Genomic DNA, 113,105 nt, shown 5'->3' on the forward strand with positions numbered 1-113,105 from the left:
CGCGGTACTGCTCGGCGCGCAGCGGTCTCCAAAGATTTTTGTGGGTAGTTTGGCGCACCTTGATTGCACATAAATGCTTTCACGTGCGAATCGTGCTTGCCAAAACTACTGTTTTTTTATACAGTGTCTGCGTTTAGCGTGCTGTCCGTGATGAATGGGCTGCACATCTGCCTCAGACGCCGTTCATCATAGCAAAGGACGATTCATGGAAGAAAGCAAGAAAGGCTCGGCTGGACTGACTGCTGAAAAGAGCAAGGCATTGGCTGCCGCGCTCGCGCAGATTGAAAAGCAGTTCGGCAAAGGGTCGGTCATGCGGCTCGGCGCAGGTGAGGTAGTCGAAGATATCCAGGTGGTCTCAACCGGATCGCTGGGTCTTGACATCGCACTGGGTGTCGGCGGTTTGCCGCGTGGTCGTGTGGTCGAAATCTACGGGCCGGAATCGTCGGGTAAAACCACGCTGACGCTGCAGGTCATCGCCGAAATGCAAAAGCTCGGCGGCACAGCAGCGTTTATCGACGCGGAACACGCGCTCGACATTCAATACGCCGGCAAGCTCGGCGTGAACGTGAACGATCTGCTGGTTTCGCAGCCGGACACGGGCGAACAGGCGCTGGAAATCTGCGACGCGCTGGTGCGTTCGGGCTCCATTGACATGATCGTGATCGACTCGGTCGCGGCACTGGTGCCGAAGGCTGAAATCGAAGGCGAGATGGGCGACTCGCTGCCGGGTCTGCAAGCGCGTCTGATGTCGCAGGCGCTGCGCAAACTCACCGGCACGATCAAGCGTACGAACTGCCTCGTCATCTTCATTAACCAGATCCGTATGAAGATTGGCGTGATGTTCGGCAACCCGGAAACCACCACGGGTGGTAACGCGCTGAAGTTCTACGCGTCGGTGCGTCTGGACATTCGCCGTATCGGTTCGATCAAGAAGAACGACGAAGTGATCGGCAACGAAACGCGCGTGAAGGTCGTCAAGAACAAGGTCTCGCCACCGTTCCGCGAGGCGATTTTCGACATCCTGTACGGCGAAGGCATTTCGCGTCAGGGCGAAGTAATCGACCTGGGTGTGTCGGCGAAGATCGTCGACAAGGCTGGCGCCTGGTATAGCTACAACGGCGACCGGATCGGTCAGGGTAAAGACAACGCACGCGAATTCCTGCGTGAGAATCCCGAGATCGCACGCGAAATCGAGAATCGCATCCGTGAATCGCTGGGCGTGAATGCCATGGCTGAAGCCGCTGTAGGCGCAAGCGCCGAAGTCGCGGGCGAAGAGGAGTAATCGTCGCGTGATACGCAAGGGCCGGCCTGTATCTCATGCAGGACGTGATGCGGACGGCCCGCGTGACGTTGATTCTGACGGTGATCCATTTGACCCGTTCGAGTCTTTCGACGCGCACGATCAAGCCGCAGGCCGCGCGCCTTCAGCGCAACGCGGTTCCACCTCCGCAGATTCCGGCGATGCCGTCGGTTCTCCCACTGAAACCACCTACACCCGCTCGCGCCGCACTCCCGGCGAGGCTCGGCCCAATGACGACCGCGCCGAAAAATCCCAACGTCCTGCCCGTTCGCTGAAAGGCCGCGCGCTCGGCTACCTGTCGCGCCGCGAATACAGTCGCGCCGAACTCTCGCGCAAGCTGACGCCCTTCGTCGAAGAGACCGATTCTCTAGAAACTTTGCTCGATTCGCTTGAAGGCGAGGGCTGGCTGTCCGATTCGCGCTTCGCTGAGAGCCTGGTCCACCGCCGCGCGTCGCGGCTTGGCGCCAACCGGATTGTCGGGGAGTTGAAGCGCCACGCGGTCGCCCAGACGCTGATCGAAGAGGCGAGCGCCCAGTTGCGCGAGACCGAACTGGCGCGTGCCCAGGCCGTTTGGCGCAAGAAATACGGCCAGCTCCCAGAAACCCAGGCCGAACGTGCGAAGCAGGCACGTTTTCTCGCCTCGCGCGGATTCTCGGGAGCGACGATTGGCAAGATCCTCAAGGGTATCGAGGACGAGTGGGCTGGCGACTAACGCCAGACCCAGCGAGCGCGCCAGACGCCCTGACTCAGTCACACCCGCTGGTACCGCCGCCCGGCGCGCCGCTGAGCCCGTTCAGGCCCCATACCGCACCGCGACACCGCGCCGCATCCGCCGGCACCGGATTGGTGCTATGCACAATTGGACCTGTCTCAAATACCCGGTATGCTAAACTTAAAAAGTTTTCCAATTCGGCCTTTTCCTTCCGCATGCCGCTTTCCCCGCCCGTCTCCCGTCAGTTGCGCCATCGTCGCGCAATTCGTGCGGAAGCCTATGAGCGCGAGGATGGCCTGTGGGACATAGAGGCGTGTCTAACCGACCAAAAGCCACGTGATGTGGCGCTTGCGTCGGGCGTCCGGCCCAACGGTCAGCCGATCCATGAACTCTGGCTCCGCATTACGATCGATCGCAAGCTCAACGTTGTCGACGCGCAAGCGTCGTCCGACTGGGTGCCCTATCCCGGTCTGTGCGAAGCCACCAATCCCGCCTATCGGGCCCTCATCGGGCTCAATCTGTTCAACAATTTCCGTCGCGAAGCCGCCCGTTTGCTGGGAGGCACGGCAGGTTGCACGCATCTCACCGAGTTGTGCGCTTTCCTTCCCACGGCCGCCATTCAGGCGTTCGCCGGTGATGTGTGGAACACGAATGACGGAAAGCCGCCGCACGAAGCGGCTTCAGGGGACGGTTCGCCCAAAGCCTCAGACGAACACTCAAACGACAAGCCGCCATTCCAGTTGGGTCGCTGCCACGCGCTGCGATTCGACGGCGAGGCGGTGCGACAGTTTTATCCGCGCTGGTATGGCCACGCACCGCGTTCAGCGGAGCGTGCGGATACAGCAAGCGAACAAACACGCCACGCCGCCGGAAACGGCAATGGCGATGGCACGTCCCGTTTGAACGACAGCAGCGGAAACGAAGTTCAATCCAACTCTCAGACTGAAGGGAATCACGCATGAAGATTCACGAGTACCAGGGTAAGGAAATCCTGCGGAAATTCGGCGTCGCGGTACCGCGCGGCAAGCCGGTCTTCTCGGTGGATGACGCGGTCAAGGCCGCAGAAGAGCTCGGCGGCCCGGTATGGGTCGTGAAGGCTCAGATCCACGCGGGTGGCCGTGGCAAGGGTGGCGGCGTGAAGGTCGCAAAGTCGCTGGAACAGGTTCGTGAGTACTCGAACCAGATCCTCGGCATGCAACTCGTCACGCACCAGACTGGCCCGGAAGGCCAGAAGGTGAACCGCCTGTTGATCGAAGAAGGCGCTGACATCAAGAAAGAACTGTATGTCGGCCTTGTGATCGATCGCGTTTCGCAGAAGGTCGTCGTGATGGCTTCGAGCGAAGGCGGCATGGACGTCGAAGAAGTCGCGGAAAAGACGCCTGAGCTGATCCACAAGATCGCCGTCGACCCGTCGACCGGTCTGAAAGACGCGGAAGCGGACGAACTCGCAACGAAGATCGGCGTGCCCGCCGCTTCGCTGCCGCAAGCGCGCGCGATCCTGCAAGGTCTGTACAAGGCTTTCTGGGAAACGGACGCGTCGCTGGCCGAAATCAACCCGCTGATCCTGACCGGTGACGGCAAGGTCATCGCGCTGGACGCCAAGTTCAACTTCGATTCGAACGCACTGTTCCGTCATCCGGAAATCGTGGCTTACCGCGATCTGGACGAAGAAGATCCGGCTGAAGTCGAAGCGTCGAAGTTCGACCTCGCCTACATCTCGCTCGACGGCAACATTGGCTGCCTCGTGAACGGCGCTGGCCTCGCAATGGCAACGATGGACACCATCAAGCTGTTCGGCGGCGAACCGGCGAACTTCCTGGACGTGGGCGGTGGCGCCACGACCGAGAAGGTCACGGAAGCGTTCAAGATCATGCTGAAGAACCCGAATCTGACGGCCATTCTGGTCAATATTTTCGGTGGCATCATGCGCTGCGACGTGATCGCGGAAGGCGTGATTGCAGCTTCGAAGGCTGTGTCGCTGAAGGTGCCGCTCGTGGTCCGCATGAAGGGCACGAACGAAGACCTGGGCAAGAAGATGCTCGCTGAATCCGGGCTGCCGATCATCGCGGCAGACAGCATGGAAGAAGCGGCTCAGAAGGTCGTCGCGGCCGCTGCGGGCAAGGCGTAAGCCAGGCCGGGCGTTCACCAGGATTACGAATGGCGGCGCGTGAGCGACGCGGGCGGAGAACATCCCGTCCATTGGCGCAACAGCGCGACGCCAAACGAACAGAGGTCAATACATGTCGATTCTGATTAACAAAGACACCAAGGTCATCACGCAGGGCATTACCGGCAAGACCGGTCAGTTCCATACGCGTGCTTGCCGTGAATATGCAAACGGCCGCGAAGCGTACGTTGCAGGCGTGAACCCGAAGAAGGCCGGCGAAGATTTCGAAGGCATTCCTATCTACGCTAGCGTCGCTGAAGCTAAGGCTGAAACGGGCGCGACCGTGTCGGTGATTTACGTTCCGCCGGCAGGCGCTGCTGCTGCCATCTGGGAAGCTGTCGAAGCCGATCTGGATCTCGCAATCTGTATCACGGAAGGCATTCCTGTCCGTGACATGATCGAGCTCAAGGCACGCATGCGCGCAAAGAACAGCAAGACGCTGCTGCTCGGACCGAACTGCCCGGGCACGATCACGCCGGACGAGCTGAAGATCGGCATCATGCCGGGTCACATCCACCGCAAGGGCCGCATCGGCGTCGTGTCGCGTTCGGGCACGCTGACGTATGAAGCAGTCGGCCAATTGACGGCAATCGGCCTCGGCCAATCGTCGGCAGTCGGTATCGGCGGCGACCCGATCAACGGTCTGAAGCACATCGACGTCATGAAGATGTTCAACGACGATCCGGATACGGACGCCGTCATCATGATCGGCGAAATCGGTGGTCCGGACGAAGCGAATGCTGCCGAGTGGATCAAGGGCAACATGAAGAAGCCGGTGGTTGGCTTCATCGCGGGTGTCACGGCTCCGGCCGGCAAGCGTATGGGTCACGCTGGCGCGTTGATCTCGGGCGGTGCCGATACGGCTGAAGCCAAGCTGGAAATCATGGATGCATGCGGTATCAAGGTCACGAAGAACCCGTCGGAAATGGCGCGTCTTCTGAAGGCGATGCTGTAAATCGAAATAGGCCGACTCGATCGGCCTATTTTTTGATACTCTTACGAAACCCTTTCGCGAGAGCGCAGTCCTAAAGCGAGGGAGCGAGCAATTGCTCCCTCGCTTTTTTTGTTGACCATGCAGCTTCATCGCGGTTGTCTGCGCGCTTCGCTTCCTTCTATTCTTCGTCCATGCTCGAGTTTTTCGCCACGCTCCATTGGGGCGCCGTCATCCAGATCATCGTGATCGACATCCTGTTGGGTGGCGATAACGCGGTGGTGATCGCGCTCGCCTGTCGCAACCTGCCGCCAGCTCAGCGGGTCAAGGGCGTCTTGTGGGGCACGGCCGGAGCGATTCTGCTGCGTGTTGCGCTGATCGCGTTCGCGGTGGTACTGCTCGACGTGCCGTTGCTGAAATTCGCGGGTGGCCTGCTGCTGCTCTGGATCGGCGTACGTCTCATGGCGCCCGCACACGACGCCCATGACAGCATCAAGCCCGCTGACCGGCTGATGGCCGCGATCAAGACGATCATCGTCGCCGACGCGGTGATGAGTCTCGACAACGTGATCGCGATCGCCGGTGCAGCCGAACAAGCTGATCCGGAACACCGTCTCGCGCTGGTGATCTTCGGGCTGGTCGTGAGCATTCCGCTGATCGTGTGGGGCAGCCAGTTGGTGTTGAAACTGCTGGACCGCTTTCCCGTCGTCATTACGCTCGGAGCGGCGCTGCTGGGCTGGATCGCCGGCGGCCTCATCGTCAACGACCCGGCGGGTGACCGCTGGCCGATCCTCGACTCGCCGGTGGCCGAGTACGGTATGAGTATCGCGGGTGCGCTGTTCGTGGTGATCCTCGGCTACCTGCTCAAGCGCCGCAACGCTAGCCGGGCTGCCGGACAGTTGCCGCCCGGTACGCCGCCGGGGTCGCATTAAGGGCGAAGCGGCCCCCTGCGCTCTTCTCAGCGAGGTCCCACGTTAGCCATCCGGCTGACTGTTTAGGATCAGCGCTGCTGGATACGATCAAAGCGCCTGTCCCGATTCACGGGGCAGGCGTTTTTCGTTTCAGGAGCCTGCCGATGACCGTTACTTTCCCCACTTCTGCTTTCCGTTGCGTGCTGTTGCGGCGCGACGACCCTGCTTCGGGGGCACCGATCTCCGACCCCGGCGTGCAATGGCCCGCGCGGATCGCACGGGTGAGCCGCAAGCTCGGCTTCACGCTGATCGAGCTGATGATCGTGCTCGCCATCGTCGGGGTGATTGCCGCGTACGCGATTCCCGCTTATCAGGACTATCTGGCCCGCAGTCGGGTGGGCGAAGGTTTGTCGCTCGCTGCGTCGGCGCGGCTCGCGGTGGCCGAGAACGCTGCGAGCGGCAGCGCGTTCGGCGGAGGGTATGCGCCACCGCCAGGGACTCGCAATGTCGAGTCGGTGCATGTCGATGACGACACGGGGCAGATCACCGTCGCATTCACCACCCGGGTCGCGCCGGCCGGCTCCAATACGCTGGTGCTGGTGCCGTCGGTGCCCGATAACGCCGACACGCCAACCGCACGGATCGCGCTGGTCAAGGGCGCGGCCCAACCGGGAACGGTAACGTGGGAGTGTTTTGCCGGTGGCAAGAGCGCTTCGTCACTGCCCGCGCCGGGTGCCGGGCCGTTACCTGCCGAGACGCCGAGCTTACCGTCCAATCTGGCGCCGCCTGAGTGCCGGAGTTGAGGCTGAGTTAAGCGTGGAGATGGCGTAAAGGCGCCGCAACTAGCCGATTTCGGGATATTTGAGGCCGTCCGGCGCACAGCAGGAGAATTTTTTTGTATAGTGCGCCGGTTGCTGACGCCCCCGGTTACTCATGCCCACCCCATTTCCGCGCTATTTATCTCTGGTACTGCTGGCTTGTGCGTTGATTCTTCCTTACGCAGTAGTCAACCATACGTATCCGATCCCGACCTTTTACGCGGAATTTACCGCGCTGACGCTGTATGTGCTGACCAGCGCCGCGGTGGTGCTGCTCGTCTGGACGGAGCGCTCGCGCGCCACGTTCGAGTCGCCGGCGGTCGCCTTGGTGCCCCTGCTGTTTGGATTGCTACTGATCGCGCAGACGTTCGTACTGCCGGTCGCGCAGCCGTCGATGAACTGGCTCGGCGCCGGCTATCTGCTGGCGGCGTTCATGGCGACGCACACCGGCTACGCTTTCAGCCGGGTCAAGCTGACCGAGACGGTGCTGCGCTGGGCGGCGGCGGCGCTGATCGTGGGCGGCTTGTTTGCGGTGTTTTGCCAGGTGATCCAGCTGTTCCACCTGGAGACCAAGGTCACGCCGCTGGTTGTCGCGTACAACATCACCGTCGATCGCCGGCCGTTCGGCAATATGGCGCAGGCCAACCACCTTGCTACCTATATTGCCTTCGCGATGGCTGGGGCTATGTTCCTGGTGCAGACGCGGCGCTTGCCGGTGATCGTGTGGACGCTGCTGTCGGTGATTTATTCGACGGGGCTGGCGCTGACCGTTTCGCGCGGTCCGTGGCTGCAAATGGGCGTGATCGTGGTGGCCGGTTTCTGGATGGCGTTCGCGGAAATCAGGCGTAACCCCGCTCTGCGTCGCAGCAATCGCGAGTGGCTGGTTCCGATCGCGCTGGGCGTGCTGTTCTTCGCCATGAATGCCGTGGTCCGCTGGGCCAACGTGCGCTACCAGCTTGATCTGGATGTGTCGGCCGCCGACCGCTTCAAGGACGCAGGCCAGATTGCGCCGCGCCTTGCGCTGTGGAAGTACGGCTGGACGATGTTCAAGACACACCCGTTGCTGGGCGTAGGCTGGGGCGAGTTTCCGCGTTACCAGTACGATTTTGTCCGCACGCTCGGCGGCGTCGAGATCGCCAACAACTCGCACGACATCTTCCTCGATCTGCTGGGCAAGACCGGGTTGATCGGTGTTGCGATTGTGCTGCTGGGTCTGGTTGCCTGGCTCGTGCGGGTCGTGCGTGCGCCGCACACGGCGGCGCGGGTGTTCGGCATCGCGCTGATCGGCGTGCTGGTGATGCACGCGCTGGTCGAGTATCCACAGCAGTACATGTTCTTCCTGCTGCCGGCGATGTTCGTGTTCGGCCTGCTGGAGACGCGTTCTTTGCGACTGCTGCCGAGCCGCGTGTCGTTCGGTGTCTATGTGGTGGTCGTGTTCGGTGGGCTGGCGGCGCTGTATCCGATTTGCCGCGATTACAACCGGGCTGAGGTGCTGTACTACGGCGCCCGTCCGGCCGAGCAGTATGCCGACGATCCGTCGTTCCTGTTCCGGGCATGGGGCGAGTACGGGATGGCCACGCTGCTACCGATGAACGCGATGGATCTGGACCACAAGCTGGCGATGCACAAGCAGGCACTCGCGCTGCTGCCGGGCGAAACGGTGTTGCGCCGCTACGCGGTGCTGCAGGCGCTGAGCGGCGACACGAATGCCGCGTTCGATACGGTGGCGCGTCTGAAGATTTTTTCTGAGGAACTGCACGATTGGCCGTCGCAACAGGGCTATCTGTACGAACTCTGCGACGAACAGAAGAGCCTCGCGGGCTTTAAGGCGGAGCTCGTCAAGCAGTACGGTACGCCGCCGAAGGGCGTCAATCAGGACGATGACGACAGCGACGACTGATCGCGGTCGTCGCTTACAGGTGGGTTAGACGGCGTAGGAGAGCGGTTACGCGCAGCAGCAGCGCTTAAGTCGCCACCCAATCGCCCGACTTCCCGCCGTGCTTCTCCAGCACTTTCACATCGGTGATCGTCATGCCACGATCCACCGCCTTGCACATATCGTAGACGGTGAGCAGGCCGACCTGCACAGCGGTCAGCGCTTCCATCTCGACGCCCGTGCGTCCGAACGTTTCCACCTGCACGGTGCAATGCAGGCCCGGCAGTTTCTCGTCGAGTTCGAACTCGACCGCGACGCGCGTCAGTGCAAGCGGATGACACAGCGGAATCAGGTCGGCGGTGCGCTTCGCGCCCTGAATCGCCGCGATGCGCGCGATTCCGATCACATCGCCTTTCTTCGCGTTGCCGTCACGGATCAGCGCAAACGTCTCCGGCAGCATGCGGATGGAACCGCGCGCGATGGCAATGCGTTTGGTCTCCTGCTTGCCGCCGACGTCCACCATATGCGCTTGGCCGGCGGCGTCGAAATGAGTGAGTTCGGGCATGGTTGGGCTCCTGGTGAGGGCGCTTATCTTACCAGCGCAGCACGCGCCGCCAATCGCCGGTCGCCCGTCACCCGCCGCCGGTCGCCGGCTGCCCGTCACCCAGTTAGTCTGCCGGCGTGATGCCAGCGAGGATACTCGGTCAGCGCGAAAGTACTGAGCTATGGCGCGGACTGGCCGGTTTGGCTGCCAGCCGCCGCTTTTGCCGGGCTTGCCACAAAGCCAAAGCGCGCCGCGACGTCTTCATGAGAGAGGGACTGCAGCGGCAGCGTCACGCCATCCCGCCAATGAAACTGCCCGCTACGACCGTCTTCGGCGACATCCGCGTGTCCCGAGAACAGATCCAGGTCGTGATCGTGCAGCACGGCGATACGCGGCGGCGTCGACGTATCTGTGAACAGCACCCCGCCTTCATCGTCGAGATACGCGGTGGACGGTTCGAACGCGCCGCCTGCCTGATCGGTCAGCGAGAGCGCTCCGTTATCGCCGGCCGTGGTCGCAAGCCGCACCACCCACGGCGTATAACCCAGTTCCACGTACACCCGCTGCGGCCCGTTCTGAAAGAACCACTGCCCGCTAGCATCCGCCTCGTAATTGCGGTTGATAAAAGCCAGCAATGCCGCATGGCGGATCGGTTCGCCCGGCGCGCCGCGCGCCTGGGCCTCGTCGTCGCGCATGCGCCAGTTGCCGCGCCGGTCGAGCAGCAGCCAGCCGGTGCAATGCGGCACGTTGGGCCATTTGGCGAGCGCCTGGCGAACGATGTCATCCATGGTCGATGAACCGGGTGAGGTAGTTGAAAACGCGCTGCGACAGCCAGTCAATGCGGCCCGGAAACGGCCCCGTCATGAATCCGACGTGGCCTCCATGCTGTGGCTGGTCGAGCTCGACCGCGCCGGATACTTCGTGCCGCGCCGGCAGAACGGCACCCGGCAGGAACGGATCGTTGCGCGCGTTGAGCACGAGGGTGGGCACGGTGATCTCCGGTAGCAGCGGCCGGGTGGTCGCTCGCGTCCAATAGTCGTCGGTATCGCGAAAGCCGTGCAGCGGCGCGGTGACGACGTTGTCGAACTCGTACATGGTACGGCTTGCGAGCATCGCGTTGGCGTCGAAAAGGCCCGGATACTGCTCGAGTTTCTGCAGCGCCTTCACTTTCAGCGTCTTCAGGAAGTTGCGCGTGTATATCTTGCCGAAGCCCTGCGACAGCGCCCGGCCGCCGGCATGCACATCGAGCGGCGCGGAGATCGCTGCGGCCGCGCTGAGAAACGACGCGTCTTCGCGCCGTTCGCCGAGCCAGCGCAACAGCACATTGCCACCCAGCGAAACGCCCGCTGCGACGATCGGACCGCGATGCGTCTCGCGCAGACGTCGCAGCACCCAGTCGACCTCGGCGCTATCGGCGAGGTGGTAGAAGCGTGGCAACAGATTCAGCGGCCCACTGCAGCTGCGAAAATGCGGCACCACGCCGTGCCAGCCGAGCTCGCGCGCCGCAGCCATCAATGTGCGGGCGTAGTGCGAGCCGGAGCTGCCTTCGAGGCCGTGAAACAGCACGAAGAGCGGGGTGTCGGTTGAGGGGACCTGGTTTTTCGGCGCGCGTGGGTCACCCACCAGCCAGTCGAGCTCGATGAAATCGCCATCCGGCGTATCCCACCGTTCCCGCCGGTAGGTGACAGCGGGGAGCCGGGCGAACAGCGCGGGAACAATGGTTTGGACATGGCTGTTCGGCAGCCACAGCGGTGCGCGATAGAACATGTCGACGCTCGCCTCAACCGCAGCCGCGACGGCAGTTGCTGGGGAAACGTTCTTGTTGTGCGTCGTACTCATACCTGCGACCGAAAAAAGCAAAAACCTGTAGCGTCAGTGCAAAGACCCCTGTCCATGACGCATTTTGGCGGCAAACTGGTTTGCCGCTTCGTTCGGCATCGCACTCGCGTGGATATGTGCGATTTTCCATTCGCCGCGCTCGTGGACCATCACATAGGTGGTGAAGACCATGGTGGGCGCGACCTTCGGGTCGGACGGGCGGTGCGCTTCCGCAATCGCATACACGACCGTGCCGAGGCTGTCGTACACGCGGATGTCGACCGGTTCGATGGAGACCGGCGTGGCTGCGAGCTGGACGGAGAGACCCGCACGAATGGTGTCCAGACCGTGCAGGTGCGCGCCGTCGGCGCTGATGTAGCTTGCGAATTCCTCATCGATCCACAGGCCCATCAAACTGTCGATATTGACCTCCGCGACCGCCTGGTAATAGGCGTTGAGGGTATCCGCAGCGGCTTCGAAGATATGGGCAAAACGTGGCATGGCTCGTCAGTCTCTTGTGCGCGGCGGGCGCGGTTGCGGGGCAGCAGCAAAAACAGGACAACCAGGGACAACCGCGAGGATGCCCGCACCGCAAGGCGCGGGGATGACGCCGCGTGGCGAATTTGCGACGCGGCGTGCGGCTGTCAAACGGTTCAGCGTTGCGGGTTCAGCGTTGCGCGAGGAGCATGCCGCGCAGATCGTCGAACACCTGCTCGGCGCTCAGTTGCCGCAGGCAGTTCAGGTGACCGAGCGGACACTCGCGCTCAAAACAGGGACTGCATTCGAGATGGAGCCATTGTACCTTCGCAAGCTCGGACAATGGCGGCGTGTGGCGCGGATCAGTCGAGCCGTAGACAGCCACGAGCGGCCGCCGTAGCGCCGCCGCGACGTGCATCAGGCCGGAATCGTTGGTGACCACGGCGTTGGCGCGCGAGATCAGCGCGCACGCTTCGCCTAGCGCGGTCTGGCCGCACAGGTTGCGCACGTTTGGCGCGCGCTCCGCGATTGCCTGGGCGAGCGATGCGTCTTTCGGCGAACCGAGCGCGACAATCTGCGTGTACGGGAAGGACTGACCGACGATTTGCGCCAGCGCCGCGAAGTGCTCGGGCGGCCAGCGCTTGGCCGGACCGTATTCGGCGCCTGGGCAGAACACCAATAGCGGCACCCGCGTATCGAGATTGAAGCGGGCCGATACGCGCGACGCTTCGTTCAGGTCAGTCTCGAGCCGCGGCATCGGCAGATCGTCGGGCACCTTGGCGCCGGGCTTGTAGGCGAGCGCCGCGTATTGACCAACCATTGGCGGGCGCGCGTCTTTGCGCGGATTCGCGTGGCGCACGTTCAACAGGCCATAGCGGCTTTCGCCGGTATAACCGATGCGCAGCGGAATGCCCGCCATCCAGGGAATCAGCGCCGATTTCAGCGAATTCGGCAGCACGTAAGCCGCGTCGTAACCGACATCGCGCAGGTCGCTGGACAACTGCCAGCGGCGCAGCATCTGCAGCTTGCCGTGCGCGAGATCTGTGGCGTAGACATCGCGTATCTCGGGCATGCGTTCGAGCACGGGCGCGACCCAGGAGGGCGCAACCGCGTCGATCACGATACGCGGATGCAGTTTCACGAGGCGCGAGAACAAAGGCTGCGCCATCAATGCGTCACCGATCCAGTTCGGTGCGATAACCAACGCGCGACGCATCAGGGTGGGTTTCCGAGGTCGAAACGAAGCGCTGCGCGTATCTGCGCGCGACGTTCAGGTTTTATTAGGGAAGCGGCCGCATACCTCGCGCAAGGTCCGTGCATGGGACCTCGCCGCGGCTGCGGCCTGATTGTGATGGGCGTGCCCAGCCGGTGCGCGGCGATCAGTGGCCTTTGACCACTTCGCCGTCACGTAGCTTGTAGCGCGTGCCGCAATACGGGCAGCGCGCTTCGCCATGTGTGACGTCGATAAAGACGCGCGGATGGGCGCTCCAGCGCGCCATGCCCGGGTTCGGACAGTAGGCGGGCAGGTCTTTTGCCGTCAGTTCGACCAGCGGCATTTCCTTGATTTCGCTCATGTGGGCTTTCTCTGTGGAGACAGGGTGCAGGCGCGCCGCCGGGGCGGCCTGCTTTAATTTCAGATTCAGATCTTGGTCAGCCAGTGCGCGTACTTCTGGCTCTTGCCGTTGACGATGTCGAAGAAGCCGCTTTGCAGCTTTTCCGTGATCGGACCACGCGAGCCTGAACCGATGGTGCGGTTGTCGAGTTCGCGGATCGGCGTGACTTCAGCAGCGGTGCCGGTGAAGAACGCTTCGTCGCAGGTGTAGACCTCGTCACGCGTGATGCGCTTTTCGATCACTTCGATACCGGCATCCTTCGCCAGTGTGATGACGGTGTCGCGCGTGATGCCGTCAAGGCACGACGACAGGTCGGGCGTGTACAGCTTGCCGTTGTTCACGAGGAAGAAGTTCTCGCCCGAGCCTTCCGACACATAGCCGTCCACGTCGAGCAGCAGTGCTTCGTCGTAGCCGTCGGCGGTGGCTTCCTGGTTGGCGAGGATCGAGTTCACATACCAGCCCGACGCCTTCGCGCGCACCATGGAAACGTTCACATGATGGCGCGTGAACGACGAAGTCTTCACGCGGATGCCTTTTTTCAGGCCGTCTTCGCCGAGGTACGCGCCCCACGGCCAGGCAGCGATGGCCACGTGGATCGTGTTGCCCTTGGCGGACACGCCGAGCTTTTCCGAGCCAACCCAGATGATCGGGCGCAGATAGCAGGACTCGAGCTTGTTTTCGCGCACCACTTCGCGCTGCGCGGCGGCGAGCGTTTCGTGGTCGAACGGCACGTCCATCTGGAAGATCTTGGCCGAGTTCAGCAGGCGCTTGGTGTGTTCCTGCAGACGGAAAATGGCGGTGCCGCCGTCGGCCGTCTTGTAGGCGCGTACGCCTTCGAAGACGCCCATACCGTAGTGCAGCGTGTGAGTGAGCACGTGGATCTTGGCATCGCGCCAGTCGATGAGCTTGCCATCCATCCAGATCTTGCCGTCGCGGTCGGCCATTGACATACGATTCTCCAGCTGTGCGTTTGTGAAGTGTTGCGCAAGGCCGCCGGGACGATCGGATGGGCTCAGCAGGGCACACAGCGCGCAAGCCACGCAAACGGGGCGCGCCGGGCGAGAGGCCGTACAGATTGTCCGGCAAGCGGCGAGGTCCGTTATTTTAACGTCTTTTGCACACCGAACGGGCATTTGGGCGCATTGCGGACGCTATAATTCGGCGCACGCATAATACAAATCCGAATGCGCCAGCGGGTGCTCGACGACCTGGCGCCGACTCCATGCCGTCGCGGCGCCAACCCGTGCCTCGCCGTTCGCCTGATGCTCGCTAGCCTGTCCGATCTCCACCGCCGTGCCTTCCGCGAAGGCTTGCGCGACTATTCGCCCACCTTGATGGCGATCTTCTCGTGGGGGCTCGTCACCGGTATTGCGATGAGCAAATCCGTGCTCACGCTGCCGCAGGCGCTCACCATGTCGCTGCTCTGCTACGCCGGTTCATCACAACTGGCCGTGCTGCCGCTGCTCGCCGCCAAATTGCCGATCTGGACCGTGCTGCTGACCGCTGCCATGGTGAATACGCGTTTTGTCATCTTCAGCGTGGGTCTTGCGCCCCATTTCTCGTATCTGCCCATGTGGCGCCGGATCGTGCTCGGCTATTTCAATGGCGACGTCATCTACCTGCTCTTCCAGAAGAAAAGCTTTCAGACCGGTTACGTGCCAGGCAAGGAAGCCTATTACTGGGGTATGGCGGTCGGTAGCTGGCTCTCGTGGCAGGTGTCGTCGATTATCGGCATCCTGCTTGCCAGCACGATTCCGGATAACTGGGGCCTCGCGCTGGCGGGGACACTAGCGCTGATTCCCGTGATGGTCTCGGCCATCAACAGCCGCTCGACGCTCGTCGCCGTCTGCATTGCCGGTGTCGTCGCGCTGCTTGGCTTCGACTTGCCGTACCGGCTGGCCTTGCCGCTGGCCGTGGTGGCGGCGATTGTCGCCGGCAGCGGCGCCGACCTGATGGTCGAGCGGGCCGATTTGCGGCGCATCCGCAGCAACACCGGCAGTTCGCGCGCGGATTCCCGTGGAGATCCCCAATGACCAGCACGCAAATCTGGATCGCCATTTTCGGCATGATGTTCGTCACGGCGCTGACGCGCGCGCTGTTTCTGATCGGCGGCGAGCGCACCGTGTTGCCGGAGCGCGTGCGGCGCATGCTGCGCTACGCGCCGGCCGCCGCGCTCGCCGCCGTGGTGCTGCCGGACGTGCTGGCAACGCCGGACGGACTGTCGTTCGCGCTGTCGAATCATGAGTTTTACGCGACGCTCGCCGGGCTCGGCTGGTTCCTGTGGCGCCGCACGATGCTCGGCACGATCGTGGTCGGCATGCTGACGTTTACGCTTCTCCGTCTTGTTTTTCACTGACCGAAGCGCGTATGCTGCGATGCGGCATGGGCGCGTATCTCCCAAATACGGGACATTCGCCTTGGCGCGGGGCAGAACGGGATGCGGATCGGTTAAAATAGTCGACTCCCGGATCACTGCGCGACGCTGCGGCAGATGCCGTCGGCGCCTGTTTGAGGGGCCACCCCTCTCGGGCCTCCTGAGCGGAGGCTGTTCGCGCGCTGTCCATCACCGCCTTCCAATCAACTCGCAACCAAACGCTCATGAACCAGGTATTGCGTCTCTCCGATCTGATCGCCGAAGGCAAGCTGTCCGGCAAGCGCGTGTTTATACGCGCCGACCTGAACGTTCCGCAGGACGATCAAGGCAACATCACCGAAGACACCCGTATCCGCGCCTCGGTGCCGGCCATCAAGGCTGCGCTCGACGCCGGCGCCGCCGTCATGGTGACCTCGCATCTGGGCCGTCCTACCGAGGGCGACTTTAAGCCGGAAGACTCGCTCGCGCCGGTCGCGAAGCGTCTGGCCGAACTGCTCGGCCGCGACGTGCCGGTGGTGGCGAACTGGGTTGAAAACGGCGTGAACGTCGCGGCCGGCCAGGTCGTGCTGCTGGAAAACTGCCGCGTCAACAAGGGCGAAAAGAAGGATTCCGACGAACTCGCGCAGAAGATGGCGAAGCTTTGCGACATCTACGTCAACGACGCGTTCGGCACCTCCCACCGCGCAGAAGCCACCACGCACGGCATCGCGAAGTACGCGCCTGTCGCCTGCGCCGGCCCGCTGCTCGCCGCTGAGCTCGAAGCGCTCGGCAAAGCGCTGGGCGCCCCGAAGCGTCCGCTGGTGGCGATCGTCGCCGGCTCGAAGGTGTCCACCAAGCTGACCATTCTGAAGTCGCTCGCCGAGAAGGTCGATCAACTGATCGTGGGCGGCGGTATCGCCAATACGTTCATGCTGGCTGCTGGCCTGAAGATCGGCAAGTCGCTTGCCGAAGCCGATCTGGTGAACGAAGCCAAAGCCATCATCGACGCAGCGAAAGCACGCGGCGCCTCGGTGCCCATCCCGACCGACGTCGTCACGGCCAAGGAGTTTTCGCCGACCGCGAAGGCTGAAGTCAAAGCCGTGGCCGACGTAGAGGACGACGACCTGATCCTCGACATCGGACCGGAAACCTCCAAGGCACTGGCCGCGCAACTGGAAAAGGCCGGCACGATCGTCTGGAACGGCCCGGTCGGCGTGTTCGAATTCGACCAGTTCGGCAACGGCACGAAGACCCTGGCAGACGCCATCGCGAAGTCCTCGGCGTTCTCGATTGCAGGGGGCGGCGACACGCTCGCGGCCATCGCCAAGTACGGCATCCACGACAAGGTGAGCTACATCTCGACAGGCGGCGGCGCCTTCCTCGAATTCATCGAGGGCAAGAAGCTGCCGGCAGTCGTTGTCCTGGAATCGCGGGCTTAATGTGACAACGCGCTCCCCATCGGCAAAAACTGCAAAGACGCGTGTGAAGTCGTCGGCGAAACACAGCGCGGCCAGCGCGGCGAAGTCAGCAACAGCAGGGGAGCGTGCAGCACGCTCCGCCGGGACACCGCAGCATGGGGTTCCCGCTGGTTCACCCGCCGGTCATGCTGGCGGCGCATCATCCGTAATCCCGCTGGCGTCCCGCACGCTGGTTTCGAACACCGCTTCATTCCACAAAGATAAAGCGACGCCGGTTTCAACTGGCGCGCAGCCCCCGGTAGCATCCTTCGGTGCGCAGCCTCCGCACCCGACTCGCAGCGCTCTTTCCAGCGATCCCATCCAGACGAGGAGACTCATGCATCGCGCCACCAAGATTGTCGCCACCATCGGCCCGGCTTCCAGCACGCCCGAAATCCTGTCGCAAATGATTAAGGCGGGGCTCGATGTGGTACGCCTCAATTTCTCGCACGGCACGGCCGACGACCACCGCCAGCGCGCCGAATACGTGCGCGAAGCGGCCCGTCAGGCGGGCCGTGAAGTTGCCATCATGGCCGACCTGCAAGGCCCGAAGATTCGTGTCGGCAGATTTGAAAACGGTAAGACCACGCTCGTTCCCGGCAATCCGTTCGTCCTCGACGCCGAGTGCGAACTCGGCAACGACGACCGCGTCGGTCTCGACTACAAAGACCTGCCGCGCGACCTGAAACCGGGCGACGTGCTGTTGCTCAACGACGGCCTGATCGTGCTCGACGTCGTGCGCGTGCTCGGCAGCGAGATTCACACCACCGTGAAGATCGGCGGCGAGCTATCGAACAACAAGGGTATCAATCGCCAGGGCGGCGGCCTCACGGCGCCGGCGCTCACGGCGAAAGACATGGAAGACATCCGCACGGCCATGTCGCTCGGCGTGGATTATGTCGCGGTCTCGTTCCCCAAGAACGCCACCGACATGGAAATGGCCCGCCAGCTCGCGAATATCGCGGGCGCGCCCTATGGCATCAAGCCGAAGATGATCGCCAAGATCGAGCGTGCCGAAGCGATTCCGGCGCTGCAAGGCATCCTGGACGCATCGGACGGCATCATGGTCGCGCGCGGCGACCTGGCCGTGGAAGTGGGCAATGCCGCGGTCCCGGCGCTGCAAAAGCGCATGATCCGCATGGCGCGCGAATCGAACAAGTTCGTGATCACCGCCACGCAAATGATGGAGTCGATGATCTACGCGCCGGTGCCGACTCGCGCCGAAGTGTCGGACGTCGCCAATGCGGTGCTGGACGGCACGGACGCGGTGATGCTTTCCGCTGAATCGGCCGCCGGCAAGTACCCGGTGCAGACCATCGAAACGATGGCCGCGATTTGCGTCGAAGCGGAAAAGTCGGAGCAGTCGGAGCTGGACAAGGATTTCCTCGACCGCACCTTCACCCGCATCGACCAGTCCATCGCCATGGGCGCGCTGTTCACGGCGTTCCACCTCGGCGCGAAGGCGATTGTCGCGCTGACCGAGTCGGGCTCGACCGCGCTGTGGATGTCGCGTCACTGGACGCACGTGCCGATTTTCGCGCTCACACCGCGCGTTGGTAGCGAGCGGGCCATGGCGATCTACCGCAACGTCACCTCGCTGCATCTGGACACCAGCAGCGACCGCGACACCGCCTTGCAGCAGGCGCTGGAAACGGTGGTGAGCAAGGGCTACGCATCGCGCGGCGACATGGTCGTGCTGACCGTGGGCGAGCCGATGGGTCAGGCGGGCGGAACGAACACGCTGAAGATCGTACGGGTCGGCGAACCCTATTGATCAGCATCAAAACTGCTTGGATCGGCACGGCGAAGCAGTCGCATCACCCCGCGAGAGGCGGAGCGCAGGACTTTTGGGGCAAGCCTTCCGGCGAGCCCCGAGCCATGCTGCTCAAGGGTGTGCGGCTTGCTTCGCGATAAAATTGTCAAAAATAGATGCCGACGGCACAGGTTTCGTTTCAATCTAAGGAGTAATGCATGCCTCTCGTATCAATGCGTCAACTGCTGGACCATGCCGCCGAAAACGGCTATGGACTTCCGGCATTCAACGTAAACAATCTGGAGCAGGTGCAGGCCATCATGGCGGCGGCGGATCAGATCAACGCCCCGGTGATCATGCAGGCGTCGGCGGGCGCGCGAAAGTATGCGGGCGAGCCGTTTCTGCGTCATCTGATCGAAGCGGCCGTTGAGTCGTATCCGCACATTCCGGTCGTGATGCATCAGGATCATGGGCAGTCGCCGGCAGTCTGCATGGCGGCCATCCGCAGCGGTTTTACCAGCGTGATGATGGACGGTTCGCTGGAAGCGGACGGCAAGACGGTGGCATCGTACGAATACAACGTCAACGTGTCGCGCAAGGTGGTGGAAGCGGCGCACTCGATCGGCGTGACGGTGGAAGCGGAGCTCGGCGTGCTGGGTTCGCTGGAAACGATGAAGGGCGACAAGGAAGACGGCCACGGCGCGGAAGGCACGATGACCCGCGAGCAACTGCTGACCGATCCGGAGCAGGCCGCCGACTTCGTCAAGTTGACGCAATGCGACGCCTTGGCTATTGCCATCGGCACCTCGCACGGCGCGTATAAATTCAGCAAGAAGCCCACCGGCGACATTCTGTCGATCCAGCGCATCAAGGAAATTCACCAGCGCATTCCGAACACCCACCTGGTGATGCACGGTTCCTCGTCGGTGCCGCAGGACTTGCTCGCGGAAATCCGCGAATTCGGCGGCGACATGAAGGAAACCTACGGTGTGCCGGTCGAAGAAATTCAGGAAGGCATCAAGTACGGCGTGCGCAAGGTTAATATCGATACTGACCTGCGTCTGGCGATCACCGGCGCGATTCGCCGCTACATGGCGGAAAATCCGGGCAAGTTCGACCCGCGCGATTACCTGAAGCCGGCGCGCGAAGCAGCGAAGAAGATCTGCGTGGACCGTTTCGTCGCCTTTGGCGCCGAAGGCCAGGCTGGCAAGATCAAGCCAGTTGCGCTTGATAAAATTGCGGAGAAGTACAAGTCGGGCGGCCTTTCACAGGTCGTCCGCTAAGCAGGCAGTATCCAGGCATTACAGCGCAGGCAGTACAGTACGGACCTGGCCATCCGGCCAGGTTGCAGTCCGGTTCGCCGTTCCCGCATCATAGGGGGAACGGCGTTTCCCTTTTGTTCGGGTCTCATTTTTGCCCCACTTTTAGCGAACTACGACGATGTCTACCCTTTACGAATCCACGCTCCGCTCGCTGCCGCTGCTCGGCCGCGGCAAGGTCCGCGACAACTATGCGGTGGGCAACGACCAGTTGCTGATCGTCACCACCGACCGTCTGTCGGCGTTCGACGTCATCATGGGCGAGCCGATTCCGAACAAGGGTCGCGTGCTGAACCAGATGGCCAATTTCTGGTTCGACAAGCTGAAGCACATCGTGCCGAATCACCTGACCGGCGTGGCGCCGGAGTCGGTGGTGGCGGCTGACGAAGCCGAGCAGGTAAAAGGGCGCGCCGTGGTCGTGAAGCGCCTCGAGCCGATCCTCGTCGAGGCGGTGGTGCGCGGTTATCTGGCCGGCAGCGGCTGGAAAGACTACCAGGCCACCGGTTCGGTGTGCGGCGTCGAACTGCCGCCGGGCCTACAAAACGCGCAGAAACTGCCCGAGCCGATCTTTACCCCGGCCGCCAAGGCCGAGATGGGCCACCACGACGAGAACATCACGTACAACGAGATGGAACGCCGCATCGGCACCGAACTGTCGGCAACGATCCGCGACATCTCAATCAAGCTGTACAAGGAAGCGGCGGATTACGCTGCGACGCGCGGCATCATCATTGCTGACACCAAGTTCGAATTCGGTCTGGATAACCACGGCAAGCTGTACCTGATGGACGAAGCGCTGACCGCCGATTCGTCGCGCTTCTGGCCCGCGGACGAGTACAAGGTTGGCACCAATCCGCCATCGTTCGACAAGCAGTTCGTGCGCGACTGGCTGGAAACGCAGCCGTGGAAGAAGGAGCCGCCGGCGCCGAAGCTGCCGGACGAGGTGGTCACGAAGACTGCCGCGAAGTATCAGGAAGCGCTTGAGCGCCTGACCGGGCAGAAGCTCGCTTAACGCCGCGAGAGCAGATCAGGAAGATGAGGAAGCCCCAAAGATGAGCCAAGTCCAGACTGCCCAGACAGCGCATACACATGCTGCGCCGCTTGTCGGCGTGCTGATGGGATCCAGTTCCGACTGGGAAGTCATGAAACACGCCGTTGCGATCCTGCAGGAATTCGGCGTACCGTATGAAGCGAAGGTCGTATCCGCGCACCGGATGCCCGACGAGATGTTCGCGTATGCGGAAGGTGCGCGCGAGCGCGGCCTGCGCGCGATCATCGCGGGCGCCGGCGGCGCCGCGCACTTGCCCGGCATGCTGGCCGCCAAGACCACGGTGCCGGTGCTTGGCGTGCCGGTGGCGGGCAAGTACCTGAAGGGCGTCGATTCGCTGCATTCGATCGTGCAGATGCCCAAGGGCGTGCCGGTCGCGACGTTTGCCATCGGCGAAGCGGGCGCGGCCAATGCGGCGCTGTTCGCGGTGTCGATTTTGAGCGTGACCTCGACCGAATACGCGAATGCGCTTGCTGCGTTCCGCGTGCGCCAGAACGAAGCGGCACACGCGATGGTATTGCCCGCGCTGTAAGCGCGCGTTTGATGGCCTGATGTCCATTGCCTGACCCCCGGTGCGGCGCGTATCCCTACGCGCTGCCCGTGACCGACCACTGAGATGAATCCAGATAACACACCGGTTTCACCGATTCTGCCCGGCGCATGGCTTGGCATGGTTGGTGGCGGCCAGCTCGGCCGCATGTTCTGCTTTGCCGCCCAGGCGATGGGCTATCGCGTTGCCGTGCTCGATCCGGACGAAGCCAGTCCGGCTGGCGCCGTGGCGGACCGTCACCTGCGTGCCGCCTACGACGACGAAACGTCGCTCACCGAGCTGGCGCGCCTGTGTGCGGCCGTGTCGACGGAATTCGAGAACGTGCCTGCCGCGAGCCTCGATTTTCTGGCGCGCACAACCTTCGTGAGTCCGGCCGGCCGTTGCGTGGCCGTGGCCCAGAACCGGATTGCCGAGAAGCGGTTTATCGCCGAATCGGGCGTCGCGGTGGCGCCGCATGTCGTGATCGAATCGTCGGATGCGCTTGCCGCGCTTAGCGACGCGACGATCGATGCCGTGCTGCCCGGCATTCTGAAAACCGCCCGGCTCGGCTATGACGGCAAGGGTCAAGTCAGCGTGCGTAACGCCGAGGAAGTGCGCGAGGCGCACGCGTCGCTTGGCGGCGTGCCGTGCGTGCTGGAAAAGCGGCTGCCGCTGAAGTTCGAAGTCTCGGCGCTGATCGCGCGCGGTGCGAACGGCACCTCGGTGGTCTATCCCCTCGCACAGAATACGCACCGCGACGGCGTGCTGTCCCACACCATCGTGCCCGCGCCGGATGCGAGCCCGGCGCTCGTCAGCCAGGCGCAACAGGCCGCGCTGCAGATTGCCGACAAGCTCGGCTATATCGGCGTGTTGTGCGTCGAGTTTTTCATTCTGGAAGACGGCTCGCTTGTCGCCAACGAGATGGCGCCGCGGCCGCACAATTCCGGCCACTACACCGTCGACGCATGCGCGACCAGCCAGTTCGAGCAGCAGGTCCGCGCCATGACCGGCATGCCGCTCGGCGACACGCGCCAGCATTCGCCGGCGGTCATGCTGAATATCCTCGGCGATGTCTGGTTCCCGGACGGCGGCAAGCGAGCCGCCGTCACGCCGCCGTGGCACGAGGTGGCAGCGATGCCGGCCGCGCGTCTGCATCTGTACGGCAAGGAAGAGGCGCGGCCCGGACGGAAGATGGGCCACATCAACTTCACCGCAGCGACGCTCGACGAAGCCCGCACCGCCGCGCGCGATTGCGCCCGGCTGCTGCATATCCTGAAGAGCTGACGCGCGCGCCATCATGCCGGATCAAGCTAAACCTGATGGCGCCGCCAAGGCCGCTGCCGAGGCCGCGCAAATCGCGCACGCTGCGGCGTTGCTCGACGCGGGCGAACTCGTCGCGTTTCCGACCGAAACCGTCTACGGCCTGGGCGGCGACGCCCAAAGCCCGGACGCGGTGGCCCGCATCTACGCGGCGAAGGGACGGCCGGCGAATCATCCGGTGATCGTGCATCTCGCGCCGCACGGCGATCCGGGTTATTGGGTCGAGCATCTGCCGCCGGAAGCGCTGCGGCTGATCGATGCCTTCTGGCCGGGACCGCTCACGCTAATTCTCAAGCGTGCCGCGCATATTCCCGCGGCCGTGAGCGGGGGGCAGGACTCGGTGGGTTTGCGCTGCCCGTCGCATCCCGTGGCACAGGCGCTGCTCGAAGCGTTCAGCGCGCTGCGTGGCGGTCATGGCGGCGTGGCTGCACCGTCGGCGAACCGCTTCGGGCATGTGAGCCCAACCACGGCGCAACACGTGCGCGACGAGTTCGGCGGCACGATTCATGTGCTCGACGGCGGCGCGTCGGATGTCGGCATCGAGTCGACCATCCTCGATCTGTCGCGCGGTTTTCCGGCGTTGCTGCGTCCGGGGCGCGTGACACCGCAGGATATCGCCGAGGTGCTGGGCGAAGCGCCGCGTCTGGCGGATGGCTCGGATGCAACGGCGCCGCGCGCATCCGGCACGCTCAAGGCGCACTACGCGCCGCGCACGCCTCTGGCGCTGCTGCCGTTCGAAGCGTTGGAACCGTTGTTGGCGGCGCGCGAGGCGGACGAGCGCGTCGCGCTGGTGGCGCGGGTATCGCGCGCAGGCCATTGGGCAGATGCTGAGGGTGTGCACTTCATGGCGGCGCCCGAGGATCCGCATGTGTACGCGCGTGAGCTATACAGCTTGCTGCGAGCACTAGACCGCGCGAACGTGACGCGCATCCTGATTGAAAAGCTACCCGATACGATCGAATGGATCGCGGTGAACGACCGGCTCGGTCGGGCCGCGGCGGCGTTCGAGGCGCAGGGGTAGGTTCCCGTCCAAACTGTCTTGATGCCAGGAATTAGTACGAATGTGCCAATTCCAGGTAGCCACTTGCTTGCCCCCAATGTGCGGTCGGATGCCAACAACCGGCATAATCATGCCAACAATTGGTATTTGCCGCTCGAGGAGCAGCCTATGAGTATTGCTGATTTCATGTTTACGCCGCGCGAGCAGCGGGTGTTGTCGCTGGTTCTGTCGACGCCAGAGCGGACCTTCAATCTGGCCGAACTGATGTCCCGCTCGGGTGCGGGTAGCGGCGCCGGGCAGCATACCGTGCGGCGCCTATGGGAAGCCGGCGTGCTACGTGAATCGCGGATGGGTAACCAGCGCCTGTTCCAGGCTAACACCGATTTCCCCTTGTATCCCGAGTTGCGCAGCATCTGCGCGAAGTCGTTCGGCCTCGCCGGCATGCTGCGGGAAGCTTTGGCGCCGCTTGTCGATGAGATCGACGAGGCATTCGTTTTCGGTTCGGTGGCGAGGGGCACGGATACGGCGGGGAGCGACATCGACCTGATGGTCGTAGGACGGGTGAGCCTGAGCCGTTTGCTCGATCATCTGGCTCCGCTCGACGCCGTGCTGGGGCGTTCTGTGCATGTCAACCTGCACCACCCGGCTGAATGGACGGTGTTGTCCAGGGACGATACGGTTGTGCGGGCCATAGTCGAATCGCCCACCATCAGGATCGTTCCTGATGACAGCCCCGGACCTGCCGGATGAGTATCAGAACCCTGTCAAAATCAGCGGCCTCTATCTTCAGCCCGAGGCAGGCCGATTAAGGCGCATAACGAACACCTCACCAACGAAAAAAAGGCCCGGATCAACCACCTAGCCGTACCACAAAGGTGTTGGTTTTCGAGCTAATTAACGCTGAGACCCGCGTCCCAAACGGGATTGCGGGTCTTTTTCTTGCCGGAGATATTTCCGGGATCGGACCGGGCGGCCGACGTTCGAAGCAAACTGCCTCGCAATCGCTGGCTCTCCGTGCAGCAAATCAGAGACAACTGCTTCCATAAAATGAAGCAACCGTATGAAATTTGATGTTTCATAGTGAAGCATGCCGGTATTTTTTGCTTTCCTATTGTGAAGCAAATTATTTGATCCTGCGTCACTATGCCGACGCAATGTGCATTTATCAGCTTCGCTTTAGTGAAGCAGAAGTTTGATTATCACTTCACTATAGGCTAGCATTTGTTGCGTTTTTGATAACTTATAGGCAAGCAAAATGGATTCCAGAATGAGGCAGCTCCGGCTTGAGCAGGTCCAGGCGTCGGTCGCAGCGTACTCGGACTTGACCAACCGTCGGCCCCCGCCGCGTGGATGGCTGAAGGCCATCCGAGAGTCGTTAGGGCTCACCGAGCGACAGCAAGCCGACAGATTAGGCATTGCCGGTTCGACCCTGCACAAGTCGGAGTCGGCGGAAGCTGAGGAGCGAATCACGCTCGGACAACTGCGCAAGTTGGCTGACGGGCTGGACTGCGAGCTGGTCTATGCTCTGGTGCCCAGAAAGCCACTGACTCAAGTGGTCGAAGACCGGGCGCGCTCAATCGCCCTGCAGGAAGTGAGTGGAGTTGCGCACACCATGAGTCTGGAAGACCAACGTCCGGCAACCGACCGACTTCGCAAACAGGTTGAGCAGAGAGCGGCAGAACTACTCCGTGGCCGCTGGTCCGACCTATGGCGACAGATTTAGACGAACAGGACGGCCAGACACCGCTCGACCCTGACGAGCTTGCAGGGCTGATACCGATACACCTGACCACCAAGGGCGACCTGAATGACTGGGAGCAGGAGAACATCCTGCAAGCCGTGCAATGGGCTCGCCGTCAACGCAAGGTCCATGTCCTCAGTGAAGAGTTCTGTCGCAACCTGCACAAGAAAATGTTCGACCAGACCTGGTCGTGGGCAGGCACGTTCCGCAAGTCCGACAAGAACATCGGATGTGACTGGACGCAGGTCAGCGTCAAACTGAGCAACCTTTTCGATAACACGCGGTGGTGGGTCGACAACGGCACATTCCCGCCCGATGCGATTGCCGCACGATTTCACCGCGAGCTGGTGTGGATTCATCCCTTTCCAAACGGCAATGGTCGACACTCACGAATGATGGCTGATGCGCTCTTGCGCAGCATGAAACAAGAGGCGTTTTCGTGGGGCGGCGGCGGGACATTGGTTAAAGCAGATAACGCCCGGTCGGATTACTTAACCGCCTTGCGTGCAGCGGATAAAGGTGACTACAGTTTGCTCCTGGTCTTCGTGCGAAGTACTGCTTAGTCGTCGCACGGCCGCGCAGCTCCGCAATCGCGAGCGCAGCAGCGCTCGACACCGCTTGGCCAAAGGCACGTATGGGCGTTCAATGCCCGTAAAACAGCGAGCCTCCGAAGAGGCTCGCAGTAATCACCAGGCCTGCCCGTTTACCAACACCTTTGTGGTACGGGTAGCTCAACCACGCCGGGCTTTGCTTCAACGCTACAAGTAAGCAGCGGACCACCAGGACCCGCCGCCTCACTTCATTACTTGCCCAATCCCGTCGCAGCGATCTGCTGTTCGACGTACTGCGCGAACAGCGCGTGCGTGTGCGTCGTCGGGTGGACCGTGTCGGCGAAGATGTAGCTCTGGTCCGCGCCCGCCGCCGTATAGGTCGCCGGCGAGCAGAACAGCGACGAAGCAAACTGGGCACCGTACGCTTGCGCGGTCAGGCCGTTGGTCAGCACGGCCGGATTCGCCGTGGCGTACGCGGTGGCGTTGGCTGCCATCGACGTCAGGTTACACGCCGTACCCGTGTTCGACACCGTGAAGCCGAGCGACTGGTAGTTCGGCAGCAAGACGGTGTCGAACCACGTGTACGCATCGGCGAGGATCACGGTGTGGGACTGGATCAGCGGCGCGAGTAGCGTCTCGAGCGTCCCGTTATAGGCGGCGGTGATGCCGGTCAGCAGGGCGGCCGCGCCCGGCGTTTGGACGTTCGCAGCGACGCCGAGCGGCGTCTGGCCGATGTCGGGGATGGTCATCAGCACCACGTGCGTCGCGCCCGACTTGACGATGGTCTGGACTTGCGTCGCGAGCGCGACAGCAGCCGCAGCGACCTGGGTGTTGTTCGACTGCAGGTAGCTGGCGATGAACTCCACTTGGCCTGCCGGCGTGTTGGGCAGTTGGCCGGCCGCTACAAGTTGCGGATAGGTCGTCTGCAGAGCACCGCCGAGCGCTGTCAGATTGGTGTCGGTCGCGAACTGGAAGATGTCGTTTGCGCCGCCATTGACCAGCACGAGCTGGTTCGCATTGAAGCTGCCATGTGCGCTCAGGTATTCCGACACCTGCGTCGTCACCGGCACCGTCGTAGCTGCCAGGTTGTTCGGCGCCCAGCCTTCCCCTTCGGCGTTGACGACGTCCGAGCCGCCCTGCGCGTAACCCAGGCCGCCCGTTGCCGCCAGCGGCTGGCCGAAGCCGCCCAGGTAGGCAGGCGTCAAGGTGCCGCCGTAGTATTCCGCGACCTTCTGCGTCCAGATTTCACCCGGGTTGGTCGTGAAGCGGCCGCCACCGAAGTCCGCCCCGATGACCGGCGAATAGGTGCCCACGTCCGAGAGGCTGTCGCCGAACGACACGACCTGCAGGTTCACACCGCCCGCCGGCGTTGCGCTGCTGGAGCTGTTGTTATTGCTGCTGCCGCCGCAGGCAGCAAGCATGACGAAGGCTGCGCTGGCGATCGCAACTTGCGTCAGGCGCACCAGTCCCCGATTTTTTATTCCCTGTTGTTTCATGTTGACTTCATCTCCTCGTATGTGGCCTTTTTGCCATGTGATGCAGGCGGCGCCCACCGCGTCGGCGGCGTGGCGACAGCTTACAGAATCTTCCCCGGCCTGCGTGGCGTTTGAAACGCGGCCGGGGTGCTTGCCGATACCTGGTTGTCCAGCGCATCCGCATGAGTGGTTGCATTGACGGCCTCATTGGCGCACGCATTCGTCGTGCCCGAACGCGCGCCGTCAGCGCCGCCCGTCTTGAAGTGCTGAGCCTGCGTGTCGCCAAGCGACGCGTGATACGCGGCAGCCCACGCCGGCGGCGCGAACAGCGCGCTCAGCTTGTTGCGCCAACCTTGCACGCGCAGGAAGTCAGCGCCCATCGAAGCCCATTCGTAAAACGTCGCCTTCAGCGGGTTGTAGGTGTAAAGCGGCTCGACGATGCCGTAGAGCGGCGCGTCGTGCGGGTCCTCGTCCACGTAGCTGCCGAACAGCCGGTCCCAGATCACCAGCACGCCGGCGTAGTTGCGGTCGATATAGCGGTCGTTGCGCGCATGATGAACGCGATGGATCGACGGTGTGTTCAGCACGTATTCGAGCCAGCCGAGCTTGCCGATGACCTGCGTATGCACGAAAAACTGAAAGCCGAGATTGATCAGCACGATGGCGACAATCTGCTTCGGCGGAAAGCCGAGTATGGCGAGCGGAATCCAGAACACCCACATGCCGGCGATCGGGTACATCAGGCTCTGGCGGAAGGCGGTCGAAAAATTCATCCGCTCCGACGAGTGATGCACCACATGCGCGGCCCACAACCACCGGACGCGGTGACTGCAGCGATGAAACACGTAGTAGAGCAGGTCTTGCGCGACGAACAGCACAACGAACGACACCCAGCCCGCCTGCCATGTGTAGACGCGGAAGTGGTTAAAGCAATACGCATAAACGGGGATGATCGCGAGCCACGCGAGCTTGTCGGCGGCCTGCTGCAGCAGCGCGAGCGCGGCGTTGCACAGCGTGTCGCGCCAACTGTAAAGGCGCGCCTCGGGACGCGTGCGATGCAGGTGCCACGCCTCCCAGCCGATACATGCAAGGAAGACGGGTGCCATGGCGAGCAGCAGCAATTCGGCATCGAATTGCATGGACGTCTTCCTCCGTGGTCCCTGACCGCTGCGAATGCCGCAGCGGGCGTTGTCGTTATTGTTTGAACCGGCAACGCGGCCACCGTTGGCGCGCGGCCGGCGCGCGCCGTGGTGTGTTTCACGCGCGCCTCAAACACTGCCCGCAAGCGTACACGCTCTGCGGCTAGTCGCGCATGGCTTCGCTAGAAGGAATCCTCAATGCTGCGAACGCTTGTGCGGGTTTTTCCTGGGCTGGCTGCGCGGTTCCTCGGTCACTTCCTGCATCGGTTGCGAGGGCCCCTGATAGACCCATTCGAGCAGCGCGTCGTGTGCCGCGCGCGCAGCCTCCGAGTGTGGGTCGTTGATGATGCTGACCACGACATAGCTCACGCCGTCCGCGGATGCCACGTAGCCGGCGATCGCGCGCACGTCGCGCAACGTGCCGGTCTTGATGTGCGCATTGCCGCCCACCGGCTGCGACGTCAACCGGTTGCGCATCGTGCCGTCGACGCCCGCCACCGGCAGGGAGTCGACGAATACCTGCGCGACCGGGCTCGCGTTGGCCGCCTGCAACAGATCCGCCAGCGAGAGCGCCGTAATGTGCTCGTCGCGCGACAGACCCGAGCCGTTGTCGAGCGACAGATACTCCATGTTCAGGCCGCTTTTCGCGAGGAACGCTTCGATCGCGTGCTCGGATTTCTCCGGCGTCGCGGGCGGTTTGCTGGTGACCGCACCGATCGTCAGGAACAGGTTGCGCGCCATCGTGTTGTTGCTGAACTTGTTGATGTCGCGAACGATGTCGGACAGCATCGGCCCTTCATGCGTAGCGACGAGGCGCGCTTCGAGCGGCACCGGACCCTCGCGGGTCGCGCCCTTGAACGAGCCGCCGGTTTGCTCCCACAGCGCGAGGAAGCCGCCTGCAAAGAAGGCCGAATGATCGAGCACCGCCACGTTGAGGGTGCGCGGCCCGCAGCGTTCGGCGTAGTCGCCGGCAAACGACGCGACCACCGTGCCGTTCGGTTGCGGCGTCACGGCCGGGGTGGGCAGTTCGCCGCGGCACGGACCACCTGTAGCGTGCAACTGATCGTCGATCTGCAGTTGTGCGAGGGCGGGGATCACGTCGACGGCCACCTTGCCGTCGGACGACGGCGTGAGCGTGAACGATAGCGATTTGAAAGCGTACAGCAGCGGATCGGGGCCCACGTTGTAGGGGGCAGTGGCGTCGTCGTCGAACGGCGGCAGGTCGCGTGTCGACGGGTCGAAATAGCGCTTGTCGAGCACTAGCGCGCCATCGATGCCGTTGATGCCGGCCTTGCGGATTTTCTGCACGAGGTCGATCAGTTCTTCTGGCACGAGCTTCGGGTCGCCGGTGCCCTGGATGTACAGATTGCCGTGCAGGATGCCGTTGGCGTCGAGATTGCCGTCCGCATAGGCGGTGGTGCGCCAGCGAAAGTCGGGGCCGAGGATCGACAGGCCGGAGTAGGTGGTGACGAGTTTCATCGTCGAGGCGGGCATCATCGGCTTGCCGGCGTTCAGTGCGACGATCGGCGTGCGGTCGCCGACTTTTTCGATCACCACGCTGATCGCGGACAGCGGCACGTGGGCGCGGGCGAGGCCGGCCATGACGGCGGGCGGCAGTACGGTGCTGACGTTGACCGAAGGGTGTTTGGCCTTGAGGCGGGCTTGCGCCGGAGCGGCGGCGCAGGCAAGCGCGGCGCACGCGAGCAGCGCGGCGGCGCTGCGCAGCGGGCCGGTTTTGCGGGCGGCGGACGTAGTAAAAGCGGCAGACGTGACAGACCAACGGGCGTACGGCGCGAGACGGCGTACGAGAGAAGACAAAGAAACGTGCGTCATGAACGGGCGAAGAAACCTAAAGATCACGGCTGAAGCACGGCGCAAGACGCGCCGTGCTCATGTAGGGCATTCAAGGGGCGCGCGGCGCGCGCAGCAAAATCTGTCGGCGCGAGCGCGCAACCTCTTGTGCTTGCCGCGCCGCCACTCCAACGAGTCGGAGCCGCATGGCGCGTCACGCAAAAGCGCTCATTGTAGAGACATGCTGCGACAGTGCGGTGAAATTGCTTCGCACCTGCAGCAATGGATGAGGGCCTGATCGCACGAGCCCGGGCCGGGCGCTAGAATGCGGCATCATGAATGTTTCGGAATCGTAGAGCCATGCGCATATTGCTAGTCGAAGACGACCGGATGATTGCCGAGGGCGTGCGCAAGGCGTTACGCGGCGAAGGCTTCGCGGTCGACTGGGTGGAGGACGGCGAAGCAGCGCTCAGCGCCGCCGGCGGCGAACCTTACGATCTGGTTCTGCTCGACCTGGGCCTGCCCAAGCGCGACGGCCTCGACGTGCTGCGCGCGCTGCGCGCCCGCGGTCATACGCTGCCGGTGCTGATCGTGACGGCACGCGACGCCGTGGCTGATCGCGTCAAGGGGCTCGACGCCGGTGCCGACGATTACCTCGTCAAACCTTTCGATCTCGACGAACTCGGCGCCCGCATGCGTGCGCTGATCCGCCGCCAGTCGGGCCGCAGCGATTCGACCATCCGTCACGGTACGCTCACGCTCGATCCCGCCTCGCACCAGGTGACGCTCGCGGGCGCGCCGGTCGCGCTGTCGGCGCGTGAATTCGCACTGCTCGAGGCGCTGATCGCGCGGCCAGGCGCGGTGCTTTCCAAGAGCCAGCTTGAAGAAAAAATGTACGGCTGGGGCGAGGAAATCGGCAGCAATACGGTCGAGGTGTACATCCACGCGCTGCGTAAGAAGCTCGGCGCTGATCTGATCCGCAACGTGCGAGGTCTCGGCTACATGATCGCGAAGGACGCCTGAGCCGATGCGTTCCATTCGTCGTCAATTGCTGTTCTGGCTGCTCGCCATCGTGTTGCTGGGCGTCGGCATTGCCGGCTGGCTGATCTACCGCCAGGCCCTCGCCGAAGCCAACGAACTGTTCGATTACCAACTGCAGGAGATCGCCGAGGCGTTGCCGTCCGAGCCCTTCTCGCAGGTGCTTGGCTCGCGCGATACCGGCGACGAGGGCATTGTGCTGCAGATCTGGAATCGCAACGGCGCGTTGATGTACTACTCGCGGCCGCGTGCGCCGCTCGCGCCGCGCGCCGAACTCGGTTTTTCGACGGAGCGCACCGAGCGTGGCGACTGGCGCGTCTACGGCGCGATCGTCGGCGACAACGTCGTGCAACTGGCGCAGCCGGTTTCGGTGCGCAACCGGCTCGCTGCTAATGTCGCGTTACGCACGCTGTGGCCGCTGATCGTGTTGCTGCCGCTGCTCGGGCTGGCGGTCTGGGTGGTGGTCGGACGTGGGCTCAGGCCGCTACGGCGTGTAACTGGCGCGCTCGAAACACGTCATCCGGAAGCGCTCGATCCGCTGCCCGACAGCCGTCTGCCGCTCGAAGTGCAGCCGCTGGTGCGAGCGCTCAATGGCCTGCTGCAACGACTTGCCACGGCCCTCGATACGCAGAAGGCGTTCGTCGCCGATGCCGCGCACGAACTGCGCACGCCGCTCGCCGCGGTGCAGATCCAGACGCAACTGGTGGCGCGCGCAACCGACGACGCTACTCGCCGTGAAGCGCTGACCGATCTGCAGGCCGGCGTCACGCGCGCCACGCGGCTTGCCGAACAGTTGCTGGCGCTGGCGCGTTCGGAACCGGATGGCCACGTGCAAGCCAAGGCAATCGATCTGCACGCACTGCTCGAAAACTGCGTGCTCACCTACACGCCGCTCGCGCAGCAGCGTGGCGTCGATCTGGGCGTCGAGGCGAACGAGGCCGCCACCGTTATCGGCGACCCCGACGCGCTGCGTGTGATGTTCAACAATCTGGTGGACAACGCAACCAAATACACGCCGCGTGGTGGCCGGGTAGACGTGAGCCTGCTCGTCGAAGCGGGCCATCCGGTGGTGCGCATCGCCGACAACGGGCCGGGTATTCCGCCCGCGGAGCGCGAGCGCGTATTCGACCGTTTCTACCGGGCCGGGGAGAGCGCCGACCGGGCGCGCACCGACGTCTCGGGCAGCGGACTGGGGCTTGCCATTGTGCGGCGGATTGCCATTCAACATGGCGCGAGCGTCTCGCTGGGCGACTCGCCCGCGGGCGGTCTTGAGATCAGCGTGCGTTTCTGAGCGTCGTCAGAAGTTTCGCCGTGCGCTGGGCCCCCCAAGGGGACTTCCACCGGGCGCAAGATTTGGGCGGGTGGCCGAGCGTCTTCTTGAGGGCGTGGCGAAGCGCGGCTGCGTGTGTGCGAGCCGTCGGCGCGGCACGGCGCGCGAGGTAGGGAAAAGTGAGCGGATTTGCGGGAGTTCCACTGTTTAAGGCTCCTTTAAGCGATAGCACGTACTCTTCATCCCATCCCTAGAGCCTTCCTCCCTGTCAGGAGTACACGATGAATGCGAAAACCCTGTCCCGCAGCGCCGTCGCCGTTGCCGTTGCCGTTGCGTTGTCCGCCGGCTATGTGGCGGGCCATCGCGATGTGCCCGCGCCCCAGGTCATCTCGCCGGCGCAAGCCGCGATGATGCCTGCCGAGGCCGCGGCAAAAACAGGCATCCCCGATTTCTCCGGTCTGGTTGAAACGTATGGCCCGGCCGTCGTCAACATCAGCGCCAAGCACGTGGTGAAGCAGACCGCGATGCGCAGCGGCGGCGACACCAGTGGCAATGCGCAGCAACTGCCGATCGATCCGAGCGATCCGTTCTACCAGTTCTACAAACACTTCTTTGGCGGCATGCCAGGCATGCAGGGCGGTGGTGGCGACGACGGCGGCGATCAAGGCGACCAGCCGAGCGCCAGCCTTGGTTCGGGCTTTATCGTCAGCAGCGACGGCTACATCCTGACCAACGCGCACGTCGTCGACGGCGCCAATGTCGTCACGGTCAAGCTGACCGACAAGCGCGAATTTCGGGCGAAGGTGGTCGGCGCGGACAAGCAGTCGGACGTCGCCGTGCTGAAGATCGACGCGAGCAATCTGCCGACCGTCAAGATCGGCGATCCGAACCAGAGCAAAGTCGGCCAGTGGGTCGTGGCAATCGGCTCGCCGTACGGCTTCGACAACACGGTCACCTCAGGCATCATCAGCGCGAAGTCGCGCTCGCTGCCGAATGAAAACTACACGCCGTTCATCCAGACGGACGTGCCGGTCAACCCCGGCAACTCGGGCGGCCCGCTGTTCAACCTGCAGGGCGAGGTGATCGGCATCAACTCGATGATCTACTCGCAGACGGGTGGCTTCCAGGGTCTCTCGTTCGCGATTCCGATCAACGAAGCGATCAAGGTCAAGGACGACCTCGTCAAGACCGGTCACGTGAGCCGTGGTCGTCTCGGCGTCGCAGTTCAAGGCATGAACCAGACGCTGGCCAATTCGTTCGGCCTGTCGAAGCCGAACGGCGCGCTGGTGAGCTCGGTGGATGCGGCTGGTCCGGCCGCCAAGGCCGGCCTGCAACCCGGCGACGTGATCACCGCGGTGAACGGCTCGCCGGTGGCGGACTCGACTGATCTGCCGGCGCAAGTGGCAAGCCTCGCACCGGGCAGCTCGGCGACCGTGACCGTGTGGCGCGACAAGGCGAGCAAAGATATCAAGGTGACCATTGGCTCGATGTCGGACACCAAGGTCGCGAAGAACGACAACGCGCCTGAGCAGATGCAGGGGCGTCTGGGTGTCGCCGTGCGTCCGCTCACGCCGGAGGAAAAGAACAACGCCTCCGTTTCGCACGGGCTGCTGGTGCAACAGTCGGGCGGCGCGGCTGAGAACGCCGGCATTCAGCCGGGCGACGTGATTCTGGCGGTCAACGGCCGTCCGGTGACGAGCGTCGACCAGTTGAAGCAGATGATCTCGCAGGCGGGCAACAGTATTGCCCTCTTGATCCAGCGCGACAACGCACAGATTTTTGTGCCGGTCGATCTGGGCTGACGTAAAACTTGCCGGTCCATTTGCACAAACTGCCGATGGACCGGCGTCTTTGCATTCGCATCGCGCCTCCTTTCTTGCGGTATCCGAGGTACAGCTAGCGCTTGACGAGGCAGCGGGCGGCTTCCGGCAATGAGGAAGGGGCGAGCGGGTAAGCGGGCACGACAGTTGCAGCTGTCAGTCGGGCAGACCTACCACGACTCTAAAAAGGAGCGATGCAATGAAAATTAAAGGCAATCAGCGACGGCTCGTTGCGGCTGCGGTGACCGCGGCGCTGACGCTAGGCCTCGCGGGCGGCGCGTGGGCGCAACAGCCGGGCGACACCACGGGCGGCAGTACCTCCGACGACACGAGCGCCGGCAACGACAACGGCGGCGGCATGCCGCAAATCCAGCATCAGGGTGACGTGGCCTTTGTGTCGGGCGGCGTCGGCAGCGACGAATCGAAGGCCTTGCAGGGCGCGGAACATCGCTGGCCGCTGGCGCTGCGCTTCACCGGCCCCGGTTCCGATTTCCTCGCCGACGTGCATGTGCAAATCGTCGACGCGCACGGCGCTGACGTGCTGCAGGCAACTTCCCGCGGCCCATACATGCTGGTGAAGCTGCGTCCCGGCCGCTACACGGTGCACGCACGCTACAAGAGCGACGATCAGCAGAAGGCTGTGACGATCCCGGCCACGGGCAGCGCGAAGTCGGCGTTTTACTGGAACACGCAGTAACCGGCCCCTGCGCGAAGGTCGCGCAAACGGCCGTAGATTGGCCGATAATGAAGCCACGGGGTCTCCCGTGGCTTTTTTTCGTTCTGAAAGCCGCCGCGGACCGCCGAAGTTTTCGCCGTCTGCGGTTGTACCGTTTTGAGCCGCCGCCCGACCGCCGCCCGACCGCCGCCCGACCGCCGCCGCACTTACCGCCGCCTGAACCGCTGGTTTTTCGCAAACGGAGCCGTGACATGAGCGATGCCTCGACTACCAAAGGAAGTCCCTGCGGAGGGGACGCCTCTCATGGCGCTCATCGCATTGATATTGCGGTCAACCAACATCGGGTGCGGGTGATCCACCAGGGTGTCACGATGGCCGACACGCAGGCTGCGCTCACAGTCGCCGAGACCGGCCTGCCCGAGGTGTTTTATTTTCCGCGCGGTGATGTCAATATGGCGCGGCTCGAACGCTCCAACCATACGTCGCATTGTCCGTTCAAGGGCGAGGCGTCGTATTTCCATCTGCGCACCGAAGACGGCCTGGTCGAGAACGCCGTCTGGTGCTATGAAAGCCCGCTTGACGGGGTCCAGCAGATCAAGGGATATCTGGCGTTTTATGCATCGCGCGTCGACCGCATCGATCAGACGTCCTGATCCCGCGGGCGCGCGTTCATCGGGGAGGCAGCCATGGAATTGAACGACGCGTTACGGATTGCACTTGCACCGTCTGATGTCTGGGACGCGCTGCAGGATCTCGCGTTGCTGCGCGCCAGCCTCGACAATTGCGAATCGTTTATCCGTCTGGCGGGCGGCGAGTATGCCCTGACGCTGATGGTGCCGCTCGGACCGTTGCGTGCCCGCTACGAAGTGCGGGCCCATGTCGCCAGCAAAAATGCCACCGAGCCCGGCGCGCCGCATCGCGCGCTTAACTTCAAGGCGCGTGCCGAAGGCGTGGGCTCGCTGCGGGGACGGATCGACGTGACCCTGCGCCCGGACGAGACGGGCCCAAACAAGGCGCCCAGCACGCGGATCGACTATTCGGTGTGGGCCACCTTGGCCGGGCCGCTCGCGGAATTGCCGACCCGTCAGCTGGAGAACGCACTGCACGAGCTGGCCGACGATTTCTTCACCGAGTTCTGCGCGGTCGTACAGGCCAAGCATGGCCAGGGACCGAACCGCGCACGCGGCACGCACAGCCGTCGCCAGCATGTGTTTCTACGGCCGATCAACCTGGGCGGGATGGCGCGGCGCGTACGGCCGAACGATCACGGCAGTGGCTTGAGTGGGCGTGCGACCAGCACACTGTTCGGGGCGCGCGCCTCGCATAGCGTGTCGCATCGCGAGCCGACTCCGCACGCCATGCCGCAGTGGGCCTGGGCCGTCATGATTCTTCTGGTGGCGGTGCTGATGTACGCGGCGCACTGGTTCACCCAGAGCTGAGAGCGGGATCCTCCCGTTCGCCGCTTCGGATGCCACGTCAAACGCCAGGTCAAACGCCGCGAAACTCCCGCCGCCACGCCGATGGTGACGTGCGGAACGCCTCCTGGAAGTGTTGCCGCAGCGACGCTGTGGAGCCGAATCCCGCAATGCCCGCAATCGCTTCGACCGACTGATCGCTGCCTTCGAGCAACTGCTGCGCGCGGGCGAGACGCTGCGCAAGCAGCCATGCGCCGACCGTCGTCCCGGTCGCCAGCCTGAAACGCCGGGTGAAGGTGCGGCGGCTCATCAGCGCCCGCTCGGCCAGCGTGTCGAGCGTGTGCGGCGCATCCAGATTCGCCGCAACCCAGTCGAGCAGGCCTGACAGCCGGTCGCCGCGCAGATTCGGCGGGACCGGTTGCTGGATGTATTGCGCCTGGCCGCCCTGGCGATGCGGCGACACAACCAGCCGGCGCGCGACATAGTTGGCGGCCTGTGCGCCGCACAGGCGCCGTAGCACGTGCAGGCAGCAGTCCAGTCCGGCGGCCGTGCCGGCCGAAGTCAGCACGTTGCCGTCGTCGATATAGAGCACGTCGGGGTCGAGCCGCACGCGCGGAAAGCGGCGCGCGAAATCGTCGGCCCACGCCCAGTGCGTGCTGGCCGGACGTCCGTCGAGTATCCCGGCAGCCGCCAGCACGAACGCTCCAAGGCACAGGCCGACCAGTTGCGCGCCGCGCGAGTGGGCGCGTCGCAGCGCGTCGAGCAGTGCGGCTGGCGGCGTCTCATCCGGATCGCGCCAGGTCGGCACGATGATCGTGTGAGCGTCGTCGAGCGCCTCGAGTCCATGTGTCGCGTTGATCGAAAACCCCGCGGTGGTCGAGAGCGCGCCGGGTTCGGCGGCGCACACGCGAAAATCGAACAGCGGCACGCCGCCATCGTTGCGGTTTTCGCCGAATACCACGCACGGCACGGACAAGTGGAATGGGCTGATGCCGTCGAAGGCGATCACCGCGACGATGTGCGGGCCGGCGGGGGCGATGGGCTGGGGCATAGATGGCAGGGTCTTCGCAGCAAAATCCACATTGGCCCGATTCTAGCGAAGCTTGTCATCTGGGTCACTGTCGCCGACGCGCGTGAAAGCGAACAATGCCGTCCATGCCGCTGCGCCGCACAGACTCACACCCACCCCCACAAAAACACCGACGCACGGCGAGTCCACCTATCAACGAAGGAGTCTTGCCATGTCAACGCCGAGCCGCGCCCTGCTGGTCATCGATGTGCAGAACGAATATGTGACCGGCGACCTGCCGATCGAATACCCCGAGGTCCAGACGTCGCTCGCCAACATCGGCCGCGCGATGGACGCGGCACGCGCCGCCGGCGTACCGGTGGCCGTGGTGCAAAACTTCGCGCCGGCCGGTTCGCCGATCTTCGCGCGCGGCACGCCGGGGGCGGAGTTGCATCCGGTGGTGGCTTCGCGCGAACGCGATCACCATATCGTCAAGGATCTGCCGAGCGCGTTTACGGGCACTGATCTGGCCGACTGGCTTGCCGCGCGGCAGATCGATACGTTGACGGTGGTCGGCTACATGACGCACAACTGCGACGCGTCGACCATCAATCATGCGGTGCACGCCGGACTGGCGGTCGAGTTCCTGGAGGATGCAACCGGATCGGTGTCGTACGAGAATCAGGCGGGGTTTGCCAGCGCGCAGGAGATTCACCGCGTGTTCAGCGTCGTGTTGCACTCGCGCTTTGCTGCGGTGGCGAGCACGCAGCAGTGGGTTGAAGCGGTGCAGGCGGGCGTCGCGCTCGAACGCGGCAATATCTATGCGTCGAATCAGCAGGCCCGCGCGAGGCAGGCAAAGGCCTAGCCTTCCACGAGACCCCTGAGCGGATCGCCACCCGTGCGCAGCGCGGGACTGAGCTTGAACGCGTCGAACATGGCTTCGACCATCTCCTGCGCGTGCAGCTCGAAATCGGTGGACTCGGGCAGGAGCAACATGTCGCGCAGCGAACCGCCGACAAACGCGTGCAGCATGGTGGCCGCCAGCCTCGTGTTCAGGTCGGCGGGCATCTGTCCTTTGGAGATCGCGTTGCGCAAGCCGACTTCGATCTTGCCGAGCCCCTCGCGCATGTTGCTCTGATAGCGGGCCATCACCGGGCCCATCTCTTCGACGAATTCACACTTCAGAAACAGGATGTCGAACACGCGGCGCCGCCGCGGGTCCGCCGCGGTGTCGCGCAGACACACGGTGCAGATGTCGATCAGCCGCCCGAGCGGGTCGGCTTCCTCCGGGTTGACCGAGGCGGCTTTGAGTTCGTCGAGCGGTAGCAGCACGCGGTCGAACATTTCGTTGAACAGATCGCCCTTGTTAGCGAAATGCCAATAGATCGCGCCACGTGTGACGCCTGCAGCCTGGGCGATATCGGCCAGCGACGTGCGTGACACGCCTTTCTCAAAAAAGACCCGTTCTGCTGCATCGAGGATGCTGGCACGCGTCTCCAGCGCCTCTTCCTTGGTCCTTCTGACCATATTCGTCTGACCTGCCTGTATGCGGGGTTACCCGGGTACTTTTAAACGCGACCCGTCACAATACAACCGATTGTTGCGCTTTCTACGAACGTTTATTGCTGCGCAGTACCCATAACGATAGTGAAACGCACTTTTACATCCATCCGCGGATGTATATATAATAGCACCCCATCGATCCGATAGCCCAAGCAGTGACGACCGGTTAATATCCATCACTGTTGCCTTTCAAAACGCTTAGCGCCGTACCGAAAAGGTCGGCGCCGTGCGGCATTTCCGGGTTTCGTGCATTTCGCAGGTCGTCCATCCAATTCGCATTATTGGGCTTCCGGTCACGCGTCGCGAGACGCATGTGTGCGCTGTTTCCCCGGGGTAGGGATGCGCGCACTTTTCACGCATTTTTTCATTCTCTCAGCCTTGACAGAGGTCGCTCCATGCGCGTCGAACGGGTTCCATTTCGCTTAATCAGTGCCGCGACGGCCGCCATATTGCTGGCAGCGTGCGGACCAAAACAATCGGCCCCGCCACAACAAACGCCGGAAGTCGGCATCGTGACTGTTCAACCGACGGCCGTGCCTGTCGTCACTGAACTGCCGGGCCGTACCAATGCATTCCTCGTGGCGCAGGTGCGCGCGCGGGTGGACGGCATTGTGCTGCGCCGCGAATTCACCGAAGGCAGCCAGGTGAAGGCCGGTCAGCGTCTCTACAAGATCGACCCGGCGCCGTATATCGCCACCTTGAACAGCGCCAAGGCAACGCTCGCCAAGGCAGAGGCGAATCTCGTGTCGGTCACCGCGCAGGCCAACCGCTACAAGGTGCTGGTCGCGGCCAACGCCGTTAGTAAGCAAGACTACGACAACGCCGTGGCTTCGGAAGGCCAGGCAGCAGCGGATGTGGCTTCGGGCAAGGCAGCGGTCGATACCGCCCAGATCAACCTGGGATACACGGATGTCGTCTCGCCGGTGAGTGGCCAAGTCGGCATTTCGCAGGTCACGCCGGGCGCTTACGTGCAGGCGAGCGCCGCCACGCTGATGTCCACCGTGCAGCAGCTCGACCCGATGTACGTCGACCTGACGCAATCGAGCCTCGACGGCCTGAAGCTGCGCCGTGAAGTCCAGGAAGGGCGTCTGAAGACGAGCGGCCCGGATGCAGCCAAGGTCACGCTGATTCTCGAAGACGGCCGCACCTATTCGGAAACCGGCAAGCTGCAGTTCAGCGACGTCACGGTCGACCAGAGCACCGGTTCGGTCACGGTTCGCGCGCTGTTCCAGAACAAGGACAACGTGCTGCTGCCGGGCATGTTCGTGCGTGCGCGTATCGAAGAAGGTGTGAACGACAAGGCGATCATCGTGCCGCAGGTCGGCATCACGCACGACCAGAAGGGCACTCCGACTGCGCTGGTTGTCGGTTCGGACAACAAGGTCGCGCTGCGCCAGCTCGTTACCTCGGCTACATACGGTTCGAACTGGGTGGTCGATAGCGGTCTGAATGCGGGCGACCGCGTGATCGTGCAGGGCACCGACAAGGTTCGTCCGGGCATGGAAGTCAAGACCGTCCCCGCGCAACTGCCTGGCACACCCGCTTCCGACGCAACCGCTGAAGCTGCGCCGGCCGCTAGCGGTGCGAAGTCGGCACAAGCTGCCTCCGCTGCATCGGGCGCGTAATAACAGGGAGCCTGTTTCATGGCAAAGTTTTTTATCGATCGCCCTATTTTTGCATGGGTGATCGCCATCATCTTGATGCTCGCCGGCATCGCGTCGATCTTTACGCTACCGATCGCGCAATACCCGACCATCGCACCACCGGCGATCCAGATCAGCGCGACCTATCCGGGCGCGTCGGCGAAGACGGTTGAAAACACCGTCACGCAGGTGATTGAGCAGCAGATGAGTGGTCTTGACCACTTGCTGTACCTCTCGTCCACGTCGGACGACTCGGGCACGGCTACCATCACGCTGACGTTCGCAGCCGGCACCAATCCTGACATCGCGCAGGTGCAGGTGCAGAACAAGCTGCAGCTCGCCACGCCGCTTCTGCCGCAAGAAGTGCAGCAGCAGGGGACGAAGGTCACCAAGTCGAGCAGCAGCTTCCTGCTCGTCATGGCCTTCAACTCCGAAGACGGCAGCATGAACAAGTATGACCTGGCGAACTACGTCGCCTCGAACATCGAAGATCCGATCAGCCGGATTGACGGTGTGGGTACGGTCACGCTGTTCGGCTCGCAGTACGCCATGCGGATCTGGCTCGATGCGAACAAGCTCAACAATTACGGCCTGACGCCGGTTGATGTGCAGACGGCCATCACGAACCAGAACGTCCAGGTGTCGGGCGGTTCGCTGGGCGGTACGCCGTCGGTGCCGGGGCAACTGCTGCAGGCTACGATCAGCGAAGCCACGCTGCTGCAGACGCCTGAGCAGTTCGGCAACATTCTGCTGAAGGTGAACCAGGACGGCTCGCGCGTGCTGCTGAAGGACGTGGCGCGTATCGATCTCGGCGGCGAAAACTACAACTTCGACACGAAGTACAACGGCGTGCCGACGGCAGGCTTCGGTATTCAGCTCGCCACGGGCGCCAACGCACTGGCTACGGCCAACGCGGTTCGCGCGAAGATCGCGCAGCTGTCGAAGTACTTCCCGCACGGTCTCGTCGTGAAGTACCCGTATGACACGACGCCGTTCGTGCGTCTGTCGATCGAGGAAGTGGTCAAGACGCTACTCGAAGGTATCGTGCTGGTGTTCCTGGTGATGTACCTGTTCCTGCAAAACCTGCGCGCGACGTTGATTCCCACGATCGCGGTGCCGGTGGTGCTGCTCGGTACGTTCGCGATCATGAGCGCGGTGGGCTTCTCGATCAACGTGCTGTCGATGTTCGGGTTAGTGCTCGCCATCGGCTTGCTGGTGGACGATGCAATCGTGGTGGTGGAGAACGTCGAGCGGGTGATGGCCGAAGAGGGTTTATCGCCACGCGACGCCACCCGCAAGGCCATGGACCAGATTACCGGCGCGCTGGTCGGCGTGGCGCTCGTGCTGTCGGCGGTGTTCGTGCCGGTGGCGTTCTCGGGCGGCTCGGTGGGTGCGATCTACCGGCAGTTCTCGCTGACCATCGTGTCGGCGATGGTGCTGTCCGTGATGGTGGCACTCGTTTTGACACCGGCACTGTGCGCGACGATTCTCAAGCCGATTCCGCAGGGCCATCACGAAGAGAAGAAGGGCTTCTTCGGCTGGTTCAACCGGACCTTCGAGAAGAGCCGCGACAAGTACCACAGCGGCGTGCACCACGTGATCAAGCGCTCGGGACGCTGGCTCATCATCTATCTGGTGGTGATCGTGGCGGTGGGGATGCTGTTCGTGCGCCTGCCGAAGTCGTTCCTGCCGGATGAAGACCAAGGCACGATGTTCGTGCTGGTGCAGACGCCGTCGGGCTCGACCCAGGAAACCACGGCGCATGCGCTGAAGGACATTTCGGACTACCTGCTCACGACCGAGAAGGGCATTGTCGAATCCGTGTTTACGGTGAACGGCTTCAGCTTCGCGGGCCGTGGCCAGAACGCGGGTCTGGTGTTCGTGCGGATGAAGGACTACTCGCAGCGCCAGCACGCCGATGAGAAGGTTCAGGCCCTGGTGGGACGTCTGTTCATGCACTTCGCGAGCTACAAGAACGCACTGGTGTATCCGGTCAACCCACCGTCGATTCCTGAGCTGGGTACCGCAGCCGGCTTCGACTTCGAACTCGAAGACCGTGCAGGGGTGGGCCACGAGAAGCTGATGGAAGCGCGCAACATGCTGCTCGGCATGGCTGCGAAGGACCCGATGCTGGCGCAGGTGCGTCCAAACGGCCTGAACGACACGCCGCAGTTCAAGGTGACGATCGACCACGAGAAGGCTTCGGCACTGGGTGTTTCGCTCGCCACGATCGATCAGACGTTCTCGATCGCGTGGGCGTCCTCCTATGTGAACAACTTCCTCGATACGGACAGCCGGATCAAGAAGGTGTATCTGCAGGGTGACGCGCCGTTCCGGATGAACCCGGAAGACCTGAACGACTGGTACGTGCGCAATGGTGCGGGCACCATGGTGCCGTTCTCGGCGTTCGCGAGCGGCCAGTGGACGTATGGCTCGCCGAAGCTGGAGCGCTACAACGGTATTTCCGCGGTGGAAATCCAGGGTGCCGCAGCGCCGGGCAAGAGTACGGGTCAGGCCAATGCGGCCATGGAAGCGCTTGCGGCGAAGCTGCCGGCGGGTATCGGTTACGAATGGACGGGTCTGTCGTTCCAGGAAATCCAGTCCGGTTCGCAGGCGCCGATTCTGTACGGCATCTCGATCCTCGTCGTGTTCCTGTGTCTCGCGGCACTGTATGAAAGCTGGTCGATCCCGTTCTCGGTGATCATGGTGGTGCCGCTCGGCGTATTGGGCGCACTGCTGGCCGCCACGCTGCGCGGCCTCGAGAACGACGTGTTCTTCCAGGTGGGTCTGTTGACCACGGTGGGGCTGTCGGCGAAGAACGCGATTCTGATCGTGGAATTCGCCCGCGAGCTGCAGCAGGGCGAAGGCATGGGACCGGTCGAGGCCGCGCTCGAAGCTGCGCGTCTGCGGTTGCGGCCGATTCTGATGACCTCGCTCGCGTTCATTCTCGGCGTGATGCCGCTGGCTATCAGTAACGGCGCAGGCTCGGCGAGCCAGCACGCAATTGGTACTGGCGTGATCGGCGGGATGTTGACCGCCACCTTCCTCGCGATTTTCATGATCCCGATGTTCTTCGTCGTGGTTCGTGCGAAGTTCGGCGGTGAGAAGGAAGACCCGGATGCGGCGCTCGAACACTATAACCAGCACCATCCTCATGACCCGCAAGGCGGCAATGGCTCGGGCAAGGAAGGACATTGAGATGCAAAAACACTCTTTGATTGCAGTAGCGGTCGCGATCCTTGCTACGGCTTGCACGATGGAGCCGAAGTACGTGCAGCCCGCCGCGCCGGTCTCCGGCGCGTTCCCGGCGAGCGGCGTCTACGCGACGCAGCCGGGCCCGGCCAACGGCGGCGCACGTAGCGCCAACGGGCAGGCCGCGGTCGACATCGGCTGGCGCGATTTCTTCGCCGACGCGCGCCTGCAGCGGCTGATCGAGCTCGCGCTGAAGAACAACCGCGATCTGCGCGTGTCGGTGCTGAATATCCAGCAGGCGCAGGCGCAGTATCGGGTGGCGCGGGCGAGCCTGTTCCCCACCATCAATGCAGCGGGTTCGGAGACCCGGACGCGTACTCCGGCGGACCTCGCGCTGCCGGGTGAGGAGCTCAGCACCGAGTATTCGGTTGGGCTCAACGCGTCATGGGAGCTCGACTTCTTCGGCCGGATTCGCAGCCTGAAGGACCAGGCCCTGGATCAATACCTGTCCACCGCCCAGGCGCGCAAGGCGGCGGAAATCGCGTTGGTGTCGTCGGTGGCGGACCAGTATCTGACGTTGCTCTCGGATGACGATCTGCTGAAGGTCACCCAGGATACGTTGAACACGGCGCAGGCCTCGTACAACATCACGAAGCTGCAGTTCGAGACGGGCACGGGTTCCGAGCTCGATCTGCGCCAGGCCGAGACGGTGGTCCAGCAGGCGCTGGCAAACCAGCAGGCGCAGGCGCGTCTGCGGGCGCAGGCGGAAAACGCGCTGGTGTTGCTGGTGGGTGAGCCGTTGCCCGACGATTTGCCGCCGGGCAAGCAGCTCGACGACCAGGATCTCCTCACGGACATCCCGGCCGGTTTGCCGTCCGATCTGTTGACGCGTCGTCCGGACATCGTCGAGGCTGAAGAGAATCTGCTTGCTGCTAACGCGAACATCGGGGCGGCGCGCGCCGCGTTCTTCCCGCAGGTCTCGCTGACCGGCAACTTCGGCACGCTGAGCCCTTCGCTGGGCGGGCTGTTCAAACCGGGTTCCGCGGCGTGGTCATTCGCGCCGCAGATCACGCTGCCGATCTTCACCGGCGGTCAGAACAAGGCCAATCTCGATCTCGCCCACGTCCAGAAGAACATCCAGATCGCGCAGTACGAAAAGGCGATCCAGACAGCCTTCCGGGAAGTGGCGGATGGTCTCGCGGCACGCGGCACCTACGATCAGCAGATCCAGGCACTCGAGCGCGGTACTTTCGCGGAACAGCGCGCGCTCAATCTGTCTGAGATGCGTTACCACAATGGTGTGGACAGCTACCTGGCTGTGCTGACCGCACAGACCAATCTGTACTCGGTTCAGCAGACCTTGATTGCGGCGCGTCTGAACCGGCTTACGAACCTGGTGGATCTGTACCAGTTCCTGGGCGGTGGCTGGATCGAGCACAACGGCGATCAACCGCGTCCGGCTGATGCACCGGTCGACTACAGTGCGACCGGCACGCCGGCGGCGGCTTCTGCGCCTTCGGCGAATTAAGCGCAGGGCAGCACAGGCCAAGGCGGGTTCTTCTGCGGAATCCGCTCGTGAAAGCAAAGAAAAACGCCACGGCATGCCGTGGCGTTTTTTTTAACAACCGCGCACTCAGTGCAAATCCGCAGCACGCAGCATCTCATCACCAGGAGCCGCTTCCTCGTTCCCACCACGGCCGTCGAAATCATGCCCAGCGCGGCGGATTTCACGCTTCGCAGCGCGTTCATCCTTCACGCCGTTGAACACCAGGTTCAGCACCACTGCGGACACCGAAGCGAGCAGAATCCCGCTATGCAGCAGCGGCGACAGCGCCGGCGGCAGCTTCTCGAAGAAGTGCGGCGATACGACCGGCACGAGACCCAGACCGATACTGACTGCGACGATGAACAGGTTGTGCTGGTTCTTCACGAAGTCGACCTTCGACAGCACCTTGATGCCGTTAGCGGCCACCATCCCGAACATCACGATCCCCGCGCCGCCGAGCACGAACGCCGGCACCGAGGCGACCACCTGGGCCATCTTCGGAAACAGGCCGAGCAGTACGAGAAGCACGCCGCCCATGGCGCAGACGAAACGGCTCTTCACACCCGTTACGCCGATCAACCCGACGTTCTGCGAAAACGACGTATGCGGGAACGAGTTGAAGATGCCACCGATCAGCGTGCCCAGACCGTCGACGCGCAGACCGCGCACCAGCGTCTTCTGATCCACCGGGCGATCCACCATATCCCCGACCGCGAGGAACATGCCGGTCGATTCAATGAAGGTGACAAACATCACGGTGACCATCGTCGCGATGGCGAGCGGATCGAAGTGCGGCAGGCCGAAGTGGAACGGCATCACGATGCCGACCCACGGTGCGGCCGTCACGCCTTCCATGTTGACGCGCCCAAGCAGCGCGGCGATCACGAAGCCAGCGACGATGCCGAGCAACACCGAAATGTTGGCGATGAACCCTTTGCCGAACTTGTTGATCATCAGAATCAGCGTCAGCACGACCAGCGACAGGCCCAGATAGACCGGGTTGCCATAGTCAGGATTACCGACGCCGCCGGCCGCCCAATTGATGCCGACTTCCATCAACGAGAGGCCGATTACGGAGATCACCACGCCGATCACGACCGGCGGGAAGAAGCGCAACAACTTGCCGACGGCGGGCGCGAGCAGGATGCCGATCACCCCCGCCGCAATAGTGGAGCCGAAGATATCGAGAATGCCCAGACTCGGGTTGGTGCCGATCGCTACCATCGGACCGACGGCCGCGAACGTGCAGCCCATGATGACGGGCAGGCGGATGCCGAAGATCCACAGGCCGAGCGTCTGGATCAGCGTAGCAATGCCGCAGGAGAAAAGGTCGGCGCTGATCAGGAACGCAATCTGATCCTTGGGCAGTTTGAGCGCACTACCGATGATGAGCGGGACCGCCACTGCACCTGCGTACATGACAAGGACGTGCTGGATGCCGAGCGTCAGCAACTGGCCTGCGGGCAGTCGCTCGTCGCACGGGTGAACCGTGTTCGATTGCATTTTGTCTCTCTCCACCATCTCGTTTTGGGATGGCTCCAAGGTATGCGGAGAGAAAAAGCACAACAAGACCACTGGGGCCTATTCCCGGCTTCGCGATGATCGTATGGGTGAGAGCAATTTGAAAGCCAATCGAAATGCGCGTACTGCGAAAACCGGCTGTGAGCCCTATGCAGCGGTGCGAGGTCGCGATCATGCCGACGAGCCGGGCGAAAGCGATATGTGTGAGAATCCATGAGGTGTATTCGAAGCGACACATAGTGTTGTTTTGATACTGCTCCCAGGATGGCGGGGTTAACCCGCGAATGGCGTTTTTGCGGGGCGCTCGCAGCGATGTTGGACAATCGTGCTGCGGACCAGCTTTGCTAGCGCCCCCCTTTGCGTTTTTCCCTCTCCACGCCTCGATACTTTTCATCCATGAGTTTTCTCGGCATTGATCTCGGTACCGGTTCACTGAAGCTTGCAATCGTCGACGGCACCGGGCGCGAAACAGCGGCGGCCAGCGTCGCTTACGCGATCGAAACGCCGCACCCCGGCTGGGCCGAGACGTCCGTCGACACATGGTGGCGGGCGCTGTGCGAAGCGGCGGCACGGCTGCCGGCGCAGCAGCGCGACAGCGTCGAGGCCGTCGGTTTCTCCGGACAAATGCACGGCGTGGTGTTGACCGATGCAGAGGGCCGCGCGATACGGCCTGCGATGCTGTGGCCCGATACACGTGCACTCGGATTGCTTGGCGAATGGCCGGAGCCGCAGCCGAATCCTGTCGCGCCGGGCATGGCGGGACCGTTGCTGCGCTGGATCGTGCAGCATGAGCCGCAGTCGGCCCACGCGGCGCGCTGGGCGCTGCAACCGAAGGACTGGTTGCGGGTGGCCTTGGGCGGCGCCGTGCAGACCGATCCGTCCGATGCCTGCGCGACCGCACTGGCGGATCCCGCCGGCGTCTGGGATCGCGCGCAACTCGAGCGGCTTGAATTGCCGGAAACATGGTTTGCGCCGCTCGCGCCGTCGTATGCGGTCGGCGGCATATTGTCGCAAGTTGCGGCATCGGCGTTGGGCTTGCGCGCGGGCATCGTGCTCGCGAACGGCGGCGCGGATACCCCGTGCGCCGCGCTCGGCAGCGGCCTCGCCGCGCAAGGCGACGCGCTGCTCACGACCGGCACCGGCGGCCAGATCGTCGTGCTCGCGAACGAGGCGCCGGCGGCCGCGCAAGGGCTGCATCGCTATCGTGCGGCGAGCGATCACTGGTACCGGATGGCGGCTATGCAGAACGTCGGCGTCGCGCTCGGAACCGTCCGTGGCTGGTTATCCTATGAATGGGCCGACGCATATCGCGATGCCTTCGACAGCGCCGACACGACAGTGGCGCCCGGTCTCACATTTCTGCCTTACCTGACCGGCGAGCGCACGCCGTGGCTCAACCCGGCCGCGCGCGGCGGCTGGATGGGCCTCGCCCTCGGCCATACGCGCGGCACGATGATGCGGGCTGCCTTCGAGGGCGTCGCCTTCTCGTTGCGCGCAGGGCTCGATGCGATCCGCGCGAGCGGCGCCACGGTCGTGGCGCTGCGTCTCGCAGGCGGTGGCTCCGTGGATGCGCGCTGGCGCCAGTTGCTCGCCGATGCATTGAACGTGGATCTGTACGCGGTCGATTGTCCGAACGCCGCGGCGCGCGGCGCGGCGATACTCGGTGGCCTCGCGAGCGGCCATTGGCACGCGGGCGATCTCGCCGCGCTTGCGCCGGGCGCCACCTGGGTCGCGGGTCCGCAAAACGACGCGGCACTGGCCGGACGTTTTGCGCGCTTTATCGATCTGTATGGACGTGTTGAAGCGTGGTTCGCGGCACCCGGTGTCGAGTGAAATGGTGTCGCTCATGAGCAATCAAACGGCGAGTGCTGGAATACGCGTTGCGCCATTTTCGGCGATCATAGGCGCCGGCCACGGTACGGCATTCAGACACAGATTTAAGGAACTACAGGAGCATTCATCATGAAGACGAAAGCAGCCATCGCATGGAAGGCCGGCGCACCGCTGACGATCGAGGAAGTCGATCTCGAAGGGCCGCGCGCCGGTGAAGTGCTGATCGAAGTGAAGGCGACGGGTATCTGCCACACCGACTACTACACGTTGTCGGGCGCGGACCCGGAAGGCATCTTCCCGGCGATTCTCGGTCATGAAGGCGCAGGTGTGATCGTCGACGTCGGTCCGGGCGTCGGCACGCTCAAGAAGGGCGATCACGTGATTCCGCTCTACACGCCGGAATGCCGCCAGTGCAAGTTCTGTCTGTCGCGCAAGACCAACCTGTGCCAGGCGATTCGCTCGACGCAGGGCAAGGGCCTGATGCCTGATGCCACCTCGCGCTTCTCGCTCGACGGCAAGCCGCTGTTCCACTACATGGGCACGTCCACGTTTTCGAACTACATCGTCGTGCCGGAAATTGCGGTGGCGAGGGTGCGTGAAGACGCGCCGTTCGACAAGATCTGCTACATCGGCTGCGGCGTGACGACGGGCGTGGGCGCCGTGGTGTATTCGGCCAAGGTCGAGGCGGGCGCGAACGTGGTGGTGTTCGGGCTGGGCGGCATCGGCTTGAATGTGATCCAGGGCGCGAAGATGGTGGGCGCTGACAAGATCATCGGTGTCGACATCAATCCGGGCCGCGTCGAGCTGGCAAAGAAGTTCGGTATGACGCACTTCATCAACCCGAGTGAAGTCGAGAACGTGGTCGACCATATCGTGCAGTTGACCGACGGCGGCGCCGACTACTCGTTCGAATGCATCGGCAACACCAAGGTGATGCGTCAGGCGCTCGAGTGCACGCACAAGGGCTGGGGCCAGTCGTTCATCATCGGCGTGGCGGCAGCGGGCGAAGAAGTCAGCACGCGTCCGTTCCAGCTCGTGACGGGTCGCCAATGGAAGGGCTCGGCGTTCGGCGGCGCACGTGGTCGTACTGACGTGCCGAAGATCGTCGACTGGTATATGGAAGGCAAGATCAACATCGACGATCTGATCACGCACCGTCTGCCGCTCGAACGCATCAACGAAGGCTTCGACCTGATGAAGAAGGGCGAGTCGATCCGCTCGGTCGTGTTGTACTGATGCCGGACTCACGTTGCAATCAAGGGAGCGCGCGATGCTCGAACTTCTAGCCTCGCACGCCTGCTACGGCGGCGTGCAGCGCATTTACAAGCACGACTCGAAGGTCACCGGCTTGCCGATGCGCTTTTCGGTGTTTTTGCCGCCGCAAGTGATGCATGCCGGGGAGGTCAACACGGCGAAAGTGCCGGCGCTGTTCTATCTGGCCGGGCTCACCTGTACCGAGGAAACCTTCCCGATCAAGGCGGGCGCTCAGCGCTTCGCCGCGCAGCACGGCATCGCCCTGATCGCGCCGGACACCAGTCCGCGCGGCGCGGGCATTCCCGGCGAAAGCGCGGCGTGGGACTTCGGCGTGGGGGCCGGATTCTATGTCGATGCGACCGAGGCGCCCTGGTCGAAGCACTTCCGGATGTACTCGTACGTACGCGACGAGTTGCGCGAGACGGTACTGGCGAACCTGCCGATCGACGGCGAGCGCCTCGGCATCTTCGGTCATTCGATGGGCGGCCACGGCGCGCTGATGCTGGCGCTGCGCAATCCGCAGATTTACCGCTCGGTGTCGGCGTTCGCGCCGATCGCGGCGCCGTCGCGTTGTCCGTGGGGTGAGAAGGCGTTCACCGGCTATCTGGGCGAAGACCGTGCAGCGTGGAAGGCGTATGACTCGAGTGAACTGGTGGCGAGTGCGTCACACAAGTTCGCGGAGGGGATTCTGATCGATCAGGGTATGTCGGATCAGTTTCTCGCCGAGCAACTCCATCCTGATGTGTTCGAAGCGGCGTGCCGTGCGGCAGGCCAGCCGTTGACGTTGCGCCGTCACGAAGGCTATGACCACGGGTACTACTTCATCTCGACCTTCATGGAGGATCACCTCGCGCATCACGCGAAGGTGTTGCTCGCTTGAAGCGCTGAAGCCCTGAAGGATGAGGCGGCGCGCGTGGAGATGAGCGCGTGCCGCTGACCCGGAATACGGCGCATCCGCAGCAAGTGCGGTGCGCCGTATTCGTTTCTTACCGCCGCCCCAACAAACTCCCGCCATACACCAACGCCGCCAGCGCGGTGATCCAGAAGCTCGTCGGCCAGTCCGTATAGAAAGCGAGCGTCAGCCCGAGCCATGCCTGCGCGAGCGCCAGCAGCGCCGCGAGCACCAGCCCGATGGACAGACGCGTCGTGAGGTTTTGCGCGGCAGCCGCCGGTCCGACCATCAGCGTGAACACCAGCAGCACGCCGACGATCTGCGTGCACGCCGCGACTGCCAGCGCGGCAATCGCCAGAAACAGCACGGACACGAGCCGCAGCGACACACCCTTGGCTTCGGCCAGCTCCGGCTGCAGCGAAGCGAACAGCAAGGGCCGCATGATTGCCGCGAGCGCAACCAGGCTTAGAACGCCCAGCCCCGCCAGCACGCCCAGCGTCGACGCGTTTACACCCAGCACGTTACCGAACAGCAGGGCCGTGACCTGCGTCGCATAAGCGGTAAAGAAATGCAGAAACAACAGCCCGAAGCCGAGCGCGAGCGAAAGGATCACGCCAATCGCCACATCACGTCCGGCGAGCCGCTCACCGAGCGCGCCCATGCCGACGCCTGCGGCCAGCGTAAAGCCGATCATCCCCCAGATCGGCGAGATGCCGAGCAGCACCGCCCCGGTCGCGCCGGTGAAGCCCACGTGCGAGAGCGCGTGACCAGCGAACGTCTGACCGCGCATCACCAGAAAATAGCCAACAATCCCCGCCAGCACCGCGACGATCCCCGACGCCGCGAATGCGTTCACCATGAAATCGTATTCAAACATCGTTCGTGTGTCCGTCGCGTGAGGCGTGGTGGTGGCCATGGCTGTGGCCGTGTGAATGCGTATGGCCCGACGCGCCACCATGATCGTGATCATGAGCGTCGTCTTCGTGTTCGTGATCGTGCTTTTCGACTTCGACGTCGCCCGACATCACGAAGATGCGGCCGTTCACGCGCATTACGTCGATGGGCGAACCGTAGAGCCGCGATAGCACCGGCTTCGTGATGACTTCATCGACGGTGCCGAGCGCCGCCACGCCGCTGCCGAGATACAGCACCCGGTCTAGCGCGTGCAGCAGCGGATTGAGTTCGTGCGCGGAAAACAGCACCGCAATGCCGAGTTCCTGCTGCACATTGCGCACCAATTCGACGACGCTCTTCTGATGATGCGGGTCGAGGCTGATGAGCGGTTCGTCGAGCAGCAGCAGTTCCGGATTGCCGAGCAGGCACTGCGCGAGCAGCAAACGCTGGCGCTCGCCGCCCGACAGTTCGGACAAAGGCCGCGCCGCGAGGGCACGGCCACCCACCAGATCCAGCACGCGTTCGACATCCGCGCGGGTCTTCGCATCGGCGTGCGGCAGACCCCAGCGGTGGCCGTCGGCCGCCATTGCGACGAAATCGCGGCCGCGCACCCGGCGGCCAGCCAGCGCGCTGCGCGTCTGCGGCATATAGCCAATCGATGGGTTGCCGCGCATCACGGGCTGGCCGTGTACGCGGATCGTGCCGCTCGCCGCCGGCACGAGGCCGAGCACCGCGCGCATCAGCGTGGTCTTGCCTGCGCCGTTCGGTCCGAGTACGCCGATGAATTCGCCTTGATTCACTTGCAGACTCGTATTGCGCAGGATCGCGCGGCCGCCCAGTTCCAGCGTCACGTCCTCGAGCTCGAGGACGGGCGCAGTCCCTTGCGGCGTGCGGCCAGTCAGATTCATTGAGTGGTTCCTGTGTTTGCCTGCCCTGCGGCCAGCGCCGCGCTGAGCGCGTCCAGTTGCGACGACATCCACGCCTGGTAGTTCTTGCCGGCCGGTTCGGTCTCAGTGACGCTCATGGTCGGTACGTGCGACTGCTGGGCAAGTTTCAACATGCGTTTGGTCAGGGCTTCGGTTGCCTGGCTGTTATAAATCAGAACGTGCACGCGCTTTTCGCGCAGGTCCTTCTCGAACGCGGCGATATCCGACGCGCTCGCTTCCGTGTCATTCATCGTCGCCAGCTGGAAGCGCATATTGCGCATCGACAGGCCGATCGCGTCCGACATATAACCGAACACCGGCTCCGTCGCCGTTACCGGCACGCCGGCATAGCGGCCATGCAGCTCGGCGACCTTGGCGTCGATCGGCTTCAACGAATCGAGAAACTTCGCGAGGTTCGCATCGTACGCCGACTTGTTCGCCGGGTCAGCCGTTTCGAGCGCGGCCGTGACTGCGCGGGCTACAGCGGGCATCGTGGCCGGGTCGTACCAGAGGTGCGGATTGTCGCCGCTTTTCTTGCCGATCAGGTCGGCGGCAACAATGATCGTGCGTTTCGCGTTCTTCGATGCGTTCAGCAGTTTCGCCATCCACGGATCGTAATCGGCACCGTTGTAGACCACAAGGCTTGCGTGCTGCAAGGCGCGCGCGGTCTTCGGGCTGGCTTCGAACAGATGCGGATCTTCATCCGGGTTGCTCAGGATGCTGGTGACGTCGACGTGTTCGCCGCCCAATTGATGCACCACGTCGCCGTAGAAGTTTTCCGCGGCCACCACCTGGATCTTCGCGTCCTGCGCGAAAGCGGCGTGCCCGATAGCCAGCATGGCCGCGCCGGCTACAAGATACTTGGACAGGCTGAGCACGCGGCGCGCATCATGCCACTTCGAGCTGAGTTTTTTCATCGGTTTCCCTGCTGCATAAAAGTTAGATGCGAGTTGGGTGTGAGAATCTCTTGTCGACCCGGGAGAGCTTCGCAGTGAGGCGGGGATGCAATGATATAACGTATCTATTGGGTTTGTCAGTCCTGCCGCGCTGCACCATCGAAATCTTGTTTCCTGCCTTGACATGACCGAACGCGTATCCGATCATTCGATCACTAACAGAGCAATTGTTCGCGCAATGAGCGTTCGCTCACCACGCGGCAAAACTCGAAACGAACCGGAGACAAGCAAGTGGCAGCGCGATTGCAAGGGAAGGTGGCGATCCTCACGGGCGCAGCAAGCGGAATCGGCGAAGCCGTGGCCCGCCGTTATCTCGACGAGGGCGCGCGCTGTGTGCTGGTCGACGTCAAGCCGGCTGACTCGTTTGCGCAGGCCCTACGCGCAGCGGACGGCGACCGGGTGCTAACACTGAGCGCCGACGTCACGCGCCGCGACGACATCCAGCGGATCGTCGCGAGCACCGTGGAGCGTTTCGGCCAGATCGATATCCTCTTTAATAATGCCGCGCTGTTCGACATGCGCCCGCTGCTCGACGAATCCTGGGACGTGTTCGACCGGCTCTTCGCCGTCAACGTGAAGGGCATGTTCTTCCTGATGCAGGCCGCCGCGCAGCGGATGGTCGAGCAGGGCCACGGCGGCAAGATCATCAATATGTCGTCGCAGGCTGGCCGGCGCGGTGAAGCACTGGTTTCGCACTACTGCGCAACCAAGGCTGCCGTACTAAGCTATACGCAATCCGCAGCGCTTGCACTCGCACCGCACAAGATCAACGTCAACGGTATCGCGCCGGGTGTTGTGGATACGCCGATGTGGGAACAGGTCGACGCGCTTTTCGCCCGTTATGAGAACCGCCAGCCCGGTGAAAAGAAGCGTCTGGTCGGCGAGGCGGTGCCGCTCGGCCGCATGGGCCTGCCCGAAGACCTGACCGGCGCGGCGCTGTTCCTCGCTTCCGCCGATGCCGATTACATCACCGCGCAAACCCTGAACGTCGACGGTGGCAACTGGATGAGCTAAGGCAATGAGGTTGACCGGCTCGCCGCGCCGTTTGCATAACAACGCAGTAAAACATAACGTACCAGAAAGGAGACAAGTGATGAAAGCAGCCATGAAACCCGCGCTCAAGGCGGTCGGCGCCGCCGCTGTCGCGTGCGCGGCACTGAATGCCTCGGCCGCGACGGTGACGATTGCCACCCTGAACAATCCGGACATGATCGAGCTGAAGAAGCTGTCGCCGGCGTTCGAGCAGGCCAATCCGGACATCAAGCTCAACTGGGTGATTCTCGAAGAAAACGTGCTGCGTCAGCGCGCCACCACCGACATCACCACCGGCAGCGGCCAGTTCGACGTGATGACGATCGGCGCTTACGAGACGCCGCAATGGGGCAAGCGCGGCTGGCTGACCCCGATCACGAACCTGTCCGCCGCCTATGACCTCAACGACGTCGTGAAGACGGCGCGCGAAGGCCTCTCGTACAACGGCTCGCTGTACGCGCTGCCGTTCTACGTCGAAAGCTCGATGACGTACTACCGCAAGGATCTGTTTGCGGCGAAGGGGCTGACCATGCCCGCTCAGCCGACCTATGACCAGATCCAGCAGTTTGCCGACAAGCTCACCGACAAGGCCAACGGAATGTACGGCATCTGCTTGCGCGGCAAGGCTGGCTGGGGCGAAAACATGGCGTATGTCACGACGCTCGTGAATACGTTCGGCGGCCGCTGGTTCGACGAAAAGTGGAATGCACAACTGACCTCGCCGGAGTGGAAGAAGGCGGTCACGTTTTACGTCAACCTGCTGCAGAAAGACGGCCCCCCGGGAGCGAGTTCGAACGGCTTTAACGAAAACCTGACGCTGATGTCTTCAGGCAAGTGCGCGATGTGGATCGACGCGACGGTGGCGGCCGGCATGCTGTACAACAAGGAGCAGTCGCAGATCGCCGACAAGGTCGGCTTCGCTGCCGCTCCGATCGAAGTCACACCGCGCGGCTCGCACTGGCTGTGGGCCTGGGCGCTGGCGATTCCGAAGTCGTCGAAGCAGACGGAAGCCGCGAAGAAGTTCATCGAATGGGCTACCTCGAAGGAATACATCGAGCTGGTCGCGAAGGACGAAGGCTGGGCCTCGGCGCCTCCGGGAACGCGTCAGTCGACATACGCGCGTCCTGAGTACAAGGCGGCGGCTCCGTTTGCCGACTTCGTGCTGAAGGCGATCGAAACGGCTGATCCGAATCACCCGACTCTCAAGCCGGTACCGTACACAGGTGTGCAGTTCGTCGGCATTCCTGAGTTCCAGTCGTTTGGTACGGTAGTGGGTCAGAGTATCTCGGGTGCGCTCGCTGGACAGATGACGGTTGATCAGGCGCTGCAAGCCGGGCAGGCCACGGCTGACCGCGCGGTGCGTCAGGCCGGTTATCTGAAGTGACGTGAAACACGCCGGCTGACGCCAGTCAGCCGGCCCTTGGCAGCACAGCGGGCCGTCGCGGCTCTCTGGTTGAGCCTGTGCACCCTGTCCAGACGACCTGGACCAGCACCGGCTCACCTTGACCCCGCCGCGATATCCCGCGGTTTACCGAACAGGTGGTCACATCATGCGTCCTCTGCGCCTTCATCTCATGCATGCCCATCCCCAGACCGAAAAAGAGCGCGAATCGCGCAAGGCCGCGTCCGCACGCTGGCTCGTGACACCATCCACCGCCGTCCTGGTGTTGTGGATGGCCATCCCGCTAGCGATGACGATCTGGTATTCGTTCACGCATTACAACCTGCTCAACCCCGATGAGAAGGGTTTTGCCGGCATCGACAACTACAAATATCTCGCCACCGATCCGTCGTTCGGACCGTCGATTGGGCATACCCTCGAACTGATCGTTGCCACGCTGGTGATCACGGTGGTGGGTGGCGTGCTGATGTCGGTGCTGTTCGACCGCAAGTTCTACGGACAGGGCATTGCACGGCTACTGGCCATCGCGCCGTTCTTCGTGATGCCGACCGTCAGCGCGCTGATCTGGAAGAACATGATCCTGCACCCGGTGTACGGCCTGATCGCGCAGGGTATGCGCGCTATCGGCCTGACACCGATCGACTGGTTCGCCGACTATCCGCTCACCGCCATCATCATGATCGTCTCGTGGCAGTGGCTGCCGTTCGCCTTCCTGATTCTGTTCACCGCGATCCAGTCGCTCGACCAGGAACAGAAGGAAGCGGCGAAGATCGACGGCGCAGGCGCCTTCTCGATGTTCTTCTACATCACGTTGCCCCACCTGAGACGGGCGATTGCGGTAGTGGTGATGATGGAGACGATTTTCCTGCTGTCGATCTTCGCGGAAATCTACACAACCACAGGCGGCGGCCCCGGCACGGCGACCACCACCTTGTCTTACCTGATCTATGCGCTCGGCCTGCAACAGTTCGACGTCGGGCTTGCCTCGGCGGGCGGGATTCTCGCCGTGGTGCTGGCGAACATCGTGTCGTTCTTCCTTGTCCGGATGCTCGCGAAGAACCTGAAAGGGGAGTACGAAAAATGAGCCACGTTGCCGCTTCTCCAGTCTCAACGACGACCACGTCATCGAAGAACGCGCCGTGGGCCGTCTTCAAGCGCGCCATTCCCGGTGTGTTCGCATGGCTGATCGCACTGCTGCTGTTTTTCCCGATCTTCTGGATGACGATCACCGCATTCAAGACCGAGCAGCAGGCTTATGCGTCGTCGCTGTTCTTCATCCCGACGCTCGACAGTTTTCGTGAGGTGTTCGCCCGCAGCAACTATTTCTCGTTCGCGTGGAATTCGGTGCTGATCTCGGCGGGCGTCACGGTGGTGTGTCTTCTGCTCGCCGTGCCGTGCGCTTATGCGATGGCGTTCTTTCCGACCCGCCGCACCCAGGGTTTGCTGCTGTGGATGCTGTCGACCAAGATGATGCCGTCGGTCGGCGTGCTGGTGCCGATCTATTTGTTGTGGAAAAACACCGGGCTGCTCGATACCGTCTCGGGGCTGATCATCATCTATACGTTGATTAATCTACCGATTGCGGTGTGGATGACCTTCACGTACTTTGCGGAGATTCCGCGCGACATTCTCGAAGCCGGACGGATTGACGGAGCCGTGACCTGGCAGGAAATCGTCTACCTGCTGATGCCGATGTCCTTGCCGGGTCTGGCGTCAACCGCACTGCTGCTGGTGATTCTGTCGTGGAACGAAGCGTTCTGGAGCATCAACCTGTCCAGTTCCAACGCGGCGCCGCTGACGGTGTTTATCGCGTCGTACTCGAGTCCTGAAGGCTTGTTCTGGGCCAAGCTCTCTGCCGCTTCGCTGCTGGCGGTCGCGCCGATCCTGATCGTCGGCTGGCTGTCGCAGAAGCAACTGGTGCGCGGCCTCACGTTCGGGGCGGTTAAATGACCGTGACCGAAGCAAAGCTGGCGCTGATCTGCGATTGCGACGGAGTCCTGATCGACAGCGAAGCCGTGGCGGCGAGTATGCTGGTGCACGAACTCGAAGCGCGCTGGCCGGATTGCGATGTCGAACCGGTGGTGCTGCCGCTGCTCGGATTGCGCATCGAGCGGGTGCTCGAAAACGCCGCCGCGCAACTTGGCCGCAGTTTGAGTACGGACGATATAGCAGCGATTCGCCATGCCGTCGAAATCGCGGCAATGCAGGCGCCGGCCGTGGCCGGTATCGCCGAGGCGCTCGCGCAGATTGCGCTGCCCAAGGCGTGCGCGAGCAACAGCTACAGGGCGTATGTGCAGACGGTACTGGCGCGCACAGGCCTCGAAGCGTTCTTCGGCGGCCGGCTCTACTGCGCGGATGCGGTCGCGATGCCGAAGCCTGCCCCCGACGTGTATCTGGCGGCGGCGAAGGGGTTTGGCCTCGCGAGCAGCGCGTGTCTGGTGGTGGAGGACAGCGTCACCGGCGTCACGGCCGCGAACGCTGCAGGCATGACCGTGCTCGCCTTTATTGGCGGCGGGCACGCGAGCGAGTCGCAGTTTGACGCGTTGCGGGCGGCCGGCGCAGCCCACGTGTTCGACGATATGACGCAGTTGCCGGCGCTGGTGGACCAATGGACCCAGCGAGTAACCGCGGAATCGCATTGAGACGCTCTGCAGTCGCGATGCAGCAGGATGGCGCGAGCAGACACTTTCAAACTGGATTAACGTAGTACGAGCAACACACGGAGACACATCATGGCAAGCTTGACTCTGCGCGGCATCAGAAAAGCCTACGACGATAATGAAGTGATGCGGGACATCAATCTCGACATCGCGGATGGCGAATTCGTCGTGTTCGTCGGTCCGAGCGGTTGCGGGAAGTCGACGCTGATGCGCATGATCGCCGGCCTCGAAGACATCACCAGCGGCGACCTGAACATCGACGGCACGCGGGTGAACGACATTCCGCCGGCCAAGCGCGGGATTGCGATGGTGTTCCAGTCGTACGCGCTCTATCCGCATATGACGCTGTACGACAACATGGCATTCGGCCTCAAGCTCGCCGGCACCAAGAAGCCGGAGATCGACGCGGCGGTGCGCAACGCAGCGAAGATCCTGCACATCGACCACCTGCTGGATCGCAAGCCGAAGCAGTTATCCGGCGGCCAGCGGCAACGGGTGGCGATTGGCCGCGCGATTACGCGTAAGCCGAAGGTGTTCCTGTTCGACGAACCGCTGTCGAACCTAGACGCCGCGCTGCGCGTAAAGATGCGCCTCGAGTTCGCCCGTCTGCACGACGAACTGAAAACCACAATGATCTACGTCACGCACGATCAGGTCGAGGCCATGACACTGGCCGACAAGATCGTGGTGCTGTCGGCGGGCAATGTCGAGCAGGTCGGCAGTCCGACGATGCTGTATCACGCACCGGCCAACAAGTTCGTGGCAGGCTTTATCGGCTCGCCGAAGATGAACTTCATGGAAGGCGTGGTGCAGTCCGTCACGCACGACGGCGTCACGGTACGTTATGAAACCGGCGAGACGCAGCGCGTGGCAGTCGAACCGGGCGCGGTGAAGCAGGGCGACAAGGTGACGGTTGGGATTCGCCCTGAGCATCTGCACGTGGGCATGGCCGACGACGGCATCTCGGCACGCACGATGGCGGTTGAATCGCTCGGCGACGCGGCGTATCTGTACGCGGAATCGAGCGTGTCGCCGGAGGGCATCATCGCGCGGATTCCGCCGCTCGAGCGCCATACGAAGGGGGAAATGCAAAAGCTGGGGGGGAAGCCTGAGCATTGCCATCTGTTCGATGCCCAAGGGAAGGCTTTCCAGCGCAAGATTGTTGAGGTGCTGGCGGCTTGATGTATGACGGACGCGGCCTGCGCCGGGAGCCTGGTGCGCGCCGCTAGCCGTGCTATCGCCTGTTTCGTTCAGGCTTCCAACGCCGCCCGCGCGCACAACTCATCCGTCACCAGCCCCGACAGCCACCCACCTTTCAGCACGGCGATCACCGCCTCACGCTTGCGCTCGCCGCCGGCGAAGCCAATCGTCGGCCGCCGCGGCGGTGAATCGAGCGCGACGCTCGTGACACGCTGCCCAGTCGACGATTCGACATGCGCGCCGACCGCGTCGATCGGCAAACCGAGCATCTCGGCCACCGCCTTCTGTTGCATCAGTTCCTTCACTTCCGCCGCGGTAATGAAGCCATCCTCGAACAGCGGACAGTGCGGGCCGATATTGCCGACCCCGACAAAGGCAACATCCGCCTCGCTCGTCAACGCTTCGACGATCCGGTACAGCCGGTGATTGCACCACTGCGCGCGTTCGGCCTCGTTATCGGCGAGCAACGGCGCGGGTAGCAGAAAATGCTTGCCGCCGGTCTTCTCGGAAATGTGCAGCGCGACGTCATAGCGGTTCGAGGAGCCGTCCTGGGCGATCGCCCCTACCATTGATACCAACCGGTGCTGCGGGCGGTCTAGCTGGGCGATCTGATCGACCGCCGCTTTCAGCGTACGACCGCTGCCTACGGCGACCACCATCGGCTTTTCTTCATTCAGATAGCGTTCCATGACCTGCGCGCCGGCGACGGCCAGCTTGCGGTCGATCTCCTCGGGCGTGTCGTTGTCGACCGGCACGACCTCGCACATCGACAGGCCATAGCGCTTCGACAACTGCTCGGCGAGCGCGAGGCAATCGGCGAGCTGATGGTCGACGCGCACCCGGATCAGATTCTTCTCGACCGCGAAGGCGACCAGCCGTTGTGCCACCGGGCGCGAGACCTGCAGCTTCTCGGCGATTTCGTTCTGGGTGTTGCCGGCGACGTAGTAGAGCCACGCGGCGCGCGTGGCGAGGTCGAGTTTTTCGTTGGACTTGGGCACGGTGGGCTTCTTGTGGTTTGCGCCGTTGATAGCAGCCGCTCAGCCTGCTGATTCCGGCATGGTCAGCATCCTTGGACCCTACGCCAGCCGCTCGCGCGACAGGTCGAACAGCGGCCGCACATGCCGGTACAACGCGCGGAAGCCATCCAGCCGCGTGCGCAAAGCTGCATGCCGCGCGGGGTTCGGCGTGAATTCCACTTCCACCGGCGGCTTGGTCAGCACCTGCGCCGGATCGCCTCCGGCCGCCAACCAGCCGAGGCGGGCCGCGCCGAGCGCGGCGCCGGTTTCGCCGCCGCCGTGTTTGCGGGTGGTGGTGTTGAGCGCATCGGCGAGCAGTTGTGCCCAGTAGTTGCTGCGCGCGCCACCGCCCAGCAGCGACAACCCCCTCGCTTCGGTGCCAGCCGCGCGCAGTGCGTCGAGCCCGTCGGTAAGCGCGAAGGTCACGCCTTCGAGCACGGCATAGCCGAGCAGCGCGCGATCGGTTGCGTGGTTCATGCCGAAGAACACCCCCTGCGCATACGGATCGTTGTGTGGGGTGCGTTCGCCGGACAGATACGGCAGGAAGAACGGCGCACTTGCCAGCGCGTCGGGTGCGAGTGCTTCGATTTCGGCGAGCAGGGTGGGCTCGTCGGTCGAGGTCAGCTTGCAGACCCAGCGCAGGCAACTGGCCGCCGACAGCACGACGCTCATCTGATGCCAGCGGTCCGGAATCGCGTGGCAGAAGGCATGCACGGCGGAAGCCGGATTCGGCCGGAAACTGTCGCCGACCACGCACAGCACGCCCGAGGTGCCGAGCGACACGAAACCGTCGCCCGGTTGCGTCGCGCCGATGCCGATGGCGCTGGTCGCGTTGTCGCCGCCGCCGGCCGCGACGACGACCCCATCGCCCAAGCCGAACTCGCGGGCGATGTCGGCGCGCAAGGTGCCGGACGATTCACTGCCCTCGCACAGGCGCGGCATCTGCGAGCGGTTCATGTCGCAGGCGGCGAGCAGCGTATCGGACCAGTCGCGCTTCGCCACGTCGAGCCACAGCGTGCCGGCTGCATCCGAGGGATCGGATACCTTGTCGCCGGTCAGTTGCAGCCGCAGATAATCCTTGGGCAGCAGCACGTAGGCGGTCTGCCGGAAAATCTCCGGCTCATGGCGCGCCACCCACAGCAGCTTGGGCGCGGTGAACCCGGGCATCGCCAGATTGCCGGCGATCCGATGCAGCTCGGGCGCCCGCTCGGTCAGCTCGGCGCATTCGTCGACGCTGCGCATGTCGTTCCACAGAATGGCCGGGCGCAGCACACGGTCTTGCGCGTCGAGCAACACTGCGCCGTGCATCTGGCCGGACAGGCCGATGCCGCGCACCTGCGCAAACTCGTCGGGGTGCTTCGCGCGCAACGCGAACAGGGCGGCGCGCGTGCCGTCCCACCAGTCGGAGGGATTCTGTTCGGCCCAGCGCTGATGTGGGCGCGAAACGGTGAACGGAGAACCTGCCGTGCCGACGACTCGTCCACTGGACGCGAGCAGCAGGACTTTCACTTCGGACGTGCCGAGGTCGATGCCGAGATACATGGGCGCGGAACCTTCGTCGATGAGGATGCGCTACTTTAGCCGCACACGGTGGCCGATGCCATGGGCGTTAGACCTGGCTTGGGATGGAGCGGAGGGAGTGACGCGCGGCGGGGGCGCAGGCGGAAGCCTGGAGGCGCGGTGGGCGCGCCCCCAAACCTCCAGAAGATCAGCCGCGCCTCGCCAGCCAGGCGTCCACGCGGGCCAGCGCGCCGCGCAGTGCCTTCTCCAGATGGGGCGTTTGCGCCATGCTGCCCCACAGCAGTCGGTCGGCGCAGAAGGCCTGCAGCGGATCCGGCGCGGCAAAGAAGGCGCGGGCGACGCGTTCGTCCATCACGCCGTCCTGGTACTTATAGGGCAACTTGCCGGCCTGCCAGCGGTCGAGAAAGCGGAAGAACAGCGCCGGAAGCATCGCGGTGGCGGCCGGTTCGACGCCGCGCGCGAAGCATTCGGCGAGGGTCGGGGCAATGAAGCCGGGAATCTTCGAGAAGCCGTCGGCGGCGACCCGCTGGTTGGTGTCCTGGATGTGCGGATTGCTGAAGCGGTCCAGCACGACGTCGCGATAGCGCGCCAGATCGAGCGGGCTCGGCGTGAGGCAGGGGATCACGTCCTCGGTCACGTAATCGAAGGCGAACTGACGGATTTCCGGGTCATGCGTGCCTTCGTGGATGTAGTTCAGTCCGACCAGCGTCCCTGCCCATGCAATGCAGCTATGGGTGGCGTTGAGGATGCGGATCTTGGCTTCTTCGTACGGCACCACCGAGTCGACCAGTTCCGCGCCGACGCGCTCCCACGCAGGACGTCCCGCGCGGAAGTGGTCTTCGATCACCCACTGGATAAACGCCTCGCCCATCACCGGCACGGCATCGTCGAAACCGGTGGCGGCGAGCACGCGCTCGCGCACGTCGGGAGTTGGCCGCGGCGTGATGCGGTCGACCATCGAACTCGGCGAGGTCGTGTTGGCATCGAACCATGCGGCGAGCGCGTTGGCGCCGCGCCGCTCGAGAAACTCGCTCATGCCGGCATGAAACCGTTCGCCGTTGCTGCGCAGGTTGTCGCAACTTTGCAGCGTCACCGGACCGGCGTTGCGTTGCATGCGGGCTTCGAGAATGGCTGCCAGCGCGCCGTAGATGGTGGTGTGGCCGCCCTTCAGGTCGGTCGCGAGATCCGGGTTGGCGGTGTCGAGCCGGTCGTGTTCGTCGAGGTAATAACCACCCTCGGTCACCGTGAAGGCGATGATCTTGCAGGCCGGGTCGGCGCCGGCCTCGATCAACCCGTCGAGGCTTTCGGACCACGGCACCACGCGTTCGATCGAGCGCACCGTCTCATACTTGCGCTCGCCGCCCGGCGTCACGGTTTCGAGCGTATAGACGCCGTCTTGGGCAGCGAGTGCTTCGAGCACCGGATTCATGTCGCCACGAATATTGCCGACCGTGAGCGACCAGCGTGGCTCGCCTTCCTTGCGCAACTCGTTCAACCGGTGCAGATACCACGCCTGATGAGCGCGGTGAAACGATCCTGCGCCAATGTGCAAGATCACTTGTGCGTCCGCGACGCCGCTTTGGTCGCTGTTCATGTGTGTCTCCTTTGTCGACCGGGGTTAGCGCTTTAGCGCTTACGCCGGTCCCATGCCACATGGTGGCGAAAGTGCTTCGCACGGTCTGGGCGTGCGTTTTCTGATTTGGAGCATTTGCTCTGCATGTGAGCGAATGATCGTACCCGGCGAATCGAAAGTCAAGGCGACAAACGCGGCAATCGGTGGCGCAGCGCCGCGTGGCAGGCCTTTCACGAGGGGTGCAGCGCGTTCGCATCGTTGTATGGAGGGACTTTGCGGGGCTGCTGCATCGCATCAAACTTGACGAGCAAAGTGCGGCGCTTGGAGTCAATGCAAAAAAGTATCGGTCGACGGTGCCGTTTTTAGTGGCGTGCCACGGGTTTGAGGTCTAATTTTCGTTATACAAACCGAAGACCGGCGGCGCGCCAAACCAGTAGCGCTGTACCGGGCCGCTTCAATGGAGGAAGACACGTGCAACCCGATCTCGAACTCGTGGCTGTGCGCCGCGACGAATCGTTCAAGGCGTGGTATCACGGCTATCCGTACCGCACGGTGCGCTGGCATTTTCACCCTGAGTACGAAATCCATCTGATCGTGGCGACCACGGGCAAGATGTTCGTCGGCGATCACATCAGCAGTTTTGCGCCCGGCAATCTGGTATTGCTGGGACCGAACCTGCCGCACAACTGGGTGAGCGACGTGCCCGAGGGCGAAACCGTCGAGCAACGCAATCTGGTCCTGCAGTTCGGTGAGGATTTCGTGACGCACTGCATGGAGAGTTTTCCAGAGTGGGGCCAGGTGGAAGCCTTGCTGACCGCTTCGCGGCGCGGCGTATTGTTCGGCGCGCAAACCAGCGCGGCGATCCGGCCGCTCTTTCTGGAGTTGCTGGCAGCACGCGGCTTACGTCGCCTCGTGCTGTTCATGTCAATGCTCGAAGTGCTGGTGGGCGCTGAGGATACCGAACTGCTGGCGAGTCCCGCGTACCAGGCCGACCCTACGGGGTTCGCTGCGACGCGCATCAATCATGCGCTGTCGTACATCGGCCAGAATCTCTCGGCGGAGTTACGCGAGTCGGACCTGGCGCAACTGGCGGGTCAGAGTGTGAGCGCGTTCTCGCGTTATTTCCGCCGCCATACCGGCATGCCGTTCGTGCAGTACGTGAACCGCATGCGCATCAATCTCGCCTGCCAGTTGCTGATGGACGACGCGTTGAGCATTACCGATATCTGCTTCAAGGTGGGTTTCAATAACCTGTCCAATTTCAACCGGCAGTTTCTGATCGCCAAGGGCATGGCGCCCTCGAAGTTTCGCCGCTACCAGCAACTTAACGACGCGAGCCGCGACGTTTCCGACGAAGCGGCCGCCCGCGGCGCGGGTATCGAGGACGCGCCGTCGATCGTGCCGGCGGTCCAGACCCGCGGTCACGCGCGGACTGCATCCGCCGCTTATCCAACGAGGTAAGCCGGTCATGTGCCGGCTACTGCCCCTATGAACACAACTTTCGATTTTTCAGGGCGCTCGGTGCTCGTTACGGGCGCATCGAGCGGCATTGGCCGCACGACCGTCGAGCTGCTGTGCGCGAGCGGCGCGAGTGTCGTCGCGGCGTCGCGCAACGTCAACGAACTGGCGCGACTGGCCGAAGAGACCGGTTGCGAACCGCTGGTGCTCGATGTCGGCGATCCGCTGGCGATCGACGATGCGCTTGCGGAACTCGACGCGTTCGATGGTCTCGTGAACTGCGCGGGGATCGCTTTGCTCGAGCGCGCGATCGATACGACCGCGGCAAGTTTCGATCACGTAATGGCGGTGAATGCGCGCGGTGCGGCGTTGGTGGCGCGTCATGTGGCGCGTGGAATGATCGAGGCCAAGCGGCAGGGCAGCATCGTCAACGTATCGAGCCAGGCGGCGCTCGTTGCGCTCGACGATCATCTGAGCTACTCGGCGTCGAAGGCCGCGATGGATGCGATCACCCGCGCGTTATGCATCGAGCTCGGACCGCATGGGATACGCGTGAATAGCGTGAACCCGACCGTGACACTCACGCCGATGGCCGTGCTGGCCTGGAGCGATCCGGCTAAACGCGGGCCGGCCTTGCAGGGGATTCCGTTGAGACGCTTCGCTGAGCCGCGTGAGGTGGCGGAGCCGATTCTGTTTCTGCTGAGCGATGCGGCTTCGATGATTAGTGGGGTGGCGTTACCGATCGATGGAGGATTTACGGCTAGGTAGTCTGATAGAGGGTCGTCCCTGGAAGCATCTGTTTGCGGTTTACGGCCCTTACATAGATGTGCAGTCCAATTCATAAAGCTGACCTCAAACCGTTACGCATCATCGAACGTATCGCCGCTACCTGCAAGTCCGGCGGACTATCGACGAGCATGTAGCTCGGTGGGTCGCGCAAGCCGCCCAACACGACCTCGATGAAAGCATTTGACTCAGTACGACGTCTTGTCGCACGAAACCGGGAGTCAACGTATCTTTATTCAGCTTCACGTCCCGCCCTTCACTTCTGCAACGTTTTACGTGATTACCTTGGTCGGCGTATGCCGCCCTGGCAGCAATTTCGGAGTTTTCCTATATCGCCTTTCGATTGTGCGATGCACTGTCCCCCTTTTCGCGAATTTCAGCGGCGCATTGCAAAGGGGGCTTAAATGAAAATTCCAAAATCACACCACGGGCCAGATCAAATGCTGGGTCATCTCCTAGTCACTTTCGCTTCGCTATTCGTCGCCTTCGGCGCGAACGCGGACGGAGGCGACTCGAGCTGTCTCAGTCTGTACGGCAAATCTGGCGCTACGCCCGGGACGCCCCAGTGCATCCTGACTGTGACTTCGAACACGCCTTCGGGAATGGGGAGCTATGGTTGTCGCAATGACCAGCCACTTATAGAGAGTTGGTGTGGTACGCCTGCCCCAGTCGATCCCGACAAGAATTGCGCGGCCGCAGACCCCGTCCTGCCTGCCAACGGTGTAACCACGATCTCCGAAAGTGACTTCGTGAGCGGTGACGATACGCCGTTAGTGTTCAGCCGCACTTACCGGTCGTCGCCGTTTATTCGAACGGACTCTGGCATTGGTGCGGCGTGGTTTTACAACTGGCAGAAGCAGCTTGGTCTGGCGAATGCGACCGGCAATTTGCCGCAGGTTGTTGCATATCGGGCTGACGGCAACCGCGTCACGTTCAATAAAACCGCTGGCGTGTGGCGTCCGGTGGACGGCTCGTCTCTGACTTTGACACAAGGTTCGTCGTCGTGGACGCTGCTGGACCTTACTACCGAAACCACCGAATCATATTCGGCTCAGGGCATCCTGCTATCGGTGAGTACGCGTACCGGTACGACTACTACGCTGACATACAGCGATTCAAGCACGCCAGCGAGTATTGCTCCCTCGCCAGGGCTGCTTATCTCCGTGACCGCGCACGCTGCCTCCACGAGTCCCAATTTTGATCTCACGCTTCGCTTTGGCTACGACACGCACTGGCGAATCACACAGATGACCGACCCGACCGGTGCGGTCACCCATGGCCGGACGGAAATGTTCGCCGCTATGTTTACGACGACCCGCGATTCCTGTCATTGCTGACCGGTGTCGTTGATGAGACAGGCTCTCGTATCGCCACATGGACTTACGATTCGCAGGGGCGAGCCACGGCGGTAAGTCACCCGGATACGACGCGAAATGTCCAGTTCGTGTATGGCAGTGGAACGACTACCCTCAGCGACAGTCAGGGTTCGACCTCGTTGACCTCCTCCCTGATCGCTGGCATGCAGCGGCCCACCGTTATCAACTCGACGTCGGGCACAGGCAGCGTGACCTGGGATGCGTCGGGTCATCTGCTGACGCAAAAGACCGGGAACGGCGACAGCGTTGCATACGCCTACGATGATGCTGGTCGACCGATTCAGTCGGTTACTCAAACTGCCTCAGGTATAACAACGCTCTCGATACGCTATGCCGACGCGACGACCCTCAGGCCGTCGCTCATTGCATCGCCGGGAATGATGCGTGCATTCACGTATGACGCAAGCGGCAATGTGACTGGCACAAGTGAACTCACGACCGACGATCCGACAGGCTCAAATGGATTCAATGCGTCCACAGCAGGCGGCCAGGTAAAGACTTCTGGGATGACCTATGATTCGTCGAACCGGGTTACCTTCGCCCAGCTTTCGCAGAATGGTGTCGTGACCGCCCAATGGTGGATCACGCGCGATCAGACTGGCAATCTGCGCCAGCTTAACGAGCGACTTTCCGGGCAATACTACCGTGTGCCTGTTCGCGATACGGCACACAGGGCCATCGTTATTGACGGAGCCGGGTTCGAGGCGAACCCCGTTTACGACTCCCGTGGGCGCGTGAGTACCTTCTGGTATGTCGTAAGTGCAAACTCCTCCAACGATGCGCTGTCGCGCCTGTTCAAGGTGACCTATGGCTATTCCCCTGACGGCCGGGTGGTGTCGCGTACCGCGACGCTTGCAACAAGTAATGGTCCAGAACTGGCGGTCAGCAGCGACCAGATAGACCAGTGGCTTGCCAGCTACGAGAAAGGCGTCGCGATCGCGTTTCCGTCCCTGCCAGGATCGCTGCAGTCTTCGCAGTCAACTTCATCGACGGACATCGAACCGGTTTGCGCATCGTGCTATCTGTGGGCAGCACAAGGTGACGCAATGAAGCTGTACTACAGTGGGGTAGATCGTGGCCAGGATCAACCAGTCTCAGATTTGACCTTGAACCCGCTCCCCGCACCGAGGTCCATGCTGGGCGCGACGAAGTGTGCCGACAGTTGTGCAGAAGAACGCGCAGCGTGTACGGACACATGCACGCGTGCGAGCGGCGATTTCAACCAACCGCGAGTTTGGACAGGAAAATGGAAAACGTGCATGCGCTCATGTATGCCTGCAAGATGTGGAGGATTCTAAGTGCGAAATACTCAAGAATTGCGAGAGGCGCTTGATCGGCTCGCTCGTGCTACAAAAGGGATGAGCCTCGATGAAACAGTCGCTTTCATTGACGCTGAGATATCTAGCCCGAACAATGCACCATACCGGTCTCATTTCGAACTGCGCAAAGCGCATATCCTTGGAGCATACGGCCGCACTGCCGAAGCCTCCGGCATTCTGGTGCGGTGTGCGGCGGAAAACGGCGATGACGATGAAATGCAGTTTTTTGCTGGCCAGTCCCTCCTTGAAACAGAAGACTTCGCGCTCGCAATTCGGTACCTAAGCCGATGCATCGAAATTGGAGAGTCGAGTGGCGATCTCTATTACGCAGACTCGGCGTATCTGCCACGAGCCTATTGCGCGGCCAGATTGGGGAGGTTTGACGTAGCCCAGGAGGACCTTGTGAGGGTCGAGGATGGCGACAAGCTGCCATGGTTGCACGCCTCCCCCGTCGTTTCCAAAGCTTCGATCCAACGCATGCTGGGTATCGACGTTCCGGATAACGAAGATCCGGTTAGCCATGACGATGTTTCAGAATACCCGCCTCTAACCGCGGCGCAACAGGAGTTGGTGAGTCAGTTGACTGAGGCGCAACTGCAAAGTATCGATGCGGCGATCATGCAAAATGTGTCGCACAACTGGCGAAAGGTGCTGCGAGTCATTTATTCCGCGATGAGCGACAACGACGCTCGCGTCAGCGGTGCGGTCGACGTGTTTTATTGTCAGCGAGTAATACGACTTGTCGAACTTGGATTGATCGAGTCGGTCGGGAACTTGAGGAAGATGGGGTGCAGCGAAGTTCGCTTGCCGCAGGCTGGTGGTCAGGTGCAAGACAAGTGACGGACGAATGAGGCGCGATACATGGCGCCTCTTTCTTTACCGCGATTTGACGCTGGTCGTTTCTGCCACATGCGTAACGAGGCCGAAGTCCTAAGCGTTTATCTCTCAGGCGGGACACCTAAAGCATCGTCCTCACATGCCACAACTCCGGAAACAGCACCACGTCGAGCATCTTGCGCAGATACAGCGCACCGCTTGTCCCACCCGTGCCCTGCTTGAAGCCGATAATCCGCTCAACCGTCGTCACATGGCGGAAGCGCCACTGCCGAAACGCATCTTCCAGATCGACCAGCTCTTCGGCCATCTCATACAGTTCCCAGTGCCGCGACGGATTTTGATAGACCTCGAGCCACGCCGCTTCCACTGACGCGTCGTGCGTGGTCGGCTGGGTCCAATCCCGTTCCAACCGCTCCGGCGCAATCGCAAACCCGCGCCGCGCAAGCAGGCGAATCACTTCGTCATAGAACGACGGCGCGTCGAGCGTGGCCTTCACTTCCGAAAGCACCTCGGGCCGATGCGCATGCGGCTTCAGCATCAGCTCGTTCTTGTTGCCGAGCAGGAATTCGATCTGCCGGTATTGATGCGACTGAAACCCGGACGAACTTCCAAGGTACGGCCGCATCGCCGTGTATTCGGAGGGCGTCATCGTCGACAGCACGCTCCAGGCCTGCACCAGTTGCTCCATGATGCGCGACACTCGCGCCAGCATCTTGAACGCAGGCGGCAACTCGTCACGATGGACCGCATTGAGCGCGGCACGCAGCTCATACAGTGCCAGCTTCATCCACAGTTCGCTGGTCTGATGCTGGATGATGAACAGCATCTCGTTGTGATCCGGCGAGAGCGGATGCTGTGCGGACAAGATGGAGCCGAGCGACAGGTAGTCGCCGTAGCTCATCGATTTCGAAAAATCGAGCTGGGCGTTGTGCCAACCGTCGTCATCTGCTGGCGGCACGTGAGGTGCATGAGCCGCGTGAGCCGTGGCGACGCTGCCGCTGCCGTGACCAAAGGGACAACCCCCTTGCGCCGGCGCGGCACCGGACGTTTCCATCGAACCAGGAATCAACGGCGTTTGCATATGATCGGTCATCGCGCGCTCCTCAGGTCACCGCACCGCGAGCGGCGAATTCAGGCGCCCGCCAGGTCTCTTTGACGAGCACCTCATGCAGCGTTTCAACGGCGTCCCACACATCGACGTAGCGCGTGTACAACGGCGTAAAACCGAAGCGCAACACATGCGGCTCGCGATAGTCGCCAATCACGCCACGCGCAATCAGCGCCTGCATCACTTCATAACCGTTCGGATGTTCAAAGCTCGCGTGCGAGCCGCGTTGCTTGTGATCGCGCGGCGTGACGAGCTTGAGCGGAAACTCGGCGCAGCGCGATTCGACCAGCTCGATAAACAGATCGGTGAGCGCCAGCGATTTCTGGCGAATCGCCTGCATATCGGTTTGCAGGAACACATCCAGTCCGCATTCGACCAGCGCCATCGACACCATCGGCTGCGTGCCGCACAAAAAGCGGCCTACGCCGTCATCGGGCTTGTAAACCGGGGCCATCTCGAACGGTGCGCGATGGCCCCACCATCCCGACAGCGGTTGCGCAAATTCATTCTGATGGCGGTGCGGTACCCAGACGAACGCCGGCGAACCCGGGCCGCCATTCAGATACTTGTAAGTGCAACCCACCGCGTAGTCCGCACCCACGCCGTTCAGATCCACCGGCACGGCGCCCGCCGAGTGCGCCAGATCCCACAGCGCCAGCGCGCCTTTATCGTGAATCAGCTTGGTGAGGGCCGCCATGTCGTGCATGTAGCCGGTGCGGTAGTTCACGTGAGTGATCATCGCAATTGCGGTATCGTCGCCGATCGCCGCCGGCAGTTCGGAAGGATCGTCGACGAGGCGCAGTTCGTAGCCCCGGTCGAGCTGCTCGATCAGCCCCTGTGCGATGTACAGGTCCGACGGAAAGTTCGAGCGTTCGGAGACTATCACGCGCCGCTTCGGGTCGCGCTGGTTCGCGAGCCGCACGGCGGCCGAGAGCAGCTTGAACAGGTTGATCGAAATCGTATCGGTGACGACGACCTCGTTGTGCGCCGCGCCGATCAGCGGCGCGAGCTTGTTGCCGAGGCGGCGCGGCAGCGCGAACCAGCCCGCGCTATTCCAGCTGCGGATCAGTCCTTCGCCCCATTCGGCGGCGATCACGGTCTGCGCACGTTGCGCGGCTGCGGCCGGCGGCACGCCGAGCGAATTGCCGTCGAGGTAGATGGTGGTCGTCGGCAGCGCGAACTGGTCGCGCAGAGAACCCAGCGGGTCGTCCCGGTCGAGTGCTACGGCTTCGTCACGGTTGTTCATGATGGTCCAGTCAAAAAATTGGGTGATCAGGTGTTGTGGGCGGTCGCGGGCAGCGCCCGCAGCACGGCGCGCACCGGGCTCGCGTCGAGCGTGGCGAACTTGAGCGGCAGCGCGATCAGCTCGTAGTCGCCGGGGGCGACGGCGTCCAGCACAATGCCTTCGAGAATCGCCATCCGGTGGGCGCGGATCCGGTGATGCGCGTCCATCGTCTTCGAGTCCTGCGGGTCGAGCGACGGCGTGTCGATGCCGATCAGCTTGACCCCGTGCGCCGCGAGCAGGTCGATCGTCTCGGGTGCGACCGCGCAGAATGCGCTGTCCCATGACGTGGTCGGAGCGCGCTCGTAGGTGCGCAGCAGCACGCGCGGCGGCACGCCCTCCAGCGCGCCGGCCACCTGCGCTGGCGTGACGACGGGCGTTGCGCCGATGCAGTGAATCACGCGGCAGCGGCCCAGGTAGGCGTCGAGCGGCACCGCGCCGATGGCGGCGCCCTCGGCGTCATAATGAAGCGGGGCGTCCGTATGCGCGCCGGTGTGCGGTGACAGGGTGAGCCGGGCGACATTGACCGGCGAGCCGGCTTCCATGCGCCAGACGCGCTCGATGCCGACCGGCGTATCGCCCGGCCAGACGGGCGTCGCGGTGTCGATGGCGGGGGTGATATCCCAGAGGGTATTCATGTCTCCGTTGTCTCTTCCAGTCTATTGCAGGAATGATAGGCGGCCCGTCATGAAATGTGCTTGCGAAAAAATCTCGTTTTTTGGTCTCTCTTGGAACATAATTTGATTCAAAGAGGAAAGGGAGACCGAATATGAACGCGATCTCGCTCGACGCCACCGATTGCCGTATCTTGACGGTGCTTCAGCAAGAAGGAAGGATCAGCAATCTCGACCTGGCGGAGCGGATCTCGCTCTCGCCTTCGGCCTGCCTGCGCAGGCTGCGCTTGCTGGAGGAGCAGGGTGTCATCGAACGCTACCGGGCGTGCCTGAACCGCGAGGTGCTGGGCTTCGAACTGGAGGCGTTCGTGCAGGTGTCGATGCGCAACGACCAGCAAAACTGGCACGAGCGCTTCGCCGAGGCGTTGCGCGACTGGCCGGAGGTGGTCGGCGCATTCGTGGTGACGGGCGAAACCCACTATCTGCTGCGGGTGCTCGCGCACAACCTCAAACACTATTCGGATTTCGTGCTTGAGCGGCTGTACAAGGCGCCCGGAGTGATGGATATCCGCTCGAATATCGTGCTGCAGACGCTTAAGGAAGATTCCGGCGTGCCGGTGGCACTGGTGGCCGCGGCGGCGTCCCGAGGCAGCGTGGTCGCGGGCGACTGAAGGAAAGGTTGGGGATGGGGCCCGGTCGCGGGCCTTATTGCTGCCGGGCGCCGCCTACAGCGGCTTCAGCCCGTGAAATTGCCCGTTCTGGAACACCAGCGGCGCGATGTCTCCGGCATTCTCATTGACCCCGCAGCGTTCCACCTCGCCCACAAAAATGACGTGGTCGCCTTCCACGTAGCGGCTGCGATTGTGGCATTCAAACCACGCTAGCGCCCCGTCGAGCACCGGCATGCCGGAATCGCCCGCCGCGTGCGAGACGCCCTCGAAGCGGTCGCCCTTCACCGTCGCAAAACGCTTGCACAGGTCGAGCTGCGTCGCGGCCAGCACGTTGACGACATAATGACTGTTCGCCTGGAACGCCGGCATCGACGCCGAGCGCGTGGCTAGGCTCCACAGCACAAGCGGCGGCGTCAGCGATACCGAGTTGAAAGAACTGGCCGTGATACCGATCAACTGGCCCGACGCGGCACGCGTGGTGATCACGGTGACGCCGGTGGCGAACTGGCCCAGCGCCTTCTTGAAGGCGAGCTGGTCGAAGTTGGGCGGACTGGCGCGCTTCATCGGACGCAGGTCCACTGGGCTGGCCGGGTGGCCACGTGGCGGCCGCGATGGGAATAACTTGATTCGAAAGTCATGTAGAAAATCGGCGATTTGTCCCAATTTTAACGGAATCGCGGGCGGACTGGCCGCGAACCTTGGCCGTCGCGCTGACGTGGCCCGTTTCATGCGTCGAACGTGCAGATGCCGCGAGATTGGGTGCGATGAGTGGCGGCGCGACGTGGCCCCGCACAACGGCGGGCGGCAATCAATCAGGAGCAGGCAGCATGACTCAGACAGTTGAAGTCGCCACCCTCGGCGGCGGATGTTTTTGGTGTCTTGAAGCGGTGTTTCTCGGCGTCGAGGGCGTCAGCGCCGTGGAGTCGGGCTACGCGGGCGGCCAGACCCAGCGTCCGACCTATGAGCAGGTGTGCGACGGCGACACCGGCCACGCGGAAGTCGTGAAGGTCGAATTCGATCCGTCCACGATTAGCTACCGCGAAATTCTCGATATTTTTTTCGCGATCCACGATCCGACCCAGCTTAACCGGCAGGGCAACGATGTCGGCACGCAATACCGCTCGGTGGTTTTCACACACTCGGAAGCGCAACGCGAGACGGCGCTGCAGGCCATCCGCGAGGTCGCAGCCGAAGGTATCTACGATGGGCAGATCGTTACCCAGGTGTTGCCGCTCGACGGCAACTACTGGTCGGCCGAAGCCTATCATCAGAACTATTTTGCGCAGCACCCGAACCAGGGCTATTGCTCGGTCGTCGTGGCGCCAAAGGTGGCGAAGTTTCGTCAGAAGTTCGCGCATCGGGTGAAGGCGAGCTGAGCGCGAGCGGGGCCGGCGCGCTTCACGCAGGACTCGGGTCGTCGCAGGCGGTGCCCGGCGCGCTCGCGCGTCAAGCAGGTTCATCCGGCTCGACGCTCGACCCTTCATCCATCAACCGCGCGTAGGCGTCGACAATCGCCCGCGCGAGTTTGATGCAGCTTAGCGGCGCCGACCCTTCTGCCTTGTTGTTCACGGCAATCACGACCGGCTGGCCCGCGATCGCATAACGCGCAGCCAGCTCCGCTAGTGCGATGCGCGTGCCCGGATCTTCGTCGACGAGGCGGTCGAACGGTTCGTACTTCGCCTTCGCCTGTTCGTATTTGAAGCCGCTGTGCAAGCTCCAGCGCACGATCAACGGGCCGGCCGGTTCGCCATCGAGCAGCGCGAGCGCAGCCGTCTGACGCAGCGGGTCGGGCATGCGCGCGTGCAGCCCCACGCAATAGCGCACACCGGCCGCTTTCAGCGTCCGGATGAAGCGGGGCGTCAGCAGGCACGCATCGCGAATCTCAACCGCATACCAGGTGCCCTCCGGCAAACGTGGCAACGCGCCCAGAAACTCAGCAAGTCGCTCGATGAAGCCAGCCGGGTCCGCCAGCATCTGATCCGGCAACGGCGAGAACTGGAACACCAGCGCGCCCGCCTTCGTGCCGAGTCCGTCGAGACAGGGCTGCACAAACTCGTCGGTGGCCAGTTGCGCATTCAGAAAGCATGGATTGAGCGAAACCGGTTCGCCGCGCTCGGCGCGCACGGTGGCGTCCGTGACGAGCGCCGGCGCTTTGACGATGAAGCGGAAGTGGTCCGGCACCTGCTGCGCATAGCGCAGATAGTCGGTGACGGTGAGCGGCGCATAAAACGAGCGGTCGATGCTGACCGTGCGCAGCACCGGATGCGCGCCGTAAGCGGTGAGGCCATCGCGCGACAGCTTGCTGTTGCTGTAGTCGTCGCCGTAGACGATGCCTTTCCAGCCCGGAAATGACCACGTCGAGGTGCCTAGATGGATCTGTGGCGGCAGCGCGCGGGCGATCTCCAGGACTTCGGTGGAAGGTTCAGCGGGGAGGACGTCGCGGGTGCGGCGCTTTTTAGGCGGGGCGGCGGCAGGATCGGCCGGCTCGGTTTCCTTGAGGCTTTTCGCAGCAGCGGGGCCGCCCGCCCGGCCATTGCCGCTTGCCGCGCCACTCTCGGGGTTGCCCACCGGCATACCGAACAAATCCAGTTGCCCGGCATCAAGGTCCGGCTGGTGCGCCGCTGCATCCGTCAGCAACGGGATTTCGTTTGCTCCGCCTTGGTCCATCGATTTCTTGTTCTGCTGTCAAAAGTTGCGCCGGAGCGGCTGCGCGGCGGTGCTGTGCTCCGGCGCAACTGCGTTACAGCGTTTTGTCGTACATATACCGGCGCGACCACGGCAACGTCTTCGCGCTGCGGCCGGCCTTGCGGCACACCACCTGGTAGATCGACACGTCGTCGTTTTCGAACGCATACGCGCAGCCGGCCAGATACACGCGCCAGATGCGGAATTTCTCGTCGTCGACCAGCGTGCGTGCTTCGTCCGCGCGGTTTTCGAAGTTTTCCGCCCAGATGTCGAGCGTGTGCGCATAGTGACGGCGCAAACTTTCGACGTCAACTGCTTCGAGGCCGCCGCGCTGCATCGCTTCGAGCGCGAGGCTGATGTGCGGCAGTTCGCCGTCCGGGAATACATAGCGGTCGATGAATTCACCGCCGCCGAGCGCCGTTTCGCCGCTGTCCGAATCGCTCGACGTGATGCCGTGGTTCATCGCAATGCCGTCGTCCACCAGCAGGTCGCGGATTTTCTGGAAGTAGCCCGGCAGGTTCTTGCGGCCCACGTGCTCGAACATCCCGACGCTCGTGATGCGGTCGAACTGGCCTTGCACGTCGCGATAGTCCTGCAGACGGATCTCGATCTTGTCCTCAAGACCGGCAGCTTTCACGCGCGCAGTGGCCAGATCGAACTGGTTCTGCGACAGCGTCACGCCCACACACTTCGCCCCGAACTTCGATGCCGCCCGCAGCACGAGCGCGCCCCAGCCACAGCCGATGTCGAGCAGACGCTGGCCGGGTTGCAACTGAATCTTGGTGAGGATGTGGTCGATCTTCTTGATCTGTGCGGTGGCGAGATCTTCATCGCCATTCTCGAAGTACGCACACGAGTACACCATGTTCTCGTCGAGCCACAGCTTGTAGAACTCGTTCGAGACGTCGTAGTGGTACTGGATGGCCTTCTTGTCCGACGATTTCGAGTGATTGAAGTAGCGTCGCACGCGCGCTAGCTTGCTGGCACTCGTAACCGTGTTACGGGCGAGCGAATAGCCGATGTTGATGATATCCGACAGCTTGCCTTCGATGTCGATCTTGCCCTTCACGTACGCCTCGCCCAGATTGTCGAGGCTCGGTTCGAGCAGGTAAGGCAGCGCTGTCGCGCTCTTCACGTGCAACGTAACCTGGGGCGCGGCAAACTGCCCAAAGTCGTGTTGCTGTCCATCCCATAGCACAAGGCGTGCTGGCAGGTTCGCCTTGGTTTTTACGTCTTCCACCCACTGCGCCAGCTTCTTCTCCCAGAACATGTGATTTCTCCGTGTCCGATGAAATACAAAGCAAAGCTTGTCAGGTCGCTGCGTGCCGTGGCGTGACTCCGATGCCTCGATGGCCGCACGACCTTGCCGGTGCGCGCGCTGCTTCTATGGCAGGTCGGGCGCGCCGGCGTTGTTATATGTTCAGGGCGATAGCCGGGCGATCTGCCAGTCGCCACCTTCTACCGCACGTGTATAGAGTAGCCGGTCATGCAGACGCGACGGCCTACCTTGCCAGAATTCTATGGCCTCGGGAATCAGGCGATAACCGCCCCAGTGCGGCGGCCGCGGCGGATGCTCGCCGTATTTCGCGCTGATTTCCTTCTCCCGCGCTTCGAGTACTGCGCGGCTTTCAATTACCTGACTTTGCTCGGACGCCCATGCGCCAATGCGCGAACCGAGCGGCCGTGATTCGTAGTACTGGTCACTTTCGGCGGCGCTCGCCTTGACGACGGTGCCCTCGATGCGCACCTGGCGCTCCAGTTCGATCCAGTAAAACAGCAGGCTCGCGTGCGGATTGTCCGCGAGTTCGCGGCCCTTGCGGCTTTCGTAGTTGGTGAAGAACATAAACCCGCGTTCGTCGACGCCCTTGATGAGCACGATCCGGGCCGACGGCCGGCCGCGCGAATCGACCGTGGCGAGCGTCATCGTATTCGGCTCGGGTAGTTTGGCGTCGACGGCTTGCGCAAACCACGCGTCGAATTGACGGAACGGATTGCGGTCGACGTCGGCCACGTCCAGTGAACCCAGCGAATAGTTTTTCCGAAGTTCGGCGAGTGAGGTCATCTTCTTATGCGAACACTACAGTTTGGCCAGTATAGCTAAGGAAGAAATTTCCTGCGTGCGGCGTGACAACTGCGCGGGCCTTGAGCGCAAGGCTCACGCAGGGCTTCCGCGTCTGTTATGACGCGATCAGGCAAAATAGCGGATTGGCGCATGCCTGTGTCTCACGGCTGTGTTTCCGAATGCAATATGCTTGAGGCTCGACAGTTTTTGTCTGATTTGTAGTTTGCTTCGTAGCTTGCGTTGCAGTTTGTTCACAGTTTGCTTTTTACGCCCGTTTGCTTTTATCCGCTTCTTTACCCCGCTTTTTGCCGGCCTTTTGTCCGGTCCCGACGAGCCCCTGACCATGTCGACACCTAGCTCCACCGCGCCTTCCGATCTTACTACCGGCCCCGGCGGCTTTGAAGCGGCGGACCATGCGCGGCGGTTTGGCGGCATCGCACGGCTGTATGGCGCGCCGGCGCTCGCCGCCTTCGAACGTGCCAGCGTGGCGGTGATCGGGATCGGCGGCGTCGGTTCGTGGGTGGCCGAGGCGCTGGCGCGCAGCGCAGTGGGCAGCCTCACGCTGATCGACCTCGACAACGTCGCGGAAAGCAACACGAACCGGCAGATCCACGCGGTCGACGGCAACTACGGCAAGCCGAAGGTCGAAGCGATGGCTGAGCGCATCGCGCAGATCAACCCGCTATGCGACGTGCGTCTGGTGGAGGATTTCATCGAGCCGGACAACTTTGCTGCGGTGCTGGACGGTGGCTTCGATTACGTGATCGATGCAATCGACAGCGTGCGTACCAAGACCGCGCTGATCGCATGGTGTGTCGAAAAGAAGCAGCCGTTGATCACGGTAGGCGGCGCGGGCGGTCAGCTCGATCCAACGCGCATCCGCATCGACGATCTCGCGCTGACGATTCAGGATCCGCTGCTCTCGAAGGTGCGCGCGCAATTGCGCAAACAGCATGGCTTCCCGCGCGGTCCGAAGGCGAAGTTCAAGGTGAGCGCGGTGTATTCGGACGAGCCGTTGATTTACCCGGAAGTGGCCGTTTGCGACATCGATGAGGAAGCCGAGCACGTCACGACGTCGCCTGGGCATGCCGGGCCGGTCGGGCTGAACTGCGCAGGATTCGGTTCAAGCGTGTGCGTGACGGCGAGCTTCGGCTTTGCCGCCGCCGCTCATGTGCTGCGCGCGCTGGCGCAGCGCGCGGCGGGGTGAGTGAGGTGCTGAGGTGGGGTGGGGCGGCTTAGACGCGACCACGCGGGCCGCGTCCCAAGATCAGATCAGAACAGCGCCGCGCTCAGCTTGCGCCGCCACTGCGAGACGATTTCCGGCTGATGGCCGGCTAGATCGAACACCGACAGCATGGTCTTGCGGCCGATGTCGTCGCGGAACGTGCGGTCGCGCTGCACGATGGCAAGCAGGTGCTCGAGCGCGCCCGCATAGTTGCGCCGCGCAATCAGCGCGCTGGCGAGGTCGAAGCGGGCTTCGAGATCGCCGGGTTCCGCGGCGACGCGTGCTTCCAGCGCATCGGTGGGCGGCAGGTCGGCGGCGGCGTCCACGGCGTCGAGGCGCGTCTTGATGGCGTTGAAGCGCGCGTCGATGCCCTGGGTGGTCTTCGGCGACAGCAGGTCGACCTCGTTGCGCGCTTCGTCGATGCGGTTATCTTCCAGCAGCAGTTCGATCAGATCGAGGCGCGCGTCGTCGTAGACCGGGTCGTAAGCGAGGGCGGCCTTGAGCGCGTCGTAAGCATCTTCGCGGCGGCCTTCGGCAAGCGCAGCCTGCGCTTCGACGCGCGCGGAATCCGCGCCTTGCGGCACCAGCCGGTCGAGGAATGCGCGCAACTGGCTTTCCGGCAGCACGCCGACAAACTGGTCGACGGGGCGGCCATCGGCAAAGGCCATGACGTGCGGAATGCTGCGCACCTGGAAGTGCGCGGCCAGTTCCTGATTCTCGTCGACGTTCACTTTGACGAGGCGCCACTTGCCGGCATATTCAGCTTCGAGTTTTTCCAGCATCGGGCCGAGCGTTTTGCACGGGCCGCACCACGGCGCCCAGAAGTCGACTAGCACCGGCGCCAGCGTCGAAGCGGCGATGACGTCTTTTTCGAAAGTGGCCAGGGTTGTTTCCATTGCATCCTCGTCGGTATAACAGTTCGACCCTATAGATGGGGGCAAATGCGGCGGGTTCAATGCACGCCACCTGCTTTGCGGCGGAGCTCCAGCGAGCCCGGCTCAAACCGCATCCCTGCTCGCCTTTCATTCATTGCGTTCAGTGCGATTTGCGTTCGGGCAGCGGAATCCACTCCGTCTCGCCGGGGACTTTGCCCATTTCCTGATTCGTCCAGGCGAGCTTGGCATGCTCGATTTTCTCGCGTGAGCTGGCGACGAAATTCCATTCGATGAAGCGCTCGCCGTCCAGCTTTTCCCCGCCGAGCAGCATCACAGTGGCGCCGCCGCTGCTGGCAAGCGTCACCGTCTCATCGAGCGCCAGCACGGCCATCGTACCGGCTTCGAGCGGCGTGCCGTCAATTTCCAGATCGCCGTCCACGAGGTAGACACCGCGTTCCTCGTGCTCGGGTTCGAGCGCGAATGCGCCGCCCGGTGTGAAATGGGCGGCTACGTACAGCGTGCCCGAGAACGTCGTCACCGGCGCGGTGTGGCCGAACGCGGTGCCGGCGATCACGCGCAGCGTGACGCCATTGCGCTCGATTTCGGGCAGCGTGGCGGCGGCGTGATGCTCGAAGGACGGTTCGGTGTCTTCCGCGTCGAGCGGCAAGGCGACCCAGGTCTGGATGCCGTGCATGGTCTGAGCGTTCGGGCGATCTTCATCTGGCGTACGTTCCGAATGGACGATGCCGCGGCCGGCCGTCATCCAGTTGACGTCGCCGGGGACGATTTTCTGCTCAGAGCCGATGCTGTCGCGATGCATCATCGCGCCTTCGAACAGGTAGGTGACGGTGGCGAGGCCAATATGCGGATGCGGACGCACGTCGAGACCGACGCCGGGTTCGAGGGTAGCCGGGCCCATGTGATCGAAGAAAATGAACGGCCCGATCAGGCGCGCGGCCAGCGCAGGCAGCACACGGCGCACGGACAGGTTACCGATGTCGCGCAAGTGGGGCTTGAGGACTGCTTTGATCGAGGAGGACATGGGCAGGCTCGGTGGGTGGTGGATGGGGTCATTCTACTGGTGTGTAGGGGATGGTGCTGTTTGGGGGTGTGGGTTGGCTCCGTTAAACTGCCCATTTCGACAACAACAAGGAGACGGCGATGGCGCCGAAGGATTTGCTGCTGGCGCTGGTGGTGGTGATTGCCTGGGGTATCAACTTTGTCGTGATCAAGGTGGGCCTGCATGGCGTGCCGCCCATGTTGCTCGGCGCGCTGCGTTTCGCCCTTGCCGCGGTGCCCGCCGTGTTTTTCGTCAAGCGCCCGCAGATGCCCTGGCGCTGGCTGCTCGCCTACGGCGCGACGATTTCGTTCGGCCAGTTTGCGTTTCTTTTTTCCGCCATGTACGTCGGCATGCCGGCCGGGCTCGCGTCGCTGGTGCTGCAGGCGCAGGCTTTCTTCACGCTGATCTTCGCCGGGATATTTCTCCACGAGCGATTTCGCGTGCCGAACGTCGTCGGGCTCGCCATCGCATCCGGTGGCCTCGCCGTGATCGGCATGCAGGGCGGACACGCGATGACGCTCGCCGGCTTTGTGCTGACGTTGTGCGCGGCCGGTTCGTGGGCGCTCGGCAACATCGTCACGAAGAAGGTAGGTAAGGTCGATCTGGTGGGGCTGGTCGTGTGGGGGAGTCTGATTCCGCCGCTGCCGTTTCTTGCCCTGTCTTACGCGTTGGAGGGGCCGCAACGCATTGCGGCTGCGTTGTCGGGCATCGACGCAACGTCGATCTTTGCCGTGGTGTATCTCGCCTTCATTGCGACGCTGCTCGGCTACGGTCTCTGGAGCCGCCTGCTGGCGCGCTATCCGGCGAGCCAGGTCGCGCCGTTCTCGTTGCTCGTGCCGATTGTCGGTCTTGCGTCCGCTTCGGTGTTTCTGGATGAGCACTTGTCTGCGCCGCAGATTGCTGGCGCGGCGCTCGTGATGGTCGGTCTTGCGGTGAATGTGTTCGGCGGATGGCTCGTGCAGCGTGTCGTGAAGCCGCGCGTACGTGGACAGACCTGACGCCGGGCTACTTACGCCCTCCAAAACGCAGAACGGCCGCACGTAGCGGCCGTTCTGCTTCATAGGCGCAAGCGCCTCACGTCATGCGATTCTTTGCTAGCGGTGGGTTCGCTGCGAAATATCGCTTGATGCCCTTCAGGATCGCCGAAGCCATCTGGTCGCGATAGGCGTCGTCGTTCAGGTGCTTCTCTTCGTCCGGGTTGCTGATGAAGGCCGTCTCGACGAGGATCGACGGAATGTCCGGTGCCTTCAGCACCGCGAAGCCGGCCTGTTCGACCGAGCCCTTGTGCAGCTTGTTGATGCCGCCGATCTCGTTGAGCACGAAGTTGCCATAGCGCATCGAATCGCGGATCTGCGCCGTGGTCGACATATCGAACAACGCGCGGTTCACCGCGGCGTCGTCCGACTTGATGTTGATCCCGCCGATCTGGTCCGACGAGTTCTCCTTGTTCGCCATCCAGCGCGCCGCGGCGCTCGACGCACCATGCTCCGACAACGCAAACACCGACGAGCCGCGCGCTTCCGGCGTGGTAAACGCATCTGCGTGGATCGACACGAACAGGTCCGCGCCGACCCGCCGCGCCTTCTGCACGCGGACATTGAGCGGCACGAAGAAGTCGTCGTCGCGCGTCATCATCGAACGCATGTTGGGCTGCGCATCGATTTTCGCGCGCAGCTTCTTCGCGATGTCGAGCGCGACGTGCTTCTCGTACGTGCCCGCGCTGCCGATGGCGCCCGGGTCTTCGCCACCATGGCCCGGGTCGATCGCGACGGTCAGCAGACGCACCGTATTGCCGCCCTTGCCCGACTTCGGCGTGGTGAAGGCGTAGGTGTCGTCGGTGCTGTCGGCGCCTTCGTTGTTTTTGGCCAGTGCGCTCGGCGGCACCAGCGGCTTGGCTGGCGTCGGTGCCTGAGCGAGCGCATGCGGCGCGGGGATGGGTACCGGCGCCGTATGAACAGGCGGATGCGGTACTTCCGGCGCGCCGCCGTTGTCCTGCGCGTAACGGTCGAAAAACGCCTCGCTGTTGTCCGCGGTGGGCGGTGTGGTGCCCGGGCCGCTCAGCGTGCTCGGCGGCGCGTTGTTTTCATCGAGGCGCTGCTGCTTGCGCTCGCTTTGCGCGAGCAGGTCCATCATCGGATCCGGTGCGACGGCCGGGTACAGGTCGAACACCAGCCGGTACTTGTACGAGCCGACCGGCGGCAACGTGAACACTTGCGGCTTCACCGAGCCCTTCAGATCGAACACCATCCGCACGACGTGCGGCTGATACTGGCCGACGCGCACGGCCTGGATTTGCGGGTCGTTCGGCGTGATCTTCGACACCAGGTCTTTCAGTTCCTGGTCGAGGTCGAGGCCGTTCAGGTCCACCACCAGCCGGTCGGGGCCTTGCAGCAATTGTTGGGTATTCTGCAGCGGCTGATCGGATTCGATCGTCACGCGCGTGTAGTCGCGAGCCGGCCAGACTCGCACGCCGAGCACCGAGCTGGCCCAGGCGAGGCGTGGTGCGACGAGGCCGAGTACGAGCGACGAGGCGCCTGCGCGGAGAATCTGCCGGCGCCGCCAGTTGTGTGACGCGGTAGCGGCGGACTCGATCGAGCGAAATGGTTTGATTAACATCTTTCTAGACATGCTTTTCCTGATTCGCTGTACGCCCGGGCAATCAGCAGCCGGCCGTCGCCGTCGACATCGAGCGAGAAAACGAGATCCGGCACGCCTAACAGGCCGCCCGCGCGTTGCGGCCATTCGACGAGGCAAACCGCGCCGCTGTCGAAGTACTCGCGAAAGCCGGCGTCGGCCCACTCAGCCGGATCGGTGAAACGGTACAGATCGAAGTGATAGAGCTCAAGTTCCCCATCGGGTCTTTCGACCGCATACGGTTCGACGAGCGTATAGGTAGGACTGCGCACACGCCCGGTGTGACCGAGGCCGCGCAGTGTGGCGCGCACGAGGGTGGTTTTGCCGGCGCCGAGATCGCCGGTCAGTTGCACCTGCAGGCCATGAAATGCAGCGTTACCATTTTGTGCCCGGAGTGCTTTGCGCACGCCCTCGATAGCCTCCGCGAAGCGCACGCCGAACGCACTGGTGGCGGCTTCGTCCGCGAGCGCAAAGTGACGCTCGAGCAGGACGGCGGCGGGCGGTTGGATCGAGAGATCGGAGTTGTCGGGCATTCTCGTAAAATGGCGTGATGAACCGAAGTCCGGAGTCCCCCGTTTCCTGCACGCCTGCGTCCGATGACGACGCGCCTGCTATGCGTCATTTCGATGAAGCGGCGCTGGCGGCGCTTGCCCTGCGTATTAAAACGTGGGGCCGCGAACTAGGTTTCGGGGCGGTCGGTATCAGCGATACCGATCTCTCCGCTGCCGAGGCTAATCTTGCCGCATGGCTCGAAGAGGGCTGCCACGGCGAGATGGATTATATGGCCAAACATGGGATGAAACGCGCGCGGCCCGCAGAGCTTGTGGCCCATACGCGACGCGTGATCAGTGCGCGGATGGCCTATTTGCCCGCACATTTGCCTCTTCATGTGGCCCCTCATGTACCTCCTGAAGCACAGGTTGGAAAGCTCAGTGAAAGCGCGCTGCTGGAACCGCGCAACTGGCGTGCCGAGGAGCATGCACGGCTTACCGACCCCGCCGCAGCGGTCGTCTCCATCTACGCGCGGGGCCGCGATTATCACAAGGTGATGCGTAATCGTTTGCAACAACTTGCTGGAAAGATCGAGGCAGAAATCGGCGCCTACGGCTACCGCGTGTTCACCGATTCCGCCCCGGTTCTCGAGGTCGAGCTCGCGCAGAAGGCGGGTGTCGGCTGGCGCGGCAAGCACACCTTGCTGCTGCAACGCGACGCCGGATCGCTGTTTTTCCTCGGCGAAATCTATGTCGACGTGCCTTTGCCGACCGACGCCGAAACCTCACCCGAGCATGCGCCGCAGACGCCTGGCGCCCATTGCGGCAATTGCACGCGCTGCATCGCTGCGTGCCCGACGGGCGCGATTGTCGCACCCTACAAGGTCGACGCGCGCCTGTGCATCTCCTATCTGACCATCGAACTGAAAGGCAGTATTCCCCTGGAATTGCGCCCGCTGATCGGTAATCGTGTGTATGGCTGTGACGATTGCCAGCTGGTGTGCCCGTGGAACAAGTTCGCCCAGGCCGCGCCGGTCGCTGATTTCGACGTGCGGCACGGGCTCGATCGCGCGACGCTGGTCGATCTGTTCGACTGGAGCGCCGCCGAGTTCGATACGCGCATGCAGGGCAGCGCGATTCGTCGCATCGGCTACGAGTGCTGGCTGCGCAATCTGGCGGTCGGCATGGGCAATGCGCTGCGCGCCGATTCGGCGAGCTTTAGCGGCGATGCACGAGCGGCGATTGTCGACGCCTTGCGCCGGCGTGTGGACGATCCGTCGTCGCTCGTACGCGAGCACGTCGAATGGGCGCTTGAAGCCGCGTAAGCAGGCGGCGTACAGTAGCGGGGTTCCAGCGTGGCAGCGCGCGGCGCCTCTGCTGAATCAGGTGGGTTGGGTAAGCAAATCGGGCAGGCACATCATGTTCAACGCAGTGATCGACGCGCCGTTCGGCAAGATCGGCATCCGGCTGCAGGCCGAGACGGTGCGCGAGATCGTCTATTTGCCGGAATCGGTGCGCAATGTCGCGCCTGAGACACCGTTGGCGAAGCAGGTGGCGCAGCAGATCGAACGCTATTTCGAGCGCGCGTCAGCGAGTTTCGACTTGCCGCTGGCCACTGTCGGCACCGCATTTCAGAAGCGCGTGTGGGCGGTGATCAGCGAGATTCCGCCTGGGGTTGTGCTGACCTATGGGCAGCTTGCGAGACAGGTTGCCAGCGCGCCGCGGGCGGTCGGCCAGGCGTGCGGTTCCAACTATTTTCCGCTGGTGATCCCGTGTCATCGTGTGGTGTCGTCAAGCGGCCTTGGCGGCTTTGCGCATCACGCAGACGACGGCTATTTCCTCAAGGTCAAGCGCTGGCTGCTGGCGCATGAAGGTGTGCCCTACGCATGAGCGAAGCCATTATTGCCAATCCTGCTGACGACTCCGCTACGCCCGCTGCGTCGCCACTGTTTGTGACGAGCAACGCCTCGATCGACGCGTTCTGCGACGCGCTGTGGCTCGAACACGGCCTGTCGCGCAACACGCTCGATGCATACCGGCGCGACCTGCGCCTGTTCTGCGAATGGCTGGCGCTAAGCCGCAACAGCTCGCTCGATACCGCCAGCGAAGCCGATCTCACCGCGTATAGCGTGGTGCGGCAGAAGGATAAGTCGACCTCATCGAACCGGCGCCTCTCGGTATTCCGGCGCTATTACGCCTGGGCCGTGCGTGAGCATCGCGCCCAGGTGGACCCGACGCTGCGCATCCGCTCGGCCAAACAGCCCGCGCGCTTCCCTGCGACGCTGAGCGAAGCCCAGGTCGAAGCGCTGCTTGGCGCGCCGGATGTCGACACGCCGCTCGGCCTGCGCGATCGTACGATGCTGGAACTGATGTACGCGAGCGGGTTGCGCGTCACGGAGCTCGTCACGCTGAAGACGGTGGAAGTGGGGCTCAACGAAGGCGTCGTGCGGGTGATGGGCAAGGGCTCGAAAGAGCGCCTGATTCCGTTCGGCGAGGAAGCGCATGCGTGGATCGAGCGCTATCTGCGCGAGGCGCGGCCCGCGTTGCTGGGCGCGCGTGCTGCCGATGCGCTGTTCGTTACGACGCGCGCCGAAGGTATGACGCGCCAGCAGTTCTGGAACATTATCAAGCGTCACGCAGCGGCTGCTGAAGTGCACGCGCCGCTCTCGCCGCATACGCTGCGGCATGCGTTTGCGACGCATTTGCTAAATCATGGTGCCGATCTTCGTGTGGTGCAGTTGCTGCTGGGGCATACGGATATTTCGACCACGCAGATTTACACGCACGTTGCGCGGGAGAGGTTGAAGTCGCTGCATGCGGCGCATCATCCGCGGGGGTGATGAGTTGATGCGGCTGATAGCGTTGATGCCGTTCATGCGGTGATGCGGCTCACGCGGTTCGTGTGCCGATACAGCTGATGCGCGGGCAAGCCGGACGGGACGTTTGCCTGGCTTGCTGGCCGCCCAGCTTGCCTTAAACCAGATCGCGCAGCCGATGCTTCAGTATCTTGCCGGTCGACGCGGCGGGCAGTGCAGCAAGCGGCCTGACCTCGGCGGGTCGCTTATACGGCGCAAGCCGTTCGCCGCACCACGCGATCAGCTCTGCCGGCGTCACCTTGGCCCCAGCCCTAAGTTCGACAAAGGCAACCACCTCTTCATTACCCTCGACCGCCCGCCCGATCACCGCCGATTGCACGACATCCGGATGCGCATTCAGCACGTGCTCGACTTCCGCCGGATACACGTTGAACCCCGAGCGGATGATCAACTCCTTGCTGCGCCCGACGATGTGCAGGGCGCCGTCGGCATCCTGGCGCGCGAGATCGCCCGTCTTGAGCCAGCCGTCTTCGGTAACCGTAGCTCGGGTCTGCTCGGGATTGCGGTAATAGCCGAGCATGACGTTCGGCCCGCGCACCCACAACTCGCCGATTTCTCCTTGAGCGGCGTCCACGCCTTCGAGCGTGACGAAACGCACCTCGACGCCGGGAATCGCCTGGCCGACCGAGCAATCGCTGCGCGGCGCATCGAGCATGGTCTGCGCGACCGTCGGGCTGCTCTCGGTCATCCCGTAACCGTTGTGCAGCGTGAGTCCATAGACGCTTTCGACATGGGCCTTCAGCGCCGCGTCGAGCGGCGAGCCGCCCGAGTAGGCAAAGCGCAGATGCGGCGCGGACCATGCATGACCATGCGCCTGCAGGTATTCGAGCAGCTTGGCGTGCATCGCGGGGACGCCCTGAAAGATCGACACGCGCTCTTCGGCAAGCGCGCGGCGCACGGCTTCCGGTACGAAACGCGGGGCGAGCTGCAAGGTGGCGCCGGCATACAGGCTGCCGAGGCATACCGAGGCGAAACCGTAGACATGTGACATCGGCAGAACGGCGTACACCACATCATCCGGGCCGACACCGCGCAGGCCGCTGGAAATCGCCGCGATAAAGAGCAGGTTGCGGTGCGAAAGCATGACGCCTTTGGGCGCGCCGGTGGTGCCCGTGGTGTAGATCAGCGCGGCGCACTGACGCTCGCTTTCTGCCTCGACCGGTTCCGAAGTGACGGTGTCGTCCCGCGTATAGGCCCACGTGCCGATGTCGGGTACGAGCGTGGGCGCCGTGGCTGCGCCATGGCGCTGCGCGTGTTGCTGCGCGTCGGGTGAGCTCTCGATCGCATAAGCGACGAGGCGGGGTCTGGCGTGAGCGCGGATCGCGTCGAGTTCGGCGGCAGACAGGCGCGCGTTCGACACGAGAGCCCAGGCGTCGAGCGACGCGGTGGCGAACAGCAGCACGACCTGCACGATGCTGTTTTCCGCCACGATCATGACCCGGTCGCCGCCGCGCACGCCCCATTCGCGCAGCAACGCGGCGGTTGCCTCGACGGCTTCGAGCAGTTGCGCGCTCGTCAGGCGGCGCGCGTCTTCGATCAGGGCAACGTGCTGCGGATCGCGCGCGGCGGCCAGCGCCGGGATCTCGGCGATGCGCCGGGGCAGCGCGGCCAGCAAGCTGGGCACGTGAATGGCGTTGTGCGCGGGCGAGTCGGTGGTCAACGCTGTCTCCTTGAAACGATGGGGTATCCGTACGCTTCGCGCCGGGTGATTTTCGAACGATCGTGCCACAGTCGCCAGAGGCGCACAATTGGCCGTTTGGCAAATAGCCGTCGCGCGACGTCGCTATTACAATGCGCCGATGAGCAAATCCAGACACGTCTCCGAAACGCCCGCGACCCAGTTTTTACGCCGTCACGGTGTCGCATTCGGCGAACATCCTTATGACTACGTGGAGCACGGCGGCACCGCGGAATCGGCGCGTCAGCTCGGTGTTGACGAGCATCAGGTCGTCAAGACGCTCGTCATGGAAGACGAGCATGCCAAGCCGCTGATCGTGTTGATGCACGGCGACCGCACCGTCTCCACCAAGAACCTGGCGCGGCAGATCGGCGCGAAGCGCGTCGAACCGTGCAAGCCCGAAGTCGCGAACCGGCATTCGGGCTATCTGATCGGCGGCACGTCGCCCTTCGGCACCCGTAAGGCGATGCCGGTGTATGTCGAGTCGAGTATCCTCGAACTCGAGCAGATCTGGCTAAACGGTGGCCGGCGCGGCTTTCTCGTCAGCATTGCGCCCGCCGTGCTGACTACGCTACTGGACGCGAAACCGGTGCAATGCGCGAGTGTGGATTGAGCGTGCCTTGACGGTAGAGAAAACCCGTATGGCTCGGCGCTTTCGTGCGAAGCCTCTGCAAAAGTGGCTGGCTGCGGCGGTCCGGTTCGGTAGAATGTTCGCCGTTTCGTTCGTGCGGTGGGATGCATGCTGCACGTGTTGCACCTGTTGCGCTTTCCGATACCTACAAGAGTCCCCAGATGCAAAACCTGATCGTCGCCGTCGTCGCCTATCTGATCGGTTCGGTGTCGTTCGCCGTGATCGTCAGTTCCGTGATGGGCCTGGCCGACCCGCGCTCGTACGGCTCGAAGAATCCCGGCGCCACCAACGTGCTGAGGAGCGGCAACAAGACGGCCGCGATTCTGACGTTGATCGGCGATGCCTTCAAGGGCTGGCTCGCGGTCTGGCTCGTCAGCCACTTCGGCGCGCATTATGGCCTCGACGATACGGCGATCGCGCTTGCCGCGATTGCTGTGTTCCTCGGCCACCTGTATCCGGTTTTCTTCCGCTTCAAGGGCGGCAAGGGCGTCGCGACGGCCGCAGGCGTGCTGCTCGCAATCAACCCGGTGCTGGGGATCGCCACTTTGCTGACCTGGCTGATCGTCGCGTTCTTTACGCGCTATTCGTCATTGGCGGCGCTGGCGGCGGCGGTGTTCGCGCCGCTCTTCGACGGCTTCCTGTTCGGCGCGAACATCATTGCGCTGGCGATCGTCGTGATGAGCTCGCTGCTCGTATGGCGCCATCGCGGCAACATTGCGAAACTGATGGCGGGGCAGGAAAGCCGCATCGGCGACAAGAAGAAGGCCGAAGCCCAGAAGAAGGCCGAGGCCGAGACGGCCGCGAAGCGGCACTGAGCAAGGGTATGGAGCGGGGGCGAGCGGTGTGGCTGCGCCTCGCCTTCGTCCCCGAGTCCTAGGCCTGAATGCCTTAGTCGCGGAAGTTGTTGAAGTCGAGCGGCGTGTCCGTGACATCCTTGCGCAGCAGCGCGATCACGCTTTGCAGATCGTCGCGCTTGGTGCCGTTCACGCGCACCGCGTCACCCTGAATGCTCGCCTGGACCTTGATCTTGCTGTCTTTCACGAGCCTCACGATTTTCTTCGCCAAGTCGCCCGACACGCCCTTCTTCACGGTGACAACCTGCTTGACCTTGTCGCCGCCGATCTTCTCGATCTTGCCGTAGTCGAGGAAGCGCACATCCACGTTGCGCTTGGCCATTTTCGACACCATGACATCCTTGACCTGACCGAGCTTGAAGTCGTCGTCGGCATAAAGCGTCAACTCGTGTTCCTTGTGCTCGATGCGCGCGTCCGACCCCTTGAAGTCGAAACGGGTTGAAATTTCCTTGTTGGACTGCTCGATAGCGTTCTTGACTTCGATCATGTTGGCTTCGCAGACGACGTCAAACGATGGCATTGCTCTCTCCCAATAGTGCCGCGGTGCATGGCGCCGCCGGACGGCTGCGCACGATGCACTCGCTATAATCACGAACCTGACGTCATTTTACCGACGCCTTTCTCTTTTGCCCAAGGCCGCGGCGTGCGGATCACCGGATTGCTGCCCCGGCCCGTTGCAGACGGCTCTCACATTCGATGTCCCTGATGTCTCACGTGCCCGACTCCATTTCTTTCCTCGCCGACTATCCGCTGCAGGCGCACAACACGTTCGGTTTCGACGTCCGTGCGCGCCTCCTATGCCGTATCGAGCACGAGGCGCAACTGCTGGCGGCCGTGCGTGACTCGCGTGCGGCGGGCCTGCGTCGACTGGTGCTGGGCGGCGGCAGCAACGTCGTGCTGACCGGCGACTTTGACGGTCTCGTGCTGCTGGTTGCCCTGCGTGGCCGCCGTCTCGCGCGTGAAGACGATGAAGCCTGGTATGTCGAAGCCGCCGCTGGCGAAAACTGGCACGAATTCGTGGCCTGGACCCTTGCACAGGGGATACCTGGACTCGAAAACCTTGCGCTGATCCCGGGTACGGTGGGCGCGGCGCCGATCCAGAACATCGGCGCTTACGGCCTGGAAATGTGCGAACGCTTCGCGTCGCTGCGCGCTGTTGAACTGGCAACCGGCGAGGTGCTTGAACTCGACACAGCAGCCTGCCGCTTCGGCTATCGCGACAGTTTTTTCAAGCGCGAAGGGCGTGACCGGCTTGTGATTACCTCGGTGACCTTTCGTTTGCCGAAGGCCTGGGTGCCGCGAGCGAGCTACGCGGACATCGCGCGGGAACTGACCGCTGAGGGCCATGGTGACACATCGCCAGACGCGCAGGCGATTTTCGATGCAGTCGTGGCTGTGCGGCGCGCGAAATTGCCCGATCCGCTGCAACTCGGCAATGCGGGTAGCTTTTTCAAGAATCCGGTGATCGATGCCGCGCAGTTCGAAGCGTTGCAGCAGCGCGAGCCTGAGGTGGTGTCTTACCGGCAGGCGGACGGCGCTGTGAAGCTCGCGGCGGGCTGGCTGATTGACCGTTGCGGCTGGAAAGGGCGCGCCATGGGCGCAGCGGCTGTTCATGAGCGCCAGGCGCTGGTGCTGGTGAATCGGGGTGGCGCGAGTGGCGCTGAGGTGCTTGCGCTCGCGCGGGCCATTCAGCACGACGTGCGCGATCGGTTTGGGGTAGAACTGGAGGCAGAGCCGGTTTGTTTGTAGGCGGGTAGGGCGGCAGGCCTTGCCAGCGGCGCGTAGCTTCGCCCATGCAAAGTTGCGCGTTGCCGGAATGCCCACCGTCAGCCTGCTTTCAACGTCTCCGGCGGACGGCGAAGCGCGACGCGTACGTGAAAGCCTGCCTCGTAATCAGGCCCCGCCGCGTCTCACGCAAAGCTTGCTCAGTGGTTCAGCTTGCCGAGCAAGAGAAATTCCATCAAAGCTTTTTGCACGTGCAGACGGTTTTCCGCTTCATCCCACACGACGCTTTGTGGTCCGTCGATCACTTCCGCGCTGACTTCCTCGCCGCGGTGGGCCGGCAGACAGTGCATGAAGAGCGCATCTGAATTGGCTTGCGCCATCATCTCGGCATCCACGCACCAGTCGGCAAACGCCTTCTTGCGTGCTTCGTTTTCCGCCTCGAAGCCCATGCTGGTCCAGACATCCGTGGTGACCAGATCGGCGCCGGCGCAAGCCTCGTTCGGGTCGTCAAACTCTTCGTAGAACGGGGCGCTCTCCGCTGCCACCATTGCATGGTCGAGCTTGTAGCCCGGCGGCGTGGACAGGCGTAGCTTGAAACCGAGAATCTGCGCCGCCTCGATCCACGTGTAGAGCATATTGTTGGCGTCGCCGACCCATGCCACCGTCTTGTCGCGAATCGGACCGCGATGCTCGAAATACGTGAAGATGTCAGCCAGCACCTGACATGGGTGATACTCGTTGGTCAGGCCGTTGATGACCGGTACGCGCGAGTTCTCGGCAAAGCGCTTGAGGATGTCCTGGCCGAACGTGCGGATCATGATGATGTCCACCATGCGCGAGATCACCTGCGCTGCGTCTTCGATCGGCTCGCCGCGGCCCAGCTGGGTGTCGCGCGTGCTCATGAAGACGGCATGGCCGCCGAGCTGGAAGATGCCCGCTTCGAACGACAGGCGCGTGCGCGTCGAGTTTTTCTCGAAGATCATCGCGAGCGTGCGGTCGTGCAGCGGGTGATAGGTCTCGTAGTTCTTGAACTTGCGCTTCAGAATGCGCGCACGTTCGAGTACGTACTCGTAGTCTTCCAGCGAGAAATCGTTGAACTGCAGGTAATGACGAATTTTCTTGACGGTCATGAAACAAATACGGCGGTCTCACCCGGCGAAATTGCCGGACGGCCCCGCCGTCGTTTGTGGTAACTCTATGGAGCATAAAGGATTTCGACGTATTTGACGAGCTAGCCAGATGGCAGCGTGGTCATTCCTGGGCGAGCCGGCAACTCGTAGGAGAGTTCCTGTGTGCGGTGCGGAAAAGGGTCGGCTGAGCTATAATCTCGGGGTTTCCCTAAAGCCCGGCAAGCAGGTTCAACGCTTGCTGGACACGGCTCGCGCGCCCGGAAGGCTTTCCTCGCGGTGCGCCGTCATGACGATTGCCGAGGTGGCCTTTGTCGGCACCGCGGCGCCTGGCGGTCAGGTCCGCGAGGTCGTGTACGACGTGTTCAGTTAGCCGTTCAGGCAGCCGCATTCGCTGGCATTTTGCTGGGCAGTCACTCAGGTATCCCTACATGGCCGAATCCGCTCCAACCGAATATTTCATTCAGGGCATTACCTCGAACGGAAAGAAGTTTCGGCCGAGCGACTGGTCGGAGCGCCTCGCCGGGGTGATGTCCATGTTTGGGCCGGGTGTGAGAAAAGGGCCGAACGCCTACATGCAGTACTCGGTTTACGTCCGCCCTACGATGCTCGACGATCTCAAGTGCGTCATCCTCGACTCGCGGCTGCGCGACATCGAGCCAATGGCATTCGATTTCGTCATGAACTTCGCGAAGGACAACGACCTGCTGGTGACCGAGGCCTGTGAATTGCCTCCGGAGCACGGCACGCAACAGGCGCTGAAGGCTAAGTAAAAACGGAGCTTGCTGCGCTGGAAGGCAGCTTGAGCCAGGCGAGGATCAAACCTGGCAAACTGTGATGCAACAAGGCGAATGAAAACGGCAAAACCCGCATGAGCGGGTTTTTTTGTGCCTGACGGCGCCGCGTCAAACAAACAAGCAAACGACGCACCAAACAAAAAAGCCCGCCGAGGCGGGCTTTCATGACGCAGCGGAAACAGGAGGTAGCCCACCGAAGCGGGCTGACCGGATTTACTGCGCTGCGGGCGCTTGCAGACCCTTGATGGCTGCAGCGAGGCGGCTCTTATGGCGAGCTGCCTTGTTCTTGTGAACGATTTTCTTGTCGGCGATGATGTCGATCGTCTTCGACGACGCATGGAAAATCTCAGCGGCCTTAGCCTTGTCGCCGGCGTCGATCGCCTTGCGGACAGCCTTGATTGCCGTGCGGAACTTCGAGCGCAGCGCCGAGTTGTGCGAGTTTGCTTTCGCGGCCTGACGGGCGCGCTTGCGTGCTTGTGCGGAGTTAGCCATGACGGTTCCTTATCCTGTTCCTGTTTCCAGTACCTGACCTTCAAGTGGCCGGGCGCTGCTTTTAGATCGAACCCTTGGAAGCGATTGCCCAAGAGCGCAAAAAGTGTCGAAATTACTGACGAATCTACTGATTCACTACGCGAATCAGGCCCGTTTCAGCAGGCATTGAGAGGGTGCAGAGGGTTGCTTATGGTGCGCCCAAACGCTGGCCGAAAATTGATCGAGCGTCGAAACCAGCGATTATAGCAACAAAAACAGGCACGTGGCAAACGGAAATACTTGATCCGGCGCGTGGGCGGCCCGGCCGGCCACGCGCCAACCCTTGGCACGCGCTCTGCAAAGCGAACGTCTGCGCCATAAATCGGTCCGATTGGCGTCCTGGCTCATCGTCCGCACCCGCGGCACCCGTATAATAAGCACCCCATGAATCTATTCCGAGCCCTGCTGACGGTCAGCGGCTTCACGCTGCTGTCTCGCGTGACCGGACTGGCCCGCGAAACGCTGATCGCCCGCGCGTTCGGCGCCAGCCAATTCACCGACGCTTTCTACGTCGCCTTTCGCATTCCCAACCTGCTGCGCCGCATTTCTGCTGAAGGTGCGTTTTCGCAGGCGTTCGTGCCGATTCTTGCCGAGTTCAAGAATCAGCAAGGGCATGACGCAACCAAGGCGCTTGTCGACGCAACTTCGACCGTGCTCGCCTGGGCGCTGGCCATCCTGTCGCTGATCGGCGTGGTGGGGGCCTCGGGCGTGGTGTACGTGGTGGCATCCGGGCTGGCGCATGACGGCCAGGCGTATCCGCTCGCCGTCACGATGACGCGCATCATGTTTCCGTACATCGTGTTCATCTCGCTGACGTCGCTGGCGTCGGGCGTTCTGAATACTTACAAGAACTTTTCACTGCCCGCCTTCGCACCAGTGCTGCTGAACGTGGCATTCATCATCGCGGCCGTGTTCGTCGCGCCGCATATGAAGACGCCGGTCTACGCGCTCGCCTGGGCCGTGATCGTCGGCGGCGTGCTGCAGTTCCTCGTGCAGTTGCCCGGCCTCAAGAAGATCGACATGGTGCCGCGCATTGGCTGGAACCCGGTGCGCGCGCTCGCGCATCGCGGCGTCAAGCGGGTGCTGTCGAAGATGGTGCCGGCCATGTTCGCGGTGTCCGTGGCGCAGATCAGCCTGATCATCAATACCAACATCGCGTCGCGCATCGGGCCGGGCGCCGTGTCATGGATCAACTACGCCGACCGGCTGATGGAGTTTCCCACCGCGCTGCTGGGCGTCGCGCTCGGCACGATCCTGCTGCCGAGCCTCTCCAAGGCTCACGTCGATGCCGATCCGCACGAGTATTCGTCGCTGCTCGACTGGGGTCTGCGGGTCACGTTTCTGCTGGCGGCGCCGAGCGCGGTCGCGCTGTTTTTCTTCGCCGAGCCGCTTACGGCAACGCTGTTCCACTACGGCAAATTCGACAGCCACTCGGTCGTGATGGTCGGCCGCGCGCTGGCGGCGTACGGTGTCGGCTTGATCGGGCTCATCCTCATCAAGATCCTCGCGCCGGGCTTCTATGCGAAGCAGGATATCAAGACGCCGGTGAAGATCGGCGTCGGTGTGCTGGTCGTCACGCAGTTGAGTAATTTTGTCTTCGTGCCGATCTTTGCGCATGCCGGATTGACCTTGAGCGTCGGGCTTGGCGCCTGCATGAACGCGCTCTTGTTGTTCATTGGCTTGCGCCGGCGCGGCATCTATATGCCGTCGAGCGGCTGGCTGGTTTTCTTTGTGCAGATGATCGGTGCGTGCCTCGTACTCGCGGGTGTGATGCACTGGTTTGCTATCAGCTTCGACTGGATCGGCTTGCACGCTCAGCCGCTCGCGCGCATCGTATTGCTCGCGGTGTGCCTCGTTCTGTTCGCTGCGTTATATTTCGGTATGCTCTGGCTGATGGGCTTCAAGTACGCGTATTTCAGAAGGCGAGTGAAGTGATCACGACGACGCGGGTTCTCGACTATTTCGGCACGCTGGTCGCAGAAGACGACAGTCTGCCCCTCACGGAGGCGGCGCTGTCGCTTGCACAGGACGCCTACCCCGACCTCGATCTGCAAGGCACGCTGGCCGAGATCGACGAACTGGTGGTGCGCCTGCAGCGCCGCATGCCGGCCGACGCCGACATCAAGCAGAAAGTCGGCATCCTGAATCGCTTTTTCTTTCGCGAGCTGGGCTTCGGCAGCAACCTCAACGACTATTACGACCCCGACAACAGCCATCTGAATGTCGTCCTCAAACGACGCCGTGGCATTCCCATTTCGCTCGCGGTGCTGTACCTGGAGATGGCCGAGCAGATCGGTGTCCCGGTGCGCGGCGTGTCGTTTCCGGGGCACTTTCTGCTGCGTGTGACGACACCCGACGGCGACGTGATGCTCGATCCGACCACGGGGCACTCGCTGTCCGAGTCGGAGATGGTCGAGATGCTCGAGCCTTATGTGGCGTCGGCGGGCGAGTCGGTCAGCCGCGCCTTGCGGATGCTGCTGCAGCCGGCCACGCGCCGCGAGATCATCGCACGGATGCTGGGCAACCTGAAGTCGACCTATCTTCAGACGGAACGCTGGCAGCGCTTGCTGGCCGTTCAGCAACGTCTCGTGATTCTGTTGCCGGAGAACATCGAGGAAATACGCGATCGCGGTTTCGCGTACGCGAGGCTGGATTATTTGCGCCCGGCGCTCGAAGATCTCGAGCGCTACCTCGGAGATAGGCCCGATGCCGATGATGCGACCGTCGTCGAGTCGCAGTTGCATGAATTGCGGCAGCGCACGCAGCATAACGATCGCGATTGAGGCAGGGGCGCCCACCGTATTGCGCCACGGCATTGTTTGACGGCGAGGCGCCTGTGGTCCAGCTAGAGCCGTAGCGGTAGCCTCAGTCACTCACTCATTTCATACAAAAGCCCCAAACAACAACGCCTGCGATGCGCATCGAGCGCGCCGCAGGCGTTTTCATTCATGCGATGGTTGCATCGCACCGGGCAAACCGCGTTACTTCGGCTGCATCCGGATCGCACCATCCAGGCGGATTACTTCGCCGTTGAGCATCGGGTTGTCGAAGATCTGCTTGGCGAGCATGGCGTACTCCGTCGGCTTGCCGAGGCGCGGCGGAAACGGCACCATCGCGCCGAGCGCGTCCTGCACTTCCTGTGGCATGCCGAGCAGCATCGGCGTTTCGAAGATGCCCGGTGCGATCGTCATCACACGGATGGCGTTGCGCGACAGGTCGCGCGCGATCGGCAATGTCATACCGACCACGCCGCTCTTCGATGCCGCATACGCCGCCTGGCCAATCTGGCCGTCGAATGCCGCGACCGATGCCGTGTTGATGATCACACCACGTTCGCCCAGCGCATTCGGCTCATTTTTCGCCATTGCCGCAGCGGCGAGGCGGATCATGTTGAAGGTGCCGATCAGATTGATCGAGATAGTCCGCGTGAACGACTCGAGCGGATGCGGGCCGTCCTTGCCGACGGTCTTGATGGCCGGCGCCACGCCCGCACAGTTGATCAGGCCGCGCAGCGTGCCGAGCTTGGTGGCGGCTTCGACGGCCTGGGTAGCGTCTTCCTCGCGGCTGACATCGCATTTGACGAACACGCCGCCCAACTCCTGGGCGAGCGCCACGCCGGCGTCCTGATTGAGGTCGGCCACCACGATCTTGCCGCCTTCTGCGGCGAACAGGCGCGCAGTTGCAGCGCCGAGACCGGATGCACCGCCGGTGATCAGGAACACATTGTCACGAATCTCCATGTCTTCTCCTTTGCTTCAGTTCGGTAATCGTCACGATCGAATATCTTTTCGATGGTCGATTGTAACGGCTGTGCTGCAGCGCGGAAAGCGAAAGGGAAGGGTATCTGCACCGGCATGGTGCGACAGGCGTGCGCCTGATTTGCTTCGGATAACTGAGCAAATCAGGCCGCGGCGAAATTAAAAAACCCGCCCCATTCGGGCGGGTCTTCGCGAAGCTAGCCGGCGTGCCGTCTGATTAACCTGCAGCAGCGTCAGCCGACGCGCCATCGGTCATCCACGTCAACGCACTTATTTCAGCGCGTCGAACACGCGTGCGCGGATTTCGTCGACGCTGCCGAGGCCGGAAATAGCGCGGTACTGGGGCGCTTTCAGGCTGCTCGATGCATCGCCGTTCTTTGCCCACGTGGTGTAGTACTCGATCAACGGTTTGGTTTGCGCAACGTACACATCGAGGCGCTTCTTGACCGTTTCTTCCTTGTCGTCGACGCGCTGGATCAGCGGTTCACCCGTGACGTCGTCGACATTCTCGACCTTCGGTGGGTTGAACTTGACGTGATATGTACGGCCCGATGCAGCATGGACGCGGCGGCCGCTCATACGCACGATGATCTCGTCGAACGGCACGTCGATTTCCAGCACGTAGTCGATTGCGACGCCGGCCTGCTTCATGGCTTCTGCTTGCGGCAGCGTGCGCGGAAAACCATCGAACAGATAGCCATTCGCGCAATCGCATTCCTTCAGGCGTTCCTTGACAAGATTGATGATCAGCCCGTCCGGCACCAGTTCGCCGGCATCCATGAAACGCTTTGCTTCAACGCCGAGCGGCGAGCCAGCCTTGACGGCCGCACGCAGCATGTCGCCGGTGGAAATTTGCGGAATGTCGAACTTCTCTTTGATGAAGGTCGCCTGAGTGCCCTTGCCCGCTCCGGGAGCACCCAACAGGATCAAACGCATGTGATATCTCCAGATCTATGTGAATTCTTTCGCGGCGCTTGAAGGACATCTGCGCGTTGGGTTCAGGGGGCCTGCATCGAACTGGCCGCAATACGCCTCGCGCTGCACGTCTCAGACGACGGCGCTGCAAGGGGGATAGCGGGACGACCGGGCAAACCCTGACGAACGATCATTGCAGATGGTGCGCACAGCCGTTTGATTATGCCATGGGTTTTTACGCTGACGGACCGAATAACGACCTTACGCGGGCGAGATCGGCGGGGGTGTCGACGCCCGGCAGCGGCGCCTCGTCAGTGACGAGCACGGCAATCCGTTCACCGTGCCACATCGCGCGCAGTTGCTCGAGCGCCTCGACCTGTTCGATCGGAGAGTGCGTGAGAGCGGGGTAAGAGCGCAGAAACTTTGCACGATATGCATACAGTCCGATATGCCGGTAGACCGTTGCCGGAGCAGGCGGCGCGGGCATCGAGGCGATATCCGGCCAATGCGGTTGGTACGCGTCGCGAGCCCACGGAATCGGTGCACGGGAGAAGTACAGCGCGACCCCACGGGCGTCGAGGACGACCTTGACGACGTTCGGGTTGAAGATCTCGGCGGGGTCGGTGATCGGGTGGGCGGCGGTCGCAATGGCGCAGCCGGGACTTGCTGCAAGGTGCGACGCAACGCCGCACACCAGCGCCGGATCGATCAGCGGTTCGTCGCCCTGCACGTTGACCACGATCGTGTCGTCGCTCCAGCCGAAATGCGCCGCCACTTCGGCGAGACGGTCGGTACCCGACGGATGATCGGCACGCGTGAGGATGGCTTCGATGCCGTGTTCGCAGGCGACGTCGAGGACCGATTGCGCATCCGATGCAATCAGCACCTGCTGCGCGCCCGAGGCGAGCGCGCGTTCTGCGACACGCACCACCATTGGCTTGCCGCCGATGTCAGCCAGCGGCTTGTTGGGCAGACGGGTCGAGGCGAGCCGTGCCGGAACGACGGCGATGAAGGGCGGAGCAGCGGGGGTGGTGGCTTGGGTCATCGGAAGGGCGGTGGCTAGACCGGAACAGGGGCGCGGAATAGGAGATGAAGCAGGACATGAAGCAGGACATGAAGTAGGCCGTTCAGCACGACCCAAAACACGACCTGAAACTTAACGCGAAAGAGGGCGCACGGGAACGACGCGCGCCGGCGAAAACGACCAGGGCGGTGGGCTCGCCTCGCAGGCAGGTTGCCGTGAGGGGCTGCGGCTTTACGCGCCGGACGCCGGATGGCCGGCCCCCGGATTCACCGGCTCGACCGGCGTGCCTTCGACCGTTTGACGGGCTTCGTCCACCAGCATGACGGGGATGCCGTCACGGATCGGATACGCCAGCTTGTCTGCGTTACAGATGAGCTCCTGCGCCGGACGATCGTAGCTGAGCGGGCCCTTGCAGATCGGGCAGACGAGAATTTCAAGCAGGCGAGCGTCCACGGAGTTTCTCCACAACTATTTCAATGAGGCGATGATCGAGCGCGGCTTCAACCGGGACAACCCAGATCCGCGCATCGTGCCAGGCCCCCAATTTTACCGCATCCTTTTCGGTGATCAGGATCGCATCGGCATCGACATCCGCGAATGGATTGCTGCTGAACGCGTAGTGATCCGGCAGCGCGCGGGTGGCGGGCGTCAGACCCGCCGCACGCAGCGTCGCGAAAAAGCGTTCCGGCGCGCCGATGCCGGCCGCGGCCAGCACGCGATCGCCGCTGAACTGGGCGAGCGGACGGCGCAGCGCCGGATTGCCGAGATGCCACGCGTCGCCGGGCGTGAGGGTGAGCGCGAAGGTGTTCGGCCAGGGCGGCAGCGTGCGTTCGTACGGGCTGTTGACCAGCGTCGCATCGCGGCGGCGCGACAGCGGTTCGCGCAGCGGACCGGCCGGCAGCAGGAAGCCATTGCCGCCCAGGCGGTGGTCGAACACCACGATTTCGGCGTCGCGGGCGAGCCGGTAATGCTGCAAGCCGTCGTCGCTGACAATGACATCGACCTCGCGATGCGCGGCGCGCAGCGCCTGCGCGGCAGCCACGCGATCCGGGCAGACCCAGACCGGCGCGCCAGTGCGGCCGGCGATCAGCAACGGCTCGTCGCCGCCGTCCTGCGGTGCCGAAGCGGCGGTGACCGCTGTCGGCCGGCGCACGCGCGCGCCGTAGCCGCGCGATACGACGCCCGGATGGAAGCCGGCGCCGCGCAGCGCTTCGACGAGCGCGATCACGGTGGGCGTCTTGCCAGTCCCGCCGACCGTCACATTGCCGACCACCACCACCGGTACGCCGACGCTCACGCGCTTGAGCCAGCCGAGCGCAAAGGCGGCGCGCCGCGCGGCGGCGATCGTGGCGAACACGCAGGCGAACGGCAGCAGTGCCCATGCAAGCGGGCCGCGTTGTTGCCACTCGCGCGCGAGGCGCGTTTCGATCTGGGCTTTGACGTCGCTCATTGGGCCGGCGCGGGTTTGCGCTGCAACTGGGGCACCGATTCAGATGACGTGATGCACGGGGCAAGTACCAACGCGTTTCTCCAGGCGAAACCAACGGGACAGGGCGAGCGTCGCAGCGGCGGCGCGGCGGCGGGCAATGCAGCAGGCCACACACGAAGTGGGTAGCCCACAGCAGACAAAACTCAGCGGATAAAACACTGCACGCCCCGGCGAGCAGACAAAAGCGCATGGCTCATGATGCCCTTTAAACCCGGCACTCTAGCGCGCGGGTGTCCTAAGCGGCAAGTCATGAGGGTTGCACCCAGGTGCCCGGCGGCGGCAACAGAGGTCTCAGCAGCCTGTGGATAACTTTGTGGAGAACCTAGCATCGGCGAGGCGCGGAAGGCCATTCTGTGCGGGTCTTGTCGGCATACATTGGTATTAGTGAGATATAAAATCTATATAAATCAATAACTTGATTCGGCATTATTGGGCTCCGCACGCACCTTGACAGCGGTTCGAAAGATTCTCATGATATGTGGACACTTTTAACAATTCGTACGACGCGCTGGACGTGGATGGCCGCTCGGTCTATCGTCTGTCCGGCCTGTTATCCCTATTCCTCGCATGAACTCCGAAAGTCCTTTTTCGTCCTCCACCACCTCGGGCGGCGACGTCGTCGTGCCGGTGTCGACGCTCAATCGCGCCATTGGCACGATGCTCGAACGCTCCTTTCCGCTCGTCTGGGTGGCGGGCGAAGTGTCGAATTTCACACGCGCGGCGAGCGGCCACTGGTATTTCTCGATCAAGGACGCGCAGGCGCAGATGCGTTGCGTGATGTTCCGCGGCCGCGCGCAGTACGCCGAGTTCACGCCGCGCGAAGGCGACCGGATTGAAGTGCGGGCGCTCGTCACGATGTACGAGCCGCGTGGTGAGCTGCAGCTCAATGTCGAAGCGGTGCGCCGCACGGGGCAAGGGCGGCTTTACGAAGCGTTCCTGAAACTCAAGGCGCAACTGGAAGCGGAGGGGCTCTTCGCCGCGGAGCGCAAGCGGCCGTTGCCGGCTCATCCGCGGTCAATCGGAATCGTCACATCATTGCAGGCAGCGGCGTTGCGCGACGTGCTGACTACGCTGCAACGGCGTGCCCCGCATATTCCGGTGATCGTCTATCCGGCGCCGGTGCAGGGTGTGGGCGTGAGTGCGAAACTCGCGGCGATGGTCGAGATGGCGAATGCGCGGCGCGAGATCGATGTGCTGATCGTGTGCCGCGGCGGCGGTTCGATCGAAGACCTGTGGGCCTTCAACGAAGAAGTGCTGGCGCGAGCGATTGCTGAAAGCCGGGTGCCGGTGGTGAGCGGTGTCGGTCACGAAACCGATTTCACGATCGCCGATTTCGCCGCCGACGTGCGTGCGCCGACGCCCACTGGTGCGGCCGAGCTTGTCAGCCCGCAACGCGCGTTGTTGCTGCGCGATCTCGATCACCGTCACGCGACGCTCGCACGCGGCTTTGGCCGCATGATGGAGCGGCGCGCGCAACAACTCGACTGGCTCGCGCGCCGGCTTGTCTCACCGTCCGAGCGGCTCGCGCGGCAACGCACGCATCTGCAGCAACTGAGCGTGCGTCTCGCGTCTGCGGGTGCGCGTCCGGCGCGCGATGCCCGAGCGCGATTTTCGCTGCTGCAGATGCGCTGGGAACGGTGGCGTCCGGATCTCGCAGCACATCGTACCGCCGTGAACACGCTTGCGCAGCGTCTGGACGCTGCGGTGCTGCGCCAGCATGAACGCCAGAGCGCGCGCGTGACGACGCTTGCCGCGCGCCTCGAAGTGCTGAGTCCGCAGCGCACGCTCGAGCGCGGCTATGCCGCTTTGCTCGACGCGCACAATGGCCGTGCGGTGCGTGCGCCGGCGTCGCTGAAGCCCGGACGGCATCTGACCGTGCATCTAGCCGAAGGCGCCGCGGATATCACGCTGGCCGATGTGCAGGCACGTCTGGCGGACGGCTTCTAAAGGCGCGATGCGGGCTCGATGCGGGCGTACATTTGACCGTGATAATGACGTCGCGGCAGCACTAATTACGTCATTTGAGCGACGTTTTTGCAGATGCCTGACATAAAGTCCGTTGGTTTGCGGGGTTATTCCAAGTCGCCTACAATCGAGTGCTCTACAGCGTTATCCTCAGACTGACCCCCCACAACAGATAGAAGGAAAGCACCATGGAACATACGCTCCCGCCGCTGCCGTTCGCAAAAAACGCACTCGCTCCGAACATGTCGGAAGAGACGCTTGAGTATCACTACGGCAAGCACCACCAGACCTATGTGACTAACCTGAACAATCTGATCAAGGGCACGGAGTTCGAGAACCTGTCGCTTGAAGAGATCGTCAAGAAGGCATCGGGCGGCATCTTCAACAATGCTGCTCAAGTGTGGAACCACACGTTCTTCTGGAACAGCCTGTCGCCGCAAGGCGGCGGTGCACCGAAGGGCGCGCTCGCCGACGCAATCAACGCGAAGTGGGGTTCCTACGACAAGTTCAAGGAAGAGTTTGCAAAGACCGCAGTCGGCACGTTCGGCTCGGGCTGGGCATGGCTCGTGAAGAAGGCAGATGGTTCGCTCGACCTCGTGTCGACCAGCAACGCTGCAACGCCGCTGACCACGGACGCGAAGGCACTGCTGACGATCGACGTGTGGGAACACGCGTACTACATCGACTATCGCAACGCCCGTCCGAAGTTCGTTGAAGCTTACTGGAACATCGTGAACTGGGACTTTGCTGCGAAGAATTTCGCGTAAGGTTTCAGGCGGCGCCGCATGAGCGGATAGGATGCACGTTCCGTATTATGCTGCGCTGTTATCGCAAAACTAGTTGCGACCGGTAGTGACAATGAGAGCCCTCCAACGCGAGGGCTTTCTGCTTTTTGGGCGTTGCCGTTGCCCCTCTCGCCAGTCTTCCTTCCCAGGTTTTCCTCGTCTTCTCCCCGCCGGCCGACTTAGCTGCGCCTAACGCGTTTGTGCCCTTGTTTCGCCGCTTTTTGCGCGTCGCGCGCTGCCGTCACACAGCCGTACTGCCATGTGCATTCTGCAATCTCTTCATGAAAATAATGCAATGGCGTTATGGCGTCAGTTGCCTTCAAATTGGCACGCTCATTCTATTTTTCGACCCTGGCCGGCGCTATTGCCGGACCCGGCACGCAGGACCTGAGAGAACGATTGCGCACACCGCTTGGGGGCGGCGTGCAGGAGACAGCGACCGCCTGGTATCACAGCAAGGCAATCAAGTCCGCAGCAAGCGGCTATCAAAAAGAGGAGACATGTATGCGTTTGATCAGTCAAGGTATTTGCGGGGCCACACTGGCGCTTGTCGCAGGTAGTGCGGCGGCGGCCGATTCGACCGTGACGTGGTACGGCGTGGCCGACACCTTCATCCAGTACCTCGACAACGGCGGCAATCATTCGTTTTCCGAACGAAGTGGCGGCGCCACGGGATCGCAGTTCGGGCTCAAGGGCAATGAGGATCTGGGAGGAGGCCTCGCTGCACAGTTCGACGTCGAAACGGGCTTCAACATCAACAACGGCACCTTGTTCGCCGATACGACTTCGCTGTTCTATCGGCAAGCCTGGGTGGGGCTGAACCATTCGACGTACGGCTCGCTGTCGATGGGCCGTCAATACGAGCCGAGTTTTCGTGTGGTGTATCCCGCCGATCCGTTCCGCGCGAACGAGGTGCTTTCGCCATTCTCGGCGGCCGTGCTCACTGTCGACAAGAAAACGCTTTCCACGCAGTACGACTCCGGCCGCGCCAGCAACTCGATTCTCTACCAGTCACCGAACATGGGTGGTCTGCAGCTTTACGGCATGTACGCGTTCGCGTCTACCGTGACCCAGCCGGTGCCCGCGACCACCGGCAATATGCTGAACCTGGGGGCGAGTTATACGGGCTACGGCCTGTATGCTGGCCTTGCCTACGTCAATCAGCATCCGGGGCAGGAAACTATCGCAGGCCTGCCGACCGCGCTGAGCCTGCTCGGGACCGAACACTTTATCGGGGCGCTCGCATACCGCGTGGGGATCGTGAATTTCCAGTTCAACTATTCGTATAACCGTGCACAGGATCCGTCTGCCCGGTCGCTGGCGGCGGTGCTTGGGACGGCACACTCGCTTAGCATCGCCGAACTGGGCGCGACGATCCAGGCAACGGCAGCGGATACGATCGAGATCGCGGGTATTCAGCGCAATGTGCGCGGCGCACATGACAACGCGCCGGGTATCCAGATCGGCGCCGATCACGCGATCTCAAAGCGCACGAGCTTCTATGTCCGCGCGGGCTACATCAAGAACAACGGCAGCGCGACGGTGAGCTGGCCAGGCGTGACGGTGAGCGAGCCTGGCACCAAGCAGGTCTTGGCGACGGTGGGCATGACGCATCGGTTCTGAGCGGCGGCGTTGCGGCAAAGCCCGGTCCGCTTGAGGGGAGTGCACGTAGTTCCGTCGTGCACTCTCGTGCCGTGTGCGCCAGCACGCTGGATTACTCCGCGTCCGACGTTGCCGCCGTCTTGCGCGGCCGACGACTGCGCGTTGTGGATTTACGCGCGGTCTTGCGCGCAGCCGGTTCTTCCGCTGCAGGCTGAGCCGGCGCTTCCTGCGTCACCTCGCTAGCGGGCACGGCTTCGGCCGCTGCCTCGACCGTCGACGTGGCGGTCTTCCTGGTCTTCTTGGCCGCCGTCTTGCGGCTGCCACGCCCCGTGCGGCGTGTCTCCTGCTTCTCCTGCGTTTCCTGATTGCTGGTCGACTCTTCTTCAGGCGCGGGTTCCGGGTCGAACGTGAACATCGCGCGTTCCGCTACGACTTCCTCTTGCTCTTCAACGGACTCGTCGTACGCGAACGGCGATCGGCCGCCGTGATTGCGCTGAACGTTCGGCTCGTTGGCCAGCGTCTCCGGTTCGTCGGCCAGTGCCTCCTGCTCGTTGTGGCTAGCTGCCGGTTCTGCGCGTGCCGGCTCGGCCGGCAATTCGCGTCCGGTCTTGCGGTTGCCGCGGCCGCGACGTCGTGCGTCATGCTGGCGGCCCGATTCCACCGGCTGGGCCGGTTCCGCCACCAAGCTCTCCGGCGTCTGCTCCGCTGCTTCGCTCACCGTCTCGCTGACCGTCGTAGCAATAGCGGCCGTGCTGCGATATACGTACGCGCCTGATTTCTCGTCGCGGCCGAATTCAAGCAAGCCGCGCGCTTGCGCTTCCTCGAGCAGATTGCCGAACGCACGAAAGCCGTAATAGGTTTCGTTGAAGTCGGGCTTGCGCCGTTTGATGGCATTTTTCAGCACCGAGGCCCAGATCTTGCCGCTGTCGCCGCGCTCCGATGCGAGCGCATCGAAGGTCTGGACGGCGATTTCCACTGCTTTGGTCCGGCGCGATTCCAGGTCTTCCTTCGGGCGCTTTTCTTCATTCGGTGCGCGTTTGGCGGCGGCCGTGGGCTGTTGCGCCGGACGTGCGGTCTCGCGTTTCACGACGGTCCGCTGACTCTCGCGTACCAGGTCGTCGTAGAAAATGAATTCGTCGCAGTTGGCGATCAGCAGGTCAGAGGTGGATTGCTGAACGCCGACGCCAATCACCTGTTTGGCGTTTTCACGCAACTTGGAAACCAGCGGCGAGAAGTCGGAGTCGCCGCTGATAATGACAAAGGTGTTGACGTGCGATTTGGTGTAGCAGAGATCGAGCGCGTCGACGACCAGACGGATGTCAGCCGAATTTTTGCCTGACTGGCGCACGTGCGGGATTTCGATCAGCTCGAAGTTGGCCTCGTGCATCGTGCCCTTGAAGCTCTTGTAGCGCTCCCAGTCACAGTACGCTTTCTTGACGACAATACTGCCTTTGAGCAGCAGCCGCTCGAGGACCAGCTTGATGTCGAATTTCTCGAACTTCGCATCGCGCACGCCAAGGGCGACGTTTTCGAAGTCGCAGAACAGCGCCATGCTGATGGTTTCGTTGGCTGACGCCATGTATTTCTCCAATGAGGCAACCGTCAAACTGGACGGATCGCGACCATGATAGCGACTCCTGCGAGCGGTTAACAGCTTTGTGTGCACGGCGCGTTCCCGGTCCATGCGTCGGCACATGCCCTTCACTGTGAATTGATGGGCGTCCGCGCTCATGCTTTTCACGGGGTTTTCGATGATGGGGAGTTCATAGCGGCGCCATCCCATGCCGTATCTTCGCGCCAATACATCGTCGCGGATCGAAGTAAACGTGCCGATTTCGTAATTCATTTCTGACTTTTGGCCGCTTACAACTACTCCCAGCGCCGGAATCGAAGAATTCGGCGCCATACATGCAAGCGGAGCAAAGCGCGCCCGCAGACCTCGCCTCGCGCGACGGGCCAGCGGTGTTATCGAGTAGGCAGGACAAGCGGGAGACAGGTTCACATGAATCAACCAGAAGCGATCAACGTCGCGGGTGGCGGCGCGGGTATCGAGGTCGAGAGTCGGTCGATCGACTACATCCCCGAGACCGAGCGGCACGCACGCCTCGGCAGCCAGGGGCCGTTCTGGTTCCTCGGCAATTTCCATTTCTTCACGATTTCGATCGGCTTCGTCGGGCCGGGCATGGGGTTGTCGGCCGGGTGGACCACGTTGGCGGGCGCGCTGGGGATCATGTTCGGCACGATCTTCATGGCCTTTCACGGCTCGCAGGGCCCGGAGATGGGACTGCCGCAGATGATCCAGTCGCGCGCGCAGTTCGGCTATCGCGGCGTCATTCTTGCGTTGCTGGCCACGCTGTTCGTCTTCGTGGGGTTTAACGTCGTCAACGTTTCGCTGATTACCGACGGCCTCAAGCATGTGTTCGGCCTCGATGCGACGCTGGCCGCCGTGGTGGCGATCCTCGCCGGCGCGCTACTGTCGATCTACGGGCACGATCTGATGCACAAGGCCTTCAAGTGGGCGTTGATCGTGACGTTGCCGCTTTACGCAATCGTGACGCTGGCGCTGATGTTCGGCGTCGGCCACAGTGCACCGGTCGCTTCGGCGGCAGCTCCGGCGCCGGCGCTCGGCTTCAACTGGATCGCCTTCGCGACGCAGTTCGCCATCGGCGCAAGCTACAACATCTCGTATGCGCCGTACGTGTCCGACTACTCCCGTTACCTGCCGAAGCACACCAGCCGCCGCAAGCTGATCACCGCGATCTTCCTTGGCGCGTCGCTCTCGGGGACGTGGATGATCGGCCTCGGCGCCTGGCTCGCGCAGCAACTGAAGGCCGAGGATGCACTGGTTGCCTTGAACCAGGTGGGTTCGTCGATGCTGCCTGGTTTGGGCCACGTGATCGTGATGGTGTCGGTGGCGGGCTTTCTGCCGATCATCGCGCTCAACACCTACAGCGCGATGTTGACGCTGCTGACCGGTGTCGATTCGATCCGCAAGGTCAAACCGACGCGCGGCGCGCGAGTCATGTCGATCATGGCGATCAGCGCGGTCGTGCTGGTCTGCGTGCTGGCGATCAAGGGCAACGGTATCGCGCTGCTCAACACGTTCCTCGTCCTGATGCTGTACTTCCTCGTTCCTTGGACGGCGGTCAATCTGGTCGACTACTTTTTCGTGCGCAAAGGCCGTTACGCGATTCCGCATTTCTTTACGCCCAAGGGCATCTACGGTGCGTGGCAGATGCGTGGGATTGCAGCCTATGTCGTGGGGTTTGCTGCGATGATCCCGTTTTTCTACGTGTACGACGCCGAGGCGCAGAAAGAGGTCTTCGTGGGCTACTTCGCGCGGCTGCTGGGTGGTGTGGATATCGCGTGGCTGGTGGGGCTGATTGTGTCGGGTGGCGTCTACGGGCTGCTGAGCCGCTCGCTCGACCTGCAAGCCGAAGAAAAAATCATTCGGAGTATGAAGGAAGGCGATTTCGCTGCAATCGCACAACGGGTGCAAGACGAGAGGTGAGGGACGCAGGGCGCCGCCGGGCCCGGTCCCACAGGCTGCATGTGGCGGCGCCACCCACTCACATCATATTGCGTCTCGCATCAACACCCGCCGCTTCGCGGGTCAGCAACACATCGTCGATCAGGCCATAGGTCTTCGCATCGGCCGCCGACATGAAGTTGTCGCGATCGGTGTCCTTGACGATTTCCTCGACGCTGCGCCCGGTATGTTCCGCCATCATCGCGTTCAGGCGCTCGCGCTGGTACAGGACCTCGCGCGCCTGGATCTCTACATCGGCGGCGGTGCCCTGGCTGCCGCCCGAGGGCTGGTGAATCATGATCCGCGCATTCGGTAATGCGTAGCGTTTGCCGCGCTGGCCTGCGGTCAGCAGAAACGTCCCCATGCTGGCGGCAAAGCCCGTGCAGAGCGTCGACACTTCCGGTTTGATGAACTGCATGGTGTCGTAGATCGCGAGGCCGTCGTAGACCGAGCCGCCCGGCGAGTTAATATAAAAAGAAATGTCCTTGTCGGGATTCTCGGATTCGAGAAACAGCAACTGCGCGACGATCAGGCTCGCGGACTGCTCGTTCACCGGGCCGACCAGAAACACGATGCGTTCACGCAGCAGCCGCGAATAGATGTCGTAGGCGCGCTCGCCGCGCCCGGACTGTTCGATGACGGTGGGTACGAGGCCGAGGCCGGAGAATGAAGGGTAACTGGAGTGCATGCGCGCCTCGTTTGATGTTGGATGAGTGGACAACCCGGCGCTGTCGCTGCAGGCGCGAGTGTCTGTCCACATGACGAAAGCGCGCGTCGCGGTGTGACAGAAAAATTTTTGCGCCGGCCTGTCACATCGGGCGGTGTTCAAACGTCTACACACAGAGGATGCGGGTTGCGGCGCCTGTCTCGATCGTGGCAAGCGCGGCGTTCTTCACGTTTCTGGGAGCATCACGAATGACGGAACAGGGAATCGACAAGGCATCCGCCTTCGAGGCCGCCCGCGCGAGACTCGTTGCGCTGGCGTACCGCATGCTGGGCAGCCGCGCGGAAGCCGAAGACGTGGTGCAGGACGTCTGGCTCAAATGGCATCTCGCCGACACCCGCGAAGTGCGCACGCCGGTGGCATGGCTGACCACGATCACGGCGCGCCTCGCCATCGACCGGCTGCGTCATCTGCAACTGGAGCGCAATTCGCTCTCCGCCGGCTGGTTGCCGGAGCCGTGGCTCGACGAACTGGCGCCGTCGGCGGAAGAGCTGGCGCTGCGTTCCGCGGAGATGTCGTACGGACTGATGCTGCTGCTCGAGCGCCTCAAGCCCGATGAACGGGCGGCCTTCGTGTTGCACGAAGCCTTCGATTGCGACTACGCGGAGATTGCCCGGATCCTCGAACGCACACCTGCCGCTTGCCGGCAGATCGTGCACCGCGCGAAAACGCGTTTGCAACGCGAGGGCGCGCCGTTACAGCGGCCCGATCCGGTGGCGCATGCACGGCTCGTGGAACGTCTGCGCGCGGCGCTGGAGACGCAGGATCGGGCGGGGTTGCTGAGTCTCTTTAGCGACGCGCTGGAGATTGTCAGCGACACGCCAGTACGCGCGAATGAACCGGTGGTGGCAGCGGCGGCCTGGGTGGAGACGGCGACGTCGCTGGTCGGCGAGGCAACGTACGCGGCCAACGCGGCCAACGCCACGCACGCCGAACTTCTTTCGATCGACGGCGCGGTGGGCATCGCGTTGCTGAAGGAGGGAGAAATCGCCGCGCTGCTCGACGTGTCGACGAGAGGTGGCCAGATCGTGGCGTTGCGCATCGTTACGCGTGCCGCCCATCTGCAGGCCGCGCGGAGCCGCTTCGGTTTACCCGCCGTCGTGCGTCTGTTAAGCGCAATCCGTTTCTGCAACCGCACGCGGCTCGCGCGACGCACCTCAGTTACGGTGTGCGGCGACTTCCCAGTTGATGTCGACGCATAGCACCTGCATGCCATGCGGCGTCTGCGCCGCAATCGATGCGGTCACGCACAGGTGCGCCTCGTTGATCGACAGATAGGGCGGTGTCACATGCACCTGGCCCGGCGTGCGCATGGCTCCGATGAAATACGGCCGACGCTCCCAACTCGCCCCTTCCGAATGCAGCAACGGGCGAAACCGCTTGGCGCGTTGCGACGCGCGTCCGGGCGGCAGCACGTTGTCGCCGATCTGCCGGCCGGAGCCGTCCAGTACGAAACAGCGTGCCGTTTCGCCAAGCGAGAGCAGCGGCGCGGTGGCGTGGGCGACCGACTCGCCAGCCATCAGTTGCGCGCTGGCGGTCTCGAGCGCCTTCACATAGGGAGCGAGCCGGGTGGCCTGTGTGCGTTCGCGCGCAGCGACGCGCTCGCGCAGCGCGGCTGACAACGCATCCATCAAACCCGCGGCCGCTTGCGGCTTCACCGGCTCCACGCTCGGTCCGGCGAAATACGCACCCTGCACGAAATCCACGTTGCATTCGAGTGCGATCAGCGCGTCGCGCTCGGTCGACAGGCCGCCCATCAGCACCAGTTGCCCTGACTCGTGCAGCAGCGAGACGAGTCCGGGCAGTACGCGTTCGATATGCGAGTGCTCGCTCGCCTGCGCCAGAATGCAGCGGTCGAGCGTGACGATATCGGGCCGCAGGTTCCAGACCCGGTCGATGTTCGAATGCTTGGCGCCGAAACCGTCCAGCGCGATCAGGAAGCCCGATTTGCGCAGCGCGTCGACGATCTCCGCAAAGCGCGTGGTTTCGCCGCCCGCCTGCTCCGATACCTCCAGAACCACCCGTTGCGGCGGCAAACCAAGCGCCTTCAGCCCGGCGAGCAGGGCGTCGCCGTAGCTGGTGTCCATCAGTGCCGCGGGATGCAGGCTCAGGAAAAG

104 protein-coding genes (1 of these 104 only partly in view) are annotated in these 113,105 nt (G+C 62.9%); 62 read left to right on the forward strand and 42 right to left on the reverse strand.

Translation table 11 applies throughout. The annotated features are described in order from the left end of the window. The first annotated feature begins 205 nt into the window (after window positions 1–205). From recA to P3T40_RS11390, 8 genes are all read left to right on the forward strand, one after another. Window positions 206–1,282 carry a recombinase RecA gene (gene recA, locus P3T40_RS11355; protein ID WP_144162817.1) on the forward strand — a complete coding sequence of 359 codons (1,077 nt, stop codon included), beginning with the start codon at window positions 206–208 and terminating at the stop codon, window positions 1,280–1,282. Window positions 1,283–1,289: 7 nt separating this feature from the next. Further along, window positions 1,290–2,012, forward strand: a complete 723-nt coding sequence (recX, locus tag P3T40_RS11360; RefSeq protein ID WP_429267781.1) for a recombination regulator RecX — start codon at window positions 1,290–1,292, stop codon at window positions 2,010–2,012. A 215-nt stretch (window positions 2,013–2,227) separates the two neighbouring features. Beyond that, on the forward strand, window positions 2,228–2,974 hold the full coding sequence (locus P3T40_RS11365) for a DUF2889 domain-containing protein (RefSeq protein WP_429267782.1): 747 nt from the start codon (window positions 2,228–2,230) through the stop codon (window positions 2,972–2,974). Continuing rightward, the gene (sucC, locus tag P3T40_RS11370) at window positions 2,971–4,140 is read left to right on the forward strand and encodes an ADP-forming succinate--CoA ligase subunit beta (protein WP_074263440.1); all 1,170 of its coding nucleotides are present in this window, start codon (window positions 2,971–2,973) and stop codon (window positions 4,138–4,140) included. The genes P3T40_RS11365 and sucC overlap by 4 nt, the downstream gene beginning before the upstream one ends. Before the next feature lie 112 nt (window positions 4,141–4,252). After that, a complete protein-coding gene (gene sucD, locus P3T40_RS11375) occupies window positions 4,253–5,134 on the forward strand; it encodes a succinate--CoA ligase subunit alpha (protein ID WP_429267783.1) in 882 nt (293 codons plus the stop codon). 170 nt (window positions 5,135–5,304) lie between these two features. Beyond that, a complete protein-coding gene (locus P3T40_RS11380) occupies window positions 5,305–6,042 on the forward strand; it encodes a TerC family protein (RefSeq protein ID WP_429267784.1) in 738 nt (245 codons plus the stop codon). Window positions 6,043–6,185: 143 nt separating this feature from the next. Continuing rightward, a complete protein-coding gene (locus P3T40_RS11385) occupies window positions 6,186–6,824 on the forward strand; it encodes a pilin (protein WP_429267785.1) in 639 nt (212 codons plus the stop codon). Window positions 6,825–6,954: 130 nt separating this feature from the next. Beyond that, entirely contained in the window at window positions 6,955–8,739 is a 1,785-nt protein-coding gene (locus tag P3T40_RS11390; RefSeq protein ID WP_429267786.1) for a PglL family O-oligosaccharyltransferase, read from the forward strand. A 64-nt stretch (window positions 8,740–8,803) separates the two neighbouring features. On the opposite strand, the gene moaC is transcribed toward P3T40_RS11390, so the two are convergent. The 7 genes from moaC to P3T40_RS11425 all read right to left on the reverse strand — a co-directional run bounded on the left by moaC (window position 8,804) and on the right by P3T40_RS11425 (window position 14,117). Further along, entirely contained in the window at window positions 8,804–9,280 is a 477-nt protein-coding gene (moaC, locus tag P3T40_RS11395; protein WP_429267787.1) for a cyclic pyranopterin monophosphate synthase MoaC, read from the reverse strand. A gap of 158 nt (window positions 9,281–9,438) precedes the next feature. Continuing rightward, window positions 9,439–10,047, reverse strand: a complete 609-nt coding sequence (locus tag P3T40_RS11400; RefSeq protein WP_429267788.1) for a DUF2946 family protein — start codon at window positions 10,045–10,047, stop codon at window positions 9,439–9,441. Further along, on the reverse strand, window positions 10,040–11,098 hold the full coding sequence (locus P3T40_RS11405; RefSeq protein ID WP_429267789.1) for a hydrolase: 1,059 nt from the start codon (window positions 11,096–11,098) through the stop codon (window positions 10,040–10,042). The genes P3T40_RS11400 and P3T40_RS11405 overlap by 8 nt, the downstream gene beginning before the upstream one ends. A 33-nt stretch (window positions 11,099–11,131) precedes the next feature. After that, a complete protein-coding gene (locus P3T40_RS11410) occupies window positions 11,132–11,578 on the reverse strand; it encodes a nuclear transport factor 2 family protein (RefSeq protein ID WP_429267790.1) in 447 nt (148 codons plus the stop codon). Window positions 11,579–11,744: 166 nt separating this feature from the next. Further along, window positions 11,745–12,770 (reverse strand): lipopolysaccharide heptosyltransferase II, encoded by a 1,026-nt coding sequence (gene waaF / locus P3T40_RS11415; protein WP_429267791.1) that lies wholly within the window; start codon window positions 12,768–12,770, stop codon window positions 11,745–11,747. Window positions 12,771–12,933: 163 nt separating this feature from the next. After that, the gene (locus tag P3T40_RS11420; protein WP_429267792.1) at window positions 12,934–13,128 is read right to left on the reverse strand and encodes a zinc-finger domain-containing protein; all 195 of its coding nucleotides are present in this window, start codon (window positions 13,126–13,128) and stop codon (window positions 12,934–12,936) included. A gap of 65 nt (window positions 13,129–13,193) precedes the next feature. Then, window positions 13,194–14,117 carry a branched-chain amino acid transaminase gene (locus P3T40_RS11425; protein ID WP_429267793.1) on the reverse strand — a complete coding sequence of 308 codons (924 nt, stop codon included), beginning with the start codon at window positions 14,115–14,117 and terminating at the stop codon, window positions 13,194–13,196. Between the two features lie 312 nt (window positions 14,118–14,429). On the opposite strand from P3T40_RS11425, the gene P3T40_RS11430 reads away from it, so the two are divergent. The 12 genes from P3T40_RS11430 (at window position 14,430) to P3T40_RS11485 (ending at window position 26,250) form a co-directional block, all read left to right on the forward strand. Further along, window positions 14,430–15,200 (forward strand): AzlC family ABC transporter permease, encoded by a 771-nt coding sequence (locus tag P3T40_RS11430; protein ID WP_429267934.1) that lies wholly within the window; start codon window positions 14,430–14,432, stop codon window positions 15,198–15,200. Further along, entirely contained in the window at window positions 15,197–15,523 is a 327-nt protein-coding gene (locus tag P3T40_RS11435; protein WP_429267794.1) for an AzlD domain-containing protein, read from the forward strand. The genes P3T40_RS11430 and P3T40_RS11435 overlap by 4 nt, the downstream gene beginning before the upstream one ends. A 242-nt stretch (window positions 15,524–15,765) precedes the next feature. Next, window positions 15,766–16,959 carry a phosphoglycerate kinase gene (locus P3T40_RS11440; protein ID WP_429267795.1) on the forward strand — a complete coding sequence of 398 codons (1,194 nt, stop codon included), beginning with the start codon at window positions 15,766–15,768 and terminating at the stop codon, window positions 16,957–16,959. A gap of 355 nt (window positions 16,960–17,314) precedes the next feature. After that, entirely contained in the window at window positions 17,315–18,751 is a 1,437-nt protein-coding gene (gene pyk / locus P3T40_RS11445; protein WP_429267796.1) for a pyruvate kinase, read from the forward strand. Between the two features lie 197 nt (window positions 18,752–18,948). Beyond that, window positions 18,949–20,013, forward strand: coding sequence for a class II fructose-bisphosphate aldolase (gene fba, locus P3T40_RS11450; protein ID WP_429267797.1), 1,065 nt, complete (start codon window positions 18,949–18,951; stop codon window positions 20,011–20,013). A 157-nt stretch (window positions 20,014–20,170) separates the two neighbouring features. Continuing rightward, the gene (locus P3T40_RS11455; protein WP_429267798.1) at window positions 20,171–21,061 is read left to right on the forward strand and encodes a phosphoribosylaminoimidazolesuccinocarboxamide synthase; all 891 of its coding nucleotides are present in this window, start codon (window positions 20,171–20,173) and stop codon (window positions 21,059–21,061) included. Between the two features lie 40 nt (window positions 21,062–21,101). Next, complete coding sequence (gene purE, locus P3T40_RS11460) at window positions 21,102–21,629, forward strand: 5-(carboxyamino)imidazole ribonucleotide mutase (protein ID WP_429267799.1); 528 nt, start codon at window positions 21,102–21,104, stop codon at window positions 21,627–21,629. Window positions 21,630–21,713: 84 nt separating this feature from the next. After that, complete coding sequence (locus P3T40_RS11465; RefSeq protein ID WP_429267800.1) at window positions 21,714–22,910, forward strand: 5-(carboxyamino)imidazole ribonucleotide synthase; 1,197 nt, start codon at window positions 21,714–21,716, stop codon at window positions 22,908–22,910. Window positions 22,911–22,923: 13 nt separating this feature from the next. Further along, window positions 22,924–23,967 carry an L-threonylcarbamoyladenylate synthase gene (locus tag P3T40_RS11470; protein WP_429267801.1) on the forward strand — a complete coding sequence of 348 codons (1,044 nt, stop codon included), beginning with the start codon at window positions 22,924–22,926 and terminating at the stop codon, window positions 23,965–23,967. A gap of 147 nt (window positions 23,968–24,114) precedes the next feature. Next, complete coding sequence (locus tag P3T40_RS11475) at window positions 24,115–24,696, forward strand: nucleotidyltransferase domain-containing protein (protein WP_429267802.1); 582 nt, start codon at window positions 24,115–24,117, stop codon at window positions 24,694–24,696. Between the two features lie 517 nt (window positions 24,697–25,213). Beyond that, window positions 25,214–25,669 carry a mobile mystery protein A gene (locus tag P3T40_RS11480; RefSeq protein WP_429267935.1) on the forward strand — a complete coding sequence of 152 codons (456 nt, stop codon included), beginning with the start codon at window positions 25,214–25,216 and terminating at the stop codon, window positions 25,667–25,669. Beyond that, on the forward strand, window positions 25,654–26,250 hold the full coding sequence (locus tag P3T40_RS11485) for a mobile mystery protein B (protein WP_429267803.1): 597 nt from the start codon (window positions 25,654–25,656) through the stop codon (window positions 26,248–26,250). Before P3T40_RS11480 ends, P3T40_RS11485 begins: the two co-directional genes overlap by 16 nt. 239 nt (window positions 26,251–26,489) lie before the next feature. On the opposite strand, the gene P3T40_RS11490 is transcribed toward P3T40_RS11485, so the two are convergent. The 3 genes from P3T40_RS11490 to dacB all read right to left on the reverse strand — a co-directional run bounded on the left by P3T40_RS11490 (window position 26,490) and on the right by dacB (window position 30,685). Further along, window positions 26,490–27,734, reverse strand: coding sequence for an SGNH/GDSL hydrolase family protein (locus P3T40_RS11490; protein WP_429267804.1), 1,245 nt, complete (start codon window positions 27,732–27,734; stop codon window positions 26,490–26,492). 80 nt (window positions 27,735–27,814) lie between these two features. Further along, window positions 27,815–28,852 (reverse strand): sterol desaturase family protein, encoded by a 1,038-nt coding sequence (locus P3T40_RS11495; protein WP_429267805.1) that lies wholly within the window; start codon window positions 28,850–28,852, stop codon window positions 27,815–27,817. Window positions 28,853–29,047: 195 nt separating this feature from the next. Then, the gene (dacB, locus tag P3T40_RS11500) at window positions 29,048–30,685 is read right to left on the reverse strand and encodes a D-alanyl-D-alanine carboxypeptidase/D-alanyl-D-alanine endopeptidase (protein ID WP_429267806.1); all 1,638 of its coding nucleotides are present in this window, start codon (window positions 30,683–30,685) and stop codon (window positions 29,048–29,050) included. Window positions 30,686–31,003: 318 nt separating this feature from the next. On the opposite strand from dacB, the gene P3T40_RS11505 reads away from it, so the two are divergent. The 6 genes from P3T40_RS11505 (at window position 31,004) to P3T40_RS11530 (ending at window position 36,886) form a co-directional block, all read left to right on the forward strand. Then, on the forward strand, window positions 31,004–31,666 hold the full coding sequence (locus tag P3T40_RS11505; RefSeq protein ID WP_074300681.1) for a response regulator: 663 nt from the start codon (window positions 31,004–31,006) through the stop codon (window positions 31,664–31,666). Window positions 31,667–31,670: 4 nt separating this feature from the next. Further along, window positions 31,671–32,972 carry an ATP-binding protein gene (locus P3T40_RS11510; RefSeq protein ID WP_429267807.1) on the forward strand — a complete coding sequence of 434 codons (1,302 nt, stop codon included), beginning with the start codon at window positions 31,671–31,673 and terminating at the stop codon, window positions 32,970–32,972. Window positions 32,973–33,232: 260 nt separating this feature from the next. Further along, window positions 33,233–34,753 carry a DegQ family serine endoprotease gene (locus P3T40_RS11515; RefSeq protein ID WP_429267808.1) on the forward strand — a complete coding sequence of 507 codons (1,521 nt, stop codon included), beginning with the start codon at window positions 33,233–33,235 and terminating at the stop codon, window positions 34,751–34,753. A 217-nt stretch (window positions 34,754–34,970) separates the two neighbouring features. Continuing rightward, complete coding sequence (locus P3T40_RS11520; protein ID WP_429267809.1) at window positions 34,971–35,468, forward strand: carboxypeptidase regulatory-like domain-containing protein; 498 nt, start codon at window positions 34,971–34,973, stop codon at window positions 35,466–35,468. A gap of 230 nt (window positions 35,469–35,698) precedes the next feature. Continuing rightward, window positions 35,699–36,100 carry a DUF427 domain-containing protein gene (locus tag P3T40_RS11525; protein ID WP_429267810.1) on the forward strand — a complete coding sequence of 134 codons (402 nt, stop codon included), beginning with the start codon at window positions 35,699–35,701 and terminating at the stop codon, window positions 36,098–36,100. 33 nt (window positions 36,101–36,133) lie between these two features. Beyond that, window positions 36,134–36,886: a CoxG family protein gene (locus tag P3T40_RS11530; protein ID WP_429267811.1), complete on the forward strand. Its 753-nt coding sequence runs from the start codon at window positions 36,134–36,136 to the stop codon at window positions 36,884–36,886. 49 nt (window positions 36,887–36,935) lie between these two features. Here P3T40_RS11530 and P3T40_RS11535 read toward each other — a convergent pair whose 3' ends face one another. After that, the gene (locus tag P3T40_RS11535; RefSeq protein ID WP_429267812.1) at window positions 36,936–37,913 is read right to left on the reverse strand and encodes a helix-turn-helix domain-containing protein; all 978 of its coding nucleotides are present in this window, start codon (window positions 37,911–37,913) and stop codon (window positions 36,936–36,938) included. Between the two features lie 190 nt (window positions 37,914–38,103). Between P3T40_RS11535 and P3T40_RS11540 the strand changes: the two genes are divergently transcribed. Further along, complete coding sequence (locus tag P3T40_RS11540) at window positions 38,104–38,736, forward strand: cysteine hydrolase family protein (protein ID WP_429267813.1); 633 nt, start codon at window positions 38,104–38,106, stop codon at window positions 38,734–38,736. On the opposite strand, the gene P3T40_RS11545 is transcribed toward P3T40_RS11540, so the two are convergent. Then, a complete protein-coding gene (locus P3T40_RS11545; RefSeq protein WP_429267814.1) occupies window positions 38,733–39,398 on the reverse strand; it encodes a TetR family transcriptional regulator in 666 nt (221 codons plus the stop codon). The genes P3T40_RS11540 and P3T40_RS11545 overlap by 4 nt on opposite strands. A 431-nt stretch (window positions 39,399–39,829) precedes the next feature. On the opposite strand from P3T40_RS11545, the gene P3T40_RS11550 reads away from it, so the two are divergent. Genes P3T40_RS11550 through P3T40_RS11560 form a run of 3 tightly spaced genes read left to right on the forward strand, consistent with a single transcriptional unit; the run spans window position 39,830 to window position 45,797 of the window. After that, window positions 39,830–41,059, forward strand: coding sequence for an efflux RND transporter periplasmic adaptor subunit (locus tag P3T40_RS11550; RefSeq protein ID WP_429267815.1), 1,230 nt, complete (start codon window positions 39,830–39,832; stop codon window positions 41,057–41,059). Window positions 41,060–41,077: 18 nt separating this feature from the next. After that, window positions 41,078–44,275 carry an efflux RND transporter permease subunit gene (locus P3T40_RS11555; protein WP_429267816.1) on the forward strand — a complete coding sequence of 1,066 codons (3,198 nt, stop codon included), beginning with the start codon at window positions 41,078–41,080 and terminating at the stop codon, window positions 44,273–44,275. Window position 44,276: 1 nt separating this feature from the next. Further along, complete coding sequence (locus P3T40_RS11560) at window positions 44,277–45,797, forward strand: efflux transporter outer membrane subunit (RefSeq protein ID WP_429267817.1); 1,521 nt, start codon at window positions 44,277–44,279, stop codon at window positions 45,795–45,797. A gap of 105 nt (window positions 45,798–45,902) precedes the next feature. Here P3T40_RS11560 and P3T40_RS11565 read toward each other — a convergent pair whose 3' ends face one another. After that, window positions 45,903–47,318 (reverse strand): nucleobase:cation symporter-2 family protein, encoded by a 1,416-nt coding sequence (locus P3T40_RS11565; RefSeq protein ID WP_429267818.1) that lies wholly within the window; start codon window positions 47,316–47,318, stop codon window positions 45,903–45,905. A 414-nt stretch (window positions 47,319–47,732) separates the two neighbouring features. On the opposite strand from P3T40_RS11565, the gene P3T40_RS11570 reads away from it, so the two are divergent. The 3 genes from P3T40_RS11570 (at window position 47,733) to fghA (ending at window position 51,303) form a co-directional block, all read left to right on the forward strand. Next, window positions 47,733–49,169, forward strand: coding sequence for a xylulokinase (locus tag P3T40_RS11570; protein ID WP_429267819.1), 1,437 nt, complete (start codon window positions 47,733–47,735; stop codon window positions 49,167–49,169). A 129-nt stretch (window positions 49,170–49,298) separates the two neighbouring features. Further along, the gene (locus tag P3T40_RS11575; RefSeq protein WP_429267820.1) at window positions 49,299–50,405 is read left to right on the forward strand and encodes an S-(hydroxymethyl)glutathione dehydrogenase/class III alcohol dehydrogenase; all 1,107 of its coding nucleotides are present in this window, start codon (window positions 49,299–49,301) and stop codon (window positions 50,403–50,405) included. 34 nt (window positions 50,406–50,439) lie between these two features. Continuing rightward, on the forward strand, window positions 50,440–51,303 hold the full coding sequence (gene fghA, locus P3T40_RS11580; protein WP_429267821.1) for an S-formylglutathione hydrolase: 864 nt from the start codon (window positions 50,440–50,442) through the stop codon (window positions 51,301–51,303). 106 nt (window positions 51,304–51,409) lie between these two features. Here fghA and P3T40_RS11585 read toward each other — a convergent pair whose 3' ends face one another. Genes P3T40_RS11585 through P3T40_RS11595 form a run of 3 tightly spaced genes read right to left on the reverse strand, consistent with a single transcriptional unit; the run spans window position 51,410 to window position 54,052 of the window. Beyond that, on the reverse strand, window positions 51,410–52,192 hold the full coding sequence (locus tag P3T40_RS11585; RefSeq protein ID WP_429267822.1) for a metal ABC transporter permease: 783 nt from the start codon (window positions 52,190–52,192) through the stop codon (window positions 51,410–51,412). Continuing rightward, window positions 52,185–53,117: an ATP-binding cassette domain-containing protein gene (locus tag P3T40_RS11590; RefSeq protein WP_429267823.1), complete on the reverse strand. Its 933-nt coding sequence runs from the start codon at window positions 53,115–53,117 to the stop codon at window positions 52,185–52,187. Before P3T40_RS11590 ends, P3T40_RS11585 begins: the two co-directional genes overlap by 8 nt. After that, window positions 53,114–54,052: a metal ABC transporter solute-binding protein gene (locus P3T40_RS11595; RefSeq protein ID WP_429267824.1), complete on the reverse strand. Its 939-nt coding sequence runs from the start codon at window positions 54,050–54,052 to the stop codon at window positions 53,114–53,116. The genes P3T40_RS11590 and P3T40_RS11595 overlap by 4 nt, the downstream gene beginning before the upstream one ends. A 270-nt stretch (window positions 54,053–54,322) precedes the next feature. On the opposite strand from P3T40_RS11595, the gene P3T40_RS11600 reads away from it, so the two are divergent. The 6 genes from P3T40_RS11600 to P3T40_RS11625 all read left to right on the forward strand — a co-directional run bounded on the left by P3T40_RS11600 (window position 54,323) and on the right by P3T40_RS11625 (window position 60,367). Further along, on the forward strand, window positions 54,323–55,105 hold the full coding sequence (locus tag P3T40_RS11600; RefSeq protein WP_429267825.1) for an L-iditol 2-dehydrogenase: 783 nt from the start codon (window positions 54,323–54,325) through the stop codon (window positions 55,103–55,105). A 79-nt stretch (window positions 55,106–55,184) separates the two neighbouring features. After that, entirely contained in the window at window positions 55,185–56,507 is a 1,323-nt protein-coding gene (locus P3T40_RS11605; RefSeq protein WP_429267826.1) for an ABC transporter substrate-binding protein, read from the forward strand. Window positions 56,508–56,673: 166 nt separating this feature from the next. Continuing rightward, entirely contained in the window at window positions 56,674–57,609 is a 936-nt protein-coding gene (locus P3T40_RS11610) for a carbohydrate ABC transporter permease (protein WP_429267827.1), read from the forward strand. After that, complete coding sequence (locus tag P3T40_RS11615; RefSeq protein ID WP_429267828.1) at window positions 57,606–58,475, forward strand: carbohydrate ABC transporter permease; 870 nt, start codon at window positions 57,606–57,608, stop codon at window positions 58,473–58,475. Before P3T40_RS11610 ends, P3T40_RS11615 begins: the two co-directional genes overlap by 4 nt. Next, the gene (locus tag P3T40_RS11620; RefSeq protein WP_429267829.1) at window positions 58,472–59,167 is read left to right on the forward strand and encodes an HAD family hydrolase; all 696 of its coding nucleotides are present in this window, start codon (window positions 58,472–58,474) and stop codon (window positions 59,165–59,167) included. Before P3T40_RS11615 ends, P3T40_RS11620 begins: the two co-directional genes overlap by 4 nt. Before the next feature lie 90 nt (window positions 59,168–59,257). Beyond that, window positions 59,258–60,367: an ABC transporter ATP-binding protein gene (locus P3T40_RS11625; RefSeq protein ID WP_429267830.1), complete on the forward strand. Its 1,110-nt coding sequence runs from the start codon at window positions 59,258–59,260 to the stop codon at window positions 60,365–60,367. Window positions 60,368–60,435: 68 nt separating this feature from the next. On the opposite strand, the gene P3T40_RS11630 is transcribed toward P3T40_RS11625, so the two are convergent. The 3 genes from P3T40_RS11630 to dalD all read right to left on the reverse strand — a co-directional run bounded on the left by P3T40_RS11630 (window position 60,436) and on the right by dalD (window position 64,516). After that, window positions 60,436–61,383: a sugar-binding transcriptional regulator gene (locus tag P3T40_RS11630; protein WP_429267831.1), complete on the reverse strand. Its 948-nt coding sequence runs from the start codon at window positions 61,381–61,383 to the stop codon at window positions 60,436–60,438. 78 nt (window positions 61,384–61,461) lie between these two features. After that, window positions 61,462–62,943, reverse strand: coding sequence for a xylulokinase (gene xylB, locus P3T40_RS11635; protein ID WP_429267832.1), 1,482 nt, complete (start codon window positions 62,941–62,943; stop codon window positions 61,462–61,464). 166 nt (window positions 62,944–63,109) lie between these two features. Then, window positions 63,110–64,516 carry a D-arabinitol 4-dehydrogenase gene (dalD, locus tag P3T40_RS11640; protein WP_429267833.1) on the reverse strand — a complete coding sequence of 469 codons (1,407 nt, stop codon included), beginning with the start codon at window positions 64,514–64,516 and terminating at the stop codon, window positions 63,110–63,112. 450 nt (window positions 64,517–64,966) lie between these two features. Here dalD and P3T40_RS11645 point away from each other — a divergent pair, with 450 nt between their 5' ends. From P3T40_RS11645 to P3T40_RS11665, 5 genes are all read left to right on the forward strand, one after another. Continuing rightward, window positions 64,967–65,956 (forward strand): AraC family transcriptional regulator, encoded by a 990-nt coding sequence (locus tag P3T40_RS11645; RefSeq protein WP_429267834.1) that lies wholly within the window; start codon window positions 64,967–64,969, stop codon window positions 65,954–65,956. A 27-nt stretch (window positions 65,957–65,983) separates the two neighbouring features. Further along, window positions 65,984–66,721: an SDR family oxidoreductase gene (locus P3T40_RS11650; protein ID WP_429267835.1), complete on the forward strand. Its 738-nt coding sequence runs from the start codon at window positions 65,984–65,986 to the stop codon at window positions 66,719–66,721. 620 nt (window positions 66,722–67,341) lie between these two features. Further along, a complete protein-coding gene (locus tag P3T40_RS11655; RefSeq protein WP_429267936.1) occupies window positions 67,342–68,076 on the forward strand; it encodes a DUF6531 domain-containing protein in 735 nt (244 codons plus the stop codon). Further along, on the forward strand, window positions 68,070–69,413 hold the full coding sequence (locus P3T40_RS11660) for a hypothetical protein (RefSeq protein WP_429267836.1): 1,344 nt from the start codon (window positions 68,070–68,072) through the stop codon (window positions 69,411–69,413). The genes P3T40_RS11655 and P3T40_RS11660 overlap by 7 nt, the downstream gene beginning before the upstream one ends. Beyond that, window positions 69,414–70,274 carry a DUF3658 domain-containing protein gene (locus P3T40_RS11665; protein WP_429267837.1) on the forward strand — a complete coding sequence of 287 codons (861 nt, stop codon included), beginning with the start codon at window positions 69,414–69,416 and terminating at the stop codon, window positions 70,272–70,274. A gap of 118 nt (window positions 70,275–70,392) precedes the next feature. Here P3T40_RS11665 and kynA read toward each other — a convergent pair whose 3' ends face one another. Genes kynA through kynB form a run of 3 tightly spaced genes read right to left on the reverse strand, consistent with a single transcriptional unit; the run spans window position 70,393 to window position 73,299 of the window. Next, window positions 70,393–71,364: a tryptophan 2,3-dioxygenase gene (kynA, locus tag P3T40_RS11670; RefSeq protein ID WP_429267838.1), complete on the reverse strand. Its 972-nt coding sequence runs from the start codon at window positions 71,362–71,364 to the stop codon at window positions 70,393–70,395. Window positions 71,365–71,374: 10 nt separating this feature from the next. Then, window positions 71,375–72,625 carry a kynureninase gene (kynU, locus tag P3T40_RS11675; protein ID WP_429267839.1) on the reverse strand — a complete coding sequence of 417 codons (1,251 nt, stop codon included), beginning with the start codon at window positions 72,623–72,625 and terminating at the stop codon, window positions 71,375–71,377. Between the two features lie 26 nt (window positions 72,626–72,651). Further along, a complete protein-coding gene (gene kynB / locus P3T40_RS11680; protein ID WP_429267840.1) occupies window positions 72,652–73,299 on the reverse strand; it encodes an arylformamidase in 648 nt (215 codons plus the stop codon). Window positions 73,300–73,430: 131 nt separating this feature from the next. On the opposite strand from kynB, the gene P3T40_RS11685 reads away from it, so the two are divergent. Continuing rightward, window positions 73,431–73,946 carry an Lrp/AsnC family transcriptional regulator gene (locus tag P3T40_RS11685; RefSeq protein WP_429267841.1) on the forward strand — a complete coding sequence of 172 codons (516 nt, stop codon included), beginning with the start codon at window positions 73,431–73,433 and terminating at the stop codon, window positions 73,944–73,946. Between the two features lie 54 nt (window positions 73,947–74,000). On the opposite strand, the gene P3T40_RS11690 is transcribed toward P3T40_RS11685, so the two are convergent. Further along, window positions 74,001–74,510, reverse strand: a complete 510-nt coding sequence (locus P3T40_RS11690) for a flavin reductase family protein (RefSeq protein WP_429267937.1) — start codon at window positions 74,508–74,510, stop codon at window positions 74,001–74,003. A 263-nt stretch (window positions 74,511–74,773) separates the two neighbouring features. Here P3T40_RS11690 and msrA point away from each other — a divergent pair, with 263 nt between their 5' ends. Continuing rightward, complete coding sequence (msrA, locus tag P3T40_RS11695) at window positions 74,774–75,322, forward strand: peptide-methionine (S)-S-oxide reductase MsrA (RefSeq protein ID WP_429267842.1); 549 nt, start codon at window positions 74,774–74,776, stop codon at window positions 75,320–75,322. 70 nt (window positions 75,323–75,392) lie between these two features. Here msrA and P3T40_RS11700 read toward each other — a convergent pair whose 3' ends face one another. From P3T40_RS11700 to pdxH, 3 genes are all read right to left on the reverse strand, one after another. Continuing rightward, a complete protein-coding gene (locus P3T40_RS11700; protein ID WP_429267843.1) occupies window positions 75,393–76,613 on the reverse strand; it encodes a DUF72 domain-containing protein in 1,221 nt (406 codons plus the stop codon). A gap of 73 nt (window positions 76,614–76,686) precedes the next feature. After that, the gene (locus tag P3T40_RS11705) at window positions 76,687–77,901 is read right to left on the reverse strand and encodes a class I SAM-dependent methyltransferase (RefSeq protein ID WP_429267844.1); all 1,215 of its coding nucleotides are present in this window, start codon (window positions 77,899–77,901) and stop codon (window positions 76,687–76,689) included. A gap of 150 nt (window positions 77,902–78,051) precedes the next feature. Then, window positions 78,052–78,693: a pyridoxamine 5'-phosphate oxidase gene (gene pdxH, locus P3T40_RS11710; RefSeq protein ID WP_429267845.1), complete on the reverse strand. Its 642-nt coding sequence runs from the start codon at window positions 78,691–78,693 to the stop codon at window positions 78,052–78,054. Window positions 78,694–79,036: 343 nt separating this feature from the next. Here pdxH and tcdA point away from each other — a divergent pair, with 343 nt between their 5' ends. Beyond that, window positions 79,037–79,900, forward strand: a complete 864-nt coding sequence (gene tcdA / locus P3T40_RS11715) for a tRNA cyclic N6-threonylcarbamoyladenosine(37) synthase TcdA (protein ID WP_429267846.1) — start codon at window positions 79,037–79,039, stop codon at window positions 79,898–79,900. A 65-nt stretch (window positions 79,901–79,965) separates the two neighbouring features. Here the strand turns inward: tcdA and trxA are convergent, their stop codons facing one another. Both trxA and P3T40_RS11725 read right to left on the reverse strand, forming a co-directional pair. Further along, window positions 79,966–80,814 (reverse strand): thioredoxin, encoded by an 849-nt coding sequence (gene trxA, locus P3T40_RS11720; protein WP_429267847.1) that lies wholly within the window; start codon window positions 80,812–80,814, stop codon window positions 79,966–79,968. A gap of 139 nt (window positions 80,815–80,953) precedes the next feature. Beyond that, on the reverse strand, window positions 80,954–81,835 hold the full coding sequence (locus tag P3T40_RS11725; RefSeq protein WP_429267848.1) for a pirin family protein: 882 nt from the start codon (window positions 81,833–81,835) through the stop codon (window positions 80,954–80,956). A gap of 119 nt (window positions 81,836–81,954) precedes the next feature. Between P3T40_RS11725 and P3T40_RS11730 the strand changes: the two genes are divergently transcribed. Continuing rightward, window positions 81,955–82,851: an EamA family transporter gene (locus P3T40_RS11730; RefSeq protein ID WP_429267849.1), complete on the forward strand. Its 897-nt coding sequence runs from the start codon at window positions 81,955–81,957 to the stop codon at window positions 82,849–82,851. A gap of 76 nt (window positions 82,852–82,927) precedes the next feature. Here P3T40_RS11730 and P3T40_RS11735 read toward each other — a convergent pair whose 3' ends face one another. Further along, window positions 82,928–84,481, reverse strand: coding sequence for an N-acetylmuramoyl-L-alanine amidase (locus P3T40_RS11735; protein WP_429267850.1), 1,554 nt, complete (start codon window positions 84,479–84,481; stop codon window positions 82,928–82,930). Continuing rightward, entirely contained in the window at window positions 84,463–85,020 is a 558-nt protein-coding gene (gene tsaE, locus P3T40_RS11740; protein WP_429267851.1) for a tRNA (adenosine(37)-N6)-threonylcarbamoyltransferase complex ATPase subunit type 1 TsaE, read from the reverse strand. Before tsaE ends, P3T40_RS11735 begins: the two co-directional genes overlap by 19 nt. A gap of 17 nt (window positions 85,021–85,037) precedes the next feature. On the opposite strand from tsaE, the gene queG reads away from it, so the two are divergent. From queG to xerD, 3 genes are all read left to right on the forward strand, one after another. Further along, window positions 85,038–86,303, forward strand: coding sequence for a tRNA epoxyqueuosine(34) reductase QueG (gene queG / locus P3T40_RS11745; RefSeq protein WP_429267852.1), 1,266 nt, complete (start codon window positions 85,038–85,040; stop codon window positions 86,301–86,303). A 94-nt stretch (window positions 86,304–86,397) separates the two neighbouring features. Further along, on the forward strand, window positions 86,398–86,868 hold the full coding sequence (locus P3T40_RS11750) for a methylated-DNA--[protein]-cysteine S-methyltransferase (RefSeq protein ID WP_429267853.1): 471 nt from the start codon (window positions 86,398–86,400) through the stop codon (window positions 86,866–86,868). After that, window positions 86,865–87,818 carry a site-specific tyrosine recombinase XerD gene (gene xerD / locus P3T40_RS11755; protein ID WP_429267854.1) on the forward strand — a complete coding sequence of 318 codons (954 nt, stop codon included), beginning with the start codon at window positions 86,865–86,867 and terminating at the stop codon, window positions 87,816–87,818. Before P3T40_RS11750 ends, xerD begins: the two co-directional genes overlap by 4 nt. 133 nt (window positions 87,819–87,951) lie before the next feature. On the opposite strand, the gene P3T40_RS11760 is transcribed toward xerD, so the two are convergent. Continuing rightward, complete coding sequence (locus P3T40_RS11760) at window positions 87,952–89,514, reverse strand: class I adenylate-forming enzyme family protein (protein WP_429267855.1); 1,563 nt, start codon at window positions 89,512–89,514, stop codon at window positions 87,952–87,954. 139 nt (window positions 89,515–89,653) lie between these two features. Here P3T40_RS11760 and ybaK point away from each other — a divergent pair, with 139 nt between their 5' ends. Both ybaK and plsY read left to right on the forward strand, forming a co-directional pair. Next, window positions 89,654–90,145, forward strand: coding sequence for a Cys-tRNA(Pro) deacylase (gene ybaK / locus P3T40_RS11765; protein WP_429267856.1), 492 nt, complete (start codon window positions 89,654–89,656; stop codon window positions 90,143–90,145). 179 nt (window positions 90,146–90,324) lie between these two features. Next, on the forward strand, window positions 90,325–90,978 hold the full coding sequence (gene plsY, locus P3T40_RS11770; RefSeq protein WP_429267857.1) for a glycerol-3-phosphate 1-O-acyltransferase PlsY: 654 nt from the start codon (window positions 90,325–90,327) through the stop codon (window positions 90,976–90,978). Window positions 90,979–91,051: 73 nt separating this feature from the next. Here the strand turns inward: plsY and P3T40_RS11775 are convergent, their stop codons facing one another. Further along, window positions 91,052–91,537 carry a YajQ family cyclic di-GMP-binding protein gene (locus P3T40_RS11775; protein WP_429267858.1) on the reverse strand — a complete coding sequence of 162 codons (486 nt, stop codon included), beginning with the start codon at window positions 91,535–91,537 and terminating at the stop codon, window positions 91,052–91,054. Window positions 91,538–91,722: 185 nt separating this feature from the next. Here P3T40_RS11775 and murB point away from each other — a divergent pair, with 185 nt between their 5' ends. Beyond that, window positions 91,723–92,766, forward strand: a complete 1,044-nt coding sequence (murB, locus tag P3T40_RS11780) for a UDP-N-acetylmuramate dehydrogenase (protein ID WP_429267859.1) — start codon at window positions 91,723–91,725, stop codon at window positions 92,764–92,766. 176 nt (window positions 92,767–92,942) lie between these two features. Here the strand turns inward: murB and argF are convergent, their stop codons facing one another. Continuing rightward, window positions 92,943–93,872, reverse strand: coding sequence for an ornithine carbamoyltransferase (gene argF / locus P3T40_RS11785; RefSeq protein WP_429267860.1), 930 nt, complete (start codon window positions 93,870–93,872; stop codon window positions 92,943–92,945). A 428-nt stretch (window positions 93,873–94,300) separates the two neighbouring features. Between argF and P3T40_RS11790 the strand changes: the two genes are divergently transcribed. Then, on the forward strand, window positions 94,301–94,642 hold the full coding sequence (locus P3T40_RS11790; RefSeq protein ID WP_429267861.1) for a DUF3579 domain-containing protein: 342 nt from the start codon (window positions 94,301–94,303) through the stop codon (window positions 94,640–94,642). Window positions 94,643–94,879: 237 nt separating this feature from the next. Here P3T40_RS11790 and rpsT read toward each other — a convergent pair whose 3' ends face one another. Further along, entirely contained in the window at window positions 94,880–95,158 is a 279-nt protein-coding gene (rpsT, locus tag P3T40_RS11795; protein ID WP_429267862.1) for a 30S ribosomal protein S20, read from the reverse strand. A 423-nt stretch (window positions 95,159–95,581) separates the two neighbouring features. Here rpsT and murJ point away from each other — a divergent pair, with 423 nt between their 5' ends. Together murJ and P3T40_RS11805 are read left to right on the forward strand one after the other, a co-directional pair. After that, window positions 95,582–97,132: a murein biosynthesis integral membrane protein MurJ gene (gene murJ / locus P3T40_RS11800; RefSeq protein WP_429267863.1), complete on the forward strand. Its 1,551-nt coding sequence runs from the start codon at window positions 95,582–95,584 to the stop codon at window positions 97,130–97,132. Continuing rightward, window positions 97,129–97,980: a SirB1 family protein gene (locus P3T40_RS11805; protein ID WP_429267864.1), complete on the forward strand. Its 852-nt coding sequence runs from the start codon at window positions 97,129–97,131 to the stop codon at window positions 97,978–97,980. Before murJ ends, P3T40_RS11805 begins: the two co-directional genes overlap by 4 nt. A gap of 198 nt (window positions 97,981–98,178) precedes the next feature. Here P3T40_RS11805 and P3T40_RS11810 read toward each other — a convergent pair whose 3' ends face one another. The 5 genes from P3T40_RS11810 to lpxK form a co-directional block, all read right to left on the reverse strand. Beyond that, window positions 98,179–98,937, reverse strand: coding sequence for a 3-hydroxyacyl-CoA dehydrogenase (locus tag P3T40_RS11810; protein WP_429267865.1), 759 nt, complete (start codon window positions 98,935–98,937; stop codon window positions 98,179–98,181). Window positions 98,938–99,225: 288 nt separating this feature from the next. Beyond that, the gene (gene adk, locus P3T40_RS11815; protein WP_429267866.1) at window positions 99,226–99,891 is read right to left on the reverse strand and encodes an adenylate kinase; all 666 of its coding nucleotides are present in this window, start codon (window positions 99,889–99,891) and stop codon (window positions 99,226–99,228) included. A 214-nt stretch (window positions 99,892–100,105) separates the two neighbouring features. Then, window positions 100,106–100,915, reverse strand: a complete 810-nt coding sequence (gene kdsB, locus P3T40_RS11820) for a 3-deoxy-manno-octulosonate cytidylyltransferase (protein ID WP_429267867.1) — start codon at window positions 100,913–100,915, stop codon at window positions 100,106–100,108. A 210-nt stretch (window positions 100,916–101,125) separates the two neighbouring features. Beyond that, on the reverse strand, window positions 101,126–101,347 hold the full coding sequence (locus P3T40_RS11825) for a Trm112 family protein (RefSeq protein ID WP_429267868.1): 222 nt from the start codon (window positions 101,345–101,347) through the stop codon (window positions 101,126–101,128). Then, entirely contained in the window at window positions 101,328–102,344 is a 1,017-nt protein-coding gene (gene lpxK / locus P3T40_RS11830; protein WP_429267869.1) for a tetraacyldisaccharide 4'-kinase, read from the reverse strand. The genes P3T40_RS11825 and lpxK overlap by 20 nt, the downstream gene beginning before the upstream one ends. 606 nt (window positions 102,345–102,950) lie before the next feature. On the opposite strand from lpxK, the gene xseA reads away from it, so the two are divergent. The 3 genes from xseA to P3T40_RS11845 all read left to right on the forward strand — a co-directional run bounded on the left by xseA (window position 102,951) and on the right by P3T40_RS11845 (window position 106,756). Then, window positions 102,951–104,330 (forward strand): exodeoxyribonuclease VII large subunit, encoded by a 1,380-nt coding sequence (xseA, locus tag P3T40_RS11835; protein ID WP_429267870.1) that lies wholly within the window; start codon window positions 102,951–102,953, stop codon window positions 104,328–104,330. A gap of 206 nt (window positions 104,331–104,536) precedes the next feature. Next, the gene (sodB, locus tag P3T40_RS11840) at window positions 104,537–105,115 is read left to right on the forward strand and encodes a superoxide dismutase [Fe] (protein ID WP_429267871.1); all 579 of its coding nucleotides are present in this window, start codon (window positions 104,537–104,539) and stop codon (window positions 105,113–105,115) included. 522 nt (window positions 105,116–105,637) lie between these two features. Then, window positions 105,638–106,756, forward strand: a complete 1,119-nt coding sequence (locus tag P3T40_RS11845) for a porin (RefSeq protein WP_429267872.1) — start codon at window positions 105,638–105,640, stop codon at window positions 106,754–106,756. 91 nt (window positions 106,757–106,847) lie between these two features. Here P3T40_RS11845 and P3T40_RS11850 read toward each other — a convergent pair whose 3' ends face one another. Next, window positions 106,848–108,314, reverse strand: a complete 1,467-nt coding sequence (locus P3T40_RS11850) for an NYN domain-containing protein (RefSeq protein ID WP_429267873.1) — start codon at window positions 108,312–108,314, stop codon at window positions 106,848–106,850. Between the two features lie 423 nt (window positions 108,315–108,737). Between P3T40_RS11850 and P3T40_RS11855 the strand changes: the two genes are divergently transcribed. Continuing rightward, window positions 108,738–110,246, forward strand: coding sequence for a purine-cytosine permease family protein (locus P3T40_RS11855; protein ID WP_429267874.1), 1,509 nt, complete (start codon window positions 108,738–108,740; stop codon window positions 110,244–110,246). Window positions 110,247–110,304: 58 nt separating this feature from the next. Here P3T40_RS11855 and clpP read toward each other — a convergent pair whose 3' ends face one another. After that, window positions 110,305–110,952: an ATP-dependent Clp endopeptidase proteolytic subunit ClpP gene (gene clpP, locus P3T40_RS11860; RefSeq protein ID WP_429267875.1), complete on the reverse strand. Its 648-nt coding sequence runs from the start codon at window positions 110,950–110,952 to the stop codon at window positions 110,305–110,307. 227 nt (window positions 110,953–111,179) lie between these two features. Here clpP and P3T40_RS11865 point away from each other — a divergent pair, with 227 nt between their 5' ends. Further along, window positions 111,180–112,190: a sigma-70 family RNA polymerase sigma factor gene (locus P3T40_RS11865; protein ID WP_429267876.1), complete on the forward strand. Its 1,011-nt coding sequence runs from the start codon at window positions 111,180–111,182 to the stop codon at window positions 112,188–112,190. Here the strand turns inward: P3T40_RS11865 and P3T40_RS11870 are convergent. Beyond that, a protein-coding gene (locus P3T40_RS11870) for an EAL domain-containing protein (protein ID WP_429267938.1) crosses the window boundary here: on the reverse strand, window positions 112,146–113,105 show its 3' portion. It continues 315 nt past the right edge of the window; the window shows 960 of its 1,275 coding nt (coding positions 316–1,275); its start codon lies beyond the right edge, outside the window; the stop codon is at window positions 112,146–112,148. The genes P3T40_RS11865 and P3T40_RS11870 overlap by 45 nt on opposite strands.

It is taken from the genome of Paraburkholderia sp. EB58 (assembly GCF_050436665.1).
GTDB lineage: Bacteria > Pseudomonadota > Gammaproteobacteria > Burkholderiales > Burkholderiaceae > Paraburkholderia.

Excerpts from the sequence above, each read along its gene's own strand:
- pyk (WP_429267796.1), top strand. The coding sequence starts at position 17,315 with ATGCATCGCGCCACCAAGATTGTCGCCACCATCGGCCCGGCTTCCAGC.
- argF (WP_429267860.1), bottom strand. The coding sequence starts at position 93,872 with ATGACCGTCAAGAAAATTCGTCATTACCTGCAGTTCAACGATTTCTCG.
- kdsB (WP_429267867.1), bottom strand. The coding sequence starts at position 100,915 with ATGACCCAAGCCACCACCCCCGCTGCTCCGCCCTTCATCGCCGTCGTT.
- queG (WP_429267852.1), top strand. The coding sequence starts at position 85,038 with ATGAACCGAAGTCCGGAGTCCCCCGTTTCCTGCACGCCTGCGTCCGAT.
- P3T40_RS11475 (WP_429267802.1), top strand. The coding sequence starts at position 24,115 with ATGAGTATTGCTGATTTCATGTTTACGCCGCGCGAGCAGCGGGTGTTG.
- xerD (WP_429267854.1), top strand. The coding sequence starts at position 86,865 with ATGAGCGAAGCCATTATTGCCAATCCTGCTGACGACTCCGCTACGCCC.
- fghA (WP_429267821.1), top strand. The coding sequence starts at position 50,440 with ATGCTCGAACTTCTAGCCTCGCACGCCTGCTACGGCGGCGTGCAGCGC.
- recA (WP_144162817.1), top strand. The coding sequence starts at position 206 with ATGGAAGAAAGCAAGAAAGGCTCGGCTGGACTGACTGCTGAAAAGAGC.
- adk (WP_429267866.1), bottom strand. The coding sequence starts at position 99,891 with ATGCGTTTGATCCTGTTGGGTGCTCCCGGAGCGGGCAAGGGCACTCAG.
- P3T40_RS11855 (WP_429267874.1), top strand. The coding sequence starts at position 108,738 with ATGAATCAACCAGAAGCGATCAACGTCGCGGGTGGCGGCGCGGGTATC.
- P3T40_RS11585 (WP_429267822.1), bottom strand. The coding sequence starts at position 52,192 with ATGTTTGAATACGATTTCATGGTGAACGCATTCGCGGCGTCGGGGATC.
- P3T40_RS11385 (WP_429267785.1), top strand. The coding sequence starts at position 6,186 with ATGACCGTTACTTTCCCCACTTCTGCTTTCCGTTGCGTGCTGTTGCGG.
- P3T40_RS11420 (WP_429267792.1), bottom strand. The coding sequence starts at position 13,128 with ATGAGCGAAATCAAGGAAATGCCGCTGGTCGAACTGACGGCAAAAGAC.
- P3T40_RS11790 (WP_429267861.1), top strand. The coding sequence starts at position 94,301 with ATGGCCGAATCCGCTCCAACCGAATATTTCATTCAGGGCATTACCTCG.
- murJ (WP_429267863.1), top strand. The coding sequence starts at position 95,582 with ATGAATCTATTCCGAGCCCTGCTGACGGTCAGCGGCTTCACGCTGCTG.
- P3T40_RS11365 (WP_429267782.1), top strand. The coding sequence starts at position 2,228 with ATGCCGCTTTCCCCGCCCGTCTCCCGTCAGTTGCGCCATCGTCGCGCA.
- P3T40_RS11505 (WP_074300681.1), top strand. The coding sequence starts at position 31,004 with ATGCGCATATTGCTAGTCGAAGACGACCGGATGATTGCCGAGGGCGTG.
- sodB (WP_429267871.1), top strand. The coding sequence starts at position 104,537 with ATGGAACATACGCTCCCGCCGCTGCCGTTCGCAAAAAACGCACTCGCT.
- P3T40_RS11705 (WP_429267844.1), bottom strand. The coding sequence starts at position 77,901 with ATGTTCTGGGAGAAGAAGCTGGCGCAGTGGGTGGAAGACGTAAAAACC.
- P3T40_RS11550 (WP_429267815.1), top strand. The coding sequence starts at position 39,830 with ATGCGCGTCGAACGGGTTCCATTTCGCTTAATCAGTGCCGCGACGGCC.
- P3T40_RS11490 (WP_429267804.1), bottom strand. The coding sequence starts at position 27,734 with ATGAAACAACAGGGAATAAAAAATCGGGGACTGGTGCGCCTGACGCAA.
- P3T40_RS11540 (WP_429267813.1), top strand. The coding sequence starts at position 38,104 with ATGTCAACGCCGAGCCGCGCCCTGCTGGTCATCGATGTGCAGAACGAA.
- P3T40_RS11485 (WP_429267803.1), top strand. The coding sequence starts at position 25,654 with ATGGCGACAGATTTAGACGAACAGGACGGCCAGACACCGCTCGACCCT.
- P3T40_RS11865 (WP_429267876.1), top strand. The coding sequence starts at position 111,180 with ATGACGGAACAGGGAATCGACAAGGCATCCGCCTTCGAGGCCGCCCGC.
- P3T40_RS11590 (WP_429267823.1), bottom strand. The coding sequence starts at position 53,117 with ATGAATCTGACTGGCCGCACGCCGCAAGGGACTGCGCCCGTCCTCGAG.
- dalD (WP_429267833.1), bottom strand. The coding sequence starts at position 64,516 with ATGAACAGCGACCAAAGCGGCGTCGCGGACGCACAAGTGATCTTGCAC.
- P3T40_RS11535 (WP_429267812.1), bottom strand. The coding sequence starts at position 37,913 with ATGCCCCAGCCCATCGCCCCCGCCGGCCCGCACATCGTCGCGGTGATC.
- P3T40_RS11565 (WP_429267818.1), bottom strand. The coding sequence starts at position 47,318 with ATGCAATCGAACACGGTTCACCCGTGCGACGAGCGACTGCCCGCAGGC.
- P3T40_RS11470 (WP_429267801.1), top strand. The coding sequence starts at position 22,924 with ATGCCGGATCAAGCTAAACCTGATGGCGCCGCCAAGGCCGCTGCCGAG.
- plsY (WP_429267857.1), top strand. The coding sequence starts at position 90,325 with ATGCAAAACCTGATCGTCGCCGTCGTCGCCTATCTGATCGGTTCGGTG.
- sucD (WP_429267783.1), top strand. The coding sequence starts at position 4,253 with ATGTCGATTCTGATTAACAAAGACACCAAGGTCATCACGCAGGGCATT.
- P3T40_RS11480 (WP_429267935.1), top strand. The coding sequence starts at position 25,214 with ATGAGGCAGCTCCGGCTTGAGCAGGTCCAGGCGTCGGTCGCAGCGTAC.
- P3T40_RS11545 (WP_429267814.1), bottom strand. The coding sequence starts at position 39,398 with ATGGTCAGAAGGACCAAGGAAGAGGCGCTGGAGACGCGTGCCAGCATC.
- sucC (WP_074263440.1), top strand. The coding sequence starts at position 2,971 with ATGAAGATTCACGAGTACCAGGGTAAGGAAATCCTGCGGAAATTCGGC.
- P3T40_RS11655 (WP_429267936.1), top strand. The coding sequence starts at position 67,342 with ATGGGGAGCTATGGTTGTCGCAATGACCAGCCACTTATAGAGAGTTGG.
- P3T40_RS11605 (WP_429267826.1), top strand. The coding sequence starts at position 55,185 with ATGAAAGCAGCCATGAAACCCGCGCTCAAGGCGGTCGGCGCCGCCGCT.
- P3T40_RS11850 (WP_429267873.1), bottom strand. The coding sequence starts at position 108,314 with ATGGCGTCAGCCAACGAAACCATCAGCATGGCGCTGTTCTGCGACTTC.
- msrA (WP_429267842.1), top strand. The coding sequence starts at position 74,774 with ATGACTCAGACAGTTGAAGTCGCCACCCTCGGCGGCGGATGTTTTTGG.
- P3T40_RS11735 (WP_429267850.1), bottom strand. The coding sequence starts at position 84,481 with ATGTCTAGAAAGATGTTAATCAAACCATTTCGCTCGATCGAGTCCGCC.
- lpxK (WP_429267869.1), bottom strand. The coding sequence starts at position 102,344 with ATGAGCGACGTCAAAGCCCAGATCGAAACGCGCCTCGCGCGCGAGTGG.
- trxA (WP_429267847.1), bottom strand. The coding sequence starts at position 80,814 with ATGGAAACAACCCTGGCCACTTTCGAAAAAGACGTCATCGCCGCTTCG.
- P3T40_RS11650 (WP_429267835.1), top strand. The coding sequence starts at position 65,984 with ATGAACACAACTTTCGATTTTTCAGGGCGCTCGGTGCTCGTTACGGGC.
- P3T40_RS11425 (WP_429267793.1), bottom strand. The coding sequence starts at position 14,117 with ATGTCAATGGCCGACCGCGACGGCAAGATCTGGATGGATGGCAAGCTC.
- kynU (WP_429267839.1), bottom strand. The coding sequence starts at position 72,625 with ATGAACAACCGTGACGAAGCCGTAGCACTCGACCGGGACGACCCGCTG.
- P3T40_RS11730 (WP_429267849.1), top strand. The coding sequence starts at position 81,955 with ATGGCGCCGAAGGATTTGCTGCTGGCGCTGGTGGTGGTGATTGCCTGG.
- P3T40_RS11465 (WP_429267800.1), top strand. The coding sequence starts at position 21,714 with ATGAATCCAGATAACACACCGGTTTCACCGATTCTGCCCGGCGCATGG.
- P3T40_RS11560 (WP_429267817.1), top strand. The coding sequence starts at position 44,277 with ATGCAAAAACACTCTTTGATTGCAGTAGCGGTCGCGATCCTTGCTACG.
- P3T40_RS11430 (WP_429267934.1), top strand. The coding sequence starts at position 14,430 with ATGCTCGCTAGCCTGTCCGATCTCCACCGCCGTGCCTTCCGCGAAGGC.
- P3T40_RS11625 (WP_429267830.1), top strand. The coding sequence starts at position 59,258 with ATGGCAAGCTTGACTCTGCGCGGCATCAGAAAAGCCTACGACGATAAT.
- P3T40_RS11700 (WP_429267843.1), bottom strand. The coding sequence starts at position 76,613 with ATGGACCAAGGCGGAGCAAACGAAATCCCGTTGCTGACGGATGCAGCG.
- P3T40_RS11510 (WP_429267807.1), top strand. The coding sequence starts at position 31,671 with ATGCGTTCCATTCGTCGTCAATTGCTGTTCTGGCTGCTCGCCATCGTG.
- moaC (WP_429267787.1), bottom strand. The coding sequence starts at position 9,280 with ATGCCCGAACTCACTCATTTCGACGCCGCCGGCCAAGCGCATATGGTG.
- purE (WP_429267799.1), top strand. The coding sequence starts at position 21,102 with ATGAGCCAAGTCCAGACTGCCCAGACAGCGCATACACATGCTGCGCCG.
- P3T40_RS11435 (WP_429267794.1), top strand. The coding sequence starts at position 15,197 with ATGACCAGCACGCAAATCTGGATCGCCATTTTCGGCATGATGTTCGTC.
- ybaK (WP_429267856.1), top strand. The coding sequence starts at position 89,654 with ATGAGCAAATCCAGACACGTCTCCGAAACGCCCGCGACCCAGTTTTTA.
- P3T40_RS11400 (WP_429267788.1), bottom strand. The coding sequence starts at position 10,047 with ATGGATGACATCGTTCGCCAGGCGCTCGCCAAATGGCCCAACGTGCCG.
- P3T40_RS11620 (WP_429267829.1), top strand. The coding sequence starts at position 58,472 with ATGACCGTGACCGAAGCAAAGCTGGCGCTGATCTGCGATTGCGACGGA.
- P3T40_RS11530 (WP_429267811.1), top strand. The coding sequence starts at position 36,134 with ATGGAATTGAACGACGCGTTACGGATTGCACTTGCACCGTCTGATGTC.
- P3T40_RS11525 (WP_429267810.1), top strand. The coding sequence starts at position 35,699 with ATGAGCGATGCCTCGACTACCAAAGGAAGTCCCTGCGGAGGGGACGCC.
- P3T40_RS11380 (WP_429267784.1), top strand. The coding sequence starts at position 5,305 with ATGCTCGAGTTTTTCGCCACGCTCCATTGGGGCGCCGTCATCCAGATC.
- P3T40_RS11810 (WP_429267865.1), bottom strand. The coding sequence starts at position 98,937 with ATGGAGATTCGTGACAATGTGTTCCTGATCACCGGCGGTGCATCCGGT.
- P3T40_RS11845 (WP_429267872.1), top strand. The coding sequence starts at position 105,638 with ATGCGTTTGATCAGTCAAGGTATTTGCGGGGCCACACTGGCGCTTGTC.
- P3T40_RS11520 (WP_429267809.1), top strand. The coding sequence starts at position 34,971 with ATGAAAATTAAAGGCAATCAGCGACGGCTCGTTGCGGCTGCGGTGACC.
- waaF (WP_429267791.1), bottom strand. The coding sequence starts at position 12,770 with ATGCGTCGCGCGTTGGTTATCGCACCGAACTGGATCGGTGACGCATTG.
- P3T40_RS11515 (WP_429267808.1), top strand. The coding sequence starts at position 33,233 with ATGAATGCGAAAACCCTGTCCCGCAGCGCCGTCGCCGTTGCCGTTGCC.
- xylB (WP_429267832.1), bottom strand. The coding sequence starts at position 62,943 with ATGTATCTCGGCATCGACCTCGGCACGTCCGAAGTGAAAGTCCTGCTG.
- P3T40_RS11570 (WP_429267819.1), top strand. The coding sequence starts at position 47,733 with ATGAGTTTTCTCGGCATTGATCTCGGTACCGGTTCACTGAAGCTTGCA.
- rpsT (WP_429267862.1), bottom strand. The coding sequence starts at position 95,158 with ATGGCTAACTCCGCACAAGCACGCAAGCGCGCCCGTCAGGCCGCGAAA.
- P3T40_RS11775 (WP_429267858.1), bottom strand. The coding sequence starts at position 91,537 with ATGCCATCGTTTGACGTCGTCTGCGAAGCCAACATGATCGAAGTCAAG.
- P3T40_RS11440 (WP_429267795.1), top strand. The coding sequence starts at position 15,766 with ATGAACCAGGTATTGCGTCTCTCCGATCTGATCGCCGAAGGCAAGCTG.
- P3T40_RS11390 (WP_429267786.1), top strand. The coding sequence starts at position 6,955 with ATGCCCACCCCATTTCCGCGCTATTTATCTCTGGTACTGCTGGCTTGT.
- P3T40_RS11595 (WP_429267824.1), bottom strand. The coding sequence starts at position 54,052 with ATGAAAAAACTCAGCTCGAAGTGGCATGATGCGCGCCGCGTGCTCAGC.
- P3T40_RS11455 (WP_429267798.1), top strand. The coding sequence starts at position 20,171 with ATGTCTACCCTTTACGAATCCACGCTCCGCTCGCTGCCGCTGCTCGGC.
- P3T40_RS11750 (WP_429267853.1), top strand. The coding sequence starts at position 86,398 with ATGTTCAACGCAGTGATCGACGCGCCGTTCGGCAAGATCGGCATCCGG.
- tsaE (WP_429267851.1), bottom strand. The coding sequence starts at position 85,020 with ATGCCCGACAACTCCGATCTCTCGATCCAACCGCCCGCCGCCGTCCTG.
- P3T40_RS11410 (WP_429267790.1), bottom strand. The coding sequence starts at position 11,578 with ATGCCACGTTTTGCCCATATCTTCGAAGCCGCTGCGGATACCCTCAAC.
- P3T40_RS11725 (WP_429267848.1), bottom strand. The coding sequence starts at position 81,835 with ATGTCCTCCTCGATCAAAGCAGTCCTCAAGCCCCACTTGCGCGACATC.
- xseA (WP_429267870.1), top strand. The coding sequence starts at position 102,951 with ATGAACTCCGAAAGTCCTTTTTCGTCCTCCACCACCTCGGGCGGCGAC.
- pdxH (WP_429267845.1), bottom strand. The coding sequence starts at position 78,693 with ATGACCTCACTCGCCGAACTTCGGAAAAACTATTCGCTGGGTTCACTG.
- tcdA (WP_429267846.1), top strand. The coding sequence starts at position 79,037 with ATGTCGACACCTAGCTCCACCGCGCCTTCCGATCTTACTACCGGCCCC.
- P3T40_RS11690 (WP_429267937.1), bottom strand. The coding sequence starts at position 74,510 with ATGAAGCGCGCCAGTCCGCCCAACTTCGACCAGCTCGCCTTCAAGAAG.
- P3T40_RS11405 (WP_429267789.1), bottom strand. The coding sequence starts at position 11,098 with ATGAGTACGACGCACAACAAGAACGTTTCCCCAGCAACTGCCGTCGCG.
- P3T40_RS11495 (WP_429267805.1), bottom strand. The coding sequence starts at position 28,852 with ATGCAATTCGATGCCGAATTGCTGCTGCTCGCCATGGCACCCGTCTTC.
- clpP (WP_429267875.1), bottom strand. The coding sequence starts at position 110,952 with ATGCACTCCAGTTACCCTTCATTCTCCGGCCTCGGCCTCGTACCCACC.
- fba (WP_429267797.1), top strand. The coding sequence starts at position 18,949 with ATGCCTCTCGTATCAATGCGTCAACTGCTGGACCATGCCGCCGAAAAC.
- P3T40_RS11575 (WP_429267820.1), top strand. The coding sequence starts at position 49,299 with ATGAAGACGAAAGCAGCCATCGCATGGAAGGCCGGCGCACCGCTGACG.
- P3T40_RS11610 (WP_429267827.1), top strand. The coding sequence starts at position 56,674 with ATGCGTCCTCTGCGCCTTCATCTCATGCATGCCCATCCCCAGACCGAA.
- kynA (WP_429267838.1), bottom strand. The coding sequence starts at position 71,364 with ATGACCGATCATATGCAAACGCCGTTGATTCCTGGTTCGATGGAAACG.
- P3T40_RS11555 (WP_429267816.1), top strand. The coding sequence starts at position 41,078 with ATGGCAAAGTTTTTTATCGATCGCCCTATTTTTGCATGGGTGATCGCC.
- murB (WP_429267859.1), top strand. The coding sequence starts at position 91,723 with ATGTCTCACGTGCCCGACTCCATTTCTTTCCTCGCCGACTATCCGCTG.
- kynB (WP_429267840.1), bottom strand. The coding sequence starts at position 73,299 with ATGAATACCCTCTGGGATATCACCCCCGCCATCGACACCGCGACGCCC.
- P3T40_RS11615 (WP_429267828.1), top strand. The coding sequence starts at position 57,606 with ATGAGCCACGTTGCCGCTTCTCCAGTCTCAACGACGACCACGTCATCG.
- P3T40_RS11685 (WP_429267841.1), top strand. The coding sequence starts at position 73,431 with ATGAACGCGATCTCGCTCGACGCCACCGATTGCCGTATCTTGACGGTG.
- dacB (WP_429267806.1), bottom strand. The coding sequence starts at position 30,685 with ATGACGCACGTTTCTTTGTCTTCTCTCGTACGCCGTCTCGCGCCGTAC.